This is a genomic window from Streptomyces sp. NBC_01198, from assembly GCF_036010485.1.
Taxonomy (GTDB): domain Bacteria; phylum Actinomycetota; class Actinomycetes; order Streptomycetales; family Streptomycetaceae; genus Actinacidiphila.
In genome coordinates this window covers 3,809,211-3,923,187 of sequence record NZ_CP108568.1, presented here as the reverse complement: position 1 = coordinate 3,923,187, position 113,977 = coordinate 3,809,211, and the positions used below count along the sequence as shown (strand labels likewise).

Here is a 113,977-nt window from a genome sequence, read left to right as displayed (position 1 = left end):
TCCGCTCGGCGTCACCGGACTGCCGGACGGCTCGGTCGCGGTCAGCGACACGTACAACAACGCGCTGCGCCGCTACGACCCGGCCACCGGTGAGGTCAGCACGCTGGCCACCGATCTGCGCGAGCCGTCGGACGCGGCCGTGGTGGAGGGCGACATCGTCGTCGTGGAGTCGGCGGCGCACCGGCTGACCCGGCTGCACCTGCCCGAGGAGGCGGTAAGCGTCGAGGCCGTGGCGCACCGCACGCAGCGGGCCGCCACCGATGTCGCGGCCGGCGCCTTCCGGCTCGACGTGGTCTTCTCCGCGCCGGCCGGCCAGAAGCTGGACGAGCGCTACGGGCCGTCCACCCGGCTGCTGGTCAGCGCCACCCCGCCGGAACTGCTGGCGGAGGGCGCGGGCAAGGGGACGGACCTGCGTCGCGAACTGGTGCTCGACCCGTCCGTACCGGAGGGCGTCCTGCATGTCTCGGCCATGGCCGCGTCCTGCGACGACGACCCGGCCAACGAGTATCCCGCGTGCCACGTGCACCAGCAGGACTGGGGCGTCCCGGTCCGGCTGACCGACACCGGCGAGCGCCGGCTGGCCCTGGTGCTGGCCGGAATGGACGCGGCTCCGGCTCAGTAGCGCCGGTCGGTGTAGTAGCGCTCCTCGACCACGGGCGGCACGTCGCCGGCCGCGGTCGGGGGGATCCGGCGCCGCTTGAAGATGCTCACGTAGGCCGCAAGGCCGATCATGCCGACGGCCATCATGATCAGGCCGAGCAGATCCATGTTGACGCCCTTGGCGTGCCAGTCCGTCGCGAAGGTGATGACCGCGCCGACCGCGATCAGGATGATGCAGCCTCCGATACCCACAATGCCCGCCTCCAGAGGTGGAGTTCAGTGGTTCTCAGGCACCGCCTACCCGGCCACCCCCGCTGAAACGCTACGCCGTCAGGAAGCCCGCGAGCGCGGTCGCCAGATGCCCCGGGTCGTCGGCCCCGCACAGCTCGCGGGCGGAGTGCATCGACAGGATCGGCACCCCGACGTCGATGGTGGTGATGCCGTTGCGGGCCGCGGTGATCGGGCCGATCGTGGTCCCGCAGGGCATCGCGTTGCTGGACACGAAGTGCTGGTAGGGCACCCCGGCCGCGTCGCACACGGCGGCGAAGAGCGCCCGGCCGCCGCCGTCGGTGGCGTAGCGCTGGTTGACGTTGGTCTTGAGGATCGGCCCGCCGTTGGCCCGGGGGTGGTGCGTCGGGTCGTGCTTCTCGGCGTAGTTGGGGTGCACCGCGTGGCCGACGTCGGAGGAGACGCAGACGGTGCCGGCCAGGGCCCGCAGCCGGTCCTCGTAGCCGCCGCCGCGGGCGTGGACCGAGCGCTCCAGGACGTTGCCGAGCAGCGGGCCCTGCGCGCCGGTGTCGGACTCGCTGCCGTTCTCCTCGTGGTCGAACGCCGCGAGCACCGGGATGGCGTCCAGGTCGCCGGACTCCACCGCCGCCAGCAGCGCCGCCGTACAGGCGTGCACGGACAGCAGGTTGTCCAGACGCGGGGAGGCGAGCAGTTCGCGGTCCCGGCCCAGATACGCGGGGGGCTGGACGTCGTGCGTCATCAGGTCCCAGCCGGCGACGTCGTCGGGGTCCAGGCCGGCCTCGGCGGCGAGGAAGTCGACGAGGTCGCCGTCGTGGACCTCGCCGAGGCCCCACAGCGGCTGGAGGTGCCGCTGCCGGTCGAGGTTGAGCCCGTTGTCGTTGACGCCGCGGTCGAGGTGGACGGCGAGCTGCGCGACCCGCAGCAGCGGGCGGTCGACGTTGACCAGGGCGGAGGAGCCGTCGCGCAGCGACAGCCGGCCGGCCAGGCCCAGGTCTCGGTCCAGCCAGCTGTTGAGCAGCGGGCCGCCGTAGATCTCGACGGCCACCTGCCGCCAGCCGGCCGTCCCCATGTCGGGACGGGGCTTGACCCGCAGGTTGGGGGAGTCGGTGTGGGCGCCGACCACCCGGAAGGGCGTCTCGGGGCGGGCGCCCTGCGGGACGTACCAGGCGACGACGGCGCCGCCGCGCAGCACGTACTTGCCGCCGGTCTCGGCGTCCCAGGCGTCGGTCTCCGCGACCTGGCGGAATCCGGCCTTTTCCAGTCGGGCCGCGACGGTGGCGACCACGTGGTACGGGGACGGTCCTGCCTGGACGAAGGCAGCGAGGTCGTCGGTGTGGGTGCGGTCGAAGGTGCGCGGTGACGGGCTCATACCGGCCAGCATAGAAAACGCCGGGTGCCGCCACCCAGTCGGTGGCGGCACCCGGCGGGAAGAGCCGCGGTCAGAAGGCCTCTTCCGGCAGGTCCATCACGTCGAGCGTGACGGCCTCGGCCATCGCGCGCTGCACCCCCACGCCCGGCAGGATGTTCGTCGCGAAGAACTTCGCGGCGGCGACCTTGCCGGTGTAGAAGGCGGTGTCCCTGGCGGAGGCCGACGGAAGCTTGTCCAGCGCCACGCCCGCGCCGCGCAGCAGCAGATACGCGACGACCACGTCACCGGAGGCGAGCAGCAGCCGGGTGGTGTTCAGCCCGACCTTGTAGATCGAGCGGACGTCCTGCTCGGTGGCGGCCAGGTCGGTCAGCATGGTGCCGACGATCGCCTCCAGGTCGGCGGCGGCCTTGGCGAGCTGGTCGCGCGCGTCGGCGAGTTCGGCCCCGCCGGTGGCCTCGGCCAGGAACTTCTTGATCTCCTCGCTCAGCGTGGTCAGCGCCTGCCCCTGGTCGCGGACGATCTTCCGGAAGAAGTAGTCCTGCCCCTGGATCGCGGTGGTGCCCTCGTAGAGGGTGTCGATCTTGGCGTCCCTGATGTACTGCTCGATCGGGTACTCCTGCAGGTAGCCGGAGCCGCCGAAGGTCTGCAGCGACTGGGCCAGCTGCTCGTAGGACTTCTCCGAGCCGTAGCCCTTGACGATCGGCAGCAGCAGGTCGTTGAGCCCGTGCAGCTGGCGCGCGTCGGCGCCGGTGGCCTCGGCGACCTGGATGGCGTCCTGGACGGTGGCGGTGTAGAGGACCAGGGCGCGCATGCCCTCGGCGTACGCCTTCTGCGTCATCAGCGAGCGCCGGACGTCGGGGTGGTGGGTGATGGTGACCTTGGGCGCGGCCTTGTCCGTGAACTGCGCCAGGTCGGGGCCCTGGACGCGCTCCTTGGCGTACTCCAGCGCGTTCAGATACCCCGTCGACAGCGTCGCGATGGCCTTCGTGCCGACCATCATGCGGGCGAACTCGATGATCCGGAACATCTGCCGGATGCCGTCGTGCTTGTCGCCGATCAGCCAGCCCTTGGCGGGGTGCTTGTCGCCGAAGGTCAACTCGCAGGTGTTGGACGCCTTCAGGCCCATCTTGTGCTCGACGTTGGTCGCGAAGACGCCGTTGCGGGCGCCCAACTCGCCGGTCTCCCAGTCGAACTCGTACTTCGGCACCATGAACAGCGACAGGCCCTTGGTGCCGGGTCCGGCGCCCTCGGGGCGGGCCAGCACGTAGTGGATGATGTTCTCGGACATGTCGTGCTCGCCCGAGGTGATGAAGCGCTTGACGCCCGTTATGTGCCAGCTGCCGTCGTCCTGCCGGGCGGCCCTGGTGCGGCCGGCGCCGACGTCGGAGCCCGCGTCGGGCTCGGTGAGGACCATGGTGGAGCCCCAGCGCTTCTCGACCGCGAGCGCGGCGATCTTCTTCTGCTGCTCGGTGCCCTCGTCGTAGAGGATGCCGGCGAAGGCCGGACCCGACGAGTACATCCAGATCGCCGGGTTCGACCCGAGCACCAGTTCGGCGTAGGACCAGATCAGGGAGCGCGGCGCGGTGGTGCCGCCGATCTCCTCGGGCAGGCCGAGCCGCCAGTATTCGGCGTCCATGAAGGCCTCGTAGCTCTTCTTGAACGTCTCGGGAACCGCCGCGGTGCCGGTCCCGGGGTCGAAGACCGGCGGGTTGCGGTCGGCGTCGGCGAAGGACCCGGCCAGTTCGTTCTCCGCCAGCCGGGTCAACTCGGCCAGCACGTCCTTGGCCGTGGCGGCGTCCATGTCGGCGAACGGACCCGTGCCGTAGAGCTGGTCGCGGCCGAGCACCTCGAAGAGGTTGAACTCGATGTCGCGGAGGTTCGACTTGTAGTGGCCCATGACGACGGCTCCGTATCGCTGCTGCTGTCACACTGCTGATGTCACCCGAACGTGTATCGACATGATGCTACCCGTCAGTAATAAGAAGCAACCCCCGGCGGGTGGATGTGACGGGTTCCTCGCTCCGCGGGCGGCCGGGAGTCACCGTTCCCCGCTGGGGCCGCGCCGGTCACCGTTACGCTAGGGCCCGTGTACGGCTACGACCAGAGCGTGAATCCCGGCCAAGGCCCGGCTCCCGGCGGAGCCGCGCCCATGTCCGGCTATCCCGAGCCCTCTCCGCCGTCGCTTGCCGACGCCGTACGCGCCTTCACGACGGGCTCGCTGTCGGCCGAGGACTTCCAGGCGATCTTCGCCACCTCCAAGATCTACTGCCCGCGCGGCGAGAACCCGGGCTTCCTGGCGCTGCACGACACGCAGCAGCCGGTGATCCCGATGTTCAGCTCGCTCAAGGAGCTGCGGCGCTACGCGGGCAAGGAGTCGAAGTACTTCGTGATCACCGGCGCCGAGGTGCTCGACCTGCTGCCGACCGGCTACGGCTTCGTGATCGACATCGACGGCCAGCACCGGATGGTCTTCGACGCCAAGGCGGTCGAGCAGATGGTGGACTTCACGATGCGCCGGATGTACGGCTGAGTTCCGCACGTCCTTCCTGTTCCGTCCCCTCTCGTGCCTGATTGTCCTCATGCTGTCGGGTGAGGGAATGGTCACGCGTTGCTAGATGTTCAGCCTTCAACTACATTGGAAGCGGAACGTCCCCCAAGGAGGCCCCCATGCCCGCCGTGACCGTAGAGAACCCGTTGACCCTGCCGCGCGTCACCGCACCCGCCGACGGCCGACCCCGCAAGGCCCTGGCCGTCAGCACCGCGCCCAGCGGGTTCGAAGGGGAGGGCTTCCCGGTCCGCCGCGCCTTCGCCGGCATCGACTACCGCCACCTCGACCCGTTCATCATGATGGACCAGATGGGCGAAGTGGACTACGCGGCCGGCGAGCCCAAGGGCACTCCCTGGCACCCGCACCGCGGCTTCGAGACCGTGACGTACATCATGGACGGCACCTTCATCCACCAGGACTCGCACGGCGGCGGCGGCACCATCACCAACGGCGACACCCAGTGGATGACCGCCGGGTCCGGGCTGCTGCACATCGAGACCCCGCCGGAGTCCCTGGTGCTCAGCGGCGGCCTCTTCCACGGCCTCCAGCTGTGGGTCAACCTCCCCAAGGCCGACAAGATGATGCCCCCGAAGTACCAGGACATCAGGGCCGGCGGCCTGAAGCTGCTCACCTCCGCGGACGGCGGCGCCCTCATCCGGCTGATCGCCGGCGACCTCGGCGGCCACGTCGGCCCCGGCTCCACCCACACGCCGATCACCATGACCCACGTGTCCCTCAACGCCGGCGCCTCGGTCACCCTCCCCTGGCGCGCCGACTTCAACGCCCTCGCCTACGGCCTGGCCGGCACCGGCTTCGCCGGCCCGCAGTCCCGCCCCTTCGCCATGGGCCAGGCCGTCGTCTTCGGCGACGGCGACACCCTGACGATCCGCGCCGCCGAGACGCAGGACTCCCGCTCGGCGAACTTCGAGTTCGTCCTGCTCGGCGGACTCCCCATCCGCGAGCCGATGATGCAGTACGGCCCGTTCGTGATGAACACCCACGCGGAGCTGGCCCAGGCCTTCGACGACTTCCAGGCGGGCCGCCTGGGCACGATCCCGGCGGACTCGCCCTACGGTCAGTGAGGAGCCGCTAGCCGCGGCGGACGGCGTCGATGGCGCTCAGCGCCGCGGCTTCGCGGGCGTCCGGCTGGGGCGGCGCGTCACACCATGGACCGGTCAGGCGCGGAAGCACGGCCGCGCTGGCCGATTCGGGATGAGCCGGCGACCACCGCCAGGGTCAGAGGAGGTGGTCGGCCTTGCCGGCCTTGATGTCGGTGATGAGGGTGCGGAGTGCTTCGCGGGTGTCGGTGAGGTAGTTGGCCTCGTCGCCGCTTACGGCGATGTAGGCCTTGCCGTCGGTGTCGGTGCCTATGCGGAAGCAGTTGCTTGCGTCCTGGCAGAACGGTGCTTCCCAGGTGATGTCCGGCAAGGTGAACTCTCCTAGAGCTGGGACGCGATGGAGTGCATGAGGTTGAGCGTCTTCTCCGGCGGGAGGGAAATGCGCTGCATCGCGTCGAGTTGCAGTCGGTACTTGCACAAGTGCGCCTCGGCGTGGACGAATTCCCCGACCGTGATGCGATCCGCCAGGGCGGTGTCCAGGCGGGGCACCGGGGCGCGGGCGTACAGGATGGACTGGCCCGAGCCGGGGAAGGCGCCGGCGGAGAACGGGATGGCCTGAACGGTGACGTTGTCGCGTTCTGCGGCGGCCATGAGATGGGCGAGTTGGTCGCGCAGCACCGCGCGTCCGCCAACTTCGGTCCGCAACGCCCCCTCGTGTACGACGAGTTCGTACGGAGGCGCGTCCGGGCGGTCGATCGCCTGATGGCGTTGCACGCGGTGGGCAACCCTGGCCTCCACCTCTGCCTCGGGCAGCGGCGGGATGGCGGCGCGGAATAGGGCGCGCGCATAGGCCTCGGTCTGGAACTGGCCGGGCATGTGCGTCATGGTGCTGACCCGCAGGCCCCGGGCGTGCCACTCCATTTCGGCGATGTCGAGGAACGTCAGGGGCAGGATGCCCCGGAAGTCCTCCCACCAGCCCTGCGCGCGGTCGCCGCACATCGCGACGAGTGCGCCGATCAGTTCCTGGTCGGTGCAGTCGTAGACGAAGGCGATCCGACGTACCCGCTCGGGGCTGATCCCGTGGCGTCCGGCCTCGGTGCTGGAGATGACGGTCCGCTTGGTGTCCAGCAGGCCGGCGGCCTGCTCGGTGGAGAGCCCGGCGTCTTCGCGCAGCCTGCGAAGCTCCGCGCCCAGGCGCTGCTGGCGTGCGCTCGGATTGCTCCTCGGCGGCATGGAAATCCTCTCCTCCCGGCTCAGTCTGCCGTGCGGCGGGAAGTCGGGTCCAATGACAGTCGCAGAAGCGGTAGCACGTGTACTCCCGATGCTCTAGCGTTAGTACCGCGCTACTACGCAGCGCGATGCCGGAAGCGCACCGCGTGAGCGCGCCCGTCCGCCCTGGGGCGGGTGCGTTCGCGCCCAGGGCGGCATGCCACCGGCGGCACCGGAACAGCTCACCCTCGCAACGGAGTTCGCCATGCCTGACATCCCGATCGTGCCCGCCGTCTGGCGGTTTCCCGCGCATCCTGCCTCCGTGGGGCAGGCGCGGCATGCCGTTGCCGAAGCCCTGGCCTATGGGCCGGCGTCCCGGCTGGGGGCCGAGCTGGGGCTGATCACCAGCGAGCTGGTCACCAACGCCGTCCGGTACGGCACGTGCGCCGAGGATCTGGTCGAGCTCGTGCTGTGGCCCGCCGACGGGCACTACTGGCTCGCCGTCTCCGACCCGGGTGCGGTCAGGCCCGCCGTCGACCGCAGGCCGCCGCCGGACGCCGAGTCCGGGCGCGGGCTGCTGCTGGTGGACACGCTCGCCGCCGCGTGGGCGGTGGTCCCCCGGGCGCACCGGGGGAAGTCCGTGGTCGCCGGGCTGGCGCTCGGGCACGGCGGATGACGCCGTCGGCCACATCGAATGCATGTAAAGTTGCATGCATGGTGGCTCTCCAGATTCGGGACGTCCCGGACGACCTGCGCGACAAGCTCGCGGCGATCGCGGGTGAACGTGGGCAGTCTTTGCAGGCATACCTCTTCGACGTGATCAAGGACGAGGTCCGGCGCCGGGACAACCTGGCCGTGCTCCAGCGCTTCAGCGGCACGTCCTATGGCACGTCGCTCACGAACCGCGACGTGCTGGACGTGCTGTCCGGCGAACGGAGCGGGCGCGACCGTCGGCTTGGGACTCCGGACGTACCGGAGGTGCCAGAGTGATCGTGGTCGACGCCTCGGTCTTCGCCTTCGCTCTGCTGGACGAGGGCACGACCGGCGACCGGTGCAGGGCGGCGCTGGCCGCCGACGACCGGTGGATCGCTCCACAGCACTGGAGCGTCGAGGTCCTGTCGGTTGTCCGCGGGAACCTGCTCGGCGGCAAGATCTCCGCCAGCCATGCCGCGGATGCCGTCGCGGCCCTTTGCCAATGGGACCCGGAGGTCCCCCTCACCCGCGTCCTGCTGCCGCGCATGTGGGAACTGCGGGCGAATCTCACCGCATACGACGCTGCCTACGTGGCGGCGGCAGAGGTGTACGAGTGCACCTTGCTGACCGCCGACGCCCGCCTGTCCTGTGCGTCCGGCATCCGCTGCTCCGTCGACGTGCTGGCCTGAGGTCGCGTGGGCGGTGGTCCCCCGGGCGCACCGGGGGAAGTCCGTGGTCGCCGGGCTGGCGCTCGGGCCAGGGGGCACGTGGGTCAGGGACGGGCCGGGTGGTGGCCGTGGAAGCCGGGGAGTGGGGGGCGGACGGCGGCTGTGACACCGACCGGGACGTCGAGCGTCGTGCCGGTGGCCTCGCCCCAGCGGTTGGTGCCCCAGCCGCCGGTGCGCTTCCTGCTGCGGTAGACCACCGGGTTGCCGAGGAAGTCCGCCCAGGCCGCAAGGTCGTCGCGCAGCCTTCTGCCGGGGGTCGGCGGGATGCGTCCGGTCAGGGCGGGTTCCTCGCCGCGGCCGTCGATGTCCCAGGCGACGGGCGGTAATCCGGCGATGAGCAGGCTGGTCAGGGCCGTCACAGAGCGCAGTTGGGCGGTGTGGACGGCGGTGCGGGAGCGGACCGGCCTGGACCGGGGCATCCGGGTCCGCTCGGTCGTACCCGGTTCGACGCCCGCGGAGAAGCGGACGCGGACGTCACGGTAGAGGCAGTCGATCTCCAGCGACTCCCACGGGGACCGCTCGTAGCGCTCCGTCCGCCAGGCCGGTTCCGAACTGTCCTCCGGCGGGGAGCTGGTGCCGGCCGTGGTCCGCAGGGGGGTGCCCAACACGTCGGCCCAGCGGGCGAGGTGGACGTACTTCTGGGTGTCGCTCAGCTCGACGGCGAACAAGCCGCTCAGATACGCCGGCGGCGACCACACCGCCCAGTGCACGGGCGGCAGTCCGGCCCGGATGAGCTCGGCCAGCGCGTCGGTGGCACGCAACTGCCCGTCAGTATCGTCCGATTCCTCCATCCCGCGAGCATTCCCCGCCGGGCACCCCGATACGCGGGTGACGGGCTCGGCGCGGGACGCGTCACAGCAGCGACGTCGCCGTCGACTCGTAGAGCTCGAACCACGTCGACTTCCCGTCCCCCCGCGGATCGACGCCCCACGCGTCGGCCAGCTCCTCCATCAGCAGCAGGCCGCGGCCCGAGGAGGCCAGCTCGCCGGGGGAGCGGCGGTGGGGCATGTCGTCGGAGCCGTCGCCGACGTCGACGTGCAGGCGGCGGGTGCCGGGCATGCCGGTGACCTGGGCCATCACGGAGGCGTCGCCGTCTGTGTGGACCAGCACGTTCGTGACGGCCTCGGAGACCAGCAGGACGGACGTCTCGACCTGCTCGGGGGAGGTCCAGTCGTGCAGCAGGGCGCGCAGGTCCTCGCGGCAGGAGCGGATCTGGCCGGGGTCGGCCTGCGAGACGGTGAGCATGGTGCGGCGGACCGGGACCGCGCAGGTCGGCCCGTCGGGGTCGCGGCGCAGCAGGACCAGGGCGATGTCGTCCTCGCGGCGGTCCGCGAGCGGGCCGGTGGTCTGGTGCGAGCCCGGGCCGACGACGGCCTGGACCAGGGCGTCGGCGAGTGCCTCCAGGTCGTCCGCGGGACCGGCGGCAAGCGCCCGGGTCAGGCGGGTCCAGCCGCTCTCCAGGTCGTGGCCGCCGGTCTCGATCATGCCGTCGGTGCACAGCGCGAGCACCTCGCCGGGCTCCAGCATCATCCTGGTGGTGGGGTAGTCGCAGTCCGGCTCGATGCCGAGTGGCAGCCCCACGGCGGTGCGCCGCACGATGGTGGTGCCGTCGCCCAGGCGTATGGCGGGCTCCGGGTGGCCGGCCCGTACCACGTCGAGGGTGCCGGTGAGCGGGTCGATCTCGACGTAGAGGCAGGTCGCGAAGCGGACGTCGGCGCCCTGCTCGTCGGCGAGCCCGGCCAGGTAGCGCGAGGTGCGGGACAGCACCGCGTCCGGCCCGTGGCCCTCGGCCGCGTACGCCCGCAGCGCGACCCGCAGCTGGCCCATCAGGCCCGCGGCCCTGACGTCGTGCCCCTGGACGTCGCCGATGACGATGGCGGTACGGCCGGAGGGCAGGCTGATCACGTCGTACCAGTCGCCGCCGACCTGGAGGCCGCCGCCGGTGGGGACGTAGCGGGCGGCCACCGCCATCCCGAACACGCCGGGCTTGCGCGCCGGCAGCATCGTGCGCTGCAGGCCCGCGGTCAGCTCGCGCTCCGACTCCTGCAGACCCGCCCTGGACAGCGCCTGGCCGAGCATGCGGGCCACCGTGGTGAGCACCGAGCGCTCGTCGGGGGTGAAGGCGACCGGTTCGCGGAAGCCCGCCATCCAGGCGCCGATGGTCGTCCCGGCGGCGACCAGCGGCAGATACGCCCAGGACACCCGCCCGTACGGCTCCACCAGCGGCCAGGTCGTCGGGAAGCGCTCGGCGTACTCCTCGGGCGAGCCCACGTAGACCGCGCGGCCGGTGCGGGCCACCTGCGCGGCCGGATAGTCGGTGGCCAGCGGCATGTCCCAGAGGCTGACGTCGGCGACCTCCTGGCCGTGGTGGCCGATGACCGTCAGCCGGTCGCCCTCCACCCCGAAGACGGCGAGGCCGTCCGGCGAGAAGCCGGGCATCGACAGGCTCGCCGCGACCCGCAGCACCTCCGCGGTGGAGTCCGCCTCGGCCAGCGCGCGGCCCGCGTCCAGCAGGAAGGCCTCCCTGGCCCGCGGCCAGTCCCCGGTCGCCGGGCCGGACTGCGGGCCCGAGGTGTGCACCTCGTGCAGGGTGCCGCTGAGGACACCACCGCGCGGAGCGACCTGTGCGCGCAGCGTGCGCACGACCTTCCCGTCCTCGCCGACCACCCGAACCAGGGACTCGGCGACCGTGCCCTCGGCCGCGGCCAGCGAGATCGCCGCGCTCAGCGACACGTAGTCGGCCGCGTGCAGGCATGCGCGCACCGCGTTGGACCGGAGCGTGGCGGCGCCCCCCGGCAGACCGAGCAAGCGCGCCGCGCACCCGTCCACCGTCACGTTGCCGGTGCCCTCGTCCCACTGCCAGAGACCGGAACCGACCGCGGCGAGGACGTCCTCGGAGTGCATTGCCCCAGTTTATGTGTTCTCGGTTGGTATGAGCCAATGTGCCCGGCTGGTCACCGCACGGATACGCGGATGAGGAGGCGCCCCCCGCGCCGGTAGGCTGTGCGGGTTCCCCACCATCGCGACGACCTGACGACTTGGACGAACCACGATGCACCGGTACCGGTCACACACCTGCGGAGAGCTGCGCGCCACCGACGTCGACACCGACGTCCGCCTGTCCGGCTGGCTGCACAATCGCCGTGACCTGGGGGGCATCCTCTTCGTCGACCTCCGCGACCACTACGGCTTCACGCAGCTGGTGGTCCGGCCGGGCTCGCCCGTCTACGACCAGCTGAGCAGCCAGTCCAAGGAGTCCGTGGTCCGCGTCGACGGCCGGGTGCTGGCCCGCTCGGCGGAGAACGTCAACCCCGAACTGCCCACCGGCGAGATCGAGGTCGACGTGACCTCGCTCGAAGTGCTCGGCGCCGCCGACCCGCTGCCCTTCCCGGTCTTCCCCGAGGACAGCGCCAACGAGGAGATGCGGCTCACCAACCGCTTCCTGGACCTGCGCCGGCAGCGCATGCACCGCAACATCATGCTGCGCACCCAGGTCATCTCCTTCCTGCGCCGCGAGATGACCGGGCTGGGCTTCAACGAGATGGCCACCCCGATCCTGTCGGCCACCTCCCCCGAGGGCGCCCGCGACTTCCTGGTGCCCTCGCGTGTGCACCCCGGCAAGTTCTACGCGCTGCCGCAGGCGCCGCAGCAGTTCAAGCAGCTGCTGATGATCTCCGGCTTCGACCGCTACTTCCAGATCGCGCCCTGCTTCCGCGACGAGGACTCGCGCGCCGACCGCTCCCCCGGCGAGTTCTACCAGCTCGACGTGGAGATGAGCTTCGTCGAGCAGGAGGACGTCTTCGGCGTCATCGAGAAGGTGATGACCGACCTCTTCACCGAACTCGGCGGCGGCCGTACGGTCACCTCGCCCTTCCCGCGCATCCCGTTCCGCGAGTCGATGCTCAAGTACGGCAACGACAAGCCGGATCTGCGGACCGCGCTCGAACTGGTCGACGTCTCCGGCGTCTTCGCCGGCTCCGGCTTCAAGGCCTTCGCCGACCGGCACGTACGCGCACTGGCCGTGCACGACACCGCGGACCAGCCGCGCAAGTTCTTCGACCAGCTCGGCGACTACGCCGTCTCGCTCGGCGCGAAGGGCCTGGCCTGGGTCCGGGTCGGCGAGGAGAACGCGCTCACCGGGCCGATCGCCAAGTTCCTCACCGAGGACGACGTGACCGCGCTGGTCGACGCGGTCGGCGCGAGGCCGGGCACCGCGATCTTCTTCGGCGCCGGTGAGTTCGACGAGGTCTCGAAGATCATGGGGCCGGTGCGGGTCGAGGCCGCCAAGCGCGCCGGGCAGTACGACGAGGGCGTCTTCCGCTTCTGCTGGATCGTCGACTTCCCGATGTTCGAGCGCAACGAGGACACCGGGGCGATCGAGTTCTCGCACAACCCGTTCTCGATGCCGCAGGGCGGGCTCGAAGCGCTCGAGACGAAGGACCCGCTGGACATCCTGGCGTGGCAGTACGACATTGTCTGCAACGGCATCGAGCTGTCGTCCGGCGCCATCAGGAACCACGAACCCGCGGTGATGTACAAGGCGTTCGAGATCGCCGGGTATTCGCGCGAGACCGTCGAGGCGGAATTCGGCGGGATGCTGCGCGCCTTCCACTTCGGCGCGCCGCCGCACGGCGGCATCGCGCCGGGCGTCGACCGGATGGTCATGCTGCTCGCGGACGAGCCCAACATCCGCGAGACGATCGCTTTTCCGCTCAACCAGCACGCGCAGGATCTCCTGATGGGTGCGCCGTCCGAGGTCGAGCCCAACCGGCTGCGCGAGCTCAATATCCAGCTCCGCCAGAAGTAGCCAACCCGCTGGCCGCGGTGGCTTGTGCGGTTCCCCTTGCGCAGGGGGGGTGCGCTTCCGCGGGCCGCGGGGCTCGTGGGGCCCCCTCGCGCAGGTGGCGCCCCCCTGCCCGGGGCGGAGGGGCTGTTGCTCGCATCCGGACCACCGCCCGGTGGGGGATGGGCGCGCAGTTCCCCGCGCCCCTGGGCGGGTGCCGCTTGCGGCGGGTCCGTGCCTGACGGCCGGTGAGTGGCTGGGCGCGCAGTTCCCCGTGCCCCTGTAGGGCACCCTCTGCGTAGGGGACCGTCAGGGGGAGTGGACCCAGACCAGGAGGAGGTAGCCGCCGAAGTAGGAGGAGATCAGGGTCAGGGTCGTCACCACCGTGACCGTCGTGGCCGGGCGGGCGCGGGCCAGTGCGGCGGCCGGGGGGATGAGGAGGGGGAAGGCCGCGACGAGGAAGCGGGCCTTGGAGTGGTAGTAGCCGGAGCCCCCGATCGACGTGGCCAGCAGCAGCGCGCTGAAGAGCAGCAGCGGCCACGGCTGGCGCTGGGCCACGGTGAGGGCGAAGAGCGCGACGGCCAGCAGCAGCACCAGCGTCACGGCGTAGAGGTCGAGGGGGGACTCGCCGCGCAGGATGTGGCGGGCGTTGACGACGGTGAAGCGGCCGCCGTCCCATGACGATCCCCAGCCGGCCTTCTGGATGTGGAACCAGCCGTCGAGCCGGTGTACCCGGGCGGCCACCCAGAGCATGTAGCCGAGCCAGCCGGCCGGCGCGAGCAGCATCGCCGCCCAGGCTCGCCAGGCGGTGGGCCTGCGGATGACGGCGAACAGCGCGGCCAGGCAGACCGCCGGGATCAGGGCGGTGGCGGTCGGCCGGGACAGGCCGGCCAGCAGGCAGCACACCCCCGCGGTCAGCCAGCGCTTGTCCAGCAGGGCGTACAGCGTCCAGACGGCGAGCGCGGTGAACAGGCTCTCGGTGTACGCCATCGACTCCACGACGGCGTGCGGGATGCACCCCCACAGCAGGGCGAGCAGCACCCCGGTGCGGTGGTCGTGCAGCTTGGCACCGATCGCGTACAGGCCCCACGCGGCGGCGGCGGCGAAGATCCAGGCGAGGACGATGCCGGTGGCGGCGGTACCGACCGGGGAGATCGCGGCGGCCGCGCGGACCGACTCGGGGTAGAGCGGGAAGAAGGCGAGGTTGCTCTCCAGCGGCGAGCCGTGGTCGTAACCGTGCTGGATGATGCCGAGGAACCAGATGGAGTCCCATTTACGGCCGAGCACCCCGGCCAGGCTCTGGTGCGCCGAGTTCGCCCACAGCCAGAGGATCCCGGTCGCGACCAGCCTGACCAGCAGGTATCCGCCCACGGCGGGTGCGGCCGCGCGCGCCGCCGCCCGTACGGTGTCCCTCGTACGGACGCGGGCAGCCGGCGGAGGGCTGTCCTGTGCCGGGTCCACGAGCCCCACGGTGTGGCCTGCGGGCACGTGTCCTCCGCCGAATATCCGATGAGATGAAATTCCAGTGAGTATCAGGTCGCGCCGCGCGAAGGTCAAATTCGGTCGCGGAACGCGGGCAACCGGACAGGGGGCCGACCGCGTTGTAGACATGTGGAAAGGACTTTCGGTGGGCGAGGGCGGGTTCGAGCAGTTCGTCGCGGCACGCGGTCAACGGCTGCTGCGGGTCGCGTGGCTGCTCACCGGCGACGCCCACCTCGCCGAGGACCTGTTGCAGACGGTGCTGGCCAAGGTGTGGCCCAAATGGCACCGGATCGCCGAGGAGAATCCCGAGGCGTACGTCCGCCGGGCGCTGGTGCACACCCATGCCTCCTGGTGGCGCAGGCGATGGCGCGGCGAGGTGCCGCACGGCGACCTGCCGGACCAGGCGCTGCCGCAGGACGACTACGCGGGAGTGGACCTGGAGCAGACGCTCGGCGCGGCGGTACGCGCCCTGCCGGTGCGCCAGCGGGCCGTGGTGGTGCTGCGCTACTTCGAGGACCTGAGCGTGACCGAGACCGCGGAGGCGCTGGGGTGTTCGGAGGGCACGGTGAAGAGCCAGGCGGCGAAGGCGCTGCGGACGCTGCGCGGGCGGCTGCCGTCCGCGGTCACGCCGGACGGCGGTGAGTGCCGTGACTGACCGGGACGGTATCGGCGAGGGCCGCAGCGGCGCCGAGGACGAGCTGCGGGTGCTGCTGGAGCGGGCGGTGCCCCAACTTCCCGCACCGCCGCAGCGTCTGGAGCGGGTGCGCGAACGGATGCGGCGCCGCCGCCGGCGGCGCGCGGCCGCGGTCACCGGGAGCGCGGTGCTCGCCGTCGTGGCGGTGCTGGCCGCGGTGCCGGGGCTGCTGCGCCCGCAGGGCGGCGGTCAGGCCGCGCTGCCGACGGTGGCGGCCAGTGGCCCCGCCGGGAAGCCGACGGCGCCGGCGGACCACCGTCCGACGATGTCCACCCCCGCCCCGACCACGGACGGCGGCTACCAGCCGGACGGCATGGACGGGCTGCGGCTGCGGCCGCCGCAGGGCTGGCGGATCCTGGCGGACCCGGCCACCACCAGCGTCTTCCTGTCCTCGCAGACGCTGGTGCTGCCGGAGAAGGGCTGCGCGCACGCCCTGGACGGCTTCTGCACCCCGCTGGCGCGGGTGCTCGCCGGGGGCGGGGCGCTGGTGATGTTCCGCAGCGAGCCGGTCAAGATGCAGGGGGACATCCTGCACGGCATGGAGCAGCCGCTCGCCGACGCGGAGGTGACCACGGCCTGCCACACGGTCAACGGGACCCGGCAGCTCAGCAGGACGATGGTCCGCTCCGGCGGCACGAGCAGGATGGTGTGGGCGACGGCCTGCCTGTCCCACCCGTCGCCCGCCCAGCTGGCGCAGGTCAGCGACCTGCTGGCGTCGGCGGACTTCGGATGAGCGGCGGCTCCGCGCAGCTCGGCCGGCGCCGCGCGGTGCTCGGGCTGGCCGCCGCGCTGGTCTCGGCCGCCTCGGCGGTCTCCGCGTGCAAGCCCGCGGGTACGGGCGTGCAGCGCTCCCGGCTGCCCGAGGAGGGGCCGTTGCGCCCGGTGCCCGCCGAGGACTCGGCGGTCACCGGGCGCGGGGCGCCGGACCCTACGCGGCGGCGTCCGGGTCGCCACCGAAACGCTCGACGTACGAAGCCAGCTCGTCGTCAGTGATCTTCGCGAACAGCACCGGCGGCACGGTGAAGGGGGTGCCGGCCGGGACCGAGGCCAGGGTGCGGGCCTCGTCCTGGGTGACCCAGCGGGCGTCGTCGGCGGGCAGCGCGAAGGCGGCCCGCATCGCGGCGGCCGAGGCCGGGATGAAGGGCTCGGAGATGACCGCGTAGAGGTGGATCAGGTTCATCGCGGTGCGCAGCGTCAGCGCGGCGCCGTCCTGGTCGGTCTTGATCTCCATCCAGGGGGCCTTCTCCTCCAGGTAGGAGTTGCCCGCGCTCCACAGCGCGCGCAGCGACTGGGCCGCCTTGCGGAACTGCAGCGTCTCCATGTGGCCTTCGTACTCCGCGAGCAGTCCGGCGATCTGCTCGCCGAGCCTGGCCTCCGCCGCGCCGGCCGGCGCCCCGGCGGGCACCTCGTTGCCGAAGCGCTTCCGGGAGAAGGACAGCACCCGGTTCACGAAGTTGCCCAGCGTGTCGGCGAGGTCCTTGTTGATGCCGGCCGCGAAGAGCTCCCAGGTGAACGAGGTGTCGTCGGACTCGGGCGCGTTCGCCATCAGGAAGTAGCGCCAGTAGTCGGCCGGCAGCAGGTCGAGCGCGGCCTCGGTGAAGATGCCGCGGCGCTGCGAGGTGGAGAACTTGCCGCCGTAGTAGTTCAGCCAGTTGAAGGCCTTGACGAAGTCGACCTTCTTCCACGGGTCGCGGGTGCCCAACTGGGTGGCCGGGAACATCACGGTGTGGAAGGGCACGTTGTCCTTGCCCATGAACTGCGTGTAGCGGACGCTCTCGTCGGCCTCGTACCACCACGACTGCCAGTCGCGCACCTCGCCCGCCGGTGCCGCGTCGGACCACTCCTTGGTGGAACCGATGTACTCGATCGGCGCGTCGAACCAGACGTAGAAGACTTTGCCCTCGGCGGCAAGCTCCGGCCAGGTGTCGGCGGGCACCGGCACACCCCAGTCGAGATCGCGGGTGATCGCCCGGTCGCGCAGGCCCTCGGTGAGCCACTTGCGAGCGATCGAGGACGCCAGGGTCGGCCAGTCGTCGCTGTTCGCGTCGAGCCAGGCCTCGACCTCGTCGGCCAGTGCGGACTGGAGGAGGAACAGGTGCTTGGTCTCCCGGATCTCCAGGGCGCTGCTGCCGCTGATCGCAGAACGCGGTTCGATCAGGTCGGTGGGGTCGAGCACCCGGGTGCAGTTCTCGCACTGGTCGCCGCGCGCCTTGTCGTAACCGCAGTGCGGGCAGGTGCCCACGATGTAGCGGTCGGGCAGGAAGCGCTCGTCGGTCAGCGAGTAGACCTGGCGGATCGCGCGCTCCTCGATGAAGCCGTTCTCCTTCAGGCGCCGGGCGAAGCGCTGGGTGATGTCGCGGTTCTGGGCGGAGGAACTGCGGCCGAAGTGGTCGAAGGACAGCGCGAAGCCGTCGTAGACCGCTTTTTGGGCGTCGTGCGCGCGGGCGCAGAAGACGTCAACCGGAAGTCCGGCCTCCTTCGCACCCAGTTCCGCCGGAGTTCCGTGTTCGTCGGTGGCGCAGATGTAGAGGACGTCGTGTCCCCGCTGGCGCAGATAGCGGGCGTAGACGTCCGCCGGGAGCATGGACCCCACCATGTTGCCCAGGTGCTTGATCCCGTTGATATAGGGCAGGGCAGAGGTGATGAGGTGACGAGCCATTGCAGGCTGCTCCCAATTCGTAGCGCGGAGTGAGGAATTCATCTACGGACCGTCAATCGTATCGGACCGTAGCCGGGTGACCGTCCCCGCATTCACATTCCGGTCAGGTTCAGGTCAGAGCGCTCACGAACATGACGCGCTGTGACTGCACGTGCACTTGCACGTGCACATGCACGTGCTCGCCCCACGAGTTATCATCTCCTGTACCACACGGCACTTTTGGGGAGTTGCTGATGCGCCGGACGCACAATGGAATGGCTTCGGTGGACCTGGCGGGAGTGGTCTGGCAGAAGAGCCGGCACAGCAATGCCAATGGCACATGTGTGGAGTTCGCCGCACTCCCGGACGGGGACGTCGCCGTACGCAATTCGCGCTTTCCGGACGGGCCCGCGCTGATTTACACCAGGGCCGAGATCGAATCGATGATCATCGGGGTGAAGGCCGGCGAGTTCGACCATCTGATGCCGGGGCCGTGACGCCAGGAAGCGTCACGGCCCATCCGGCGGGCGCTATCTGCGCTGGCCGCCCGGCGCGACCAGGAACAGCGCCCAGACGACCTTCCCCGTACCGCTCAGCGGGTGCCATCCCCAGTTCTCGCTGAAGGAGTCCACCAGGTGCAGCCCGCGGCCGGTCTCGGCCACGAAGTCGGGGTCCTTGGTGATCGGCGCCACCCCGCTGGGGTCGCGCACGGCACAGACCACCCGGCTCGTCCAGCGCACCAGGCTCAGCCGTACCGGCGCGCCGGGCGTGCCGGCGGGCACCGCGTAGCGCAGCGCGTTGGTGACCAGTTCCGAGGCGACCAGTTCCATGGAGTCGAGCAGCATCGACAGGTCCCAGCGCTGCAAGGTCGTGCGGGTGAAGTGGCGCGCCTCGCGCACCGACTCGAGGGCGGCGGCCAGTTCGCACGTGGCACCGTGACCCGCGGCAAGTCGCTCGGGCGCGAGCACGCCTTGCCATAACGGGTCAAGCACAGGTGCGGCCTCTGCCTTCATGCGTGCCCCCGGGGTTTCTGCACGGTCACCATGCTCAGGGATCGAACCCCGGGGATGCAAGAGCGTCTGCACGTGCATCTGCAAGGAATTGATGCACGTGACGATCGAGAGTGACCAGACGGGTACTGCCCGCAAGGCATTAGTGGCAGACTGCTGATGAACCAAGGGCGGAGCGTGACTTATGAGCGCAGGGCAGCCGGGAGGCGGGTCCATCGTGCGACGAATGCTGCTCGGAGCGCAGCTGCGGAGGCTGCGTGAGTCGCGGGGGATCAGCCGGGAGGACGCCGGGTACTCCATCCGGGCCTCGGAATCGAAGATCAGCCGCATGGAGCTGGGCAGAGTCAGCTTCAAGGAGCGGGATGTCGCCGATCTGCTGACGCTCTACGGCGTCACCGAGGAGGGTGAACGGCTCGCCATGCTCGGACTCGTGAGAGAGGCCAACGCGGCCGGTTGGTGGCACGGATACGGCGAGGTGATGCCGACCTGGTTCCAGACCTACGTGGGTCTCGAGGAGTCGGCGGCCCTCATCCGCACCTTCGAGGTGCAGTTCGTGCACGGCCTGCTGCAGACCGAGGACTACATAAGGCAGGTGATCCGGCTCGGTCATCCCGAAGGAGCCGACTCCTGGGTGGAAAGACGAGTCGGCCTACGACTCGAGCGGCAGAAGCTGCTCGTCTCCGAGCGGGCACCGCACTTCGTCGCCGTGATGGACGAGGGCGCGCTGCGCCGCCCGTTCGGCACCCGGCAGATCATGCGGGACCAGGTCCAGCACGTCCTGGAGGCCGCCGAGGCACCCAACGTGGACGTACGCATCCTCCCCTTCGCCACCGGCGGACACGCGGCCGGCGGCGGCGCCTTCACGCTGCTGAGCTTCCCCGAGTCCGACCTGCCCGACCTGGTGTATCTGGAGCAGCTGACCGGCGCGCTCTACATCGACAAGCACGACGAGGTCGTCGAGTACGACAAGGCCATGAACGCGCTGGGGCAGCTCGCCCTGACCCCGGCGGACTCCCTGAACTGGCTGAACACGTTTCAGCGGGAGTTGTGAGGTTACGCACGCTTTCTGTTGATCTTCACCCTTGCGGGTGAATATCGACCTGGTTTACCCCCCGTCGACTCCCCGTCGACTCCCCGACGGGACCGCGACGCCGCTACGGTTACGCAGGTCACGCCAGGGGGACGGGGGATGCGGGTGCACGAGGGGGTCAACGGCGACCGCGCGGACGCGGGCCGCGAGGACCGGCCGGAGTTCGGCCGCAGGCTCGGCGACGTGATCCCGGCGCGGACGCCGTACGCCAGAACGTACCGCGTCGAGCAGGTCACCGTCGTGGAGCTGGCCGGCGAGATCGATCTCGGCAGCGCGCAGGGCGTCCACCCGCACCTGGACGCGGCCGCGCTGTGGCCGCTGCCGCTGCTCGTGGTCTTCGACCTCGGGCCGCTGGAGTTCATCGACTGCTTCGGCCTGGCGCTGCTGGTACGCGCCCGCCGCCGGGTCCTGGAGCGCGGCGGCCGCACCGCGATGGCGTGCTCCCATCCGCCGACCCGCAAGCTGCTGGCGATGACCGGCCTCGACGCGGTCTTCCGCCCGGTGCTCACCCTGGACGAGGCGCTGCGGGTCTGACGGCCCGCCGCCCGCGGGCGGTTGACGCCCCTCGTGGCGCCCGGTGTTCCCCATTCGGAACCCGTCACTCCATGCACCCTTTACGTCACCCAAATGTTGACGCCGTACAGTGTCTGGCTGGGCAAACGTCCTCCCCGGCGTCAATGTGACCGGCGTCATACGACCTGGCCGGGTCAACTGATAAACGTTGGGGCTTCGTCGTGATGTGTGCGGGTGCCACCGAACCGAAGGTGTAGAGGGAATGGGCGTTCGTGGGCGCAAGCCGGAACGTAAGCACAACCGCAAACGCTGGATCATCGCGGTCGTGGCCTCGTTCGCCGTGCTGCTCGTCGCCGGGGCCGGCGCGCTCTATCTCAAACTGAACGCCAACATCGCGACCTTCGACTCCGCGGGCCTGAGCAAGGACCGTCCCGACGCCGCCAAGGCCGACGCCAACGGCGACAAGGCCGTCAACGTCCTGCTGATCGGCTCCGACACCCGCTCCGGCGAGAACGGCAAGCTCGGCGGCTCCAAGTCGGGGCCGATAGGCCGCTCCGACACCACGATCCTGCTGCACGTCTACCCCGACCACAAACACGCGGTGGGCATATCCATACCCCGCGACTCGCTGGTCGACATACCGCCCTGCCTGCTGCCGGACGGCAAGTGGTCGGCGGACCAGCCCGCCGCGATGTTCAACTCCGCCTTCTCCATGGGCAACACGGCCAAGGGCAACCCGGCCTGCACGCAGAACACCATCGAGAAACTGTCGGGACTGCGGGTCGACCACACGATGGTCGTCGACTTCGCCGGCTTCGCCTCGATGACCTCCGCCGTCCACGGCGTCAACGTCTGCGTGCCGAACGACATCTACCAGGGGGACATGAACCCCAACCTCGGCCACAAGGGCAAGGTCGTCCTCAAGGCCGGGATGCAGAACCTCCAGGGCCAGCAGGCGCTCGACTACGTCCGGGTCAGGCACGGGGTCGGCGACAACTCCGACGTCGGCCGCATGCTGCGGCAGCAGGCCTTCCTGTCGGCGCTGATCAGCAAGGTCAAGGGCCAGGGCATGAACCCGACGACGCTGCTGCCGCTGGCCAACGCCGCGACGAAGTCGCTCACCGTCGACCCCGGGCTCGGCAGCGCCACGAAGCTGATGTCCTTCGGGCTGTCACTCAAGGGCATCGACCTGAAGAACATCCAGTTCATCACCGCGCCCTGGAAGTACGCCGGCTCCCGGATAGACCTGGTCCACCCCGACGTGGACGACCTCTTCGCCGAACTGCGCGCCGACCGCACCCTGGAGGGCGTCAACGCCTCGGGCAAGACCGCCGCCAAGCCGGCGCCCAGCGCCACGGTCGACGGCAGCGGGATCATCGTCTCCGTCTACAACGGCACCACGACGGTGGGACTCGCGAGCAAGGCCGCGGACGCCCTGAAGGCCGACGGCTTCACGGTGATGAACTCCACGAACGCGAAGACGAGGGACCACACGGTCACCCGGATCGAGTACGGCACCGGAGCGGACGCCAAGGCGCACGCGGACACGGTCGCGAAGCTCTTTCCCGGAGCGCAGCTCGTCCAGCTCGACACGACGGGCGTGAACGTGGTGCTGGGCGCGGATTACGCGGCCGTCGCCGCGAAGGGCGGTACGCCGGGGTCCACGACCCCGAAGCCCCTGCCCACCGACCTCAGCAAGCAGGCGCGCAGCGCCGACGCGGACCCCTGCTCGAAGCTCTCCTACGGCTGACGGTGCCGCTGCGGGCGTGCCCGCACCCCTCTCCCCGGGACCTTCCCCCGGCGGGGGCTGCCGTCACGACGGGGCGCTTGCCACCTGCGGTGGCGTCGCTTCTCTCCCGCCGCGGGGGCTGGTCGCGCAGTTCCCCGCGCCCCTTCGGGCGCGGTTCCTCCTCCGTCAGGCGTTGGCCCCTGCCAGGGGCCCTCTGCCGCAGAGGGTGAGCGTTTTTCAGGGGCGGGGGAACTGCGCGACAAGCCACGACGGCGCAGCCGACAAGCACGCCACCGCAAGTGGCAACCACCCGGGGGCGCGTGGGGGTACCCCCAGGCGAAGCGCTGGGGGAGAACGGAGCGCTCATCCCCCGCGCACCGGAAGTGCGACATGCCACCGCAGGGGGATGTCAGCTGGGTGGGTGGGATCAGCTCGCCGCAGGCGATGGGCGCTGGGGGAGCAGCGGCTTGCACGTCGTGTAGGCCTTGGCGATCTTCGGGTCGGCGGTGTTGAGGCCGCCGACGCCGAACCTCCCGCCGCGGGAGCGGTTCGTGCCGGGGGACGCGGACGCGGTCGGCAGCGTCACGCCGTGGTCCTTGAGGCAGCTCGTGAACGCCTGGAAGGCACTGCTGTCGCCCCCAGTGCCCCCGGTGCCGCCGCCCCGGCCGCCGAACTGCGGCCGCAGGCTGGCGCACGCCTTGAGCGCCGCCTGCGTCTTCGGGTCGGCGGACGCCCCGCCGAAGCCGCCGCCGAAGCCGCCACCACCACCACCGCCGAAGCCACCGCTGGGCCGCCCCGAGGGCCGCCCGGAGGGGCGCGCCGTGCGGGGCGCGAAGCTCGGCAAGTCCACCCCGTGCTGCGACAGGCAGTCGCGATACGCCGCCATGGAGCCCGACGCGGACGCGGAAGGGGCGGCCGACGCCGAGCCGGACGGCTTCGCGTCGGCGGCCGGCGATCCCGACGACCCCGAGGAGCACGCTGCGAGCAGCAGCCCTGCCGAGGCGAGGACGGCGACGGACGCGCCGGCCCGCTGTGCGGTGGTGGGGGTCCAGGTCATGGCCGGGGTCTCCTCGGGGAGGGGTGGGGCGGGGGCACGGCGGGCCGCCCTGCGCGTGCGCGCGGGGATGGCAGAGGCCAACGCAGGGCGGCAGCCCATGACTGAACCGCACCGAGGTAGGCGCTGCCCGGGCGCCGCCTGTGAGTTCCCGGGGAACAAACCGCCCGCCGCCGCCCGGCCCCGGCACCCGCACGCCGGAATCGCGGCCTGTGCCCGGATAGGAGAGATGTGCGCTCCCAGTGAACTCCCAGATTGCTCCCAGGGGTTCAAAGGAGTGAGCCGCCAGGATGCGGGCCATGAAGGTGCTCCCACGGCGGCGCAGGGCCGCCCTGATCAACTCGGTGCTCGGCGTGGTCGTCCTCGCGGGCGTCGGCGGCGCCTACGCCGCCGTGCACGACGACGGCAGCAAGTCCACCGGCAGCGGCACCGCGCGGGTGGCGACCGTCACCAAGGGCACGGTGCAGGCCACGGTGTCCGGCTCCGGCTCGCTCGCCTCGCCGAGCGACGCGGGGCTGAACTTCACCACCGGCGGCACGCTCACCTCGGTGGACGTCAAGCCGGGCGACAAGGTCAAGAAGGGCCAGGTGCTGGCCAGGGTCGACGCCACCGACGCGAAGGCGACGCTCCAGCAGGACGATGCCTCGCTGACCGCGGCGGAGGCGAATCTGACCAAGGCCGAGGCGGGTGAACTGCCCGCGTCCACCGGCTCATCCGGCTCCTCCGGCCGCGGCGGCACCGAGGTCTCGACGCCCACCCCATCGCCGACGCCGACCGTCGACCCGGCCCAACTCGCCCAGGCGCAGGCCGAGGTGACCCAGGCGCAGAACGCGGTGGACGCCGCCCAGCGCGCGGTCGACGGCACCACGCTGAAGGCCCCGGTGTCCGGCACGGTCGCCTCGGTGGCCGCGGACAGGGGCGACACGGTCTCCGGCACGGGCGGCAACGCCGCCGGCTCCGGCTCTGGTTCCGGCGGCGGCTCCTCCACGTCCGGCTCGTCGTCGTCCTCCTCCGGCGGTTCGCTCAGCGGCTTCATCGTGCTGACGAACCCGTCCGGCATGCAGGTGACCGCGGACTTCTCCGAGGCCGACTCGCTGAAGGTCAAGGCCGGTCAGGCCGCCTCCGTCACGCTGAACGCCGAGTCCGGCACGGTGCTCGACGCCAAGGTGCTTTCGGTGAGTTCGCTCCCGGTGAGCAGCAGCGGTTCCGGCTCCGGGTCCGGCTCGTCGGGCAGCGCGGTGCAGTACGCGGCGACGCTGCTGATCACCAGCGACACCTCGAACCTGCGGACCGGCCTGAGCGCCAGCATCCAGGTCACCACCGGTTCGGCGAGCGACGCGCTGAGCGTGCCGACCGCCGCCGTCACCGGCACCGGCGCCAACCGCTCCGTCCTGGTCGTCAACGCCGACGGGTCCACCACCCGGACCGCGGTGACCGTCGGCATCGAGGGCGACAGCACCGACCAGATCACCGGCGGCCTGACCGAGGGCCAGCGGGTGCAGATCCCGACGGTCGCCTCGGCCGGCAACAACGGCTTCCCCAGCGGCGCCTTCCCCGGCGGCTTCGGCGGCGGCACCGGCCGCTTCGGCGGCGCGGCCGGCGGTGCGGCCGGCGGCTTCCGCGGCGCCGGCGGTGGCCGCGGATGAGGCTCGGCCTGGGCAGGACCGGAGCCCACCGCAGGAGTACGGAGGCCGAACCGCCGCAGGACGAAGGGCCGTGGGGACCGCCGCCCGTCATCGAGGTGCGGTCGCTGCTCAAGACGTACGGCCACGGCGACGCGACCGTACGCGCACTGGGCGGACCGCCCGACCCGGCGACCGGTCTCTCACCCGGGGTCGACCTGCTGGTCGAACAGGGCGACATGGTCGCGGTGATGGGCAGTTCGGGGTCCGGCAAGTCCACCCTGATGAACATCCTCGGCTGCCTCGACATCCCGACCTCGGGGCGTTACCTGCTGGACGGCATCGACGTCGGCGGCCTGGACGAGCACCAGCTCTCGCTGGTGCGCAACCGCAAGATCGGCTTCGTCTTCCAGTCGTTCAACCTGGTGCCGCGCACCCCCGCGCTGGCCCAGGTCGAACTGCCGCTGGCCTACGCGGGCGTGCGGACCACGGAGCGCAGGCGCCGCGCGCTGGCCGCGCTGGCCCTGGTCGGCCTCGCCGACCGGGTCGACCACCGGCCCAACGAGCTGTCCGGTGGGCAGCAGCAGCGGGTGGCGGTGGCCAGGGCGCTGGTCACCGCGCCCGCGATGCTGCTCGCCGACGAGCCGACCGGCAACCTGGACAGCCACAGCACGGAGGAAGTGCTCTCGATCGTGGACCGGCTCAACGCGTCGGGGCGCACCGTCGTCCTGATCACCCACGAGGACGAGGTGGCCCGGCACGCCAAGCGCGTCGTGCGGCTGGTCGACGGGCAGGTGGTCAGCGACGTGCGGCAGGCGCCCGTCGACGGGCCGCCGCCGGCGCTGCACGACCCCGCGGTCTTCGCCGCGCGCTCCCCGCACGCGCTGACCGGTTCCGGCGGTGGTTCGCGGTGAACCCCTTCGAGACGCTGCGCTTCGCGGTCGGCGGCCTGGCCGCCAACAAGGTGCGCTCGGCGCTGACCATGCTGGGCGTGCTGATCGGCGTCGCCGCGGTGATCATCCTGCTGGCGGTCGGCAACGGCTCGTCGCAGTCGGTCAAGGACTCCATCGAGAAGCTGGGCACCAACTCCCTGACGGTCTCCTCGGGTTCGGGCGGCGCCTTCGGCGGTGCGGGCGGTGGCGGCCGCGGCACCTCGGCGAGCGGCACCAAGCCGCTGACGGTGGACGACGCGCGGGCGCTCGCCGACCCGTCCTCCACGCCCGACGTCAAGTCGGTCGCCCCCGAGGTCACCACCTCGCAGACGGCGATCTACCAGGGCACCTCGCACACCGTCGGCCAGGTCGTCGGCACCTACCCGGCGTACTTCGAGGCGTCCAACAGCAAGGTGGACAAGGGCGACTACTTCTCCGCCGACGACGTGCTGAACTCCCGGAAGGTCGCGGTGATCGGCTCGACCACCGCCTCCGACCTGTTCGGGACCGCGAGCCCGGTCGGCAAGAAGGTCGTCATCGGCGGCACGCCCTTCACCGTCGTCGGGGTGCTCGCCACCAAGGGCGGCACCGGCTTCCAGGACCCGGACGACACGGTCGTCGCCCCGCTGCCGACCGTGCAGAACGCCTTCACCGGCTTCGGCCCGGTCAGCCAGATCCTGGTCGAGGCCAAGTCCGCCGACGCCACCACGCCCGCGCAGAACGAGATCACCACCGTGCTGATGGGCACGCACGGCATCAAGGACGCCAACTCGCTGGACTTCCGCGTCAGCAGCCAGGAGTCCCTGCTGAGCACCCAGTCCGACACCAACAAGACCTTCACGGTGCTGCTCGGCGCGGTCGCCGCGATCTCGCTGCTGGTCGGCGGGATCGGCATCACCAACATCATGCTGGTGACGGTGACCGAGCGGACCCGGGAGATCGGCATCCGCAAGGCGATCGGCGCCCCCAGGGGCGTCATCCTCGGGCAGTTCCTCGCCGAGTCGACGCTGCTGTCGCTGATCGGCGGCGGGCTCGGCGTGGTGGCCGGCCTCATCGGGTCGCACTTCACAATCGTCGGCATCAAACCGGTGGTCATACCGGCCTCGGTGTGGGGGGCCTTCGCCATCGCGGTGGCCATCGGGCTGTTCTTCGGCAGCTACCCGGCCAACCGGGCGGCGGGCCTGCGGCCCATCGAGGCCCTGCGGCACGAGTGACCCCCACTCCGGGACCCCGGGCCCCGGGCCGCACACCCGGGGCCCACCGAGCCGCACTAAGCCGCACTAAGCCGCACAGAGCCGCACAGAGCTTCACGGACAGACAAGAGGGAGAAGCCGAGATGGCGCGACGCCGTTCCGAGCTGGTCAAGGCGGACGACTCCGGCACGGATCTGCTGCCGCTCGTCCCTGAGCAGGGCACCGGCGGGATCGAGATCCTGCGCGGTTCCGAAGTGATCGAGGGGCGCGGCGGCGGGCCTGACCCGCGGCCCGAGGACATCCTCGCCGAGCCGCCGGACGCCCGGGACATCTCGGCCGAGCTGGCCGCGCCGCCGCGCAGGAAACTGCCGTGGCTGACGCTGCTGCTGTCGGCCGGGGTCGTCGCGGCGGCGGCCTTCGCGGGCGGCGCGCTGGTCGAGAAGCACCACCTGCACGGCACCGCGTCCGGCAGCCCCTTCGCGGGCGTCACCGGGGCCCGCGGCGGCGCGGGCGCGGGCGCGGGAACGGGTGCGGGCCGCTTCGGCGGCGCGGGCGCGACGGCGGGCGCGGGGACGGGCGCGGGCGGCGCCGCTGCCGGGCTGACCTTCGGCACGGTCAAGCTGGTCGACGGCAGCACGATCTACGTCACCGACGCCCAGGGCGACATCGTCAAGGTCACCACCGCAGGCTCCACCAAGGTCACCGAGTCCAAGGACGGCAAGGTCTCCGACCTCAAGCCCGGCCAGACGGTGACCGTACGCGGCAGCAAGGGCGCGTCCGGCGACATCGCCGCCACCACCGTCACCGAGGGCGCCACCCTCCCGTCCGGGGCCGGCGGCTTCGCCGGCTTCGGCGCGGGCGGCGCCGGCCTTACGGGCGGCGGCTTCGGTGCGGGTGGCGCCGCGGGGAACTGACCGCTCCGCTCACAGCTCCAAGGCGTACGGTGCTGGCGCCGACAGCGCGTCGCGGCACCGTACGACCGCAACTCAGGGCCGGGAGGTCGCCGGATGGACACGCCCGAGGCCAGTCTGCTGGTGGTGGACGACGAGCCGAACATCAGGGAACTGCTGTCCGCGTCGCTGCGTTTCGTCGGTTTCAAGGTCGTCTCGGCCGGGACCGGGGCCGACGCGCTGGCCGCGGTCGCCCGCGAGCGGCCCGACCTGGTCGTGCTCGACGTGATGCTGCCCGACATGAACGGCTTCGCGGTCGTCAGGCGGCTGCGCGAGGAGGCGGGCCCGCACCCCAGGGCCGGCGGTGACGACCGGCTGCCGGTGCTGTTCCTGACCGCCAAGGACGGGGTCGAGGACAAGATCAGCGGGCTGACGGCGGGCGGCGACGACTACGTCACCAAGCCGTTCAGCCTGGAGGAGCTGATCGCGCGCATCCGGGCGATCCTGCGCCGCACCGGCGGCGGCTCCGACGACGGGCGGCTGGTCGCCGGGGACCTGGAGCTGGACACCGTCGGCCACCAGGTGCTGCGGGCCGGGCGGCCGGTGTCGCTGTCCCCCACCGAGTTCAAGCTGCTCGCCTACCTGATGGCCAACGCCGACCGGGTCGTCTCCAAGCTGCAGATCCTCGACCACGTGTGGGCGTACGACTTCGGCGGCGACCTGAGCATCGTCGAGTCCTACATCTCCTACGTGCGGCGCAAGGTCGACTCGGGCGCCGACGGTGCCGTCAAGCTCATCCACACCGTCCGCGGGGTGGGCTACGTGCTGCGCCGCCCGGTGCAGGCGCAGCTCTGAGATGGTCAGGCCCGCCCGCCCCGCCCCGCGTTCGCTGCGGGACTTCCTGCCGTCCGCCCTGTCGCTGCGGGCCCGGCTGGTGCTGCTGTCGCTGGTGCTCGTGCTGCTCGGCCTCGCGGTCAGCGACACCGTGGTGCTCGGCTCGGTACGCGGCCAGCTGGTGCAGCGGGTCGACCAGCAGCTCCAGCGCTACGGCGGCCCGCTCGCGCAGCGGCTCGGCACCGAGGGCGTACCCGCGCCCCGCAACATCCGCCCGGGCAACCGGCCGTGGCTGCCCAGCCAGTTCGTGGTGGCCTTCGCCGCGGCCGACGGGCAGGTCTCCGACCAGTTCCGGCTGCCGGTGGCGGCCGGCGACCCGCGCCCGCTGTGGCCCACCATGGACGCGGCCGCGCTGACCGCCCACCTGGGCACCCCCTTCGACGTCGCCAGCGACCACGGCGGCGGGCGCTGGCGGGTGCTGATCGTGCCGGTGACGACGACCGGCACTGCGGTCGGGCACGCGCTGCCCGCCGGGGTCGCCGTCGCCGCCTCGCTGGACGAGGTGTCCTCCACCACCGACCGGCTCTCCACCGCCTTCCTGCTGATCGGCGGGGTGGTCGTGGCGCTGCTCGGTGTCGCCGGCTGGTTCGCGGTACGCGCCGGGCTGCGGCCGCTGCGGCAGATCGAGGCCACGGCCGCGGAGATCGCCGCGGGCCGCCCGCTGTCGCACCGGATGCCGGCCGCCTCGCCGCGTACGGAGGCGGGCCGGCTGTCCTTCGCCCTGAACGGCATGCTCGCGCAGATCGAGTCGGCCTTCGCCGCCCGCGCCGAGTCCGAGGACCAGATGCGGCGCTTCGTCGCCGACGCCAGCCACGAGCTGCGCACCCCGCTGGCCGGCATCCGCGGCTTCGCCGAGCTCTACCGGATGGGCGCGCTGCCCGACGAGGCCGACGTCAAGCGGACCATGGCGCGTATCGAGAGCGAGGCCGTACGCCTCGGCGGGCTGGTCGAGGACCTGCTGACCCTGGTCCGCACCGAGGAGCTGCGCCCGGTCCAGCTGGCGCCGATGGACCTGCGCACCCTCGCGGTGGACGCGCTGCACGACACCACCGCGCTCGGCCCGGCCCGCACGGTCACCCTCACAGGACCCGGCTCGGGACCGCCCGCCCCGGCGCCGGTGCTGGGCGACGAGGCCCGGCTGCGCCAGGTCGTCGCCAACCTGGTCGGCAACGCCGTCGCCCACACCCCGCCGGGCAGCCCGGTCCGTATCGGCGTCGGCACGCACGACGGCCACGGTGTCCTGGAGGTCGCCGACACCGGCCCGGGGCTGACCCCCGCCCAGGCCGCCCGGGTCTTCGAGCGCTTCTACCGCACCGACGCCTCCCGCACCCGCGCCACCGGCGGCGGCGCGGGCCTCGGCCTGTCGATCGCGGCGGCCCTGATCACCGCGCACGGCGGCCACGTGGAACTGGACACCGCACCGGGGCGCGGCGCCACCTTCCGCATCCGCCTCCCGTCGGCGTGACGCGCCGCCCCCGGCTGTCGGGTGGGCGCCGCGGGTCAGTCCTGGCGTACGCCGAGCGTCAGCAGCAGGTTGGCGTAGGTGCGCCGGTCGCCGGTGGCGATGACCAGGGCGGTGTCGGGGCCGCGGGCGGCGTCGTAGAAGGCGAAGCGGTCCAGCGCCGCCAGCGCGGGCAGCTGCGGGAGGGCGGCGCGGAAGTCGCCGAAGACGGGCGGTTCCGGCTGGTCGGACGGCGGGGCCATGACGGTCGCGGACTCCACGGGCACCGCGTCGGCCAGCGCGGACAGCACCTCGGTGACCAGGAGCCGGTCGGGGGCGAGGTTGAGGTAGACCCGCTCGGCGGCCGGGTTGGCGCCGGTGGTGTGCGGGTAGTGGCCGTCGCTGATCAGGATCCGGGAGCCGTGCCCCGCGGATGCCAGGGCCGCCAGAATGGTCGGGTGGGTCAGCTGGTAGCGCAGCATGGGCGGCGGCTCCTCACTCGTACGGGCGCGCAGACATCCGACCTCTGCGTCGTAGCCGGAGCCTAGCAGCGGCCCGGACGCCGGATGGCGCCTGCGTCCGGGCCGCCGGGCCTCCGCTACGGGAGGGTGAGGATCTGGTAGGAGTCGCCGTAGGTCTTCCAGCGCAGCGGCGGGTCCAGGTTGAGGTTGCCCGCCTGGAGGAACGGACGCTGCTCTGTGTCCACGCGGCTGGTGTCGTCGTGCGCGTCCTCGGTCTTCATCGCGGCCTTGCGCGCGTCGAGGAAGGCGTTGAGGTAGGTGGTCTCGTTGCCGCCCTGCGCCGGGGTCTTGGCCTTCTTCATCGCCGTCTTGCGGATGCCGCCGAAGCTGACCGAGTCGTCGCCGGGGCCGTGCATGACGATGGCGTCGTAGTAGATGAACTGCCCGAGGGTGCCGAGGCCGTCCGACTTGGCCTGGTTCACCGACGGGTTGAAGTACACGTCGTCGCGCTCGTCGTTCTGCGCCTGCTGGAAGACGGTGTCCTTCGCGGCGGTCTTCCACGCGCTGACGAAGGCGGTGCCCAGGCCCGAATGCGAGTCGGAGCCGTTGACCTGCTCAAGGGCGGGCAGGTACTTGGCCAGCACGTTGCCGGGTTCCAGGTCGGTGTAGTGCTGGACCAGCTCCAGCATGTCGCCGGTGCCCGAGCAGAAGCCGATGATGCCGGCGGTGTAGCCGCGGCCGTCGCCGATGTCCTCGATGTACTTGTACTGTGCCTTCCAGTCCAGGGAGGAGTTCTCCGCGGAGGAGACCAGCTCCATCGCGATCTCCTTCTTGTGCGGGTCGGCCAGACCCGTGGCCGCCGCGGGGGCGGCCGCGGTCGTACGGTGGTGCGGGGTGACCGCGGCGTTGCCGGTGCCGGCCAGCGCGAGCGAGGCGCCGCCGCCGGCCAGCACGCCGGCTGCGGCGATCAGCGCGATCCGGCGGCTGGGGCGCCGGTGGGCGGGTGTGCTGTGGGGGGACTTGTGCACGTGCGTCTCCGTTCCGGCCGCCCGTCGCGGGCGGCCAACTGCGGTGCGTGGCTGTGCGGTTAGGAAAGCTTCCTAACCAATGGAAGGCATTGAAGCACCGGGTCGGCTGTGAGCCAAGAGGCTGGGGCGTTCAGGTTGTCGGACCCGCGCGGCACACTGGAGACATGTGCCGAAGTATCAAGACCCTCCGCCCCCCGATGACCCCCGAGGTCCACGACGAGGACATCCGGGCGGCCGCGCTGCAGTACGTCAGGAAGATCTCCGGCTTCCGCGCCCCCGCGGCCCACAACCGCGAGGCCTTCGAGGCGGCTGTGGACGCGGTGGCGGCCGCCACGGAGTCCCTGCTGGCCGACCTCACCGTCCGCGGCGCCCCCGCCCCGCACTGACCCGTCCCCCCGCTCAGCTCTCGACGCCCGCCGGGGCGCCGAGCGGCCCCGCCCCATGCAGGAGGTACCCCGATGCCGGCTGACGGCACAGCCCACATCCGCATCGCCCGGCCCTCGCGTGACCTCCGGGCAGCGGAGCGTTTCTGGGTCTCGGGGCTCGGCCTCGACGTGCTGTACCGGCACGCAGCGGACGGCACCCCGGGCCAGAGCTCACTCCTCATGGTCGGCTGGCCCGACGCCCCCTGGCATCTGGAGCTCGTCCACGATCCCGCCGCCCCCCTGGAACCGCGGCAGACCCCCGATGACCTCCTGGTCGTCTACCTCGGCGAACCGGTGCCCGACTCCCTGGTGGCACAGCTCGAACGCCACGGCGGGAAGCGGGTGCCGGCCCACAACCCCTACTGGGACACCTGGGGGGTCACCCTCCAGGACCCGGACGGCTATCTGCTGGTGCTCTCCACCCGCGACTGGTCCAACGCGTAGTCGGGCGGCGGGGCCGTTCAGTGCTCAGACGGTCGGGAAGCCGCCGTCGCGGACGTCGGAGACGAAGGCCGTCCAGGCGTCGGGGGTGAAGGCCAGCGCGGTACCGGCGGGGTCCTTGGAGTCGCGGACGGGGATCACGCCCGGGACATTCACCGCGACCTCGACGCAGGTGCCGCCATTGTCGCTGTAGGAGGACGTGAACCAGCGGGGGGAGTCGGTCGTCGTCACGATATGCCCTTTCGTACCTCATTGATCAAGGCCACGGATTCCGCCTGGGACAGCACGTCGGCCTGTAGCTGATGGTAGGTCATCAACACCGGCAGCACGGTGGTCGGTTCGCGGTCCAGATGCCCTTGGGCGAGCGATTCGGTGTAGGAGACGACCGATCGATCGGGCAGTGTCACCAAGTTCAACGGCAGCCGAAAGGCGCGACGCTCGCCCATAGTGAACGGCGCCACCTGGAGCACGGTCATGGGGTTGGCGGCGAACTCGACCAGCCGCTCCAGTTGGGCCTCCATGACCTCCGGGTCGCCGACGTGCTGCCGGACGCAGCTCTCGTCCATCACGACGAACACCATCGGGGGGCGGGGGCGTATCAGCGCCGCTTGCCGCTCCGCCAGGGCTATTACGCGTTCCTCCGCGTGCTCAGAGCTGATGGAGCCGCGCCGCGCAGCGCTCTGAGCCAGCGCTCGTGCGTACTCCGGCGTCTGCAGCAGACCCGGGACGATCCCGATCTCGAAGCCCCATAGTTCCGTCGCACACGCCTCGTACGACACGTACTCCGGGAACCCCTCCAGGAGCACACCGTGCTTGAGCTCCCGCCACAGGCGTTCAAACAGATCACCGGTGCCGAGGGCCAGATCCGCACTTCGCGAAAAGCGCAAGGTCGGCGGCTTCCGAGCAGTTTCTACGGCCGACACGTGGGAACTGGCGTATTCCAGCCGCTCCGCCAACTGCTCCTGATTCCAGCCGCGTTCTTCTCGTGAGCTGCGCAAGCGGGCGCCATACGCAGCCTTGGGCGACTTTCCCGGGTCCAACTCCTTGCGATTCAAGGCGGTGGCACCTTCTTTCCGTGCACAAACGACCAGTTGAACGATTCACCGGGGAGCGTGCGCACACTTCCTCGCCCACCCGGGACCGCACTCCTGGAAGACCGACGAGCCGAGCTGAACGACAGCCCGCGCCCGACGACCGCCCGAAACGAGGGGACGAACCGTGACCACAACCACCGATCAGGGACCGAGTACGACACCCAGGGTGACAAGCCCGCTCCGAGGCCGGCCAGCAGTGCGCCGCTTGCTGGAGGCCCAGACGCTCACCCCGGCCGATCTGTGCATGGTGCTGCTCGTCACCGAGGAGCCCGCCGACCGTCCCATGCCCACGCTGACCCTCGCCGAGATTCCCGCGGTGATCCATGAGGCGGTTGGACTCGGTATCCCGTCCGTGAAGCTGTTCGCCGAGTTCCTGCAGCGGGACGCCACGGGAGAAGTATCGGTCTCTCCCAATTCGCTTATGGCGCGGGCTGTGAGCGAATGCAAGAGCGCCGCGCCGGACCTCGCGGTCATGACGGAAACGTGCCTGTGCTCCTACACCGCCGATGGCGTCTGCTACCTGACCAACCGCGACGGGAAGCCCGACGTACGCCGAACCATCGAGGTCACCGCTCGCCAGGCTGTTGCTCACGCGGAAGCGGGCGCGGACGTAGTCGGTCCCGCTTCCATGGTGCTGGGCACGGTCGCGGGTGCGCGGAAGGCACTCGACCAGTCAGGGCACGACGAAGTGTCCGTCATGCCGCACGTCATCTTCTGGTCGAGCCTGTACGACGACTTCCGGCGCACGATGGGCGCGACCCCGCAAGCAGGGACCAACCGCGAGTTTCAGATCAACCCCGGGAAGGCCGAGCAGTTCATCGACACGGCCTTACGGATGGAGGAGGCGGGCGCTGACATGATCCTTCTGGAGCCCGCACAGTTCACGGCGGACGTGCTCGCCACCCTTCGTGGAGTCACCCGCGCGCCCCTCTTCCCGTTCTCGGTGTCCGGCGAGTACAGGTCGCTGACCTGGATCGACCCTGAGTCGGGACAGCGAGACGTGCGTCTGCTGATCGAGCTGTTCACGATGCTCAAGAGGGCAGGCGCGAATGGCAATGTCACCTACGCGGCGCTTGATCGCGCCCGACAGCTCACTTAAGTCGGCAGCACCGCTCGCACCGCGTCAAGGATCGAATGCGCGCCCTGCGCGATGAGCGTGGCGGCCAGGGCGGCACCGAGCTTTTCCGGCTCAGCCGACGGCCCGGTCAGGGTCCCCGAGATCTGCGCTGTGCCGTCCAGCGAACTCACCTGTCCGGACAGTCTGAGATCCCCGTCGGGCAGGACTTCGCCATACGCGCCTACGGGCACGCTGCACCCGCCGTGCAGCTCGGCCAGCAGAGCCCGCTCGGCCCGGATAGCCGCGTCGACGTCGGCGTCGGCGACCGTGGACAGGATCTCGCGCAGCGCGGCCGAGGACTCGTCCGTTCTGACCTGGATTCCCAAAGCGCCCTGGCCGGGGCTCGGCGGGAACCGGTCGAGTGGCAGCAGTTCGCCGATTGCCTCGTGCAGGCCGAGTCGATACAGCCCCGCCGCCGCGAGGACGACCGCGTCAAGCCCCTCGGACTCGATCTTCTTCAAGCGGGGCGGGACGTTCCCCCGGATCGGGACGAGGTCGAGGTCCGGACGCACCGCGAGAAGCTGCGCGGCCCGGCGGGGCGCTCCCGTGCCGACCCGCGCGCCTTTGCGCAGCCCGGCCAGAGTCGAGCCGCACAGCGCATCGCGTACGTCTTCCCGTCCCGGTGGGGGCAGCAACGTGAGACCGCTCGGGTTGGACGTGGGAAGGTCTTTCAGCGAGTGGACGACTACATCGACGTCTCCACGCGCCAAAGCCGCTTCCTGCTCGCTGCTGAAAGCCGACCCACCGCTGACAGCCGAGACCTTCGACACGACCGACCTACGATCTCTGTCGCCTCCTTCGAGGATCACGCGATGCGTGAACCGCGTGTTCGGGAAACGCTCGCGCAACGGGCTGAGGTACTCACGCACTTGGGCTTTCGCAAGGTTGCTCGCACGCGAGCCGACGAGGTAGTGAGCCACGGTGACCAATTCTCCGAGCCTGGTGGGGTGTCACCAGGCTACGACGGCGGATGGTGCGCTCTTGCAGACAGACGGTCGGCTCACCGTTACCGGGAGCGACGCCCCCCGCCGGGCTCGTCACCAGGCGAAGGCCTCCGGGGACGGGCCGGGGCCCGGGAAGATGGTGTCCAGGGCGGTCAGCAGGTCGGGGGTGAGGTCGAGGTCCAGGGCGCGCAGGGCCGAGGCCAGGTGGGCCGGGGTGCGGGGGCCGACGATCGGGGCCGTCACGCCGGGGCGGGTGAGCAGCCAGGCCAGGGCGACCTCGCCGGGCTCCAGGGCGTGCTCGGCGCACAGGTCCTCGTAGGCCTGGACCCGCGCGCGGACCGCCGGGTCCGCGAGGCCGGCCGCCGAGCGGCCCACCGACGTGCGCGACCCGCCGCCCTCCCGCTCCTTGCGCAGCGCCCCGCCCAACAGGCCCTGGTTCAGCGGTGACCACGGTATGACCCCGAGGCCGTACGCCTGCGCGGCCGGGATCACGTCCATCTCGGCGGTGCGCTGGGCCAGGTTGTAGAAGCACTGCTCGCTCACCAGCCCGAGCGAACTGCGGCGCCGGGCAGCCTCGTTGGCCTGCGCGATGTGCCAGCCGGCGAAGTTGCTCGACCCGGCGTAGAGGATCTTGCCCTGGGCGACCAGGACGTCGATCGCCTGCCAGATCTCGTCCCAGGGCGTCGCCCGGTCGATGTGGTGGAACTGGTAGACGTCGATGTGGTCGGTGCGCAGCCGCCTGAGGCTGGCCTCGACCTCGCGGCGGATGTTCAGCGCCGACAGGTGGTCGTGATTGGGCCAGGACTGCTCGCTCCAGGGCGTGCCGTCGTTGGTCATGTTGCCGTAGAGCTTGGTGGCCAGTACGACCTTGTCCCGCCGCCCGCCGCCCTGGGCGAACCAGCCGCCCAGCACCTCCTCGGTGAGGCCCTTGTGGCCGTCGTCGCCGTAGATGTTGGCGGTGTCGAAGAAGTTCACCCCGGCGTCCAGCGCGGTGTCCATCACGCCGTACGCGGTGGCCTCATCGGTCTCCGACCCGAAGTTCATCGTCCCGAGCACCAGCCGCCCGACCTTGAGGCCGGTCCGGCCCAACTGCGTGTATCTCATGGGGGTTCAGCCAACACCTTGGAGTGCGCTCGATGGCAAGCCGTATTCCACGCCGAACGTAAGGCGCCCCCCTGGGCGCCGGGACCCGTCGTCCCGGGAGCCTGCGCCGGCGGAGGCGCGGGCCGGGCCGGTGCGAGCCGTCAAGGCGGCGTCAATGGCGTGGGCCCCGGCGCCAGGGAAGCGTTAACAACGGCGGGCGCGCGGGTGGGCGGGGTGACCGTATGGGCGGGGCCAATCCGGTCCCCTTGCCCTCCCTGATGTCACCACTGGGGTGTCGCCGACATGTCCGATCTCGTATTCATCGCTGTGACGATCGCGGTCTTCGCCGTGCTCGCACTCGTCGCCAAGGGGGTCGGGCGGCTGTGAGCGTGGAAAATGCCGTGGGCCTCGTCGTGGCCTGCTGCCTGCTCGGTTACCTCGTGCTGGCCCTGATCTTCCCCGAGAGGTTCTAGTGAACGACACTCTCGCGGGCTGGCTCCAGATCACCGTCCTGATCGCGGCGCTGGCGCTGACGTACCGCCCGCTGGGCGACTACATGGCCCGCATCCTGACCACGGGCAAACACCTGGCGGTGGAGAAGGTCTTCTACCGGCTCGGTGGCGTCGACGCCGATGCCGACCAGCACTGGGGCGCGTATCTGCGCAGCGTGCTGGCCTTCTCCGCGGTCTCGGTGCTCTTCCTCTACGGCTTCCAGCGGCTGCAGAACCACTTCCTGCTGTCGCTGGGCTTCGCGCCGGTCAAGCCGGACCAGGCCTTCAACACCGCTGCGTCGTTCGTGACGAACACGAACTGGCAGTCGTACAGCGGTGAGGTCACGATGGGCCATCTGGTGCAGATGGCCGGTCTGGCGGTGCAGAACTTCGTCTCGGCCGCGGTGGGTATCGCGGTGGTGGCGACGCTGATCCGCGGCTTCACCCGCAAGCGGACGGACCGGGTGGGGAACTTCTGGGTCGATCTGACGCGGATCACCTTCCGGCTGCTGGTGCCGATGGCGTTCGTCTTCGCGATCGTGCTGGTCGCGCTGGGTGCGGTGCAGAACTTCCACGGTATCCAGCAGATCAGCACGCTGGTCGGTGACAAGCAGTCGCTGACCGGCGGGCCGGTCGCCTCGCAGGAGGCGATCAAGGAGCTGGGGACCAACGGCGGCGGCTTCTACAACGCCAACTCCGCCCACCCCTTCGAGAACCCCAACGGGACCAGCAACATCCTGGAGATCTATCTGCTGCTGGTGATCTCCTTCTCGCTGCCGCGTACGTTCGGGAAGATGGTCGGCGACCACCGGCAGGGTTACGCGATCCTGGCCGTGATGGGCCTGATCTGGGCCGCGTCGGTGACGCTGATCACGGTCAACGAGCTGCACAGCGTGAGCAGCACGGCCGGTCACAGTGCGGGCGGGATGCTGGAGGGCAAGGAGCAGCGGTTCGGCATCTGGGCCTCGGCGTTGTTCGCGGCGTCCACGACGCTGACCTCGACTGGTGCGGTGAACTCCTTCCATGATTCGTTCTCGCCAGGTGGCGGCGGGATGACGATCTTCAACATGATGCTCGGCGAGATCGCGCCGGGCGGCACGGGCTCCGGGCTGTACGGGATCTTGATCCTGGCGGTCATCGCGGTGTTCGTGGCCGGTCTGATGGTCGGGCGGACCCCGGAGTATCTGGGCAAGAAGCTCGGTGCGCGCGAGATGAAGTTCGCCTCGCTGTACATCCTGGCCACCCCGGCGGTCGTACTGATCGGCACGGGGACGGCGATGTCGCTGAAGGGTGAGCGGGCCTCGATGCTCAACACCGGCCCGCACGGCTTCTCCGAGGTCCTCTACGCCTTCACCTCCGCCGCCAACAACAACGGCTCCGCCTTCGCCGGTATCGGCGTCAACACCCACTGGTACAACACCGCGTTGGGTCTGGCGATGCTGTTCGGCCGCTTCCTGCCGATGATCTTCGTGCTGGCGCTGGCCGGTTCGCTGGCGAGACAGCAGCCGGTCCCGGTCACGGCGGGGACGCTGCCCACTCACCGGCCGCAGTTCGTCGGCCTGCTCACCGGCGTGATCGTGATCGTCGTCGGCCTCACCTATTTCCCCGCGCTCGCGCTGGGTCCGCTCGCGGAAGGTCTGCACTGATGTCCCTGACCACCGACCGGCCGCAGCCGGTCCCGTCCGGCGGCGAGGCCGCCCATCCCCAGGAACCGCACCGCGTCTCGGGCGGGCTGCTCGACCCCAAGCAGCTGCTGGTGTCCATCCCCGACGCGGTGAAGAAGCTCGACCCGCGGGTGATGGTCCGCAACCCGGTGATGTTCGTGGTCGAGGTCGGCGCGGTGCTGACCACGGCCTCGGCCATCAAGGACCCGGGGGTCTTCCCCTGGGTGATCACCGTGTGGCTGTGGTTGACCGTGGTCTTCGCCAACCTCGCCGAGGCCGTCGCCGAGGGCCGCGGCAAGGCGCAGGCCGAGACGCTGCGGAAGACCAGGACCGAGACGGTCGCGCGCCGCCTCACCGACTGGCGGCACGGCGACCGCACGCTCGCCGAGGAGCCGGTGCCCGCTGCCGGGCTCAAGCTGGGCGACCACGTGGTGGTCGAGGCCGGACAGGTCATACCCGGCGACGGCGACGTGGTCGAGGGCATAGCGTCGGTGGACGAGTCGGCGATCACCGGCGAGTCCGCCCCCGTCATCCGCGAGTCCGGCGGCGACCGCTCGGCCGTCACCGGCGGCACGAAGGTGCTGTCCGACCGCATCGTCGTCAAGATCACCTCCAAGCCCGGCGAGACCTTCATCGACCGGATGATCGCCCTGGTCGAGGGCGCGTCCCGGCAGAAGACGCCCAACGAGATCGCGCTGAACATCCTGCTGGCCTCGCTGACCGTGGTCTTCCTGCTGGCCGTCGTCACGCTCCAGCCGATGGCGATCTACGCCGGCGCCGAGCAGTCGCTGGTCGTCCTGGTGGCCCTCGTGGTGGCGCTGATCCCGACCACGATCGGCGCGCTGCTGTCCGCGATCGGCATCGCCGGCATGGACCGGCTGGTGCAGCGCAACGTCCTGGCCATGTCGGGCCGCGCGGTCGAGGCCGCAGGCGACGTCAACACCCTGCTGCTGGACAAGACCGGCACCATCACCCTCGGCAACCGCCAGGCGGCCGAGTTCCTGCCGGTCAGCAGCATCGGTATCGACGCGCTCGCGGACGCCGCGCAGCTGTCGTCGCTGTCGGACGAGACGCCCGAGGGCCGCTCGATCGTGGTGCTCGCCAAGGAGCGCTACGGGCTGCGCGGCCGCGAGCTGGGCGGGCAGGCCGAGTTCGTGCCCTTCACCGCCCAGAGCCGGATGAGCGGCGTCGACCTCACCGAGGACGGCGACCGGCGGGAGCTGCGTAAGGGCGCGGCCTCCGCGGTCATGCACTGGATCAGGGAGAACGGCGGCCACCCCACGGAGGAGGTCGGCCCGATGACCGACGCCATCGCGGCCAGTGGCGGTACGCCCCTGGTCGTCGGCGAGGTCGTGCACCGCGGCGGGACCACCACCGCGTCCGTGCTGGGGGTCATCCACCTCAAGGACGTCGTCAAGGCCGGGATGCGCGAACGCTTCGACGAGCTGCGCCGGATGGGCATCCGCACGGTGATGATCACCGGCGACAACCCGCTCACGGCCAAGGCCATCGCGGAGGAGGCGGGCGTGGACGACTTCCTCGCCGAGGCCACCCCTGAGGACAAGATGGCGCTGATCAAGCGGGAGCAGGCCGGCGGCAAGCTGGTCGCGATGACCGGCGACGGCACCAACGACGCCCCCGCGCTGGCCCAGGCCGACGTCGGCGTGGCCATGAACACCGGTACCTCGGCCGCGAAAGAGGCCGGGAACATGGTGGACCTGGACTCCAACCCCACCAAGCTGATCGAGATCGTGGAGATCGGCAAGCAGTTGCTGATCACCCGGGGCGCGCTGACGACCTTCTCGATCGCCAACGACGTCGCGAAATACTTCGCGATCATCCCCGCGATGTTCGCGGTCGCCTACCCGGGCCTGGACAAGCTCAACATCATGGGCCTGCACAGCCCGACCTCGGCGATCGCCTCGGCCATCATCTTCAACGCGCTGATCATCATCGCGCTGATCCCGCTGGCCCTGCGCGGGGTGCGCTACCGGCCCTCGTCGGCCGGGGCGCTGCTGGGCCGCAACATCCGTATCTACGGCATCGGCGGCCTGATCCTGCCCTTCATCGGCATCAAACTCATCGACCTGATCATCCAGTTCATTCCCGGACTGCGCTGACATTGCGGACCGGCCTGAAAAGGCTGCGAAAGAAGGTGTTCGACATGGCCAACTACTTCCCACCGGCCGTCCGCCGTCATCTGTCGGCGCTGCGGATGCTGCTGGTGCTCACCGTGATCACCGGTGTGCTCTACCCGCTCGCCGTCACCGGTGTCGCCCAGGCGGCGTTCCACCACCAGGCCAACGGCTCGGTGGCCACCGACAACGGCAAGACGGTCGGGTCCGGCCTGCTGGGCCAGAACTTCGACCTGCCGAAGAAGAACCCGGCCGACGCCGACGAGGCGGCGCGGCCCGACCCGAAGTTCTTCCAGCCGCGCCCCTCGGCGGGTTCCTACGACCCGCTCGCCTCGGGCGCCTCCAACCTCGGCCCGAACGACCCCGGCCTGATCAAGGCGATCAAGGACCGCAGGGCGGCGGTCGCCGCCTTCGACGGGGTCAACCCCAGGGACGTCCCCGCCGACGCCCTGACCGCCTCCGGCTCCGGCCTGGACCCGGACATCTCCACCGCCTACGCCTACGAGCAGGTCAACCGGGTCGCCCAGGCCCGCGGGCTGTCCCAGGCGCAGGTGCACCAGCTGGTCGCGGATCACGTGCACGGCCGCGACCTGGGCTTCCTGGGCGAGCCCCGGGTCAACGTCCTCGACCTGAACAGGGCGCTGAACGGGCTGTCCGGCTGAAGCCCCGCTCCCGGTCCCGCCCCTCGGGGCAGGACCGGGAGCGACGTAGCATCGGGCTCATGGAACAACGTGTACTGGGCAGGACCGGCCGTGCGGTGTCCGTCGTCGGCCTCGGCACCTGGCAGCTCGGCTCCGACTGGGGCGACGTCAAGGAGGCCGACGCGATAGCGGTGCTCGACGCCGCGGTCGAGGCGGGCGTCACCTTCTTCGACACCGCCGACGTCTACGGCGACGGCCGCAGCGAGCAGCTGATCGGCCGCTACCTCAAGGACCGGCCGGACGCCGGGATCTTCGTCGCCACCAAGATGGGCCGCCGCGCCGAGCAGCGCCCGGAGAACTACAGCCTCGACAACTTCCGCGCCTGGAACGACCGTTCCCGCGCCAACCTGGGCGTCGACACCCTCGACCTGGTGCAGCTGCACTGCCCGCCCACCGCCGTCTACGACTCCGGCGCGCTCTACGACGCCCTCGACACGATGGTCGAGGAGCACCGCGTCGCCGCCTACGCGGTCAGCGTCGAGACCTGCGACGAGGCGCTGGCGGCCATCGCGCGCCCCGGGGTGGCCAGCGTGCAGATCATCCTCAACCCCTTCCGGCTCAAGCCGCTGGAGAAGGTGCTGCCGGCCGCCGCGGAGGCGGGCGTCGGCGTCATCGCCCGGGTGCCGCTGGCGTCCGGCCTGCTCAGCGGCAAGTACACCCGGGACACCGTCTTCGCCGCCGACGACCACCGCTCGTACAACCGGCACGGCGAGGCCTTCGACCAGGGCGAGACCTTCTCCGGCGTCGACTACCCGACCGGCCTGGAGGCCGCGGTGGAATTCGCCGCGCTGGCGCCCGAGGGCGCGACCCCCGCGCAGACCGCGCTGCGCTGGATCGTCCAGCAGCCCGGCGTGACCTCGGTGATCCCCGGGGCCCGCTCGGTGGAGCAGGCCAGGGCCAACGCGGCGGCCGCCGCGCTGCCCGCACTGTCGCCCGGCGTGCTCGACGGCGTCCGGGACCTGTACGACCGGCGGATCCGGGCACAGGTGCACGAGCGCTGGTGAGCGCCCGATAGCGTCGGGGCGTGACGACTTCCACCGACAGCCACCCCGAATTCCCCGGCGCCGCAGGTCCCTACGCGACCACCCAGGCCGACCCGAACGAGGTGGGCCGGGTGCGTACCGGCTACGCCCCGGCCCACGACGGCGACCCCGACCCCGGCGAGATCGTCTGGACCTGGGTGCCCTTCGAGGAGAACGACGGCCGCGGCAAGGACCGCCCGGTGCTGGTCGTGGCCCGCGAGGCGGGCGGCACGCTGCTGGCCGTCCAGCTCTCCAGCAAGCGCCACGACCACGACCGCGAGTGGGTCCCGATAGGCGACGGCCCCTGGGACCGGGCGGGCCGCGACTCCTGGGTCGACGTCGACCGCGTCCTGCGGCTGCACGAGCAGGGCATGCGCCGCGAGGCCTGCGCCCTGGACCGGGGCCGCTTCAACCTGGTGGTCAACCGGCTCAAGGAGCTCTACGGCTGGAACTGAACGCGCCGACCCGGCGGTGCGGTGTCCGCGCCGCCGGTCAGCGCAGGTCCGAGGCCCGGAACTGTCCTGACGGCGCCGCCCGCGGTCCAAACGGATCTCTTACGGGCGGGTGCCGCACGCGGTCAGCCGACGTGCACCTTGGGACGGCGGCTGCGGTCGGGCTCCGCCTCGCGCAGCACCTCGCGGGTCACCGGGGCGACCTCGCCGTGGCCGAAGAGGAAGAAGCGCAGGAAGTTCGCGTAGGGGCTGCCCTCGGTCCACTCGAAGTAGATGTGCGGCTTGCACCCGGTGATGTCCCGGACGTGCAGCAGCAGCGCGGCCAGTGCGTTGGGCACCGAAGGGCTCTCCAGTGACAGCACCCGGTAGCGCCCGTGCAGCACGTTGCCCTGAACGGTCAGCGCCGACTCGAACTCGGAGGCGTCCCGCACGGTGACCTCCACCAGGACCAGGTCGTCCTCCTGCGGGATGTCGTTGTCCAGCCGGATCTGCTGGAGCTTCTCGCGGTATTCGGCGGCGTCCCGCAGCCCCGGCTCGTTGGCGACGAAGCGGACCCTGCGGGTGGCGATGTCCCGGACGAACCGCTCGGCCATCGGGTCCAGCTGCACGCTGGTCACCCGTAGTTCGAAGGCGCGGGCCAGCCGGGACAGGAACGACACCAGCATGATGCCCGCGATGAAGCAGGCGCCGATCTTCACACCGTCGGGTCGCTCCAGCACGTTGACCACGGTCGTGTAGAGGAAGACCACCGAGATCACGCCGAAGCCGATCGTCCACCCCCGCTGCCGGGCCTTGCGGGCCGCGATGGTCACCGCGATCGCCGCCGAGCTCATCAGCACCAGCACACCGGTGGCGTACGCGCCGCCCTGCTTGTTCACGTCGGCGTCGAAGAGCCAGGTCACCAGGAAGGCGACCAGGATGAACACCAGCACCATCGGCCGCACCGCACCGGCCCAGTGCGGTGCCATCCCGTAACGCGGCAGATAGCGCGGCATCAGGTTGAGCAGGCCCGCCATCGCCGAGGCGCCGGCGAACCAGAGGATCGCGATGGTGGAGAAGTCGTAGACGGTGCCGAAGCCCGAGCCCAGGTACTGGTGCGCGAGGAAGGCCAGTGCGCGGCCGTTGGCGGGGCCGCCGGCCTGGAAGTCCTGCTCGGGTATCAGCACGGTGGTCAGGAAACTGGTCGCGATGAGGAACACGCTCATGATCAGCGCGGCCGTCGTCAGCAGCTTCTTGGTGTCGCGGATCCGCCCGGCGGGCCGGTCCTGGTCGTCGTCCGGTTCGCCCTCCACGTGCGGCATCACCGCGACGCCGGTCTCGAACCCGGACATGCCCAGCGCGAGCTTGGGGAAGATCAGCAGCGAGACGCCGATCATCACGAAGACGTTGCCGCGCTCCAGCGTCAGCCCCTGCGTCCAGTCGGTCACCAGGTGCGCGGCGGTCAGCACGTGCCACAGGCCGTCCACGACGACGACCACGTTCAGCACCAGGTAGAGCGCGACCAGGACGACGGCCACCCCGACCGCCTCCAGGAAGCCCTTGAGGAAGACCGCGCCCAGCAGCGCTATCAGGCCCAGCGTGATGACCATCTGATGGCCGTGCAGGGTGGAGGTGAAGTGCGGGTTCTCCACCAGGTGGGTGGAGGCGTCGGCGGCCGACAGCGTGATGGTGATCAGGAAGTCGGTGGCCGCGAAGCCCAGCAGGGCCAGCACGAACAGCTTGCCCTGCCAGAACGACAGCAGCCGCTCAAGCATCGCGATCGAGCCGGCGCCCTGCGGGCTCTCCTCCGCGACCCTGCGGTAGACCGGCAGCGCGCCGGCCAGCGTCACGATCACCAGCACGACGGTGGCGATCGGCGACAGCAGCCCGGCGGCGAGCGCGGCGATGCCCGGCTGGTAGCCCAGGGTGGAGAAGTAGTCCACACCCGTCAGGCACATCACCCGCCACCAGCGCTGGCCCTGGTGGACGGCCGCGGCCTTCCCCTCGGTGCCCGGCTGCTGGTGCTGGTGCCTGGCCATGTCGGACAGGCCTTCGAGCAGCCAGGAGCGGAACCTGCCCCGCTCCACCCCGGCGGTGGTGGCCATATGACCGTTGCTCCTGTCGTGCGGCGCCGTCGCCGGGCGACAGGGCGTGGTGATGCCGGCCACCGGGAGGGTGGCCTGGTCAGCGTTACGCAATCCGGTCGCCGTCGACCGTGCGCGCCCGCCGCACCCCGCGACCCCGGAAGGGGGCCGCGGGTGGTCAGGTGCGGGAGCCTCGGTCAGAGTGCGGCGCCGGGGCTGTCCGTGGGGCGCCGCACGAGGTATCCATACGCGTTCTTAACGCCGGCGTGCCGTTCTTGACGCCGCCGGGTCTTCCGTTGTGGCCGCGGTCATGCCTCCGCGGCGGTTTTGTCGTCCTTGGGCTTGGCGTCCTGCTTGGCCTCGGCGTCGGCCTCGTCCTTGACCTCGGCGTCGTGCTCGGCCTCGGCGTCGTCCGCGGTCTCGGGTGTGACATCGGTCTCGGCTGTGACGTCCGCCTCACCGCTTCCGGCGCTCTCCCCGGTCCCGGCTCCGGCGGTCTCGCCTTCGGCCGCCTCCTCGGCCGGCTGCTCCCCGGGCTCCTCGAAGTGCTCGTCGAGTACGGCGTCGAGCTCGGCGGTCCAGGTCTTCAGCAGGCCGCGGGACTTGGCCTCGACATGCGTCTCGAACCAGCGGCGCGGGCCGGTGTAGACGGTCACCTCGAACCGCTTGCTGAAACGCGGTGTGTCGATCTCGACCGCGCCGATCTCGTCCCAGGTGAATTCCGCCTCCTCGCCGTCCAGCCGGAAGACGATGCCCACCCGGTCGGCCAGGATCGTCGCGCGGCGGTCGGAGACCTCGAAGAGCGGTTCGCCCCGGTCCTCTTCCTCCTCGTCGTCCTTCTTCACCGTGCCGACCGCGTCCGCGGCGGGCTCGGCCAGGGCGGGCTCGGGGACCGCGGTGACGTCCTCCACCGCGTCCTCGGCCGCGGCCTCTTCGGGCGGGGCGGCCTCGGCCGGGTCCGAGGCTTTCACCTCGTCCGCGGCAGGACGCGGGGGCAGGAGACCTGGCACGAATGCCGGATCGGTCCCTGCGGGGTGTATCGCCGGTGTGATCGAACCTGTGCGCTGCTCCACGGCGGGCAGTATGGCCGATAAACCTGTGCTGTCAACAGTCGCCCCGGTCCGGGCGCCGCCGCGGGGAAATAAGAGGAGCGCGCGGCGGCGTTGGCGAGTGGTTGTCATACCGCCTTTCCGTTCCCCGAGGGAGAACCACATGTCCGAGCTCACCGCACCACCCGCCGCGGACGCGGCATCGGCTCCGGCCTCCGCCGCGGCCTCCGGCAGCTTCCTGCTCGGCGGGGACCTGCCGGTGACCCGGCTCGGCTACGGGACGATGCAGCTGACCGGGCCGGGCGTCTGGGGCGACCCCGCCGACCCGGACGAGGCCATACGCGTGCTGCGGCGCACCGCCGAGCTCGGCATCACCTTCATCGACACCGCCGACGCCTACGGTCCCTTCACCGCGGACCTGCTGCTGCGCAAGGCCCTGCACCCCTACGCCGACGACCTGGTCATCGCCACCAAGGCCGGCTTCTCCCGCCCGGCTCCCGGGGAGTGGGTGCCGATCGGGCGCCCCGAGTATCTGCGGCAGCAGGTCGAGCTGAGCCTGCGCCACCTCGGCGTCGACCGGATCGACCTGCTCCAGCTGCACCGCATCGACCCGAAGGTGCCGGTCGCCGAGCAGGTCGGCGAGCTGGCCGCGCTGCAGAGCGAGGGCAAGATCCGGCACATCGGGCTCAGCGAGGTGACGGTCGAGCAGATCGAGGAGGCGAGTGCGACGGCGACGATCGCCGCCGTGCAGAACCGGTTCAACCTGGCCGACCGGGGCTCCGAGGACGTCCTCGACTACGCCGAGGCCCGCGGTATCGCCTTCATCCCCTGGTTCCCGCTGGCCACGGGGGCACTTGCCGGGCCGGACAGCCGGCTGACCCGGATCGCCGCGGAGCGCGAGGCCGCGCCGTCCCAGCTGGCCCTGGCGTGGCTGCTGCGCCGCTCCCCCGTCATCCTGCCGATCCCGGGCACGTCCTCCGTCTCCCATCTGGAGGAGAACACGGCGGCGGCGGCCATCACCCTCACCGACGCGGAGTTCCAGGCCCTGGAGCACGCCACCGCCTGAGCTTGCCCACGCGGTGGGCCGCGCCCGTGCGGTGGGCCGCGCCCGTGAGGTGACTGCCACTTGCGGTGGTCGGCTTGCCTGCGGCCCGGTGGGGGCTTGTCGCGCAGTTCCCCGCGCCCCTGAAAAACGGTCACCCTCTCCCCAGAGGCCAACCCCCCCAGGGGCGCGAGGAACTGCGCGCGCAACCACGACGCACCGCATCTGCGAAGTGCCACCGCAAGTGGCAACCCCCCCAGGGGCGCGAGTAACTGCGCGCGCAACCACGACGCACCGCATCTGCGAAGTGCCACCGCAAGTGGCAACCCCCCCAGGGGCGCGAGTAACTGGGCGACAAGCCCCCACGGCGGGGAGGAAGCGACGCCGCCGCAAGTGGCAGTCAGCTCATGGGGCAGCGGCACCCGGGGTGACGAGGCCGGATTCGTATGCGGCCACCACCGCCTGCGCGCGATCGCGCAACCCCAGCTTCGACAGGATCCGCGTCACATGCGTCTTGACGGTCGCCTCGCTCACCCCCAGCCCCCGGGCAAGCTCCGCGTTGCTCAGGCCGCCCGCCAGCATCCGCAGGACTTCCAGTTCGCGCGGGGTGAGCGCCGCGAGGTCGCGGTGGACGGTGGATCCGCGGCCGCCCACCGCCGCGAAGCGTTCGACGAGGCGCCGGGTGATCGCCGGGGCGAGCAGCGCGTCGCCGGCCCGGACCAGGCGGACCGCGGCGACCAGGTACTCCGGCGTGACGTCCTTGAGCAGGAAGCCGCTCGCTCCCGCCGCGAGCGCCGCGTAGACGTACTGGTCGAGGTCGAAGGTGGTGAGGATGACCACCCGGGGGTCGGCGGCGGCGCCGGTGAGGATGCGCCGGGTCGCTTCGAGGCCGTCGAGGCCCGGCATGCGGATGTCCATCAGCACCAGGTCCGGCCGGGTACGGCGTACCGCGTCGACGGCCTCGGCGCCGTCCGCGGCTTCGCCGACGACCTCGATGCCGGCGGCGGTGAGGATCATGCGGAAGCCGGTGCGTACGAGCCCCTGGTCGTCGGCGATGACGACCCGCAGCGGCGGTTGCGCGCTCATGCGTCTCCTACCGGGATGACGGCCCGGACCCGGTAGCCGCCGGTGATGCGGCGCCCCGCGTCGAGGGTGCCGCCGTAGACGGCGAGGCGTTCGCGCAGGCCCAGCAGGCCGCGGCCGTTTCCGGTGCCGGCGGCCGGTGAGGGGGTGCCGCCGGTGTCGGCGACCTCGATGCGGACCTCGCCCGGCAGGTAGTCGACGGTGATGGTGACGCTGGCACCCGACGCATGCTTGACGGTGTTGGTGAGGGCTTCCTGCGCGACCCGGTACGCGGCCAGGTCGACGCCCGCGGGCAGCGGGACGGGGGCGCCGGTGACCGCGAGGTCGACCGGGACGCCGGTGCCGCGGACGCGTTCCGCCAGCACGCCGACCTGGCCGAGGCCCGGTTGCGGGGCGAGCGCGGCCGCCTCGGCGTCGGCGGGGTCCGAGGTCATGGCGAGCAGGCCCATCACGTGCCGCAGTTCGGCCATCGCGGCCCGGCCCGCTGACTCCACCGCGAGCAGCGCCTCCCTGGCCAGTTCCGGCTGGGCGGTCAGCACGGTGCGGGCGGCCCCGGCCTGAACGGTCATCATGCTGACGTTGTGCGTGACGACGTCGTGCAGCTCGCGGGCGATCCTGGCACGTTCCAGGTCCACCGCGAGCCGGGTCGCGGCCTCCCGGTCGGCCTCCATGGTGTGCACCCGCTGCCGCCAGGTGTGCACCGTGTTCGCGGCGAGCCCGATCGGCACCAGCAGCACGAACGGCACGAAGCCCGGCGAGATGTCGGGGATGTTCACCTCGTGGAAGGCCGCCATCAGCGCGGCGCCGACGAGCAGCGCGACGGTCGTGAGCCGCCGGTAGGGGCTGTAGAGGGCGGCGCTGTAGGCGCCGATGAGGCAGCCGACAAAGGTGAGGACGGCCAGGTCGTCGGCGCCGTACCGCACCCAGGTCTCCTGCTCGGCCCAGTGGAAGACCAGGGTGCTGGTGAGCACCGCGGTGTACGCGGTCACCGGGTAGCGGCGGCGCAGCGCCAGCGGCAGGGCGGTCAGCGCGGCGAGCCCGAGCAGCCACAGGGGCGCCGTGCCCAGCTCGGTGGGGTGCGGGCCGCCGAGGTAGGGGTATGTGTCGCCGTCCAGCCGGGGTATCGGCGGGAGCGGCGGCAGGTCGGGCACCGGCGGCCGGGGTGGTGCGCCGAGCCCGGCCGGGACGCCGGTGTGGCGCGGCACGGGACCGTCGGTGACGTCGTGCGCGGCTGCGTAGACGGTGGTGGCGGCCAGGAAGACCGCGAGCATCACGTCGGCCGCCCACGCCCAGCGCGACAGCCGCTGCCGTCCCTCGGACGCGGGCGGCGCCGGGCGCCACAGCGGTGCCAGGGCGTCCTTGATCCGGGCGGCGAGCGGCGGGGTGGTCACCGGCCCAGTGTGCACAACCGGCGTGACCTGGTACATCCCCCGGCTGACCGGTACGGGCCCGGAGGCGTACGACTTCCGCGTACGCCTCCGGGATGACGCCGGCGGCCGTCCGCCCACCGCCGTACCCGGGATCCACAGGCCGGCCGACGCGGCGCCGCACACACCGAACCTAGCGTCGGCGTACCGCACAACCGGCCCGTACGGGGAGGACCCACGTGAGCAGTGGCAGCACGCCCATCATCGACATCCGCGAGGTGCGGAAGAGCTACGACGACGGCCCGCCCGCGCTCGACGGCCTGTCGCTGACCGTGCGGGCGGGGGAGGCGCTGGCCGTGCTCGGCCCGTCGGGCAGCGGCAAGTCGACGCTGCTGAACCTGATCGCGGGCCTGGACCGGCCGACCGGCGGCAGCGTCACCGTCGACGGCGTCCGGGTGGACGAGCTGGGCGAGACCGGCTCGGCCCGTTTCCGGCGGGAGCGGATCGGGATGGTCTTCCAGTTCTTCAACCTGCTGGACGACCTGACGGTGACCGACAACGTGCTGCTGCCCTCGCAACTGGTCGGCGCGGGGCGCGCGCAGGCCGGGGCGCGGGCGGCGGAACTGCTCGACCACCTCGGCATCGCCCGGCACGCCCGCGCCTACCCGGGCCGGCTGTCCGGCGGCGAGCGGCAGCGGGTCGCGGTCGCGCGGGCGCTGATGAACCGGCCCGCGCTGCTGCTCGCCGACGAGCCGACCGGCGCGCTGGACACCGCCTCAGGCGCGGAGGTGCGCTCGCTGCTCACCGAGTTGAACGACGACGGCCAGACGATCCTGCTGGTCACCCACGACCTGGCGCTGGCCGAGGCGTGCGCGAGCCGCACCATCGAGCTGGTCGACGGCCACATCGTGCGCGACGTGGGCGGCGGCCGCCCGGCGCCCGCCGGCGGCACGGCCGGCGGTTCGGCGGCGGTGGCCCGATGAGCGCGCTCGGCAAGGTCGTGCGGGCCGGTGTCGGGCGCCGCCGGGTGCAGACCGTGGTGATGGTGCTGACCACGATGATGGCGGTCACCGCCTCGATCATGGCGGGCGGCCTGGTGGTCGCCTCCCAGGCGCCCTTCGACCACGCCTTCGCGCGCCAGCACGGGGCCCACCTGGCCGGCCGGTTCGACGGGGGCCGGGCGAGCGCCGCCCAGGTCGCGGCGACCGCGCACTCCGCGGGCGTGACCGCGGCCGCCGGACCCTTCGCGGTGGTCTCCGCGACGCCCCGCACCGGCCAGGGCGACCTGTTCGGGGAGGGCATGCCGCCGCTGACCGTCGTGGGACGGGCGCGGGCCGGCGGCCCGGTCGACGCGGTCTCCCTCGACAAGGGCCACTGGGTCACCGGGGCCGGCCAGATCGTGCTCGCCGTGCAGGACGACGGACCCCGCGTCGCCCGGGTCGGCGACACGGTGGACTTCCCCGGGCTGCCGGGGAAGCCGTCGCTGACGGTCGTCGGCCTCGCGCGATCGGTCAGCAGGACCGCCGACGCCTGGGTGGTGCCCGCGCAGCTCGCCGCGCTGACCAGGCCGGGCGCGGCACCCTCGTACGAGATGCTCTACCGCTTCGCGCACGCCGGCAGCGGCGGGCAACTGGCCCGCGACAAGGCCGCGCTGGCCGCCGCCGTGCCGCACGGGGCGCTCACCGGGTCGGTGTCCTACCTGACGACCAAGCACACCGCCGACCGGCAGACGGCGACCTTCGTGCCCTTCATCGTGGCCTTCGGGGTGCTCGGCCTGGTGATGTCGGTGCTGATCATCGGCATCGTGGTCAGCGGCGCGGTCAGCGCGGGCACCCGGCGGATCGGGGTGCTCAAGTCGCTGGGCCTGACCCCGGGCCAGGTCGGCAGGGCCTACGTCGGCCAGGCGCTGATCCCGGCGACGACCGGCACCGCGCTGGGCGTCGCCCTCGGCAACCTCGCCGCCCTGCCACTGCTGGCGCAGGCCTCCGACGCGTACGGCACCGCGCCGCTGACCGTCGCCTGGTGGCTGGACCTCGCGGTGCCGGCCGGCGTGCTCGCACTGGTGGTGGCCAGCGCGCTCGCCCCGGCGCTGCGGGCGGCCCGGCTGCGTACGGTCGAGGCGCTGGCCGTCGGCCGCACCCCGCAGGTGGGCAGGGGCCGGTTCGCCGCGCGGCTGGCCGCCCGGCTGCCGCTGTCCCGCGCGCTCACCCTGGGCCTGGCGGGACCCTTCGCCCGGCCGGCCCGCTCGGCCACCATCTGGGCGGCGGTCGCCTTCGGCGCGGTCGGCGTGACCTTCGCCTTCGGGCTCGGCTCGTCGCTGTCCGGGATCCAGGACGGCGTCAACCGGGACGACCCGGGGCAGGTCTCGGTCGACACGTTCGCGATGCCGGCCCCCGGCAGCCCCGGCGACCGCCCGCCAGGACCGCCCGCCCCCGCCGACGCGGCGGCCGTCGCCCGCACGATCGCGGCGCGGCCCGGCACCGCCGGATACTTCGGCACCGCCACCCGGCAGGCCGGCTTCGCCGGGGTCCCCGGCGCGGTGACCGTCACCGCCTACCAGGGCGACTCGTCCTGGGGCGGCCTCCAGATGGTCTCCGGGCACTGGCTCGACGGGCCGCGCCAGATCGTTGTCGGCCGGCGCTTCCTGGAGGCCACCGGCAAGCACGTCGGCGACAGCGTCACCTTCGAAGGGGACGGGCGCGAGGCCGCGGTGCGCATCGTCGGCGAGGCGCTGACCGTCAGCGACGACGGCATGCGCGTCGCGGCCGACGCCGGGACCTTCGGGGCCGTGGGTGTCACCGTCCGGCCGGAGACCTTCCAGGTCGAGCTGGCTCCCGGCACCGACCGGGCCGCCTATCTGGAGGGCCTCGACACCGCCCTGCGCCCGCTGCGGGTCGAGGCCCGGGCGCAGGGCGGCCAGGTCAGCTCCACGGTCGTCGCGATGGACACGATGATCGTGATGCTCACCGTGATGCTGGTGGTCGTCGCCGGGCTGGGGGTGCTCAACACCGTGGTCCTGGACACCCGGGAGCGGGTCCACGACCTCGGCGTGATGAAGGCGCTCGGCATGGCGCCGCGCCAGACGGTGGCGATGGTCGTCACCTCGGTCGCCGGTATCGGGGTGGTCGCCGGCGCGGTCGGGGTACCGCTGGGCATCGCCCTGCACGGCTACGTCATCCCGGCCATGGGCGATGCGGCAGGCACCCATATCCCACCGGTCGACCTGGACGTCTACCACGTCCTGCCGGTCGCGCTGCTCGCCCTGTCGGGCCTGGCCATCGCGGTGGCCGGGGCACTGCTGCCGGCGATGTGGGCGGCGCGGACGTCCACCGCGTCGAGCCTGCGGACGGAGTAGCCGGCGCCGGCCGCCGGGTCCCCGCCCCCGCATATCGCGGGGGCGCACCCGTGCGGCACACTCTCCTCAGCAGGACACCGAGACGAGGGGGGAATTTCGCATGATCATATTCGGGACCCGGGGCTATCTCTACACACTGGCGATGATCACGCTGGTCTGCGGGCGTTGCGGCAATCCGGCCGCGCACTCGCTCAAGAAGCGGGTCACCAAGTTCACGCTCTTCTTCGTGCCGCTCTTCCCGATCAGCACGAAGTACGTCACCCAGTGCACTTTCTGCGGTGCCGCCCAGCAGCTGTCGAAGGAGCAGGCCGAGCAGCTGCAGGCCGGCGTGCAGGGGCAGCCGCAGCAGCAGTACGGCCAGCCGGCCGCGCAGCCCTCGGGCCACGACCACCAGCACCCGACCGCCTGAAAGCGGCCGAATACCGCGGGGCGCCCGGGATAGGGCACCCCGGTGAAAAGGCGCGGGCGTCCGTGGCGCGGGCGCCCGCGTTTATTACGGAGCCGTTGCGATCCGGGGCTCACAGCAATGCGCGGGGGCGGCACGATGCGTGGGGGCGGTACGCCGGGCAGACTCGGTAACCGGGGGAGGGTCGTCCGGCGGGCTGGAGGTGGTTGGCGTGAACAGCACTCCGCTGCTGGCCGTGCACGGCGTCTCCAAACGCTTCGGAGCGGTGCAGGCGCTGCGTGACGTCAGCCTCACGGTCAACGAGGGCGAGGCCGTCGGACTGGTCGGCAGCAACGGGGCGGGCAAGTCCACGCTGGTCAAGGTCATCGCGGGGGTGACACAGCCGGACGCGGGCGTGGTCGAGTGGCGGGGCCGGGCGGTCGATCTGCGCCGGCCGCAGGACGCCATGAAGCTGGGCATCGCCACCATCCACCAGGACCAGGCGCTGTGCGACAACCTCGACACGGTCGAGAACCTCTTCCTCGGCCGCGAGTTGCGCACCCTGGGCATGCTCAACGAGATCAAGATGGAAAAGCGGGCCCGCAGCCTGCTGGACGCGCTGTCGGTGTCCATCGGCAGCCTGCGCGTCCCGGTCGCGTCGCTGTCCGGCGCCCAGCGGCAGGGCGTCGCCATCGCCCGGGCGCTGATCGGCGAACCCGAACTGATCATCCTCGACGAGCCGACCGCCGCGCTCGGCCCGCGCCAGGCCGCCCGGGTGCTCGAACTGGTGCAGCGGCTGCGCGACCAGCACCTCGGAGTGCTGCTGGTCAGCCCGGAGATGGAGGAGGTCCGGGCGGTCACCGACCGGATGGCGGTGCTGCGGGTCGGCCGCAACACCGGCTTCTTCGACACCAGATACTCCACCCAGGAGCAGATCGACGCGGCCGTCACCGGCAGCACGGCGATGGCGGTGAACCTGCAGCAGAGCCTGCTCCCGCACGGCCTGCCCGAGCAGAACGCGTTGGACGTCGCCTTCCGCTACCTGCCCGCGCAGGCGGGGGTCGGCGGCGACTGGTTCGACGTCATCCCGCTGGCCGGCGCCCGGGTCGCGGTGGTGGTCGGCGACATCGTCGGGCACGGCATGCACGCGGCGGCCACCATGGGGCGGCTGCGCACCGCCGTCTTCAACTTCTCCATGCTCGACCTGCCGCCCGACGACCTGCTGGCGCACCTGGACGACCTGGTCAACCGGATCGACAAGGACGAGGCGGCCCCGGGCGGCGGCCTGCCCGGCGCCGGCGCGCCGATCGCCGGGGCGACCTGCCTCTACGCGGTCTACGACCCGGTCACCCGCCGCTGCCAGCTGGCCAGGGCCGGGCACCTGCCGCCCGCGGTGGTCCGCCCGGACGGCACGGTGGAGCTGCTGGAGGTGCCGGCCGGCCCGCCGCTGGGCCTGGGCGGCCTGCCCTTCGAGTCGGCCGAGCACGAACTGGCCGAGGGCAGCCGGCTGGTCCTCTACACCGACGGCCTGGTCGAGGACCGCGTCCGGGACATCGACGTCGGCATGGACCTGCTGCTGACCGCGCTGAGCGGCCCGCCCGGGCGTACGGCGGAGGAGACCTGCGAGGCGGTCGTCAGCGCGATGCTGCCCACCGCGCAGGAGGACGACATCGCCCTGCTGGTGGCCGGGACCCGCGCGCTCCCCGAGGACCGCATCGCCCGCTGGGACGTGCCCGACGACCCGGCGGCGGTGGCCGCCATCCGCAACGCGGCCATCGGCCAGCTGACCGCGTGGGGCCTGGACGACCTGGCGTTCACCACCGAGCTGGTCCTCAGCGAGCTGATCACCAACGCGATCCGCTACGCCACCGGACCGATCCACGTCCGCCTGCTGCTGGACCGCACGCTGATCTGCGAGGTCGCCGACTCCTCAAGCACCTCCCCGCACCTGCGCTACGCCGCCACCACCGACGAGGGCGGCCGCGGGCTCTTCCTGGTGGCCCAGCTCGCCGAGCACTGGGGAACCCGCTACACCAAGTCCGGCAAGATCATCTGGGTGGAGCAGCGCCTCCCCCTGGGGCCCTGACCCGGCCGGCCCCTGACCGGCCCCGTCTGCCGCGAGGCAGGCCCGGCACGCCACCGGCCCGGCGGAGATCCTCCGCCGGGCCGGTGGGGTGCTGCGGGAGGGACCTACCGGCGGGCGCCGGTCAGGTAGGAGAGAGTCGGGGTGCCGAGGCCGGTGGCGTCGTCGTAGCCGCGGACCGCGTTGAGGCTGGTGTCCTGGCCGAAGGCGACCAGGCGCACGGTCAGGGCGCCGTTGACCTCGCCGAAGTCCACGATGCTGCTCAGCGGGGTCTTCGCGTGGTGGGCGGCGTTCTGGTCGACCACGTCACGGAACTGGCCGGGGTGGGCGTAGAGCAGCGGGTTGGCGAAGCCGACGGCGTGGTGCCTGGCCTGGAGCGCGTCCGCCTGGACCGCGGCGAACTCCGGGGAGGACACGCTGGTGCCGCCGTAGCCGGCCTCGCTGTAGTCGGCGCCGTCGGAGATGCCGACCAGCACCGAGGTGTAGAGGTCGCCGACCATCGACACGTCGGGCGTCACGCGCATGGCGTCACGGCTGTGCGCGCCCGTCATCAGGGTGTGCGACAGGGAGTTGGGGACCGAGCGCCGCTGGTAGGCCGGCTGCGCGAAGTCCTCGCTGGTGCCGCCGCCCCCGCCGAAGTAGAACGGCGCCGGGACCGCGGGGACCCAACTGGTGCCGTCCGCCGACAGGTTGGAGCGCAGGGTGCCCATGTCGGTCTCGAAGCCGTAGCTGCCCGACTTGTTGTCGATGCCCAGCGCGGTGCCGCCGACCGAGGTCACCCACGGGTCGGAGTCGGGCCAGTTGGCCTGCGCGCGGGTGGTGTCGGCCTGGCAGTTGGCGCCGGTCGCGGCGGCCAGCGGGCTGCTGTCGCCGCAGTCGCCCGCGGAGAAGCCGATGCCGATGCCCTCGGCGGCGGCCTGCTTGAACACCTGCTCGTACGCGGCGATCTCGGACGCCGAGACGTCGAGGTTGTCCGAGGTGTGCATGATCTCGCCCCACGAGTTGGAGACGACATCCGCCAGGTGCTGGTCCACGATCGTGGTGATCGCGCTCAACAGGTCATCGTCGTTGCAGGAGTTGGCCCCCACGTAGACGACCTTGGCGTCGGGCGCGAGCCCGTGCGCCATCTCGACGTCGAGCGCCTCTTCCGGCGCCCAGCCCTCCGGGCCGCCGCACAGGTCCTGGTCCTGCCACTGCGAGGGGTCCACGCGCTCGGTGTACTGGCCGCTCTTGAACGCCTTGTCACCGTGGTTGACCGCGTACTGGTTCGCGTCGGCGAGCATCGTCGAGCTGCCGTACGCGTCCACGATGGCGATCGTCGCGCCCTTGCCGGTCAGGCCGGAGGCGGTGATGCCGTAGGCCTTGCGCAGCTGCGAGGGGTAGAACGAGCACTGGTCGAAGGGCGTCGCGCCCTTGGAGTAGCCCGCAGGGCCGGCCGTGGTCGACTTCTGGCCCCAGTAGTCGGAGCAGGTCGCGGTGGTCGGCAGCGTTCCCTTGCCCTTCTGCGCCGGGCTCGCCGTGCGGTTCGCACCGGTGGCGCCTGCCGGGTCGTCCACCCGGATCGAGTCGGGGCTGGCCTTGGTGCCGGCCGAGCTGAGGCCGTTGACGCCGAGGACCGCGGAGGACACCGTCGCGGGGACGGTGACGTCGCGGGCCGGCGCGTGCCGCAGCTGCCCGCCCACCCGGTACTGGTGGATACCGGTGCCGAAGGCCTTGGTGATGGCCGAGTCGGTGCCCCGTACGGTGATCGCGTGCTGGGTGCTGCCCACCACCTTCAGGCCCGCGCCGGTCGCCCACTTGGTGACCGCGCCGATCTGCGCGGCGGTGGCGCCGAACCGCGCCTGGTACTGCGCGGGGCTCAGGAACTGCCCGTAGCTCGCGTTCGCCGGGTCCGAGACCGCGGTGGCGTAGGCCGTCAGGCCCGCCGGGTCCTGGCCCGCCAGGTAGACGGTGCCGGTGATCTCGGTGCCGGACGGTACGGATCCGGCGTCGCCCGCCGGGGTCGCCCACGCGGGGTGGGTGCCCGCGATGGTCTTCGCGGTGGGCGCGGCGGCCGAGCCGGCCGCCTGCGACGGAGCGGCGATCAGCAGCGAGCCGGACGCCAGGGCGAGCGAGGCCGCCGCGATCACGGCGGCCCGCACTGCACGGGGTTTGTGTATGTCGGTGATGACTACTCCAACGTGTGGCTGGTGGCGGGACTTGACCGTTCGGTGACCGGAAACTGACCGGCCGCCGGGCTGTAGTGTGCACGCCACACGAAGGGGGAGGGAACCGCGAAAGGTGGTCCTTAGCTGGACCTTTAACCGCCGGGCGGTGACATCTGCCGCAATGTCCGGCTACTTGTAGACCTTGCCCGGCTGCGGCGTGCCCGGGGCCAGCAGCTGCTTGACGGTGACGAAGGTGTAACCGCGGGCCTGCAGCGCGGAGATGATGCCGGGGACGGCGGCGACGGTGCCGTTGTAGCCCTTGCCGGTCGGGTCGACCAGGTCGTGCAGCAGGATGATGCCGTCCCGCTTGGTGTGCTGCAGTATCCGCCGGGCGATCAGACGGGAGTCGGTGGTCCGGTAGTCCGCCCCGTCCGCGCTCCATACGACCTCCGCCATGCCGAGGTCCTTGGCGATCGCGGTGACAGTGCTGCTGGTGCGGCCCTGCGGGGGGCGCAGCAGCGTCGGGCGTACGCCGGTCACCTTCTCGACCGCGTCGCGGCCCTCGGTGATCTCCTTGCGCACCTCGTCCTTGCTGATCTTGGTGAGGATCTGGTGCGACCAGGTCAGCGTCTCGACCTCGTCGCCCTGCGCGGCCATCGCCCTGACCATCTCGGGGTGCTTGCGCACGTGGTTCTTGCCGAGCGTGAAGAAGGTCGCATGTATGTGGTACTTGTTCAGGATCGCCAGGATCTGCGGGGTGCGGACGCTGGGCCCCGCGTCGAAGGTCAGGGCGACGCACTTGGCCTTGCGGCAGTCCACCGTGCCGCCGTCCGCGCGCGGCGCGAAGGCGGCCGCGCCGTTCGCCGCCACCTGGCTGCGGGCCTTGGCCGGGGCCGTCGCGTCGTAGCCGTCGCAGCCGGACACGCCGGCGGCGACGGCCCCCGTGGCCAGCAGCGCGGTCAGCGTACGGACGCGGCGCGCGGTGATGGTGCTCCGCATGCGGGAGTCCCCCTCCTCGTGGTGGATCGCCCGCTCGGGCGGACCGCGAGGAACTATACACATCGCGTATAGTCGGACCGTCGCAGGGGTGCCCGCAGGCGTTCCGGCGGCGGCTCCCGGGGGCTCAGACCGCGTTCAGCTCGGCGACCGCGTCCGCGGGGAGCACCAGATCGGCGGCGGCGACGTTCTCCCGCAGGTGCGCCACCGACGACGTGCCGGGGATCAGCACCGTCGCGGGGGAGCGCTGCAACAGCCAGGCCAGCGCGGTCTGCTGCGGCGACGCGCCGATCCTGGCGGCGACGGACTCCAGCGTCGCCGACTGCAGCGGGCTGAAGCCGCCCAGCGGGAAGAACGCGGCGAAGGCGATGCCCTCGGCCGCGCACCGGTCGAGCAGGGCGTCGTCCGCCCGGTTGGCGATGTTGTAGAGGTTCTGCACGGTCACCACCGGGGCGACCGCCTGCGCCTCGTCCAGCTGCCCCTCGGTGACGTTGCTCAGTCCCAGATGCCGGATCAGTCCCTGCTCGCGCAGCTCGGCGAGCACCCCGAACTCCTCGGCCAGCGGCGTGCTGCCCGGCCCGTCGACCCCGCCGACCCGCAGGTTGACCACGTCGAGCGCGTCCAGACCGAGCCGCTGCAGGTTGTCCTTGACCTGCTGCCTGAGCGACTCGGGCTCCAGCGACGGCAGCCACGCGCCCTGGCTGTCGCGCCGCGCGCCCACCTTGGTCACGATGTGCAGGTCCTCGGGGTACGGGTACAACGCCTCCTTGATCAGCTCGTTGACGACGGCGGGGCCGTAGAAGTCGCTGGTGTCGATGTGCGTGACACCGAGCTCCACGGCGGTACGCAGGACCGCGACCGCCTCGTCGCGGTCCTTCGGCGGCCCGAAGACATGCGGTCCCGCCAGCTGCATGGCGCCGTACCCCATGCGGCTGAGGGTCAGGCCGGGAGCGGGGGTGAAGACCCCGCCGGAGATCGTGCCGGTCATCCAGTGCTACCTTCCGTTGCGCCCCGAGCTCCTCCCGGGACATCCCCACCCTCCTCCACCCGCCGCGAGCGCGGCAGTACCCCGTTGATCCTGGGACCGGCAGTCCCCGGCTGCGGGCCCGGAGTGGGCGGGAAACCGGGAGCGGCGGGCGCCGCCCGCCGGGACTTGCCGCTGCGTGGCGGGAGATGCGAACGTGGGGCGCGGGGGACGGGAGACATGGGAGGTCTCATGCCGGCGGACGGCGGTCGACGGCCGCGGCGGGGGCGGGCGCTGGTGATCGGGGGGAGTCTCACCGGCATGCTCGCCGCGGCCGCGCTGGCCGAGACGATGGCGGAGGTGATCGTCGTCGAGCGCTACGAGCTGCCGCACGGGCCGCTGCCCCGGCAGGGCGTACCGCAGGCGCGGCACGCGCATCTGCTGTGGTCGGGCGGGGCGCGGGCGATCGAGGAGCTGCTGCCCGGGGCGACCGAGCGGCTGCTGGCGGCCGGCGCCCGGCACATCGGCGTCCCTGAGGACCTGGTCGTGCTGACCTCGGGCGGCTGGCTCACCCGCTTCCCCGAGCAGCAGCACTTCCTGTCCTGCACCCGCGACCTGGTCGACTGGGTGGTGCGCGACCTGGCCGGCGCCAAGCCCCGGGTCCGTACGCTGCCAGGGCGGACCGCGCTGGGCCTGCGCGGCACCACGACACGGGTCACCGGCGTGCTGGTGCGCGGCGGCAGGCGCGAGGAGACCCTGGAGGCCGACCTCGTGGTCGACGCGAGCGGGCGCGCCTCGGCGATGCCGCGCTGGCTGGACCGGCTCGGGCTGCCCGCGGTGCGCACCGACGTGGTGGACTCCGGGCTCGGCTACGCCAGCCGGCTCTTCCACGCGCCGCCCGGCACCGGCGGCTTCCCCGCCGTCAACGTGCAGGCCGACCCGCGGCAGCACGTACCGGGCCTGAACGGCACGATCCTGCCGGTCGAGGACGGCCGCTGGCTGGTGACGCTGTCCGGCACCCGCGGCGGGCAGCCCACCGGGGAACCGGCCGCCTTCGAGGCCTTCGCGCGGAGCCTGCGCCACCCGGTGATAGGCGACCTGGTCACCCGGGCCACCCCGCTGACCGAGGTGACCGTCTCGCACAGCACCGCCAACCGGCGTCGCCGCTACGAGCGGATGCACGTCTGGCCGGACGGGCTCGTGGTGCTTGGCGACGCGCTGGCGACGTACAACCCGCTCTACGGGCACGGCATGTCGGTCGCCGCCCAGCACGCGCTGGTGCTGCGCGACCAGGTCGCACGCAACCCCGGGTCCGGGCTGGCCCGGCGGGTGCAGCGCGCCGCCGCCCGCGCCACCGACGCGGCCTGGACGCTGGCCGGGACCCAGGACCTGCGCTACCCGGGGGCCGAGGGCCGCAGCCCCGGTCCGCTCGGCACGCTGCTGACCGGTTACACCGACCTGCTCATGCGCGCCGCCACCCACCGCCGATCCGCCGCCCGCGCGCTGCTCGACGTCCTGAGCCTGTCGGCCGGGCAGGCCACCGTGCTGCGCCCCGACGCGCTGGCCGCCGTCCTGAACCCGGTGCACCCCGAGCCGGCCCAGGACCCGCCCTTCACCGAGGAGGAGCGGTCGCTGATGATCTCGCTCTTCACCGGCCACTGACAGGCGCCGGGTTCAGCTCACCGGCGGCGGCTTCTGGAAGGTCGTCGCCGGCGACGATTTCGGGTCGCCCGGCGGCGGCTTCGTCGGCCCCGGCCGCCAGAACTCCCGGACGCCGGCGCACGGGTCGGCGGAAGTCTGCGGGACCGCGGTGCCCTCGGCCGTCACCGTCACCGTCAGGGTGGGGCTCCGCGGGGCGATGCTGACCCGGTTGGCCAGCAGCGTGCAGACGACCTGGTCGACGGCCGTCCCGCTGAGCTCCTCCGCCGGGGCCCGCAGGTCGACGGTCACCGTGCCGTCCTGCGTGCGGACCGACGGTGCGGGGACAGGCGGCGGCAGCGCGCTGGTCAGACCCATCGCCTTCTGCTCCGTGGCGCCCACCCCGTTGGCCAGCATGGTGACGACGGTGGCGGCGTCGACGGTCCCCTGCGCCCTGCGCGGCACGGTGACCAGGGAGCCGTCCGCGGCGCGGACGAAGTAGAGCGTCACGTCCTGGTGCACCCCCACGCCCGGCTCGCCGGCCTCGACCACCCCGGTGGTCGGGATGCCGCAGCCGGCGAGCAGCAGTCCGGCCGCCGTCAGCAGGGCGACGCGGGCCCTCACACGTCCCTCCGCAGCGGGAGGGCGACGGTGAAGACCGCGCCGCCTTCCGGACGGTTGCCCGCGGTGATGGTGCCGCCGTGCAGATGGACGTTCTCCGCGGTGATCGACAGGCCGAGGCCGCTGCCCTCGGTCCTGGTGCGCGAGGTGTCCGACTTGTAGAAGCGGTCGAAGACGTGCGGCAGCACGTCGTGGGGGATGCCCGGGCCGCTGTCGGCGACCTCGATGACGGCCAGCGGGTCCGCGCCCCATGACTCGCGCACCGACATGGTCAGCCGCACCGGCCGGCCGCCGTGCCGCAGCGCGTTGCCCGCCAGGTTGGCCACGATCACGTCGAGCCGCCGCGGGTCGACCCGGCCGCGGGCGGTGTCCGGCGGCGGCAGCACGGTGGTGACGGCGTCCTGCCAGCCGCGGAAGGCCAGCGAGCGGCGGACGGACTCGGCGAGGTCGACCTCGTCCAGGTGCAGGGCGGCGGCGCCCGCGTCGAAGCGGGAGATCTCCATCAGGTCGTCCACGAGACGGGCGAGTTTCACGGTCTCCCCGCTGATCAGCCGCACGGCGGTGGCCGTGTCGGGGTCGAGGTGCGCCGCGTCCTCGTCCAGCACGTCGGTGACCGCCGACATCGCGGCCAGCGGGGTGCGCAGCTCGTGCGAGACGTCGGCGGCGAAGCGCCGGGCGCGGGCCTCCATCCGGCGCAGCTCGGCGACCGACTCCTCCAGTGCGGCGGCGGTGTCGTTGAAGGTGTGCGAGAGGTCGGCGAGCTCGTCGGAGCCGTTCACGGCCAGCCGGGTCTCCAGATGGCCCTCGGCGATCCGCCGGGTGGCCCCGCGCAGGGCGCGGACCGGCCGCAGCACCCCGCGGGCGGCGAGCAGCGCCAGCAGCACCGCGACCACCAGCGCCGGTACGGTCGCCCGCTCGACGGCGGCGACCAGCGCGTCCACGTAACCCTGCTCGCTGTCCTGCGACACGGTCAGGAAGACCGCGAGCCCTGAGGTCTGCGTCCCCCCGCCGAAGGTGACGTCGCCGAAGCGGACCGGGATGCCGACGACCAGGGCGGGGCCGTGGCCGGTCGACACCCGCTGGAAGACGGTGGCCGCCCGGGTGTTCACCGACTTGCGCATCGCGGGGGTGAGCTCGGCGAAGGTGTCGCCGGGCGCGGAGGTCGCGCTCAGGCCGCCGTAGGTGGCCATCACCCGCCAGTTGGCGGTGCGCTGCGTCTTGGACACCTCGGAGGCGAAGTTCTGCAGGTCGGCGCGGGCCGGCGGGAAGGTGACGCCGGGCGCCGCGCTGTCGACGCCGTCCCGGAACTGGGTGATCACCGTGTCCTGGCCCTGCTGGAGCAGGTCGGTACGGGCGGCCCGGAAGGTCAGCGCGCCGGTGGTGACGGTGGCGACGACGGCGACCAGGGCGAAGGCCACCACCAGCCGCATCCGCAGGCCTCCGCGCGGCAGCCTCGGACGTCTCATCGGGGTCCCGGCCGGGCCGGGTCGGCGAATTTGGCGAACTGGTAGCCGAAGCCGCGCACCGTCCTGATGAAGCGCGGCCGCCCCGGCGGCTCGCCCAGCTTCGTCCGCAGCCGCTTGACGCAGGCGTCCACCAGCCGCGAGTCGCCGTGGTAGCTGTGCTCCCACACCGCTTCGAGCAGCTGCTGCCGGCTGAAGACCTGGCCGGGCGAGGCCGAAAGGAGCAGCAGCAGCCGCAGCTCGGAGGGCGCCAGCGGCACCGGCATGCCCTGCCGGGAGACGGTGAGCCCGGCCCGGTCGATGCTGAGGTCGTCGTGCGTCTCGGGCTGCGGCGGGCCGTCCCCGCCGTCCAGGCCGCCGCCGACCCGGCGCAGCACGGCCCGTATTCGCGCGTCGAGCACCCGGGCCTGCACCGGCTTGACGACGTAGTCGTCGGCGCCCGCCTCAAGGCCCACGACGATGTCGACGTCGTCGCCCCTGGCGGTCGCCATGATGATCGGCACCTGGTTGTCGACCCGGATGCGCCGGCACACCTCAAGACCCGTCATCCCCGGCAGCATCAGGTCGAGGACCACCACGTCGGGCCGGAAGGACCGCAGCAGGTGCATCCCGTCCTCGCCGGTGGCCACCGCGGCGACGTCGTGGCCCTGCCTGCGCAGTGCCAGCTCGACGCCCTCGCGGACCGCGCGGTCGTCCTCGATGAGCAGCAGTCGTGGCATGACCTCAGTATCCGTATACGGGGGCGCGACCTGGAGAATCGTTACGGGACGATCACATAACCCCGCCGTGTCCTCTTTCACACCCGTGTCCTACTTCACAAACCTTGACCAGTCCGGCGATTCGCCCGGATCCAGCGTCCGCAGCTTCGCCAGCACCGCGGGGTCCTGCACGTCCAGCCAGTCGCTCAGCTCCTTGAAGGACACGCAGCGCACGCCTGTGCGGCGGCACACGTCCTTGACGACGTCCGCGACGGCCTGCATGTAGATGCCGCCGTTCCAGGTCTCGAAGTGGTTGCCGATGAAGAGCGGGGCGCGGCTGCCGTTGTACGCGCGCTCGAAGCCGTTGAGGTAGCCCTGCCTGGCCTGCTTCTCCCAGGCCGGGTAGTTCGCCGGGTCACCCTGCGTGACATCGCCGCCGGACTGGTTGTAGAGGAAGTTGAAGTCCATCGACAGCACCTGGAAGTCCTTGTCCGGGTACGGCATCAGCTGGAGCGGGAAGTTCCACACCCCGTCCTGCTTGGACGGCCAGATCTGGAAGTCGCCCGGCGAGCTGGCGTCGTAGCGCCAGCCGTTCGCCTTCTCGGCGGGCAGCAGGTTCTTCTGGCCCTCCAGACAGGGGGCGCGGCCGCCGGCGAGCTCCTTGGAGTAGTCGAAGGGCAGCGGCGGGATGTCGGTGAAGCCGGTGTTGGTCTTCCAGTTCTCCACGAAGGACTTCGCCTGGGAGATCTCGCTCTCCCAGTCCGCGGTGCTCCAGTTCCCGCCGCCGCCGGGGTCGGGGGCGCAGAAGTGGCCGTTGAAGTGGGTGCCGATCTCGTCGCCGTCCTCCCAGGCCTGCCGCAGTTCGGCGAGCGTCCACTTGATGTGCTCGCCGGTCGGGAAGTCGATGGCAGAGGCGCCTGGGGCGTGCTGGGGCGGCTTGTACAGGCTGCGCTTCCCGTCCGGCAGCAGGTAGATGCCGCTGAGGAAGAACGTCATATGGGCGTCGTTCTGCTCGGCGAGCTTGCGGAAGCGGGAGAAGAGGTGGTCGTCGTTCTCCAGGGCGCCGTCCCAGGAGAAGACCACGAACTGCGGCGGCTTCTCGCCGGGCTTGAGCTTCTGCGGCGTCGGCTGGTGCGGCTGCGGCCCGGTGTCGGAGGTCGAGCCGTCGCCGATCACCCGGACCTTGCCGTCCCAGGCGGGGGTGCCGGACTTCCCGGTCTGCTGCGGCTTCACCGGGCGCGCCAGCGCGGCGCTGCCCTGCCGGGGCACCGCACGGGCGGCGCCGCCGCCCCCGCCGTGCCCGCCGTGCCCGCCGTGCCCGCCCGCGACCGCCACGGCCGTACCGAGCAGGCCGGTGCACAGCAGACCGCAGAGCACGGCGGTTCTGCGGCGGCGGCCCTTGCTGCCGGGAGCGGGCAGAAGGCGTCGGATCCGGGCGGCGGTCATGGGTCCGACCCTGCGATCCGTAGGTGATGGCGACTGGACCGAACTGTCACAGGACCGCAACTGCCCCTGGCCGCATCGCTGTTACACACCTGTCGCAGTCCCATCCCGGTCCCGCCCCATTCCGGCTCCTACGGTGGCGGCGGCCGGGGCCAGGAGCCCACGTCGAGACCGCGCAGAGGTGAGGATGGTGCCGCACCACCGCCAGGCGGGAGAGCGGGCAGGGACGGCGGCGGGCGCGGCCGCGCGCAAGGCGGCGGGCGCGGTGCGCGAGGCGGCGGGGAGGTCGGCTGCGGCAGCGCGCGGGGCGGCGGGGAGGTCGGCTGCGGCGGCGCGCCGGGCGGTCCGCGCGGCCCCCGGCGCGGTGTCGGCGGCCCCCGGCGCGGTACGCCGGAAGTCGGTCGCGGCGGTCCGGGCGCTGGGCGACCGGCGGGCCTGGCGGGCGGGCCTGCGCCGGCTGCGGCCGCGCTATCCGCGGCCCGGGCGCCGGGGGCCGCGCCGCTGGCTGCCCTCGCCGCGGCAGACGCTGCTGGTCCTGTGCTGGGTGCTGCTGCTGCTCGCCGGGCTGGTCGGCTACGGCTACCAGCGCACCCGGATCCCCACCGACCTCAACGCCTTCGCCACCCAGCAGGACAACGTCTACTACTGGGCCGACGGCACCGAGATGGCCAGGGTCGGCCCGGTCGACCGCCAGTCGATGCCGCTGGACCGCATCCCGACGTCCGTGCAGTGGGCGGTGCTCGCCGCCGAGAACGCCTCCTTCTACTCCGACTCGGGCATCTCGGTGCCGGGCATCGCCCGGGCCGTCAAGGACATGGCGACCGGCGGCGCCACCCAGGGCGGCTCCACCATCACCCAGCAGTACGTGAAGAACGTCTACCTCAGCCAGGACCAGACGCTGTCGCGGAAGGTCACCGAGATGTTCATCGCGGTCAAGCTGGACCGGAGGATGAGCAAGCAGCAGATACTCGACGGCTACCTCAACACCAGCTGGTTCGGCCGCGGCGCCTACGGGGTGCAGCGGGCGGCCAAGGCCTACTACGGCAAGGACGTCTCGCAGCTCAACGCCAGCGAGGGGGCCTTCCTCGCCACCCTGCTCAAGGGCGCCGGACTCTACGACCCCGCCGTCAGCGCGGCCAACCACCGCCGGGCGGTGAAGCGTTGGGCGTGGGTGCTGGACCGGATGGTGAAGATCGGCAGGCTGTCGGCCGCACAACGGGCCACCTACACCGTCTTCCCCGAGCCGAAGGCGCCGCCGCGCCCGGCCGGACTCAGCGGCCAGACCGGCTACCTGGTGGACACCGCGCGGGCGTACGTCTCCGCGCACAGCGGCATCTCCGACGCGGAGTTCGACCGCGGCGGCTACCAGATCTACACCACCTTCGAGCGGCCCCGGGTCGACGCCCTCGCCACCTCGGTCCAGCAGCAACTCGGCGGCCTGCGCCCGGCCGACCGCCCCGCCGACCGCGATGTGCGGGTCGGCGCCGCCTCGGTGGGCACCGACGGCCGCATCCTCGCCCTCTACGGCGGCCCCGACTACGTCAAGCAGGGCTTCGACGACGCCAACATCGCCATCGTCCCGGCGGGTACGGCCTACGCGCCGTTCGTCTACGCGGCCGGCCTGCGCGACGGCGTCCTGCTGACCCGCGGCGCCCCCCGTACGCCGGTCACGCCGGGCACCGTCTACGACGGCGACGACAAGGCCGAGATCCGCACGCCCGAGGGCCCGTACTGGAGCCGGGACGGCAAGATCGTGCGGGTGTCCAACGACGGCCACCGCTCCTACGGCCCCGTCACCCTGCGGCAGGCGGTCGCCGAGTCCGTCAACGGGCCGATCGAGCAACTGGGCATGGACGTCGGCCTGGACCGCGTGCGGCAGGCCTCGATCGACGCCGGCCTGCTGCCCGACAGCGGATTCGGCGCGCAGACACCGGAGTTCTCGCTCGGCACCGCCACCCCGAGCCCGATCAGGATGGCCGGCGCCTACGCCACCTTCGCCGCGGACGGCACCCACACCGCCCCCTGCTCCGTCCTGCGCATCACCCGCGACGGCGAACGCCTCCGGCTGCAATCCCCCACCGTCACGCACCCGTTCACCCCCGCGGTCGCCGCCGACGTGGAAGCGGCCCTCACCACGGGACCCGACCGGGCCGGCACCGCGGGGACGGCGCAGGACAACACCGCTGCCTGGTACGTCGGCCACACCGGCACGGTGTCGACATCCGTCGCCCTCTTCCGCGTCGACCCGGCGTCCCAGCAACTGGAGCCGCTCACCGGCACCACGGGCAGCCGGGCCGCCGAGAAGACCGGCAGCACCTACCCGGCGGCGATCTGGTCCCGCTACGCCAGGGCCGTACCCTGACCGCGGGCCGGCTGCTCAGCCCGCCCAGGTCGCCTTCTGCCGCATGGCGGCCGCGGTCTCGCGGATCCACGGCAGCGCGTCGTAGAGGGCCTGGCCCGGGCAGGTGGTCTCGTAGACGTCGCGGTGGCCGGAGATGACGTTGAGGGTGGCGGCCGTGCCCTTGGGGTAGCGGCTGCCGTCGTTGGTGGAGACCAGGCGGACCTTGCCGAGCGGGTCCACCGAGGGGTCGAGCTTCCAGGCGGCTATCGAGGCGATGGCCCTGAGCATCGCCCGCGGGACCTTCCGGCCCGCGCCGAAGTTGCCGAGCGCCGCTATCCCGATGGTGTCGGTGTTGAAGCCCTCCGTGTGGGCGCCGCGCACGTCGCGGACCGCACTGCCGGAGCGGCCCTCGTAGATGTCGCCGCAGCGGTCCACCACGAAGTTGTAGCCGAGGTCGTCCCAGCCCAGCGCGATGTGCTGCTGTTCGAGGGCGAGCAGCATCGCGGGGACGTCCTTCTTGCAGTCGTAGTCGTTGGGGTTGTCCGTGTGGTGCACGAACACCGCCTTCACCGAGTGGTCGTAGACGAGCCCCTTGCGCACCGACTGCTCGTCGGCGTGCCAGGCGGTACGCCCGACGACCACCGGCCGCAGCACCGCGGGGTGCAGGACGGCGCGGGTGTGCCGAGGCCTCTGCACCGGATGACCAGGGGCCGAGCAGGCCCCCAGAAAGGCCAGCGACAGAAGCGACGACACCAGCTTGACCCTGTGCGGTCGCATGCCTTCCAGCTTCCGGCCGGCCCGGCCGCACGGACAGCCACCGAGGGCCATCCGGGTGAACGATAAGCCTGTGACCTGCGGATCTCCGCCGCGAGCGGCAGAACTCAGGAGCGCCGGGACGGGCCGGTGAAGTGCCAGCCGCGGGCGGCGAGGCGGGGCAGCAGGCAGGCGACCGCCTCGACGGTCTGGGAGCGGTCGCCGCCCCCGTCGTGCAGCAGGACGACCGCGCCCGGCGTCAGCCGGCTCTCCACCCGGCGGACCAGCTCCCCGGTGCCCGGGGGCTCCCAGTCCTCGGCGGCGACGCGCCAGCCCAGCGGGACCATGCCGAGCCGCCGGGCGACCTCGGGAGTGCCGCCCCAGCTGCCGAAAGGAGCCCGGAAGTAGGGGACCGGCACACCGGGCACGGCGGCCCGGATGGCCGCCGTGGTGCTCTCCAGGTCGGCCCGGACCCGCTCGGCGGACCAGCCCGACATGTCGTCGTGGTGCATGCCGTGGTTGCCCAGCTGATGGCCGTCGGCGACGATCTCGCGGACGATCTCCGGGTGCGCGAGCGCGTGCGCGCCCCAGAGGCAGAAGACCGCCGTGACCCCGTGCTCGCGGAGCACGGACAGCAGGTGGGGGGTGTGGACCGGGTGCGGCCCGTCGTCGAAGGTCAGCGCCAGGTACGAACCGACCTGGCGGGTGGTCTCCACGACGGGCCCGGTCCGGCCGAGCCGGCCGGCCGGTCCCTCTGCTGTGGTGGTCACGGCGGAACTCCTGTCGTGCGGTGGTGCATCCGTGGGGCGCCGGTCAGGTGGCCGCGCCGGGGGGTGGTGCTGTCAGTGCGGGGTCAGCCTGCTTGGCAGGTGGGGGTGAGGGTGGGGGATGTGCCGCCGTTGACGACGTAGCCGAAGGTCGTGGTGGCGCCAGCGCCCACCTGACCGTTGTACGCGGCGTTCTTCGCCGTGGTCAGACCACCCGAGGTGCCCTGCACCGCGTTCCACAGACTCGCGATCGTGTCCCCCGAGGGCTGCGACCACGACACCGTCCAGCCCGAGATCGCCGAGGAGCCGGTGTTCTTCACCGTCACCTCGATCTGATACCCGCCCGACCACGCACTCACCGTACGGAACGTCGCGGAACACCCCGCACTCGGCGGCGGCGTACCACCCGACGAACCCGTACTCGTGCCGGTCGAGCTGCCGCTCGACGTACCGGTACTCGTCCCCGTCGACGTGCCCGACGAGGTACCCGTGCTCGTACCGGTCGACGTACCGCTGCTGGTGCCCGACGACGTCCCGGACGATGTGCCGGCGGAGGTGCCGCCGGTTGTGTTGTCGAGGCCGAAGAAGGTGATGGCCTTGGCGGCCATGCCGTTGGTGGGGAGGGAGTGGCCTACGCCGGAGATGCTGAATGCTTCGACGGGGGCTTGGGCGGTGTTGGTGCCGTAGCGGGTGTGGGTCCAGCCGGATTGTGGGCTGTCGGTGAGGACCGGTGTCTGGCTGACGCCGAGTACGTTGGTCCACTGTTTGATCTCTTCGGCGAAGTTGTTGTAGTTCAGGGTGGTGTCGGCGGTGCCGTGCCACAGCTGGACGCGGGGGCGGGGGCCGGTGTAGCCGGGGTAGGCGGCGCGGACCAGGTCGCCCCATTGCGCCGGGGTCTTGGTGATCTGGCCGTTGGCGCAGGCGTTGTTCCAGCCCGACGGGTCGGAGGTGGCGAAGCAGGCGAAGGGCACGCCCATGAAGGCGGCGCCGGCCTTGAAGATGTCGGGGTAGTCGCCGAGGAGGACGTCGGTCATCATCGCGCCGGAGGAGGCGCCGGTGACGTAGACGCGGCCGGCGTCGGCGCTGTTGTGCTGCTCGACGTAGGAGACCATCGAGGCGATGCTCGCCGGGTCGCTGTTGCCGTTGTGGGTGAGTGCTCCGGAGGAGGAGACGTCGAAGCACTGGCCGCTGACGTTGGCGTCCGGGTAGACGACGATGAAGCCGTACTGGTCGGCCAGAGTGTGGAACTCGGTGCCCGAGTAGAACGCGGGAGCGGTGCCGGTGCAGTAGTGGACGGCGACCAGGATGGCCGGGTTGGGCTTGACCGAGTTCGGCACGTACTCGTACATCCGCAGGTTGCCGGGGTTGCTGCCGAAGTTGGTGACCTCGGTGAGCGAGGCCGCGGCGGCGCTCTGGGTGGACAGGGTGATCGCGGCCAGGATCGAGGCGACCGCGGCGAGCAGCGCGGTCAGCAGCGTCCCCAGACGCCTCCTGCCGCTGCCGGCACGGATGCCGGCGCTGACGCCGGCGCCGCTCGGCGCTCGTGTGGGGGGCATGGCGGTGTTCCTTCCGGGGTGTTGCCGCCCTGGTGGAGGCTCCCTCTCCGGCCACGGTGGCGTACGGGCGGCGGACGCCCGCTGTGAGGTGCGAAAGTTTTCGACCCTTGCGCGAATGTTTCGGGCACCATAGGGCGGCAAAGTGACGGAGTCAATACATCTGGCGACGTCCGGTGGGGTGGCGCCCCTTCGGTACGTTCGGGACCTCTCCCCTTGCTGCGGCACCGGAAAACCGCCCGTACGCAGGTGTCGGAGCACGGGCCGACGCTCCGTCAGAACCCTGTCCACGCTCTCCGGTTGTTTCGGAAAAGAGTCGTTGACGTTTCGAAGCTCAGGGTCCACACTGGCCACCGATCCACCCTCCTCCCGGCCATGCCGCGCCAGCGGCACAACTCCCGTGGCCGACAACACCCTCGCGAATGGACCCCCCACCTGTTCGGGCCGGTGCGAACTGCGCCGATCCCGGACTGCCAGCAGAAGAGGAAGAAGAGGTTGGAAGTGTTCAGTGACATCCCCCGAGAACCCAGCGAGACCGGCCTGCACCGGCGCTCCGGACTGCGGATCGCGATCGCCGCGGGCACGGCGGGCGCGGTGGCGGCCATCGGTCTGATGACCACCGCTGGCACCGCGCACGCGGTCGGCGCCCTGGGTACCGCTGCCGCCGCGCAGGGCCGCTACTTCGGCACCGCGGTCGCGGCGAACCATCTCAGCGAGACCGACTACACCGCGGCGCTGGACGCCCAGTTCGGTGCGGTCACGCCGGAGAACGAGATGAAATGGGACACCATCGAGGCGAACCAGAACTCGTTCAACTTCGGCCCCGGTGACCAGATCGTCGCGCACGCCCAGGCGCAGAACATGAAGATCCGCGGCCACACGCTGGTCTGGCACTCCCAGCTGCCCGGCTGGGTCTCAGGCTTGAGCGCCAGCGCCCTGGAAGCGGCGATGAACAACCACATCACCCAGGTGATGACGCACTACAAGGGCAAGATCTACGCCTGGGACGTCGTCAACGAGGCCTTCCAGGACGGCTCGTCCGGAGCTCGCCGCAGCTCGCCCTTCCAGGACAAGCTCGGCAGCGGCTTCATCGAGGAGGCCTTCCGCACCGCGCGGGCCGCCGACCCCAACGCCAAGCTCTGCTACAACGACTACAACACCGACGGCGTCAACGCCAAGAGCACCGCCGTCTACAACATGGTCAAGGACTTCAAGGCCCGCGGCGTCCCCATCGACTGCGTCGGCTTCCAGGGCCACTTCAACTCCCAGTCCCCGGTCCCCTCCGACTTCCAGGCCAACCTCCAGCGCTTCGCCGACCTCGGCGTCGACGTCCAGATGACCGAGGTGGACGTCGCCGGCTCCGGCACCGCACAGGCCAACAACTACACCACCATCGTCAAGGGCTGCCTGGCCGTGAGCCGCTGCACCGGCATCACGGTGTGGGGCGTCACCGACAAGTACAGCTGGCGCAGCAGCGACACCCCGCTGCTACTGGACGGCAGCTACCAGAAGAAGGCCTCCTACACCGCCGTTCTCAACGCCCTCAACAGCGGCAGCGGCACAACCGGCGGTACGTCGTCCGGGACGTCGAGCGGCACGTCGTCGGGCACGAGCACGGGGACGTCGACCGGTACGTCGTCCGGCACGTCGGCGGGCACCTCGACGGGGACAAGTACCGGTACGTCGTCGGGCACTTCGTCGGGTACCTCGACCGGCACGAGTACGGGTTCGTCGGGTGGTACGCCGCCGCCGAGTGCGGGGTGTTCCGCGACGTTCCGTACGGTGAGTGCGTGGTCGGGCGGGTATCAGATCGAGGTGACGGTGAAGAACACCGGCTCCTCGGCGATCTCGGGCTGGACGGTGTCGTGGTCGCAGCCCTCGGGGGACACGATCGCGAGTCTGTGGAACGCGGTGCAGGGCACCTCGGGTGGTCTGACCACGGCGAAGAACGCCGCGTACAACGGTCAGGTGGGCGCTGGCGCCACCACGACCTTCGGCTACGTCGTCAACGGCGGCACACCCCCCACCCTCACCCCCACCTGCCAAGCAGGCTGACCCCGCACTGACAGCACCATCGCACGACCGGCGGCGCGGCAGCCCTCCCTGACTGCCGCGCCGCCTCATGGATCCGGACCGGCCCGGGGCCGGGGGGCCGGCGGAATCGGCTGGTCGGCAGGGGTGCGGGGAGCATATGATCCGGCATCGCGGAAGCCGGTCGCCGACCGGAAGGTCCGCGATTCCTGTGGGGGGAAATCCGTGACCGCGTCCTTGCGCGCCCTGCGCGCCCTTTTTCTGCTGGCCGGCTTCTATCTGATGGGGATCGGCCTGCTGGCCGCGGTCCTGGGCATCGACTGGCTGGTGATTGCCGGGGCCGGGGCGAGCGGCTACTACCCGCTCGGCCTGATCGTCTTCTCCGCCGTGCTCATCTCCCCGATCCTGCGCGGGATGTTCCTCTTCCTGACCGCGGGACTGCACACAGGGGACGGTCCGGGTCTGGCCGTCACGGCTGACGCGCAGCCGGAGTTGTGGGCCGAGGTCGAGGAGGCGGCGCGGGCCGCCGGGACGGCGGCGCCCGACCAGCTGGTCCTGGCCGGCGAGGTGAACGCGGCGGTGTCGGAACGCACCCGGCTGCTGGGCATGCTGCGCGGGCGGCGCACCATGTATCTGGGCCTGCCGCTGCTCGCCGGGCTCACCGTGCCGCAGCTGCGGGCGGTGCTGGCCCACGAGTTCGGGCACTTCAGCAACCGGGACACCCGGCTGGCCGGGATGACGATGCGCGGCCGGGCGGCGGTGGCGCACACCATCGAGGGCTTCCGGGACGGCCGCACCGGGGCGCACGCGGCCATCGGCAACCTCTACGTCCGTTACGCCAACTTCTTCCTGCGCACCTCGGAGTCGGTGGGCCGCCGCCAGGAACTGGCGGCGGACGCCGCCGCGGCGCGTACCGCGGGCCGCGACACGACGGCCGCCGCGCTGGGGCGGGTCGAGCTGCTGGACATCGCCTACGGCTACTACGTCGAGCAGTACGCGCTGCTCGGCGCCGGGGCCGGGGCGCTGCCGCCGGCCGGGCAGGTCTACGGCGGCTTCCCGCTGCTGCTCGCCGCCCGCGGGCCCGAGGGAGTGGCCGCGCTGAGCGAGGGGCGGCGGCCGACGCGGAAGCCGACGGTGTACGACTCGCACCCGCCGACCGCCGAGCGGGTCGCCCTGGTCGAGGCCCTGCCCGACGACGGCAGGACCGACGACCCGGCGGCGCCGGCGGCTCTGACCCTGGTGCGGGACACCGGCGAGGTGCACGCGGCGGTCGAGGCGGCGACGCTGGCGGCGGAGGTCAACGCCCGGCCGCGGCTCGACTGGCCCGACCTGCTGATGGCCACCGCGAGGGCCGAGGCGGACACTGCTGCCGAGCAGTTCCAGAAGGCGGTGAGCCGGGCGGCACGCAGTGCGGCCGGGGGCGCTGCGGCGGGCGAGCAGGAGCTGCCCGGTCTGGAGGCGGTGCTCGACGCCATCGACGCGGGCCTGCTCTGGATGGCCGTCGCCGACCGCATGCCCAAGCCGGCCGCGGCCTCCCGGCTGACCGGCGAGTCCGCCCGCAACTTCATCCGCCCGGCCATCAGCGACGGCCTGACCTCGCTGGTCGAGCTGCGGCTGATCGCCGACGGCTACACCCGGCCCGCCATGTCCTGGGCGGTGCAGCCGCGGCTGGGGCTGCCGGCGGAGTACGAGTCGCGGCTCGCGCCGGCCGTCGCGGCGGCGGTCGCGGAGGTCCCGGACACCGCTCCGCTGCGGGCCCTGCTCGCCCTCGACGCGGACCCGGCGCCGGTGGCCGTCTAGGCCGGGCGCGAGGCCGGTGCGGTCCTGGCAGGCCGACCCCGGGGAGGCATGTCCGCGAAACGCCACCGTCATCGTCCGGCGCTACGCTCCGCTCACCCATGATCGGCGCAGGCACCGGCCGCGTGCTGTGCCAGGCAGCAAGGAGCTTCGCCATAGCGCTTCGGATATGGCTCAGCAGCGCGGGAGTCGCCTCGACGCAGGTGATGCGGATGCTGCGCGACAACCCGGATGCCGTCGGCGTCCACATCTACGGGACGAACGTCGACCGGGACGCGCCCGCGCTGGCCGCGTGCGACGTGGCCGAGGTCGAGCCGCGGCATGTCGGGGACGACGAATACGCCGCCTTCGCCCTGGACTTCTGCCGGCGGCACCGCGTGGACGTGCTGGTGCCGCCCCGGCGGCTGGCCGCCCTTGCCGGGCTCGGCGACGAGTTCGCCGCGGCGGGGACGCGGTTGATGTGCTCGCCGCCGGCCGCGATAGAGGTGCTGACGAGCAAGACCCGTACATACGAGGCCGCACAGGCCGCCGGGGTGCCGGTGCCGCCGTGGCGGTCGGTCCGCGACGCCGCCGGATTCCGGGCCGCGGCCGCGGAGTTGGCCGCGGGCGGCGAGCGGGTGTGCCTCAAGCCCGCGGGCGAATACTCGGCGTTCGGCTTCCGCGTCCTGGACGACCGGCCGCTGCGGATACGGGACCTGCTGGCGCCGCCGGTGCCGCTGGCGTCGGTGGGCGCGGTCGCCGACGCGCTGGCACGGGCGGAGGACGACGGCGAGACGGTGCCGGAGTTCCTGGTGATGCCGTATCTGGAGGGGCCCGAGATCAGCGTCGACTGCCTGTCGGCGCCCGGCGGGCGGACGCTGGCGGCCGTGGCGCGGTCCAAGGAGGGCCGCTACCGGCTGCTGCTGGACGACCCGGAGGCCACCGGGATCGCCCGGCGGCTGGTGGCGCACTTCGGGCTGGCGTATCTGTCCAACGTCCAACTGCGGCACCGAGCAGGCCGACCGGTGCTGCTGGAAGCCAACCCGCGGGCCTCCGCCGGCATCTTCCAGACCGCTTTCACCGGGGTGAACCTGCCCTGGGCGGCGGTACGGCTGCTGCTGCGCGGCGAGGCGGGGCCGCTGGCGGAACCGCGGCTGGGCGCGCGGGTCGCGATCACCGAGTCCGCCACCCAGGTCGACGCGCCCGCCCCGGCCCTGACCGGGCTCGACGGCGGTCTGGCCGCGGTCGCGGCCGCCACCGCGGCACCCTTCCTCGCCGAGACGCCGGCGGCTGCCACCGGGTGACGCCGCTCAGCGCACGCGGTCGGCGCTGACAAGGGCGTCGAGCAGGCCGGGGAAGACCGCGTCGACCTCGGACCGCCGCAGTGTGTTCAGCCGGGACGTGCCGGCGTAGTGCTGCCTGATCAGGCCGGCCTCGCGCAGGACGTGGAAGTGGTGCGTGGCGGTGGACTTGCTCACCGGCAGGTCGAAGTCGCCGCACCTGATGTCGGCGGTGGCGTCGGCCAGTTGGGTGACGATGCTGCGCCGTACCGGGTCGACGAGCGCGTCGAGCACCTGCTGCAGCGTGATCGCCGTGACCTCGGGGTGCGGCGGGATGCGGTCGGACATGCGTCCATAGTACGACGAGGGTCAAAGCTTGACCAACGTCGTACTTTGGGCTTGGGTGGATCACCCGGCTCGACGAAGGGACCCACGCATGTCAAGGACCGTGCTCTTCCACGAACTCGGCGGCCCCGAGGTGCTGCGCCTCGAAGACGTCGCGCCCGCCGAACCCGGCCCCGGCGAGGTGCGGATCGCGGTCGAGGCGATCGGCGTCAACCGGGCCGAGGCGCTCTTCCGCAGCGGGAACTACATCGAGGCCGTCCGCAGCTTCCCCGGCCGGCTCGGCCAGGAGGCCGCCGGGGTGATCGAGGCGGTCGGGCCAGGCGTCGAAGGCCTCACCGCCGGCCAGCCGGTCAGCGTGGTGCCCGCGTTCTCGCAGAACGACTACGCGGTCTACGCCGAGCAGGCGGTCGTCCCGGCGGCGGCGGTCCTGCACCGCCCGGAGGGCACCGGGCCGGTCGAGGGCGCGGCGGTGTGGATGCCGCACCTGACGGCGTACGGCGCCCTGGTCGAGACCGGCGGCATGCGCCCCGGCGACACCGTCGTCATCAACGCGGCCTCCAGCAGCGTGGGTCTGGCCGCCATCCACCTCGCCGACCGCATGGGCGCCACCCCGATCGCGCTGACCCGTACCGCGGCCAAGAAGGACGCGCTGCTCAAGGAGGGCGCAGCCGCGGTGGTCGTCACCGAGAGCGAAGGCGTCGCCGAGGGCATTCTGGCGGCGACCGGCGGTCGCGGCGCCGACCTCGTCTTCGACGCGGTCGCGGGCCCGGGCGTGCGGGAGTTGGCCAGTGTCATCGTCCCCGACGGCTGGCTGCTGATCTACGGCGCGCTCAGCGGGCAGCCGACGCCCTACCCGGCCCTCGAACTGGGCATGCCCGCGGTCAACATCCGCACCTACCTGATCTTCGAGACGACCACCCACCCCGACCGGCTGCGCCGCGCCGCCGCCTTCGTCAGCTCGGGCCTGCGCTCCGGCGCCTTCCGCCCGGTCGTCTCGCGCACCTTCGAGCTGGACGCGGTCGCCGACGCGCACCGCTATCTGGAGTCGAACGAGCAGATCGGCAAGATCGTCCTGACCGTGCCCCGCTGAAAGACGTGCGGGGCGCGGTCACTTCGGCGCCGGCGTGGGCTTCCAGGTGTGGCCGTTGAAGGAGTAGGCGGGGTCGCCGTCGAGGCCGACCGTGCGGAACGGCCTGCCGTGGTCGTCGACGCGGAGGACGCCCTGCTGGTGGCCGCGGCTCCAGGCGAGCTCCAGATACCAGCTGACGTCCCGGTCGGCGGTGAAGGCGGCCACGTCGAGGATCTGCGAGTCGGTGGCGGAGATCTGGAAGGGGAAGCCGGACACGACCCGTGTCCGGTCGTATCCGGGGACGGACACGGGTGTCGCGCGGGCGGGCGCGCTGTCGAGGTCGACGTGGAAGGACAGGGGGACGAGCCGGCCGGCGCAGCCGGCCCCGGTGGTGTAGCCGATGCCCTTGGGGGCGGGCCGGTCGCTCAGCACCGTCACGTACAGCGCGTGCAGGATGACGGGCTCTCCGGGCGAACCCGCCGTGCTCAGCGCCAGTTGCAGGCCGTGGGCCGGGATCCCGCCGAGCGCGGTGGCCCAGCCCGTCCGCTCCTGCGGCGAGACCGGGGGCGGCGGGACGCGGTCCGGCTGCTGCGAGAGCAGGAACCACTGGTCGCACGGGCTGCTCCAGTTGTCCGGTGTGACTGACACGTGGAGGGGTGGCACGGAGCCCGACGGTGCGAGCTCGACGCTCGACGCCACCGGGGCCGGGAGGACGGCGTCGCTCGTGTCGCCGGTGAACCCGGATCGCAGCGAGAAGGCGGCGATGGCGGCGAGCACGGTCACGGCCGCCAGAACACCCGCCGTCCGCCGCCGCGTCCACCATCCGCGAGGCGCGCTCGCCGGGAGGGGCACGGGCGCCGGAGCCGGCACAGGTTCCGCCGCCTCCGGCGCGGGCGGCGGGCCCGCCGGGGGCGTCGGGTCCGGGCCGGGGGCGAGCTCGGGTTCCGGCGCCGCGGCCCGCGCGGCGGCAGCGCGGTCCGGCTCGCTCCTGGCCGCGTCCGCCAGCAGCCAGCTCCGGTGCAGCGTCAGCAACTCCTCGGGCGACGCGCCGCACAGCCGGGCGAACCGCTCGACGGGGGCGTAGTCGCGGGGCACGGCGGCACCGTTGCAGTAGCGGTGCAGCGTGGAGGTGCTGATGTGCAGCCGGGAGGCGAGCACGCCGTAGCTGCGGCCCGAGCGCTCCTTCAACCGGTGCAGCTGTGCTGCGAACTCCCCCGCCTCGGTGCCCATTCCACCCTCCCCTGTCCCGGCCCGGCGTTCCAGGCAGTGACCATCATCGCCGGTCAGAGCTGCGGAATCGTTCCGGCGTCCCCCTTTGTCGCGGAACTGTGGCGTCCGGGAGCCGGCGCGGATGACGCTGGCAGCACGTACTCCAGCAAAGGCAGCCACCGTGTCCGTGAACCCCGCTGTGCCGCCCGCTGTCGCGCTCCTCCTCGGCGCCCTCGCGCTGACCGCGTGCGGGCCGGCCTCCTCCACCGCGTCCGCCACCTCCGAGGCGGCCCGCGTCAGCGGCACTGACGGCTACGCCTACCGGCACCCGTGCTCCGAAGGGCAGTTGTCGGTGCGGGTGACCCGCAGGGCGGGGGAGCCGGCGCAGCGGGTGATCGCGGTGCGCAACACCGGCACGAACGCCTGCGGTCTGAGCCTCCACCCGCGGGTCACCCTGGACGAGACGGCCTCCGAGGACATGTCGCGGATCGTCAGGCCGCTGGTCCCCTGCGGCCTGGACGCCGCCTCGCCCGGCACGTCCCCCGACTGGCCGCCGCTCCCGTGCCGCAAGGGCGCCCCGCCGGCCTACCCCCTCGGCGCCGGACGGATCGCGTACGCGGTGATCGACCTCGACCCCAGCCACGGGTCGAGCCTCGTCACCCGCGGAGTCGACGAGCTGAACCTGCTGCCCGACGGCGACCACATGTCCGACGCCAGGATGCTCAACATCCCGCTCGGCAAAGGCTCACCGGTACTCAGGCCGAAGCTGGGCCAGTACCGCGGCACCGTCGCCGACGCGGCGGCGTCCATGCGGACGGCGCACCTGCGGTCGTAGGCACGGGCGGCCGCTATCCGACCACGGGCGAACGGGACGTCTCGGCGGTGGGCTTCGGCCGGTGCTCGGCCGTCGGCGTCGGCGGCGGACTGGTCGCGGCGGGCGGGTAGTTGTGCGCGGTCCCGGCCGAAGGCGCCCTGCCCGGCGGCATGGGTGAGGCCGTGAGCAGGACGTGCCCGTACGCGCCCATCGCCGCCGCGGTGACGACCAGGATCACCAGCCAGCGCACGTGCATCCGGGCCGGCAGGCTGAGCGCCCAGGACAGCAGGCCGCCCGAGGGCGGACGCCTGACCGCCCGGCGGCTGCGCGGTCCCACACCCCGGCTCACCGGCGCCTCCTCCTGCCCGCGGTGCGTGTACGCGGTTGCGAACGGCCGATCTGGTCGCGGTAGTCGAGCAGTTCCAGCGGCATGTCGAAGGCGACGGCCGCCACGATCTGCGGGCCGTAGGGGGTCTGCCGCGAGTAGCGCGCGACGAAGCGCTCGGAGCGCAGCGTCCCCTCGACGATCTCGACGTCGGTGCCCAGCGCCGGGATGCCCGCCGCCTGGATGCGGGTGCCGTGCTGCTCGGACCAGAAGCGCGGCACCGGTGCGAAGCGGGCGGCGCGGGCGGGTCCGCGCAGCAGCGAGTCCGCCGCGTGCTGCCCCATCTCCACCGCGTGGATGAGGTGTTCGACTCGCCGGGGCTGCGCGTCGAAGCGCGGGTTGGGCCAGCGGGCGACATCCCCCGCGGCCACGATGTGCGGTGCGGTGCGGCCCCACTCGTCCACCACGTGGCAGGTCGGGGTGCACAACACCCCGTCGGAGACGTCGAGTCCGCTGCCGCGCAGCCACTCGGTGCGCGGCGAACCGCCCAGGCCGAGGACGACGAAGTCGCAGTCCAGCAGGCCGCCGTCGTCCAGCCGCAGCCGCAGCAGGTCGCCGTGGTCCTGCCAGTCGGTGATCTGGGTGCCGAGCCGGACGTCGACCCCGGCCCTGCGCTGGATGCCGCCGACCACCGACCCGATCTTCTGGCCGAGGACCCGGCGCAGCAGCGGGGCGCTGTGCACCACGAGGGAGACGTCCATGCCGTGCTCCCGCGCGGTGCAGGCCAGTTCACAGCCGATGAAGCCGCCGCCGAGTATCACCACGTGGTGGGCGCGGGCCGCGTGCATGGCCCGCTGCAACGCGGCGGCGTCCCGCAGGGTGCGCACGGTCCGCACCCGGTCGCTGAACAGCGGTGCCTCGGGCAGCCGTTTGGCGTCCACACCGGTCGCCACGACCAGGCCGTCGAAGGGCAGCCGCTCACCGCCGCGCAGTTCGAGCGCCGAACCGTGCAGGTCCAGGCCGGTGATGCGGGTGTCGAGCAGCCAGTGGGCGTCGAGCCCGGTGTCGGCCTTGAAGGTCAGCTGCTCCTCGCTGAGCGCGCCCGACAGGAACTGCTTGGACAGCGGCGGCCGGCTGTAGGGGCGCTGCGTCTCCTCACCGACCAGCACCAGCTCCCCGTCGAAGCCGCGCTCCCGCAGCCGGGTCGCCGCGCTCAGCCCGGCAAGTCCCGCGCCGGCCACCACGATCCGGCGGCGGCTCGCCCGTGCCGCGGTCCCGCTGCGCAGCGGCCGCGCGGGCCGCCGGTCACCGGTACCCGCCACCGCCGCGCCTGCCTGCGCGCCGCCGCGGATGGTGACGGCCTGCATGGGGCAGCAGCGCACCGCCTGCCGGGCCTTGGCGGCGAATTCGGCCGGCACCGTGCGGGTGTAGTGCAGGGAGCCGCCCTCCGAGATCCGGAAGACCTCCGGCGCCTCCTGCTGGCAGATGCCGTAGATGTGGCAGCGGTTGTTGTCGACGCTGATCCGCACCGGCTCGTCCTCGGGCACCAGCGCGGGCCGCGGCAGGTCGAAGGACTCCGCGGGGACGACCGGCGCGGGCAGGTGGGGGTGCGGGTGCGCCGGGAGCTGCTGGTGGGCGGGTGGGTGGATCTGCGGCTGCACCGGTCCGTACGGCTGCGGGGGCTGCTGTACGGGTGCGTACGGCTGCGGTTGCGGCGGCATCGGCACCGGTATGTAGGTCCGCGGCTGCGGGTGCGGGGCGGGCGGCGCGTTCCGTGGCGGGTACGTCATTCGACCACCCCCGTCCCGCCGGGAAAGGCGCGTCTGCGGAGCCGGGAGCGGGAGGGGAGGGCGCGGATCAGGAAGGCCAGCAGGATCGTGCCGGCGCCGGTGGCCACGCCCACCGACACCAGGTTGAGGTGCCGCGGCTCGGGGTGGACCAGGAAGATGTGCAGCCAGATCAGCGCGAAGGACACGTAGGCCAACTGGTGCACCCGCAGCCAGCGGTGGTAGCCGAGCCGGCGCTGCAGCCACACCGAACACGCGACGGCGACGGCCAGTTCGGTGCCGAGGATGCCGAGGCCGACCGGGATCCGCTGCACCCCGCCGGTGAAGGGCAGCGCGAGCCGGGTCCAGCCGATCCGCCAGACCGGCTGGTAGAGGAAGGTCAGCCCGTGGATGCCGCCGAAGATCATCGCGGAGAGCGCCAGCGTCATGTGGGCCCCGTAGAACGTCGCCCGGTTGACCGCCCGTTGCAGGAACCGCAGCCGCAGGATCACCCCGAGGACGACGGTGGCGACCATCAGCACGTACGCGATGAGCGCGGCCAGCCGGGCGATCTTGTGCGCCCCGACGTCGTACGGCACCCGCTTGTCGTATGCGTCGAGCGGTGAGCCGGGTATCGGCGGCGCCGTGGCGAAGGCGTCAGGGGCCAGCAGGAACGAGCACAGGACGGCGGTCAGCAGCAGCACGCCGAGCGTTGCCCACCCCAGGACGGCCCGTTGCCGGCCCGTCCGCACCGCCACGTCTGCCATCCTGCCTGCTCCCTGCTGAGACGCGTCCGTGGAAGGGCGCGGCGGAACAGCCGTATTCGACCTCATTCGGCCTCCGCCAGGCCCGAATGGCCATTCCCGCGAGAATGGCACAAACGCCCCCGACAGCGGATTGCCGCACCCGGTGATTGCTGTGGGCGCTCCGCTTGGGGGCAGACGCTACACCACGCCATCGGCGTCCGCGGGCTTTTCTTCAGCGCGGGAGTCCTTGAAATACCGCTACATCACGGTTGTGCAACCTCCGCCGCAGGACGGCCGTGCCACCTGTGAATTTCCGCTGAGCGGGGGCCGGTCGGCACCGGTCACGGGCCGTTCCCGGCCGTCACCTGACGTAAAGGGGGGCGGTGACCGGAAATCGCGGGCAATGATCAACCGGGCTCGTGGGGCACCGGACTTTCCATGTCCTGACAAAGAAACAGACATCCGCTGTTTGGCCGTGGATTCCACCGGCACGCGGCAGGTGCGAATTCACGGCTCGGCGAGCGTAACCGCGGGTAGGGCGGGCCGGTTTGTGAGAGCGCTTTCCGTGGGCGTCCCGCCGCGGGCGGCCGTCCCGGCCGGGAAATCCCGGCCGGGACGGTGCGCGCTTGCCCAGTTCCTGCCTTGTCGCTGTTCAGTGCCTGTTCGGTGCCTGGCCGGCTGGCGGACCCGCCCTAACCGAGCGCGACCTCGGCCGACGCGGTCAGACCGCCCGCCGCCACCGTGACGGTGACCCGGCCGCGGCGCACCGCGGTCAGCGTGCCGGCGGTCAGGTCGAGCACCGCCAGCGTGCCCGAGTGCCCGCGGGCCGTCCGTGCGGCGGACGCCGTCGCCGCCACGACCAGCCCGCGGCCGCCCGACCAGGTGACGCTCGCGGGGAACCGCAGCGGGAAGCGCAGGCCGAACTCGCTGGTCACACCGGTCGCCGCCACCGCTGCCGAGGCGCCCACCGCGAGCCGGGCCGGCGCCGACAGGTCGATCCCGTCGATCAGCGGCCGGCTCTCGGCCTGCAGCCACTCCCGGGTCTCCGGACTCGGCTGCCCTGCCTTGATCCTGGCCGGGCGCGGGTCGACGCCGATGTGCATCCAGCCGAAGAAGCCGCCCTGGTCGGGGGAGCTGTACGGCGTCTTGCCCACCGCGGGCGTGGTGACGTCGAGCACTCCGTCGGAGCGGCTGACCGACGCGGTGTGCGCGTGGCCGGTGAAGAGCGCGACCGGTTTGCCCGACTGCTCGCGGAAGTCGGCCAGCCACCGCTTCAGCAGCCCCGCCTCCAACTGGTCGGACAACTGGGAGGCCGCCGCGCCCGACGGGTCCTGGAGCGGGTGGTGGAAGGAGACCACGACCCCGGTCACCGACCTGTCCTTGGCCGCCTTCGCCAACTCGGCCTGGAGCAGCGGCACCTGGTCCCAGTCGGAGGTGCGCATGTCGCCGGTGTGCGAGTCGAGCAGGATGAAGCGGGTGCCCTTGTGGTCGAGCACCTGCTTGTTGGGCCGGCCCGTCACCGCCAGGAAGGTGTCCAGTCCGCCGGTCGCCGACAGGCCCGCCTCGTGGTTGCCGGGCGTCCAGTAGACCGGCAGGCCGGCCGGTACGTGGTCGCGCAGCAGGCCGTCGGCGAGGTCGAAGTCCGCGGGGTTGTTGTTGTCGACGAAGTCGCCGTTGATCAGGATGAAGTCGGGCCTGCTCGCCACCACCTGGCCCAGCGCGGCCACCGCCTGCCGCCCGGAGAAGGAGTCCAGCCCGGCGGCCGCGCTGATGTGCAGGTCGGACAGCACGGCGAAGGTCCAGCGCCGGTCGGGCAGTCCGCCCTGCTCCACCACGTACGGGTCGGGCTGCGGCGGCTCCGCGAGGTCCGGCTGCTGCCCGACCTGGGCGGCGAGCCCGTCGAAGTCGAGTTGCCCCGCGTTCTTGTTGGTCTGCGCGGTCTCCGCGATGTAGAGCCGCAACAGGGTGACCGGGTCGGAGAAGCCGGCCGGGATGTCGCCGACGACCCGGCGCCAGCCGGTCCAGTCGACGGTGGTGGCGAAGGTGAACGGCACGTTGGTGGTGCCCTGCGAGGAGAGCATCGCGCGCAGCCAGTGGTTCTGCCCGTCGCCGTTGACCCACAGCGCGAGCTTCTTGGTGCCCACCGGCAGCGTGATCGGCCCCGGGGCGGCCACCGCGTAGGCGGCCGAGGTGCTGGTCTGCCCGGTGAAGTCGTAGGTCAGCCGCAGCGCGTGGTTGTCCGCGGCCGCGCCGGGGCGGTCGGCGGCGGCGACCACCGCGATCGAGGCCGTACCGCGGGCGGCCAGCGCCGTCCACGTCTCGCCGGGCTCGAACTCGGCCAGCGACACGTCGATCAGGCCCACCGTCACCGGGAGCTTCGCCGTGACGCCCTGCACGGTCGCGGTGAGCGTCGCCGACGTGCCGCCCGCGTCCGCGCCGCCGGTGACCGTGAAACCGTCCTTGCCCGCCGTCACGGTGAGGACGGCCTTGTCGTAGTCGAGCCGCACGTCGCGCGGCGCCACGGGGGCGTCGAAGCCGTCCGCGTCGTAGCCGGTGAGGCCGACGTCCACCGTGGCGCCCGGGTCGATGGTGACGGTGCGCTCGGTGAAGGCCAGCCGGTGCAGGTCGCCGAGCACGCGCAACCCGTGCTCGCCGCCGGCCGCGCCGGCCTGCGCCCGCAGCACCCCGGCGCCGGACCGCTTGGCGCGGAAGACGCCGTCGGTGACCTTGCCGAGCGAGCCGGGCTCCGCCGTCCAGCCGACGTGGTGCCCGCAGGTCGCCGCCGGAGCCCACGCCTCGTCGTAACCGGCGACCGCCACGTCCACGGTGAGCCCGGGGACCACCCGGTCGGCCTGCGGGCGCACGTCGAGGCCGCGCAACTGCCCGGAGCCGCGGCGGCCGAAGAGGCCGATGCCGTTCGGCACCGGGCGTTCTGCCCCGTCCGAGGGCGTGTTGACCACACCGACCGCCGCGTCGCCGGGCCTGCGGGCGACGATCTCGGTGGAGCCGCCGCCGTCCAGCATGAAGGCCTCGTATGCGCCGAGCCGCACCATCAGCGCGGCCATGTCGTCGAAACCGAGCCCCGCCGAGAAGTTGGCCGACCCGTCGACCGCCACCAGCAGCAGCCGGTGCCCGCCGGCCGGCCAGCCCACCGCGGTACGCGGCTTGGGCGCGTCGTTGCCGGTGCTCGGCGGGAAGTCCACCGCCGTACCGGCCTTGACCAGCACCGAGCCGCTGCCCAGCGCCATCCGCAGCGCGCCGGGTGTGTCGCTCTTCGGCGCGAAGTCCACGCTGACGGCGTCGCCGACGCGCGTCCCGGCCAGCAGGCCCGCGGACTTGCCGCGGCCCAGCACGATCAGCCCGCCGGCCGGCACGGCGGTCGCGGTGAGTTGGGCGTTGACGGCGGTCACCCGGCCCCCGGCGACGACCAGTTCGGTGTACGGCCCCGGGTCCTGGAGCAGCGTGCGGTCGCCGTTCCCCCACAGCGGGGTGAAGACCGCGACCCCGTCGGCGGGCGTGGCGGGCGAGTTGAGGGCGGCCAGCGGCTGCCCGGCCCCGGCCACCGTGACGGTCCCGGTGATCATCAGGTCGGCGAGCCGCGCCACCCGGTCGGCCCCGAACGCCATCACCGTCGACGCCTGGCTGGTCCCCTTGCGCAGCCGGCCGCCCTGGATCTCCGGTCCTTCGGCGGCGAAGGTCTCGGTGATGTCGAAGTAGTCGCCGTTCACCGCGGCGACCGCGTGCTGGGCGTCGGTGGCGGCCCTGAGCGGCCGCGCGTCGCTCACCTCGCCGGCGACCAGGTCCACGCCGACCGAGCTGTCCCCGAGGTCGGCGTTGAGCACGTGCGCCCGCAGCCATCCCGTGCGCCCGAAGACGTCGAAGGAGGTCAGCGCGATCCCCGGCGCCACCGGGTGGTCCACCCGGCTGCTCACCACCGACTCCCCGGCGACGGTCAACTCGTAGGCGGGCGGCTTGAATCCGCCCTGCCCCTTGCCCGGGCCCCCGGCGTCGCCGCCGCCGTGCCCGCCCCGCTCGTCGCCGGCGGCGACCGCGGTCCCGCCGGTCGCGGCGACCCCCGCGGCGGCGACAGCCCCCACGATGAGGCCGCGACGTGTGATCTCGGCAGTGCCGTTGTGCTCCATGTCCATGCCGGACGACGCTAGGGCTTCCGGCCGAATCAGGAGTGAACCTCCGGGTGAACAGATGTAGGCAACAGGCTTTTTCGGCCGATACGGGAGGGATGTGCGGGGCTGCTGGGGCGGCAGAGCGTCAACGGTTGCGGCGCAGGCGAGGGGAGAGGGGGAAGCGGCGCGGGGGGCGGGCCGTGATGTCGCCGCCGCGGGACTCGCCGGACAGGTGGATGCGCAGGACGTTGGGGACGTCGGGATCCAGCGTGGGGCGGATGGTGATCTCGCCGCTGCTGCGCTCCAGGTCGTCGGTGTCGACGACGATACCGGGACGGGTCACCAGCGTCAGGTTGCCGCCGATGCGCAGGTCGACCTCGATGTCCAGGGTGCCGTGGGTGATCGCCGCCTCGGTGAAGTCGAGTTTCGCGTCGCAGAAGGTGAGGCGGATCTCCATGCGGCGCGGGACCAGCCAGCGGCCGGTGCGGGTGACGTCGCCGAAGCGCTGGTCGATCCGGATCAGGTCCTTGGCCTGCGGGGGCAGGCCCTCCGACGGCAGGTCGGCGGTGAGCACCGCCAACTCGCGCTGCGTGCGGGAGGTCAGCGCCGCGTCCAGCCGCTCGTCCAGCTCGGCCGCCGTGATGCGGCCGTCGCCCGCGGCGATCTGCAGGATCTCGACGACCTGGTCGCGGTCCCGGTCCGATGCCCGCAGGTCGGGCGCCGGAGGGCTCGCGGAGGGCTCGTGGGCCGGTGTCGGTTCACCCGTCATGACCTCAGTCTTGTCGACGGGCGGTGACGTCCGCAATGCCGGTGATCGCGGGAAAACGTGCCCGGCGCCATTGCACCGGCGACGAAAAATCCCGGGCCGTGTGCCCGGGCGTTCTCTGTTCCGCGCTCAGCGCAGCATGTCCGGCACGCCCGTCTCGATCTCGACGGCGACACGCAGCGGCAGGGACCTGCGGTTCCAGGCGTCACCGGCGGGGGCGCGGAAGGTGAAGACCATGGCCGGGCGCGCGCCCGCGGCCGTCATGACGTCCTGCGAGGTCGGGCCGGTGATCGTCCACCCGGCGTGGTCTGATCCGTCATTCGTGAAGTGGGCGACGGCGATTCGGCGAGCCTCATTTTTTTCCATATTCCCCATCATCGCACCTGGGGCGCCGGAACGCGCTGAGAGCAATTCGATCACCGGCCGTCGTATATCGCTGTATAACCGCGGATTACGCCTGCTGCGCCGCGCGCACGGCTCTCAGGTTCGGCTCTTCGGGTGCCTTCGGATCCGGCTCCGGGCGCGGGAAGCCGCTCCTTCCGGCGGGCGTGGCTAGGCTGGCGGCGCCCGAATTGTCGGTATTGCGGCGCCCCGGAGGCATCCGCCGTTGCGGGGCGGGCCGTCCAGGCTGAAGAGGAACCGCCCATGCACGTCGTATCCGGCCCCACCCGCATCCGTGGCCGCGCCCGCCGCCGGCCGCTGAGAGCCGCGGCAGGTGTCGCGGCGCTGCTCGCCGCCTCGGCGCTGGCCGGTGCGGGGTCCGTGGCGGCGGCGCCGCGCTCCCCGGCGGGCGGGCGGCCGGCGTCCGTGCCGGGTTCCGTCATCACGGTGACCACGGTCAAGGTCGGCGACCCGGGCAACCCCGCGGTGGGCGTCGTCCCCTTCACGGACGCCCTCTACCGCTCGTGCGCCGACGCGCCCGCCTCCTCCGGCTGCCTTATGGTCGGCGGCGTGAGCCGCCCGTACGAGATCGGCCAGCTCGAAGTCACCGTCGGGCAGTGGGTGGCGTTCCTGAACACCGCCGACCCGGCGGGCACCGGCTCCCACGGCCTGTACGACGAGACCGAGAGCGGGACGGCGTGGCCGAAGTACGGCCAGATCGACCGGGACATGCATGCCGGCCGCGGCCGGCACTACACGGTGGCGTACCCGCAGTGGGCGGACAAGCCGTACGGTTTCGCGAACTTCCTGCGGGCGGCGCGCTTCGCCAACTCCCTCTACAACGGCCGGCTGATCTCCAAGCAGGCGACCAGCTCGGGCGGTTTCGACCAGGTCGGCTACACCGTCGAGCTGTCGGCGACGACCGAGCGCGGGATGTACGACCTCGCCCGCCCGGAGACGACCCGCACGCACGGCACCGGCTTCGTCGTGCCCAGCCAGGACGAGTGGATCAAGGCCGCCTACTACGACCCGAACGGCGGCGGCACGTACTCGTACTGGAAGTACCCGACCAACCCCGGCACCTTCGGCGACGGCGACGCCACCGCGCCCGCCCCGACCGTGCTGGATCCCGCCACCGGCGACGTCACCAACGCCGCGACGCAGCCACTGGCCTCCTACCACGCCTCGAACCTGCCCGCCCCGACCTGGTGCCCGGGCCAGGTGCCCGCCGCCGACTGCTCCACCGTCAACCCGCTGGGCCTGGACCCGGCCACCTACGCCGCGATCTACCAGGGCAGCCTCTCCACGGTCGGCCAGGCCCGCAGCACCTCCCCGTGGGGGACCCTCGACCAGGGCGGCAACGCGGTCGAGTGGACCGACACGATCGCCCCGCCGCCGGTCGGCCAGTCCTCCGCCCGCGTCTGGCGCCGCCTGCACGGCGGCATCTCCAACGCGCCCGCCTTCCAGATGTGGCCCTCCGCGGTCGGCCTCCAGCCGCAGGACAACGTCTTCTTCGACCACGTCTACCCCTGGCTGGGCATCAGGATCGGCGTCGTCGGCGACCTGGAGCCCGGCGGTTCGCACGGCGGCTGGTGAGCACCGCTTCGGAACGCCGGGGGCCGGCCCGCCCTGAGGCCGGCCTTCCGGGAGGCTACGAGACGTCGATCCCGTAGTCGCGTATGAGGGCTTCGAGCCCGCCCTCGTAGCCCTTACCGCCCGGCACGAAGTCCCAGTCGCCGCCCGCGCGGCGGCGGAACGAGCCGAGCACCAGGGCGGTCTCGCCGGCCCGCCCGTCGGAGACGTCGAGCCGGCCCAGCTCCGCCGCTGACGCGTCGAGCAGCCGGATCCCGGCGCGGGTGAAGCCGGACAGGTCGGCGTCCGGGTTGACGGTGGGGTCGATCGCGGTGGCCAGGACGAGCCGGTCGGCCCGGTCGGGGAGCGCGTCGAAGGCCACCCGCAGGGCCGCCTTGTCGGGGGCGGCCGCGGGGATCGCGGTGACGGTGCCGTCGGGGGTGGCGGGGTTGTTGTAGAAGACGAAGTGGTCGTCGCTCAGCACGGTGTTGCCGCGGCAGACCAGCGCGCAGACGTCGAGGGCGACCCCGCCGGACCAGGTCACGCCCAGCACGTTGTGGCCGGGCAGCGGCGTGGCGGCCGGGGCCGGCGGCCGGTCGGTGGGGCCGAGGCGGCCGCGCAGCCCGTGCTGGTGCAGCAGCTCGACCAGCTGCTCGCCGGAGACCAGCTCCAGCGGCTTGCCGTGGGCGAAGGCGTGCGAGCCGGGGCCGAAGCGGGAGGTGGTCACCAGCACGCCCTTGTTGGCGCCCGCGTGCTGGACGGTGCCGTAGAGGTCGCGCACCGCGGTGGGCTGGACGGTGTGGCGGTAGCGCTTGACCTGGACGACGATCGTGCCGCCGCGGATCGGCGCCGGGTCCAGGGCGTCCACGTCGACGCCCCCGTCGCCCGAGCGCTGGGTCGTCACCGCCTCCATGCCCATGGCACGGAAGAGCTCGGCGACCAGCGACTCGAAGGCCAGCGGGTCCATGGCGAAGAGGTCGGGCTCCTCCGCGTCCCCGGCGGCGGCGGGCGCGGGGCGGGCGCCGGCGGGGGCGGGCGCCCGGCCCACGTCGTCGGGGAGCCGCCCGGGGCGTACGGGGGCGGGCTGCTCGGGGCGTACGGAGAGCCGGCCGTGGAAACCGTCGACCAGGCAGTCCACCGCGCTCAGCCGCTCCAGGTCCAGCGCGTCGAAGGCGCCGCGGGACGCCGTCACGGCCGCCAGGAAGATCTGCGCCTCGCGGCCGGTCGCCGGGTCGTGGTCGTCGACGAAGCCGTTCAGCTCGACCGAGTCAAGGACGCCGGGTTCGTCCGCCGCGAAGACGTCGCGCAGCGCAAGCAGCACGCACTGGGCGAGCAGGTCGCGGTAGAGCGCCCTGCGCTGGGTCACCGGGCGCGGGGTCTCCTTGTGGCGGTCGGCGGTCGGCATGTACCGCACCGACTTCGTCTCGGGGACCACGTCGTAACCGGGCAGCTCCCAGTTCAGCACCAGTTGGCGCGCGCCCCGGTCGTAGGCGGCCTCGACATGGCGCGGCAGGCCCTCGGGCCAGCCGGTGGAGGTGTAGAGGGCGGCGGAGAAATACTGCACGACCGCGTCCGGCTCCCCGGCCCGCACGGCGGCGGCCAGCTGCTCGACCCCGGCGTTGTGCCGCCGGATCTCGGCACGCCGGCCGGCCGCCCACTCGTCGTACTGCTGCCGGTAGGCGGCCAGTTGCCGCTGCCGATGCGCCTCTGCGGCCTGCGCGGCGGCCAGGTCGTGGGAGTACCGCGCCTGCGCCTCCTCCTGCGCCCGCCGGTTCGCCCGGCCCCAACCGCCAGGCGCCTGGGCCTGGTAGCGCTGCGGGTCCGGCAGCGGGACGGGGCGGGCGAGCGGGCCGGGGTCGAACGGCTGCAGGCGCTCGGGCATCGCGAGGGCGGCGGTACGGAAGGCCGGGGTCCGCGAGCCGGCGGCCAGCAGCCGGCTGAGTGCCTCGACGCGGGCGTCGAGCTCCTCGGTACGCCGCAGCGCGTCGGCCTCCTGGTGCTGCCGGTAGGCGGCCTGTCGTTCGCGGTTCTGCCGTGCCATGTCCCGCTCGTACGCGCGCTGCTGCCGCTCCTGCTCGCGCTGCTGCTGCGCCCGCGCCCGGAGGTGCGCCTCCTGCTGCCGCTGCTGCTGACGCTGCATCTCGGCCCAGACGCCGACCGGACCGCTCTTGGAGCGACGAGTCATGCGGAGTTGCCCTCCCCCGGGGGACGTGCCGTCCCGGAACCGCGTGCCGGGCCCCCGGCCGGCAGTACACATGTCCGACTCTACGGCGAAGTCGCAGCTGGGCCCATCCACTTGCCGCACCCGTCGCCCGCCGCCCGGCTGGTCCGGGCGGCGGGCGACGGGCTGCGGGGAGGGCCCCCGGCGGGCGGAAGTCCGCCTCAGTGCGGGGTGACCACCATGCGGTAGCGGGCCTCGCCGGTCATCATCCGCCGGTACGCCTCCTTGATCTCCGCCAGCGGCCGCTGCTCGACGATCGGCCGGACGCAGTTCAGGACGCTGAAGTCCATCGTGTCCTCGACGTCCTGCGAGGTGCCCGACGGGTGGCCGCGGACGACCTTGCCCGGGATGAGCAGCTGCAGCGGGCTGGCGCCCAGCGGGTCCAAGGTGCCGCCGATGGCCACCAGTTCGCCGCGCCGGGCGAGCCCGTCGATGGTCGAGGTGATGGCGTCGGAGTTGCCTTCGCCCCGGGCGAGTTGAAGGCCGTCGCCAGGCGGGGCGGCCGGACGGTGGCCACCGACGTGCTGCGGACCGCGGGCGCGCCGCACACCGTACGGCTGCTGCCCGACCGCGACACGCTGCCCGCCGACGGGCGTTCGCTGGTCTACGTCACCGCCGAGGTGATCGACGCGCGCGGCACCGTGGTGCCCGGGGCGGACCACCTGCTCACCTTCGCGGTCGACGGCGGCTCGCTGGCCGGCGTCGACAACGGCCGGCAGGGGGGCACCGAGCGCTACCAGGCCAGCACCCGCACCGCCTTCCACGGCAAGGCGCTGGCCATCGTCCGCTCCGGCACCGCCGCGGGCCGGCTCACCGTCACCGCGACCGGCCCCGGACTGCGGCCGGCCACGACGCGGATCCGTACGACCCGCGCGTCCGACGCCGCCACCACCCGACCCGCGCGGCTCACCCCGGGACCGGTGCCGGAAGCCCCCGACTCCCCCTTCGGCGAAGCCAGTTACTCCGGGGCGCCGACCACGCTGCCGGCCGCGATGCTCGACGGCGACCCGGCGACCGGCTGGTCCAACGCCTTCCGCAAGAGCGCCACCGCCCTGCTGCCCGCCTTCAGCGGCGCCCGTCCTGCCGACTGGGTCTCGGTCGGCTGGGCCGCGCCCCGCAGCATCGAGTCCGTGGCCGTCTCCTTCACTGTTGACGCCACCCACACGCTGCCCGCCACGGTCAGCGTCTCCTACTGGGGCGACGACCGCTTCGTCACCGCCCGCGACCAGCAGGTCAGTTGGGCGACCGCGTCCGACGCGCCCACCGTGGTCGCCTTCGCCCGGCTGCACACCGACCGTCTCCGCCCCGACCTCACCAGCGCCCACCCCGGCACCGACCAGGGCGCCCAGCGGATCACCACCCTGACGGTGGCTCCCGCGTAAGCATCGGCCCGGTCCCGACAAGTGTGACGCCCCTGTGACGGGGGATGTGAGCCCCATCACAGGGGAAAGGGCGCCGGTTCTGGTGGGGTGGGCCGATGCGCACCTCCCCCGCCTTCACCGCCTCCGCCCTGCTGGCCGGCGCCCTGCTCCTGACGGCGTGCGGAACGGAGACCGCCGACTCGCGGGGCTCCGCAGGCGCGAACATCGCCCCGAGCCCGACTGGCCTGCGCGCGTGCGGGCTTCCCACCGACCCGGCGCAAGCAGCGCAGGACGGCGTGCGGATCACCGCGGTGAGCGGCGGCGCGATCGGCTGCGGCACGCCGACGGGGTCCGGCATGGTGAAAGCCCGCTTCCGGGTCGCCAACCGTGCGGCCCAACCGCTCACGTACACGGTCAAGTTCGAGGTGGTGGCGGCCTCGGGCGAGGCGCTGACGTATGCGGACCACACCATCGAGCACGTCGCCCCCGGCACGACCGCCCAGGCCGGCGTGACCCTCGGCCCGGTCAGCCGCAACGCCTTCGGGGCGCATGTGCGGATCTTCCAGGTGCGGAGCGTCCCGGCAGCCGAGGCGCCTTCCTCGTCGGGCCCCTGCCCGCCGTCCGGGGTCCGGGTCAGCGCGGACAGGGGCGACGCCGCCATGGGGCTGCGGGTGGTGGGACTCCACCTGCAGAACTGCTCGACCCGCCCCTATCGCCTCGACGGATTCCCGCAGATCCAGCTCCTCGACCTGAAGCGGCAGCCCGTCACCGGCGTCAGCGTCCTGCACGGCAGCGGCGGCGTCTCCACCGTCGCCGGCTTCGACGACCCGGCGCGGGCGATGACCCTGCAGCCGGGTCAGAGCGCGTCCTCCGGTCTGATGTGGCGCAACACCGTCACCGACGGCACCTCGGTGAACGTCCCCTACGTCAGGGTGACGGCGCGGCCCGGGACGCAGCCGGTCACGGTGACGCCGGAACTCGACCTCGGCACCACCGGGAAGCTGGCCGTCGCCCCGTGGAAGAAGGACGACGCCGCGTCGCGCTAGGCGTGGCGATGGCGCGGCCGTCCGCGCACCCCTCGGGGGTATTCCTCAGGTGACGGAAAGGCGGCCGAAAGTTTCGGGATTTTCACCGGTGGTGTTGATCGCGAAATCCGGCCCGCTGGCGATCAATCACCGTCGGCGGCCCGGTAGATGGCCGTTGACCTGCCGACTTCTCGCGCCAGTAGCGGGAGATGAGAGCGAAGCTTTCGCTATTCCTGCCGAAAGCGTTGACACCCGTCAGGGCCGGATCAACACTGTCGCCGTCGCCCTTGGTCCCCGGTAGCAGTTCCGGCGCCCAGAGCCGCGACGCGCCGCCTCGCCCCCCACCTTCACGAGGAGGACCCACCCCCCATGCGTACTCCACGGATACTGTCGCCACGCACCCTGATCACGGGACTCGCCGTCGCCGCGACGGCTGTCGCGGCGACCCTCACCTTCACCACCGGCGCCACTGTGTCGCACGCCGCCACCTGCAACGGCTACGTCGGACTGACCTTCGACGACGGGCCGTCGAACGACCACACGCCCGCCCTGCTCAACGCGCTCAAGCAGAACGGGCTGCGGGCCACGGTCTTCAACGAGGGCCAGTACGCGGCCTCTTACCCGTCGCAGGTGCAGGCCGAGGTCAACGCCGGTATGTGGGTGGGCAACCACAGCTACACCCACCCGCACCTGATCCAGGAGAGCCAGGCCCAGATCGACTCGGAGGTCTCCAGGACCCAGCAGGCCATCTCCAGCGCGGGCGGCGGCACCCCGAAGCTCTTCCGGCCGCCGTACGGCGAGACCAACGGGACCCTGCAGGGCGTCGAGGCCAAGTACGGCCTGACGCAGGTCATCTGGGACATCGACTCGCAGGACTGGAACGGCGCCAGCGTCGACGCCATCGTCGCGGCCAACGCGCGGCTCACCAACGGCCAGATCATCCTCATGCACGAGTGGCCCGCCAACACCCTGGCCGCCATCCCGCGTATCGCCCAGGGACTGGCCAGCCGGGGCCTGTGCTACGGCATGATCTCCCCGCAGACCGGCAGGGCGGTGGCCCCCGACGGCGGTGGCGGCACCAGCGGCGGCGGCACGACCGGCGGCACGACCGGCGGGACGACCGGCGGGACGACCGGCGGCGGGACCGGCGGTGGCGGTGGCGGCAGCTGCACCGCGACGCTGTCCGCAGGCCAGCAGTGGAGCGACCGCTACAACCTCAACGTCGCGGTCACCGGCTCCAGCAACTGGACGGTGACGGTCAACGTCCCCTCGCCCGAGAAGGTCATGGCGACCTGGAACGTCACCGCCAGCTACCCCAGCGCCCAGCAACTGGTCGCCAGGCCCAACGGTGCGGGGAACAACTGGGGATTGACGATCCAGAAGAACGGCTCGACCACCTGGCCTTCGGTCTCCTGCAGCGCCGGCTGACCATTCCGCACCTCCGCGCGATCACTCCCCGCGTGTCACCTCGGCGCGGCGGCCTCCCGGCCGCCGCGCCGCTCGGCTGTCCGGGGCCGGGAGGGTTGGAGAGAGGAACGTCACACCCGGCCCGGTCACGACGGCCGGGTCCCGCCCGTCAGAGGGGTGTATCGCCGGCGACGGCCGAGCAGAACAGAACAGCAGAGCACAACAGCCAAGCAGAACAGAGGAGTTCGCGATGAACGCGCGCCTGAATTTCTTCGGCAGCGAGACCGGCCAGAAGCTCATCAAGCACTTCAACACGGCAGGGCAGGCGATCACCGACTCGACGCTGCCCCGGGCGACGCAGAACCTGGTGATGGTGCGTGCCAGCCAGATCAACGGCTGCGGATTCTGCACCGACATGCACACCAAGGACGCCGAGGCGGACGGGGAGACCTCGCAGCGCCTGTACCTGGTCGCCGCCTGGCGCGAGGCCAAGGTCTACACCGACGCCGAGCGCGCCGCACTGGAGCTGACCGAGGAGGGCACCCGTATCGCGGACGGCGCGGGCGGCGTCTCCGACGAGGTGTGGGCGAACGCGGCCAAGCACTACGACGAGGAGCAACTCATCGCCCTGGTCGGCCTGATCGCCGTCATCAACGCCTACAACCGGGTCAACGTCATAGTCAGGCAGCCCGCGGGCGACTACCAGCCCGGCCACCACCACGCCTGACACCGCACGCGGGCTGTGGACGGCGGCTGACGGTGCCCGGGAGTTGTCCACCGCCGGGAAGCGCCTCCCGGCGGTGGGCCGCCCCGCCCGGCGGTCAGGAGCCGGCGAGGAGGTGCAGGGTGTCGACCACGCGGTTGGAGAAGCCCCACTCGTTGTCGTACCAGGCCACCACCTTGATGTGCCGGCCGTCGACCCGCGTGAGGGCCGAGTCGAAGATCGCCGAGGCGGGGTTGCCGGTGATGTCGGACGACACGAGCGCGTCCTCGGAGTATTCGAGGATGCCGGCCAGCGGCCCCTCGGCGGCGGCGCGGTAGGCGGCGAGGACCTCGTCGCGGGTCACGTCGCGGGCGACGGTGGTGTTCAGCTCGACGATCGAGCCCACCGGGACCGGGACGCGGATCGAGTCGCCGGACAGCTTGCCGTCGAGGTTCGGCAGCACGTGGCCGATGGCCTTGGCGGCGCCGGTCGTGGTCGGCACGATGTTGACGGCGGCGGCGCGGGCCCGGCGGGCGTCGCGGTGCGGGCCGTCCTGGAGGTTCTGCTCCTGGGTGTAGGCGTGCACGGTCGTCATGAAACCGTGCTCGATGCCGGCCAGCTGGTCGAGCACCGCGGCCAGCGGCGCGAGCGCGTTGGTCGTGCAGGAGGCGTTCGAGACGACGGTGTGGGTGGCCGGGTCGTACACCTCGGTGTTCACGCCGTAGGCGACCGTGGCGTCGGCGCCGTCCGAGGGCGCGCTGACCAGGACCTTCCTGGCGCCCGCGGTCAGGTGGGCGCGGGCGGCGGCAGCCGAGGTGAAGCGGCCGGTGGCCTCGAGCACGATGTCGACGCCGAGGTCGGCCCACGGCAGCTGCGCGGGTTCGCGCTCGGCGAGCACCTTGATGCGGCGGCCGTCGACGACGAGGGTGTCCCCGTCGACGCTGACCGGGCGGCCGAGCCGGCCGGCCGTGGTGTCGAAGGCGAGCAGCCGGGCGAGGCCGGCCGGCTCGGTGAGGTCGTTGACCGCGACGACGTCGAGGTCGCTGTCGCGCTCGATCAGCGCGCGCAGCACGTTGCGGCCGATGCGGCCGAATCCGTTGATGGCGATACGAGTCATGAGAAGTGTCCCTTCCTTCGCCACCCAGGCTCGCGCGTGGCACCGCGGCACGACGGCGGCGTGAGCGCCACGGTTCGAAAGGATCCCGCCACCGGCGCCGCCCCCGGTCCCCGGCACCACGGTCGGGAACGGCCCTGGCCCGGCTACTCGCCCTGCGTGAAGGTGCGCCGGTACTCGCTCGGGGTGGTGCCGAGGATGTGCTGGAAGTGCTGCCGCAGGTTCGCGCCCGTACCGAGCCCGACGTCAGCAGCGATCTGCTCGATGCTCCGCTCGGAGCGTTCCAGCAGCTCACGGGACATGTCGATACGGGCCCGCAGCACCCACTGCATCGGGGTGTAGCCGGTGTCGTCGGCGAAGCGCCGGGAGAACGTCCGCGGCGACACCGCCGCGTGCCGGGCCAGCACCCCGAGGGTGAGCGGCTCGCCGAGCCGGTGCAGCGCCCACTCCCGGGTGGCGGCGAACCGCTCGCCGAGCGGTTCCGGCACGCTGCGCGGCACGTACTGCGCCTGCCCGCCGCTGCGGTACGGCGCCGCGACCAGCCGCCTGGCCGCGTGGTTGGACGCGGCCACCCCGAGGTCGCCGCGCAGGATGTGCAGGCACAGGTCGATGCCGGAGGCGGCGCCGGCCGAGGTCAGCACGTCGCCCTCGTCCACGAAGAGCACGTTCTCGTCGACCCGGACCAGCGGGTGCCTGGCGGCGAGCCGCCGGGTGTAGTGCCAGTGGGTGGTGGCGCGCTTGCCGTCCAGCAGCCCGGTGGCGGCGAGCGCGAAGGCCCCGGTCGAGATCGCCGCCAGCCGCGCGCCCCGCTCGTGCGCGGCGACCAGCGCGTCGAGCACCGGACCCGGCGGGGCGTCGCGGTCAGGAAAGCGGTAGCCGGGCAGGAAGACGACGTCGGCCCAGGCGAGCGCGTCCAGGCCGGTGGCGACGTGGTACGACAGCCCGTCGCCACCGGTCACGAGCCCGGGCGCCGCCCCGCACACCCGCACCTCGTACGGCATGCTCGCGCGGGTGGTGAACACCTGCGCGGGAATGCCGACGTCGAGCGGCTTGGCCCCCTCAAGGACGAGGACGGCGACGCGATGCAGGCGGCGGGAGGCTGACACGCTGGCCAGGCTAGACGGCCGCCCTCCGGATGGGCGTGCTCGCGCGCCCCGAGGGTCGCCAACTCGGCGCCAAGCCGATTCATAGTCCACGCCAAGGCCCGCGGCCAATGCTCAGGTGACAGAGCAGCAGGATGCCGACACGTACGGTGACGACCACTGGACAGTCGGTGATCTTGCCTCATCCGAACTTGGAGGGCGAATGGCCGGGACGACGGAGCTGGAAGACCTTTACTCGGTCATCGGGGAATCGGCCCGGCTGGTGGGTGTCGACGCCTCGCGTGACAAGGTCTGGCCGGTCCTGACGGCGTACCGGGACGTGATCCCGCAGTCAGCGATCGCCTTCCGGGTGGAGACCAGCGCGCGTCGCGGCGACGACTTCAGCTGCCGCTTCACGATGATCCCCAAGGACGTCGACCCCTACGCGCTCGCCCTGGCGAACGGCCTCACCCCGCGGACCGGCCACCCCGTCGCCTCGCTGAGCGCGGACATCGCCGCCGCGTGCCCGATCGACAACTACGGCGTGGACTTCGGGGTCGTCGGCGGCTTCACCAAGACCTTCCAGTTCTTCCCGCCGGACGACCTGCAGCCGGTCTCGACGCTGGCCGACATCGCGGCGGTGCCGCCGGCGCTGGCCGAGAACTCCCCGTTCTTCGCCCGGCACGGGGTGGCCGACCAGGTGGCGCTGACCGGCATGGACTACGAGCACAGGACCTTCAACGTCTACTTCAAGACGCCGGACGGCTACCTGCGGGAGCCCAAGAACGTCGCGGCGATCCTCAGCGACATCGACATGCCGGAGCCGAGCGACCAGCTGCTGACCCACGCCCGGTCGGCCGGCGGCTTCTACGTCACCTTGAACTGGGACTCCCCCGGCGTCCAGCGGATCTGCTTCAGCGCGATGACGGCGGACCCCTCGGCGGTGACCGGCGGCCGGATCGAACCCAGGATCGAGCAGCTCGCGCGGAACGCCCCCTCGGCCGACCCCGGCGCCGAGCGCAGGTTCATCGCCTACGTCGCCTCGTCGCCGGCCGGCGAGTACTTCAAGCTGCTGTCCTTCTACCGGGCCCAGCCCGACGTCGTACGGCTCTGGCGCGAGTACGAGGACAACTGAGCACGCCGGCCCGGCCGGTTCCGCGGCGGCGGAACCGGCCCGGCCGTGGGCGCCCCACCGGGGCACCGGCGCGGTCGGCGACCTCAGTGCAGGGTGAACTTCTGCGCCGCGGTCCCGTTGCAGTCCCAGATCTGCAGCCGGGTGCCGTTGGCGGCGGCGCCGCTGGGGGAGTCCAGGCAGCGGCCGGACTGCGGGTTGAACAGTGACCCGTCCGAGCGCTGGTTGAAGACCTGCCCGCCGACGCCGTTGCAGTCCCACAGCTCGACCTTGGCGCCGTTCGCGGTGCCGTTGCCGACGATGTCCAGGCAGCGGCCGATCGTGCTGAGCGAGCCGTTGGTGTGGTGCGCCCAGAACTGGTCCTCGGCCCAGTTCTGGCAGTCCCACAGCTGCACGGCCGCTCCGTTGACGCCGGTGTCGTCGGCCGCGACGTCCACGCACTTGCCGCCGGGACCGGTGATGGTGCCCTGCGGGCCGTTGGGCACGTTCGTCTCGCCGGAGTAGCCGACCGAGACGATGTTGGACTGGACCGAGTTCTCCGCCGCGTCGGTCGGGTAGCCCGCGACCATGACGCCCTCGAAGAACGTGCCCCTGTTGCGGTTGCTGTTGTCGCCGCCGGTGCCCAGGATGATGCCGCCCTCCTGCTGCATCGGCCGGTAGCCGCCCCGGGTCGGCAGCCCGCCGTTCCACCAGGTGCTCAGGGCGCCGGACTGCGAGTTGCCGCCCTTCAGGGCGTACGTCGTCTGCCCGTTGTTCTTCAGCACGGCGGTGACGAACGCGCTTCTGTTGCCGGCGTTGGCGGTGTTGGAGCCGTTGTCGCCCTGGAACATGCCGTTCTCCATGTCGGCCTCGACCCAGGGACCCGTGCCGTTGCAGGGTGCGAAGTAGCAGGTGGTGGCGATGCTGACGGCGTCCATGTGGCCGTTGCCGGTGTCGGCCGGCGTGCTCTCGGCGTTGCCGTAGTCGAAGCAGCAGTCGGAGCCGACGTGGGTGCCGCTGGCCACCATGTACGCGCCCTCGGCCTGCCCGTTCACCGCGGTGCCGGACGCGGCTCCGTGCGAGCGGTAGCCGACGCCGGGCGAGATCCAGATGCCGTACACCTTGTGGCCGCCGGCCGTCACCGAAAGCTCGGCGGCGTCCGCGCCCCGGTCGGCCCCGCCGGCGGTGCCCGCCGGGCCGGGGTAGAGGTCGTTGTGCCGGGAGGTCTGGTCGTAGATCTTGCTGATCCGGCAGGTGGTGTCCGCGCAGAACGCGTCCTGCTGGGCGGCGTTCGCGTAACCGCCCTGGGACAGCAGGCCGATGTCTGCGGTGCCGCCGTTCGAGGCGCGGGTGACCTGGTAGAGCGGGCCGTTGTAGGAGGAGAAGAGCGCCCGGGTCGTGCTGTGCGCGGCCACGCACTGCGTGCCTGCGGCGCCGTAGAGGTCGCAGGGCAGGGTGCCCGCGGCCTGCGCCGCCGAGCCGGGCAGGCTCAGGAACGCGGCGAGCAGCATCCCGAACGTCGCGAGGGCGGAGAGGAGCGCCCGCCGGATGCCCGGGTGAGGGGGACGGGGTGCCGCCGGGGCGCTCAGCGGGTCGCGCGCGGCGGCGGATCCCGTTCTGCGCATGGTGTGCTCCTTGGTGGGGGGAGGGAGCTCGAACTCGCCGGCGGGGCGGCGCGGTTGGCACCACGGCCGACGGCTGCGACGGAACGTACGCGCGCTGGTCGAATGCGTCAATATTTGTTGCTTTTATTCTTGCTGAACCCGCTGCGCTGTCCGGATCTGTTGTTTACAACGTTGAATCAGGCCAGGCCGCCGGCTTTCCGGGACCCTGGGGCGTGACCCGTCAGGCGCGGCGGGCATAGCGCAGGCAGGAGATGACGACCACGACCGGCCACAGCGCCTGCAGGATCGTCACCGTGCGCTCGGCGACACCGGCGACGCCGCGCATCTGGTCCTCGACCAGGAACCAGGCGGCGCACAGCGCCATCAGTGAGGTCGCCGCGATCGACGGCTTGAGCCGGAGTCCCCACGGCACCAGCGGCCGCCGGTCGGCGGCCAGCACCGGCCACAGTGCCAGCAGCGTGAAGCCGACCGTGACCACGGAGCCGTGCGAGAAGGAGCCCCCGCTCTTCGGCGCCGGGACGAAGGCCAGGATGATCGCGCACAACCCGCCGGCGCCGAGCGCGAGCCGCCCGGCGAGCCTGGCCGCCCGCAGCCCGGTGGCGGTCGCCAGGTGGCAGACGCCCAGCGCGACCACCATCGCGGTGAACACCCAGTAGACGGTGGGCCCGCCGGCCGCCAGGACGCTGATCGTCTGGCGGACGGGGTTGTAGCTGGGACCTTCGAGCACCGCGGCGGTCGTCGAGCCGCCGACCAGCAGGACGGGGGCGGCTCCGGACGACACGACAGCCCACCAGGTGACATATCCCATAAAAGTACCGTAAAACGAACGGCCCGTTCCGCCCTGTGTACACGCGGGACCGAGGCGATCGGACTGGGAGCTGTCGACCTGGGGGTGCCTGGCGGGGGGCCGGTCCAGGAAATAAGAAAACGAATGTTCGTCTTGACTTTGAAATATGCGGAATCTACGCTGCGATCTGTACCAATATGATCATTCCGCCACCGGAGGCACGACCGTGAAGAACCCGCTGGGCGTCCCGTCATGGCGTCAGGCCGTGATCATGATCGTGGGGCTGCCCCTCGTGATCGCGCTCGCCGTGATGGCCTACGCGTGGCCGGCGGCACGTATCGCGCCGCGCGATCTGCCGGTGGGGGTCGTCAGCACGGGCACCGCGAGCCAGAGCGTGGTCGAGGGCCTGGAGCACGGCCGGCCTGGCGCGTTCGACATCCGCCTCTACCCGGACCAGGCGGCGGCGCGGTCCGCCATCGAGCACCGCGACGTCTACGGCGCCTTCGTCGTCGCCCCCGGCCACGTCACCGTGCTTGAGGCCACCGCCGCGAGCCCGACCGTGGCCCAGCTGGTCGACGCGGCGGGACACCAGCTCGCCGCCCACACGGCAGCTTCGGCGGGCGGCACGTCCACGGCCGCGTCCGGTATCGGGTCCGGGTCGGCGCCCGCGTCCGCGTCCGCCTCCGGGGCGGGGGGCGCCGGGGCCGTGGTGCGTACGGTGGACGTCGTCCCGACCTCCGTGCACGACCCCCGGGGCCTGGCGTTCAGCGCCTCGCTGCTCCCGCTCACCATCTGCAGCATCATCATCGCCCTGTTCACCACGATCGGCGCCCGGCTGCGACCCGGCCCGAGCAGGGTCGTGCCCCTGATGGCCACCTGCGCCGCGGCCGCCTTCGCCGTCTACCTGGTCGCCCAGACCTTCCTCGGCGCGCTGCCGCACGACCACGCGGCCACCTGGGCGGCCGTCGCCCTCACCATGCTCGCCATCTCCGCACCCACCGCCGGCCTGGTCACACTGCTCGGCCACCGGGGTCTCGGCCTCAGCGCCGCCCTCATGGTCTTCGTCGGCAACCCGTTCTCCGGCAGCACGTCCGCGCCCGAGCTGCTGCCCAAGGCGGCGGCCGACATCGGCCGGTGGCTGCCGCCGGGGGCGGGCGCCGGCCTGGTGCGCGGCACCGCCTACTTCGGCGGCAGCGGCTCGGCCGGCCCGCTCGTCGTCCTCGGCGTGTGGAGCGTGCTCGGGCTTGCGGTCGTCGCCTTCGGGCGCCGGCGCCCCGTCGTCCCGGAGGCCGTACTGGTCGCGGAAGGCGGCACCGATGGCCTCAGCCTCGTGCCCCCGCGGCACGCGGCCCCGCCAGGAGGGCGCGTACCCCGGCCCTGATCTGCTGGTGGGCGGCCAGGCCCATGGTGTTCCACTGGATGATCCAGCCCTGGATCAGCGCGAGCATCACGCGGGCCGTGTCGCCGGGATCGAGGTCGGCGTCGACCGTCCCCGCGTCCTGATACCGCCTGCACAGGCGGGTCAGCCGGTCCTGGATGTCCCCCAGCATGTCCGCGACCGCCGCCGCGAGCCGGTGGTCGCGCATCATCTCCGACCACACCTGCGGCGCCATGGGAGCGGGCAGCGACCCTTCCCCCAGGACCGTCAGGTCCTCCACGATCGCCGGCAGCAGCTCATCCGGCGCCGGGAGCTCGGCCGCCCCGAGGTGCGCGTCCAGGATGTCGATCAGCTGGCGCGTCGAGACCTCGGCGATCGCGGTGATCAGCGCCTCCTTGCCGGGGAAGTAGCGGTAGACCGCACCCGCCGACAGCCCGGCCTCGGCGAAGACGTCGGGCATGGACGTCTTGTGGAAGCCGTTGCGGGCGAAGCACACCCAGGCGGCGTCGAGGATCTGCCGGCGGCGGGCTTCGCGGTGCTCTTCACTGACCTTGGGCATGGCCCATCGTAAAACGAATGTTCATCCGCGGCGGTCGCCGTTCCCGCCTCGCGGCGGCCCGAGTCATCGGAACGCCGAACGGCCCGGCGCCGAGGGGCGGTCCGGGACGCTCGTCGAGCGGGGGATTCGGGGTCCACGGCGGGGCAGGCCGCCGGCAGCGTCGGGTCAGAGCTTGCGCCAGCGGGCGTTGGCCCAGGAGAAGAGGCCGAAGGCGATCAGGCCGGCCGCGATCAGGACCAGCAGCCAGGGGCCGGCGGGGGTGCCGACGAAGGAGCGCAGGGTGTCGTCGGTGCCCTTGGACTTGCCGGGGGTGTGCTGGACGGCGGCCGCGACGGCGAAGCCGCCGGCGGTGGCGAGCACGACGCCGCGGGCCGTGCCGCCGAAGACCCCGAGGAAGTCCACCGCGCGCTGCTCCGTCCGGGACATCTCCGCCATTTTCAGGTGCTTGTGGAACTTCCGCATGATGGCGCGGACGGCGATCCCCACGCCCACGCAGCCGACCACGACGCCGGCGATCGCGACGATCCACTGGCCGCCGGGCCACTCCAGGGCCTTGGCCGTCACGTCGTTGGTCCTCCGGTCGGTGGACCCGCTGCCACTGCCCTTGTCGCCGGCCGCGTAGGCCAGCACGGAGTAGCAGACGAAACCGTAGAAGACGCAGCGCACTGCGGCCATCGCGCGCTTGGCCGGCTTGTCGCCGTCCGGGCCGCCCAGGCCGAAGACGGCCTGGGACAGGCGCCACAGCGCCATACCGGCCACGCCTATGCCGAGCAGCCACAACAGGACGTCGCCGAACGGCTTGTGCGCGATCTCGGCGAGCGCGCCGCCCCGGTCGGCCTGCTGGCCACCGCTGTCCGCGGTGGCGATGCGTATCGCCAGCACGCCGACCAGGACGTAGATGATCCCGCGGGCGACGAAGCCCGCACGGCCGCCGGCCGCAACCGCCTTGCTGCCGGCCATGCTTCGGGAGTCACGCCGGCCGGGCTCTCTCGCTGCTTGGGTCTTCACGTGAAGTCGCGTGCCCGCTCGGGCCCCGATGACACCCGGCAGTACGCCGGCGCCGGACGCGGCCTAGTGCCGGTAGTACGCCTCGATGGGGACGCGGGCCTCGTCCAGCAGGGCCGGGCCGTCCTGCGGGACCGTGGGCCAGGCGCCGGAGTCCGGGTTGAGGGCGACGAGTTGGTCGGTGGCGAGCGCGTAGACGACGCGGCCGAGGCCGGATCGGGCGATGGCCCCGGTGCACATGCCGCACGGCTGGCAGCTGGTGTACATCGTGGTGCGCGCGGCCGCCTCGGGGGCGAGTTCGCGGGCCGCCCAGCGGGCGAGCTTCAGTTCCGGGTGGGCGCTGATGTCGTTGTCGCTGCGCACGGTGTTGTGCGCTTCGGCCAGCACCGTGCCGTCCGGCCCGGCGAGCAGCGAACCGTAGGGCGCGTCGCCCAGGGTGATGGCGCGGGCGGCCAAGGCGACGGCGCGGCGCAGGAGTTCCTCGTCGGCGGAGGTGATCACGATGCTGCCTTCCAGTGTTCGGCCACGGCGGTGAGCGCCTGCCAGACCTCTTGGGGCCTGCGGGTCTCCTCCGGGTCGCCGCGGTAGGGGTCGAGCAGGACGGAGCCGGCGCCCAGCCGGCGCAACTGGTCGAGGTCGTCGATGACTTGCTCGATGGTTCCGGTACCGGCGAGGCGTTCCGGGTCGTCGACCGGCGCGCCGGTCAGCCGCAGCGAGATGCGCGGGGCGAGGGACGGCGGCGTGTGCCGTGCCAGGGCCGAGCGCAGCCAGGGCAGCGTGAGGCGCATCGGGTGCCAGGCGTCCCCGTACGCGATGGCGCGGCGGATCGCCGCGTCGCTGTTGCCGCCGACCCAGAGCGGGATCGGCCGGCCGCCGTCCTGCGCGCGCCAGGCCTCCCGCAGCGCGGCCAGGTGCTCGTCAGTCAGCCTGCCGCGTGCGCTGAACGGCACGCCCAGTGCCTCGAACTCCTGCCGCGCCCAGCCGACGCCCACGCCGAGCACCAGCCGGCCGCCGCTGAGCGCGTCGAGGTTGCGCGCCATCCGATCCACCAGCAGCGGGTGCCGGTAGGGCATGACGAGCACGGTGGTGCCGAGCCGGACCGTGGTGGTGATCCCGGCCAGCCAGGACAGCGTGGTGAAGGGCTCGTAGAAGGGCTCGGGGTACTTCTCCGCCACGTCGGGGGTGACGGCCACGTGGTCGGAGACCATGAGCAGCCCGAAGCCGAGCCCTTCCACGGTCCGCGCCCATTCGCGCAGCACCCCCGGGTCTGTTCCCGGCCCGAAATTCGGCACGTTGACGCCTAGTTCCATGATCGGATGCTATAGCGGTGCTTCCCCGGCGAGGAAGCCGAATCTCCCGGGACTCCCCGCCTGCCACCGCTGATCTCCCGGTAGTCTTGCCGGATGACCGCGAATCTTGACGACGTCGACTGGGCGATCATCGAGCAGTTCCAGCGCGAGGCGCGCGTCTCGGTCAGCGAGCTGGCGCGCCGGGTGAGCCTCAGCGCGTCGGCCGCCGCCGAGCGCGTGCGGCGGCTGGAGACGCTGGGCGTGATCACCGGCTACCACGCGGCGGTCGACCTCGCGCAGGTCGGCTACCCGCTGCTGGCGATCGTCCGGCTGAAGTACCCGGGCAACCACCACCAGCCGCTGCGCCGGCTGCTCGAGGACCGCCGCGAGATCCTGGAGTGCCTGCGCACCACCGGCGACGACTGCTACACCCTCAAGGTGGCCGCCACGTCCATGGAGCACCTGGAGAGCGTGGTCGACGAGCTGGCCGGCTTCGGCAGCACGACCACCGGCGTCGTCTACCGCCAGACCCTCCCCTACCGCGGCCCCGCCCGGCCCTGACCGGGCGCCCCGCCCGGCCCCGCTCGGCTCGGCTCGGGAGGCCAGGTCGAGGGCAGGGCCAGGTCGCGGGAGGGCTAGGCCGAGAGCAGGCCTACGTCCAGGGCATCGCGGCGCGCCGGCGCCAGTACGTCTGCGGGTCGACGGCGAGCGGCGCGTAGCGGTCCGGGTCGGGTGCGGGGGCGGTGCGGGCGGTGAGGTTGGCCCGCAGCTGCTCGACGGTGACGGCGCCCGACAGGACCACGTCGACCCACGGCTGGGCCAGCACGGCGGCCAGGGCGGCAACGCCGGGGCGCGGCCCGAGCCGCTGGGTCGCCGGACTGGGCACGGCGAGACGGCCGTTGGCCAGGGCCTCCTTGACGATGACGGTCCACCCCGCTGCCTTGGCCTCCGCCAGTGCGGGGCCGGCCGAGGGCTCCATGACGTTCCAGGTGGCCTGCACCGCGGAGAAGACCGGCTGCCCCTCGACGCGGATCTCCAGCGCCTTGCGCAGCGTGTCGGCCTGCCCGGGGCCGCTCAGGCTGAGGCCGACGGGGACGGGGAGCGCGGCCAGGTCGCGCAGCACCTGCGCGTCGTCGAGGATCCCGGACTCCTGGGTCGCGGAGTGGACCGCGTAGAGGCGCAGCCACGGCCCGAGCAGGGCCTCGGTCTGCGGCCACTGCCGGGCCAGGGCGGCGGCTGAGTGGTCCTTCACCTCCTGGACCTCCGCGTGCGGCTGCCAGTCGGCGGTGTAGGTGTAGCCCCACTTCGAGGACACGGTGACGTCCCCGGCCCCGATGCCGCGGGCGGCCAGCCACCCGCCCAGGAACTGCTCGGCCAGACCGTACGAGCGCGCCGCGTCGAACCACCGCACCCCGCCTTCCCACGCGGCGTCGCAGACGCTCTCGCACCGCCTGCGCAGGCCTTCGACGGAACGGTCGTCGCCGAGGGCGGCCCCGTGCCCGACGTTCAGATACTCAGGACGGCCGAGGCTTGCCAGACCCAGTCCGAATACGGCCATCAGATGCCCCTTTCCCGATCCCGTCCGGGCACCGCCGGTGACGGCGGCGGGCGCGGGATCTCCGTGGCACGGACGTTCCCGGTCGGATTCTTCCCTCAGGACAAGCGTCGCATATGACCCCGTCCGGACGGGCTCTTTACCATGAGTGACCAGTACGCGGGCGGGCCGCCCGCCAGGGACGGAGGCGGCATGACCGACGCGGGAGACGCGAGAGACCCGGGAGGCGCAGGGGTCGCGGGGGCCGCGGGAAAGGCGGGAGCCGTGCACGACCCACATGACGTGGGGGACGGGCGGACCGCGGTGACGGTCGAGTCCGGCGTGCTGTTCGCGACGGTCGACGGCGTCGAGCTGCGGCTCGACATCCACCGCCCCGCTCTGCCCGGCACCCCCGTCGTCGTCTACGCGCACGGCGGCGGCTGGACCCGCGGCGACCGGCAGGCCGACGGCGCCACCCGGCTGACCCCGCTCGCCGCGTACGGCGTGACCGTCGTCGCGGTCGACTACCGGCTCGCGCCAGGCGCGGTCTTCCCGCAGCAACTGCACGACCTCAAGGGCGCCGTGCGCTGGCTGCGCGCCAACGGGGGGCGCCTGGGGCTGGCCACCGAACGGCTCGGCATGTGGGGCGCCTCCGCGGGGGCGTATCTGGGCTCGCTGCTCGCGCTGTCCGCGGGCGACAGCGCCCTGGAGGGCACGGTCGGCGGAAACGCGGACCGGTCCAGCGCCGTGCAGGCCGTGGTGCACTGGTTCGGCCAGACGGACCTCGCCGCCTCGGCGGCCCGCAGCACGGTGGAGGCCGGCCTGCTGCCGTTCCACTTCGAGGCGGACCTGCTCGGCACGCCCGAGCCTGCCGCTGGCCCGCTCCGGGCGCTCAGCCTGCTGCCGCGGGTGTCGGCGCAGGCGCCGCCGTTCCTGATCGCCCACGGCGACCGCGACCGGATCGTTCCCCCCGCCGAGGGCCTGGCGCTGCACGACGCGCTCAGCCGGGCCGGCGCGCGCACCCGCTTCGAGCTGCTGGGCGGCGCCGGGCACGAGGACGCGGCCTTCGGCGCCCCCGCCTCCCTCGCCGGTACGGCTGCGTGGCTGCGGACCGTGCTGGGCTGAGGCACGGGGGGCCGGTCCTGCCCCCTCACGGGCCGCGGCCGGGGTGGCCGCGGCCCGCAACGGGGCCGGGGTCAGCCGATCTTGACGACCTGGCCGGAGGTCGAGTAGGCGGGGTCGCCGAAGGGCCACATGGAGGAGTAGTTGCTCACGTAGAGCGAGCCGTCGCGGCCGGCCAGGAAGCCCGCGGGCGCGAAGAGCTTGCCCGCGCCGAGGGTGGTGCGCCGCCCGTCCCTGCCGATCTGGACGACCGCGCCGGTGGGCGGGACGTCGGACGAGGGGAAGCCGGTGGTGTCGAACTCGGTGACGTAGAAGTCACCGTTGGCGCCGAAGCCGCAGCCGTTGATGGCGCTGAAGCCGCTCTGCCACACCGTCAGGGCGCCGGTGCGCGGCACGTAGCGGAAGACGTCGGCGTCGGTGGCCGAGCCGCCGAACCCGGTGAGCTCGCCGATGTAGACCGCACCGTCCGGGCCGATGTCCAGGCAGGTGGGAACGGAGTTCGCGCCGCCCGGGGTGTTGGGGACCAGGGCCAGCACCTGCACATTGCCGTGCCGGTCGATCGAGTCCAGCGTGTTGGAGCCCCCGTCGACCAGGTAGAAGCCGCCACGCGGGTTGGCCGCCAGCGCGTAGGGGTTGCCGTCGTGGTCCGGCGCCCACTGGTAGTCGACGTCACCGGGGTTCGCGACCGCCCGGGGGGAGCGGCCGGTGACGTCCAGCAGCGCGCCGTACTGCTTCTTCAGCGTCGCGCTCAGCTCCGGCGTGAGGCCGGGCAGACCGGCAGGGACGAACTCCGGGGACGCCGGCTCCAGGGCGTAGAGGTGGCCGTCGACGTACTCCAGGTCGTCCGGGCCGACCATCTCGCCCCCGTTGAGCAGCGAGGCCAGGCCCGTGCGGATGCGTACCGGCGAGCCGGAGGAGACGTCCGCGATCGAACCGGTCAGGCCGAAGCAGTTCACCCCCGCCGGGTTGCTGGTGTCGCACAGCGAGGGAATGGTCCCCGCCTCGCCGACCAACAGGTGGCCGTGCGGTCCCCAGACCAGGCCGCGCGGCCCGTTCAGCCCGCTCGCCACGACCCTGACCGGCGCACTCGCCGTCAGCTCGGCCGGGTGTCCCGCCGGGCGGGCGGCCGCCTCGGCCACCGGTCCCGACGGTCCCGCGCTCAGTCCGGCGAGCGCCGCGGCCGCCGCCGCGGCCAGGACCATCCGACGCGTGTTGAGAGGTCGCATCCGCGCCTCAACTCCTCCCCATGGGGTGAGCACGGACGCGCGCGACCGGTCGCCGTCAGCGATGGACGCCCCCGCGCCCGGCTCACGGCAGGGCCGGTCATGACACGCTGCAGGACGCTCCGAGCCCCCCGCGCCGGGTCACACCAGCCGGGTGACACGCAGGAGCATCGCCCACCTGACTTGGCGCCGAACTGGCGTGGACTTGGCGCCGGCCCGCCGACGGCCCGGCCGCGACGACCGGAGTGGGTGGCGGTGTCCGTGGGACGGCAGGGGCGGCCGGCGGTCCGCTGACGGCGGCTTTCCCGCCCGGGGCGGGTGACCAGGCGGGAAGCCATGGCCAGGGATTCGCCAAGCCGACGCCAAGCCGTTCCTTAGTCGCCCGCCACCCCCCGCCCCCGGCTGCCCGGCAGTGTGCCCCCGGCACCTCCGGCCCCCGGCACCCCTCGCCCCCCGGGTGGCCCCGCACAGGGTGCCGGCGGTGTCACGGGCGACCAGGTCGGCGCGGCCGTCACCGGTGGGATCGCCCGCCCCGACGAGCTGGTCGTACACGTTCCAGCCCCCGCCCACAGCACTCGATCAGCGGTTCCGGTCGATTCATCTCACGATCAGCCGGGCTCGTTAGGGCCGGAGGAGTTCACAACCGGGTGCGACCGCGGCGGCCCGCCGGGGGCCGCTCCGCGCATCCCCGCAGCGCCTGCCGCGTCCCGCGGGTCAGGCGAACCAGACCTCGGCCACCGACTCCGCGGCGGCGACGGCCTGGGCGTGGCCGGCCCGGGCGGCGGCCGGGCGGCGGGAGTCGTCCACCATGTTGCGGCCCATCGCGCGGCGGGCCGCCGGGTCCGGGGTCAGCAGCGCGACGGCGGTGCCGTCCGCCCCCAGTGCGGCGGCCTCCTGCGCGGCGTCCGGGTGCGGGCCGACCGCCTTGGGGATCGGCGCGACCGCCACCACGCGGTGGTGGCCGCCGGCCAGCGGGATGTTGGTGGTCGAGCGGCTGCCGCCGTCCATCCAGCGGCGGCCCGCGACGGTGACGGGCGGCCAGATCAGCGGCACCGCGCAGCTGGCGGCGACCGCTTCGAGCAGGGTCGGGCCGGAGTCGGCGGTGAAGACCTCGAGTTGCCCGGTCCGCGCGTCCGTCGCCGTGATCCGCAGGTCGCGGCGGGGCCAGGTCCGTAGGTCGCCCGACCGCGGCGGCGCACCCGGGCGAAGCGCCCGGCGAGGGTGCGCAGGGCCACCGGATCGGGGAAGTCGCCGTGCCCGGCTGGGGGTCGTGGCAAGGTGGGCTGCCCGGGGCGGGGCCAGGGAGAACAGTCGGAAGGGAAGTGGGGGATGGGGGCGCGGCGGTTGGTCGGGTATCGGGACGCCGTCGCGCTGCTGGGGGTGGATCCGCCGGGTCTGGTCGCGCTCGACGAGGCCTTGGGGGGCGCCCTGTCGGTGGCCACCGGCGGGGTGAGCGAGACCGTGCTGAACCTCGCCGGGGCGCAGGGGCGGATCCTGCGGCTGGGGCGGGACGTCTTCGGGCGGCTGCGGGAATCGCTGGGCGCGGCCGACCGGGTGGGGCGCACGCGGCAACTGGAGGCCGCGCACGCGGTGCTGGTGGTGACGGCGTACTTCGAGGTGCTGGGCGAGGTGGCGCTGCCGTTCGACTGGGCCGAGGCGCGGCTCACCCGCCGCGAGCAACTCGCTCTCGCGGGCAGCGCCGAGGCCGACGCCCACAACTTCGTCCACGCCGTCGCGTCGACCGCCGCACCGATGCCCGCCCCGCACCTGCCGTACGAGGACGTGCTGGACGAGCTCGGCCGGTGGTACTCGCTGCTGGAAGGCCGGTTGCTGCGCTTCCTGCGCGGGCTGGCGCTCTGGGAGCGGCTCAGCGAGACCGAACGGGCGGTGTCCACCCGGCGGTTGAGCATGGTGGCGGCCGGTGCGCTGGTCCGCTACCAGGAGCTCTTCGCCCGACTCAGCGCCGAGATACCGGAGTTCGGCCTGTGGTCGGGCCGCACCGAGCACCAGGCGACGCGGGCGACCGTGCGTACGGCGCTGAGCACGGTGGAGATGCTGCTCAACGGCCTGGCCGCGGCGACGTCGCCGCCGGTGGACGTCGCCGCCGCGCTGTCCACCGCCTACCGGGCGACGCTGGGCCGCCGCATCCTCGCCGACGGCGACATGACGACCTACGCCGGCCTGCCCACCGTGGCCGACAGCTACCTGGATCCGCGGTTCCGGGTGCGGGCCACGGACGGCACCGCGGGCACGCCGGCCGACGAGGACTGGTGGTCAGGGGCCGAACTGCGCGACGACCTCTGCGAATACCTGGCGGGCGCCTTCACCGGGCCCGGCACGACGGCGGCGCCGATGGTCGTCCTCGGCCAGCCGGGAGCGGGCAAGTCCATGCTGACGAAGGTCCTCGCGGCCCGGCTGCACGCCGCCGGCTTCCTGCCGGTACGGGTGGTGCTGCGGGAGATCCCCGCGGAGGCGGAGATCCAGGACCAGATCGAGTACGCGGTCCGGTCCGCGACCGGTGAACGCGTCACCTGGCCCGAGCTGATCCGCGCGGCCCCGGGCACCGTCCCGCTGGTGCTCTTCGACGGCTTCGACGAACTCCTCCAGGCCACCGGCGTCAGCCAGTCCGACTTCCTGATGCGTATCGCCGCCTTCCAGCAGCGCGAGTCCGACCAGGGCCGGCCGGTCATCGCGCTGGTCACCACCAGGACGGCGGTGGCGGACCGGGCCCGTTACCCGGACGGCACGGTGGCGCTGCGCCTCGAACCGTTCAGCGACGGCCAGGTGCGCGCCTGGGTGGGGATCTGGAACCGTACGAACGAGCGGCTGTTCGCCGCCGCCGGCACCCTCCCCCTGCCGGAGACCGTCGCCGAGCACCACCGCGAACTGGCCAGCCAGCCGCTGCTGTTGCTGATGCTCGCGCTCTACGACGCCACCGGCAACGCCCTCCAGCGCGGCGACACACCGCTGAACGAGGCCGACCTCTACGAGGACCTGCTCACCGCCTTCGCCGCCCGCGAGGTCGGCAAGTCCGCCGCGGCCGCGCCACCCGCCGAGGTCGGCGTCCTGGTACGGCAGGAGCTGGAACGCCTGTCGCTGGTCGCCTTCGCCATGCTCAACCGGCGCCGCCAGTGGGTCACCGCGAGCGAACTCGGCGCCGACCTCGACGCCCTGCTCGGGCGGCCCGCCGCCGCCGAGTCCCGGTTCCGCGCGCCGCTGGAGCACGGCGACGTGGCGCTCGGCCGCTTCTTCTTCATCCAGCGGGCGCAGGCCGTCCAGGACGGACACCGGCTGGCCACCTACGAGTTCCTGCACGCGACCTTCGGCGAATACCTCGCCGTACGGCTCGCGGTGGACCTCTTCCACCGGCTCATCGACCAGCGGCCGAGCCTCATCGTCGGCCCCGCGCCGGTGGACGACGGGCTGCTCTACGTGCTGCTCTCCTACGTGCCGCTGTCGGCCCGCCAGATGCTGCGGTTCGTGCGGGCCCGCGTCGCGCGCGTACCGGAAGCCGACCGGCGGCGGCTGTCCGACCTGATCGTCCAGGTGATCGCCGTCAACGCCACGCGTACGCAGCACCCGCACGAGGGCTACCGCCCCGACCCCGGCCGGCCCACGTCCTCCCGGCACGGGCTCTACGAGGCGAATCTGCTGCTGGTCCTGCTCGCGCTGACCGGCGGGTTCCGCGCCGGCCGGATCTTCCCGGACTCCCCCGACACGCCCGCCACCTGGCACCGCCGCGCACTGCTGTGGCGGTCGTCCATGATCGAGGAGGAGTGGACGGAGTTCGCGCTGGCCCTGCGGCTGCGGCACATCCGCCCGGCGGGGCGCCGGGACCTGGAGATCCTGCCCGCGGCGGACCCGGTCGGCGCGCCGGAGCCGGTCGATCCCGTCTGGCTGTACGGCCACGCCGTCGGCGTCCGCAGCGCGGCCTGGCGC

General features: G+C 72.4%; 101 protein-coding genes and 1 pseudogene (2 of these 102 only partly in view). 50 read left to right on the top strand and 52 right to left on the bottom strand.

Features of this window, described 5'->3' with window-relative positions:
• A protein-coding gene (locus tag OG702_RS17595) for an NHL domain-containing thioredoxin family protein (protein WP_327289841.1) crosses the window boundary here: on the top strand, nt 1-622 show its 3' end. It extends 1,214 nt beyond the left edge of the window; 622 of the gene's 1,836 nt are visible here — the last part of the coding sequence; its start codon lies beyond the left edge, outside the window; it ends in the stop codon at nt 620-622.
• Here the strand turns inward: OG702_RS17595 and OG702_RS17590 are convergent.
• The 3 genes from OG702_RS17590 to OG702_RS17580 form a co-directional block, all read right to left on the bottom strand.
• Entirely contained in the window at nt 616-852 is a 237-nt protein-coding gene (locus OG702_RS17590; protein WP_327289840.1) for a hypothetical protein, read from the bottom strand. The two genes, OG702_RS17595 and OG702_RS17590, sit on opposite strands and share 7 nt — an antisense overlap.
• A gap of 70 nt (nt 853-922) precedes the next feature.
• Nucleotides 923-2,218, bottom strand: a complete 1,296-nt coding sequence (locus tag OG702_RS17585; RefSeq protein WP_327289839.1) for a M18 family aminopeptidase — start codon at nt 2,216-2,218, stop codon at nt 923-925.
• A 70-nt stretch (nt 2,219-2,288) separates the two neighbouring features.
• Nucleotides 2,289-4,115 (bottom strand): acyl-CoA dehydrogenase, encoded by a 1,827-nt coding sequence (locus OG702_RS17580; protein ID WP_327289838.1) that lies wholly within the window; start codon nt 4,113-4,115, stop codon nt 2,289-2,291.
• A gap of 189 nt (nt 4,116-4,304) precedes the next feature.
• Here OG702_RS17580 and OG702_RS17575 point away from each other — a divergent pair, with 189 nt between their 5' ends.
• Nucleotides 4,305-4,748, top strand: a complete 444-nt coding sequence (locus tag OG702_RS17575) for an SseB family protein (RefSeq protein ID WP_442814453.1) — start codon at nt 4,305-4,307, stop codon at nt 4,746-4,748.
• A gap of 137 nt (nt 4,749-4,885) precedes the next feature.
• Nucleotides 4,886-5,848: a pirin family protein gene (locus OG702_RS17570; RefSeq protein WP_327289836.1), complete on the top strand. Its 963-nt coding sequence runs from the start codon at nt 4,886-4,888 to the stop codon at nt 5,846-5,848.
• Nucleotides 5,849-6,002: 154 nt separating this feature from the next.
• On the opposite strand, the gene OG702_RS17565 is transcribed toward OG702_RS17570, so the two are convergent.
• Together OG702_RS17565 and OG702_RS17560 are read right to left on the bottom strand one after the other, a co-directional pair.
• Nucleotides 6,003-6,194, bottom strand: coding sequence for a hypothetical protein (locus OG702_RS17565; protein WP_327289835.1), 192 nt, complete (start codon nt 6,192-6,194; stop codon nt 6,003-6,005).
• Nucleotides 6,195-6,205: 11 nt separating this feature from the next.
• On the bottom strand, nt 6,206-7,057 hold the full coding sequence (locus OG702_RS17560) for a helix-turn-helix domain-containing protein (protein WP_327289834.1): 852 nt from the start codon (nt 7,055-7,057) through the stop codon (nt 6,206-6,208).
• A gap of 241 nt (nt 7,058-7,298) precedes the next feature.
• On the opposite strand from OG702_RS17560, the gene OG702_RS17555 reads away from it, so the two are divergent.
• The 3 genes from OG702_RS17555 to OG702_RS17545 are packed head-to-tail and all read left to right on the top strand — an operon-like array spanning nt 7,299 to nt 8,415.
• Nucleotides 7,299-7,709, top strand: a complete 411-nt coding sequence (locus OG702_RS17555) for an ATP-binding protein (protein WP_327289833.1) — start codon at nt 7,299-7,301, stop codon at nt 7,707-7,709.
• Nucleotides 7,710-7,747: 38 nt separating this feature from the next.
• The gene (locus OG702_RS17550; protein ID WP_327289832.1) at nt 7,748-8,023 is read left to right on the top strand and encodes a hypothetical protein; all 276 of its coding nucleotides are present in this window, start codon (nt 7,748-7,750) and stop codon (nt 8,021-8,023) included.
• Nucleotides 8,020-8,415, top strand: coding sequence for a type II toxin-antitoxin system VapC family toxin (locus tag OG702_RS17545; RefSeq protein ID WP_327289831.1), 396 nt, complete (start codon nt 8,020-8,022; stop codon nt 8,413-8,415). Before OG702_RS17550 ends, OG702_RS17545 begins: the two co-directional genes overlap by 4 nt.
• A gap of 83 nt (nt 8,416-8,498) precedes the next feature.
• Here OG702_RS17545 and OG702_RS17540 read toward each other — a convergent pair whose 3' ends face one another.
• Together OG702_RS17540 and OG702_RS17535 are read right to left on the bottom strand one after the other, a co-directional pair.
• Nucleotides 8,499-9,245 (bottom strand): hypothetical protein, encoded by a 747-nt coding sequence (locus OG702_RS17540; protein WP_327289830.1) that lies wholly within the window; start codon nt 9,243-9,245, stop codon nt 8,499-8,501.
• A 61-nt stretch (nt 9,246-9,306) separates the two neighbouring features.
• Nucleotides 9,307-11,358 (bottom strand): ATP-binding SpoIIE family protein phosphatase, encoded by a 2,052-nt coding sequence (locus OG702_RS17535; protein WP_327289829.1) that lies wholly within the window; start codon nt 11,356-11,358, stop codon nt 9,307-9,309.
• Between the two features lie 148 nt (nt 11,359-11,506).
• Between OG702_RS17535 and aspS the strand changes: the two genes are divergently transcribed.
• Nucleotides 11,507-13,261: an aspartate--tRNA ligase gene (gene aspS, locus OG702_RS17530; RefSeq protein ID WP_327289828.1), complete on the top strand. Its 1,755-nt coding sequence runs from the start codon at nt 11,507-11,509 to the stop codon at nt 13,259-13,261.
• A 285-nt stretch (nt 13,262-13,546) separates the two neighbouring features.
• Here aspS and OG702_RS17525 read toward each other — a convergent pair whose 3' ends face one another.
• The gene (locus OG702_RS17525; protein ID WP_327289827.1) at nt 13,547-14,698 is read right to left on the bottom strand and encodes a hypothetical protein; all 1,152 of its coding nucleotides are present in this window, start codon (nt 14,696-14,698) and stop codon (nt 13,547-13,549) included.
• A 148-nt stretch (nt 14,699-14,846) separates the two neighbouring features.
• Here OG702_RS17525 and OG702_RS17520 point away from each other — a divergent pair, with 148 nt between their 5' ends.
• Nucleotides 14,847-15,374: a SigE family RNA polymerase sigma factor gene (locus OG702_RS17520; RefSeq protein WP_442814452.1), complete on the top strand. Its 528-nt coding sequence runs from the start codon at nt 14,847-14,849 to the stop codon at nt 15,372-15,374.
• Nucleotides 15,367-16,146 (top strand): hypothetical protein, encoded by a 780-nt coding sequence (locus OG702_RS17515; RefSeq protein WP_327289825.1) that lies wholly within the window; start codon nt 15,367-15,369, stop codon nt 16,144-16,146. Before OG702_RS17520 ends, OG702_RS17515 begins: the two co-directional genes overlap by 8 nt.
• A 195-nt stretch (nt 16,147-16,341) precedes the next feature.
• Here the strand turns inward: OG702_RS17515 and metG are convergent, their stop codons facing one another.
• On the bottom strand, nt 16,342-18,072 hold the full coding sequence (gene metG / locus OG702_RS17510) for a methionine--tRNA ligase (RefSeq protein WP_327289824.1): 1,731 nt from the start codon (nt 18,070-18,072) through the stop codon (nt 16,342-16,344).
• A 233-nt stretch (nt 18,073-18,305) separates the two neighbouring features.
• On the opposite strand from metG, the gene OG702_RS17505 reads away from it, so the two are divergent.
• Nucleotides 18,306-18,548 (top strand): DUF397 domain-containing protein, encoded by a 243-nt coding sequence (locus OG702_RS17505; protein ID WP_327289823.1) that lies wholly within the window; start codon nt 18,306-18,308, stop codon nt 18,546-18,548.
• Nucleotides 18,549-18,581: 33 nt separating this feature from the next.
• Here OG702_RS17505 and OG702_RS17500 read toward each other — a convergent pair whose 3' ends face one another.
• The gene (locus OG702_RS17500) at nt 18,582-19,064 is read right to left on the bottom strand and encodes an ATP-binding protein (protein WP_327289822.1); all 483 of its coding nucleotides are present in this window, start codon (nt 19,062-19,064) and stop codon (nt 18,582-18,584) included.
• A 181-nt stretch (nt 19,065-19,245) separates the two neighbouring features.
• Here OG702_RS17500 and OG702_RS17495 point away from each other — a divergent pair, with 181 nt between their 5' ends.
• The 3 genes from OG702_RS17495 (at nt 19,246) to OG702_RS17485 (ending at nt 22,414) form a co-directional block, all read left to right on the top strand.
• A complete protein-coding gene (locus tag OG702_RS17495) occupies nt 19,246-20,112 on the top strand; it encodes a helix-turn-helix domain-containing protein (RefSeq protein WP_327289821.1) in 867 nt (288 codons plus the stop codon).
• Nucleotides 20,113-20,250: 138 nt separating this feature from the next.
• Entirely contained in the window at nt 20,251-20,685 is a 435-nt protein-coding gene (locus tag OG702_RS17490) for an anti-sigma factor antagonist (RefSeq protein ID WP_327289820.1), read from the top strand.
• A gap of 241 nt (nt 20,686-20,926) precedes the next feature.
• On the top strand, nt 20,927-22,414 hold the full coding sequence (locus tag OG702_RS17485) for an LCP family protein (RefSeq protein ID WP_327289819.1): 1,488 nt from the start codon (nt 20,927-20,929) through the stop codon (nt 22,412-22,414).
• 406 nt (nt 22,415-22,820) lie between these two features.
• Here OG702_RS17485 and OG702_RS17480 read toward each other — a convergent pair whose 3' ends face one another.
• Nucleotides 22,821-23,450, bottom strand: coding sequence for a hypothetical protein (locus OG702_RS17480; RefSeq protein ID WP_327289818.1), 630 nt, complete (start codon nt 23,448-23,450; stop codon nt 22,821-22,823).
• 296 nt (nt 23,451-23,746) lie between these two features.
• On the opposite strand from OG702_RS17480, the gene OG702_RS17475 reads away from it, so the two are divergent.
• From OG702_RS17475 to OG702_RS17450, 6 genes are all read left to right on the top strand, one after another.
• Nucleotides 23,747-25,093 (top strand): efflux RND transporter periplasmic adaptor subunit, encoded by a 1,347-nt coding sequence (locus tag OG702_RS17475; protein ID WP_327289817.1) that lies wholly within the window; start codon nt 23,747-23,749, stop codon nt 25,091-25,093.
• Entirely contained in the window at nt 25,090-25,983 is an 894-nt protein-coding gene (locus OG702_RS17470; RefSeq protein WP_327289816.1) for an ABC transporter ATP-binding protein, read from the top strand. Before OG702_RS17475 ends, OG702_RS17470 begins: the two co-directional genes overlap by 4 nt.
• The gene (locus tag OG702_RS17465; protein ID WP_327289815.1) at nt 25,980-27,215 is read left to right on the top strand and encodes an ABC transporter permease; all 1,236 of its coding nucleotides are present in this window, start codon (nt 25,980-25,982) and stop codon (nt 27,213-27,215) included. The genes OG702_RS17470 and OG702_RS17465 overlap by 4 nt, the downstream gene beginning before the upstream one ends.
• Before the next feature lie 122 nt (nt 27,216-27,337).
• The gene (locus OG702_RS17460; protein WP_327289814.1) at nt 27,338-28,108 is read left to right on the top strand and encodes a hypothetical protein; all 771 of its coding nucleotides are present in this window, start codon (nt 27,338-27,340) and stop codon (nt 28,106-28,108) included.
• 93 nt (nt 28,109-28,201) lie between these two features.
• Nucleotides 28,202-28,939, top strand: coding sequence for a response regulator transcription factor (locus tag OG702_RS17455; protein ID WP_327289813.1), 738 nt, complete (start codon nt 28,202-28,204; stop codon nt 28,937-28,939).
• Nucleotide 28,940: 1 nt separating this feature from the next.
• Nucleotides 28,941-30,443, top strand: coding sequence for a sensor histidine kinase (locus OG702_RS17450; RefSeq protein ID WP_327289812.1), 1,503 nt, complete (start codon nt 28,941-28,943; stop codon nt 30,441-30,443).
• Between the two features lie 35 nt (nt 30,444-30,478).
• Here the strand turns inward: OG702_RS17450 and OG702_RS17445 are convergent, their stop codons facing one another.
• Together OG702_RS17445 and OG702_RS17440 are read right to left on the bottom strand one after the other, a co-directional pair.
• Nucleotides 30,479-30,901: an RbsD/FucU family protein gene (locus OG702_RS17445; RefSeq protein WP_327289811.1), complete on the bottom strand. Its 423-nt coding sequence runs from the start codon at nt 30,899-30,901 to the stop codon at nt 30,479-30,481.
• 116 nt (nt 30,902-31,017) lie between these two features.
• A complete protein-coding gene (locus OG702_RS17440; protein WP_442814450.1) occupies nt 31,018-31,908 on the bottom strand; it encodes a chitosanase in 891 nt (296 codons plus the stop codon).
• Between the two features lie 164 nt (nt 31,909-32,072).
• Between OG702_RS17440 and OG702_RS17435 the strand changes: the two genes are divergently transcribed.
• Nucleotides 32,073-32,294 carry a DUF2277 domain-containing protein gene (locus tag OG702_RS17435; RefSeq protein ID WP_327289810.1) on the top strand — a complete coding sequence of 74 codons (222 nt, stop codon included), beginning with the start codon at nt 32,073-32,075 and terminating at the stop codon, nt 32,292-32,294.
• Nucleotides 32,295-32,366: 72 nt separating this feature from the next.
• Nucleotides 32,367-32,777, top strand: a complete 411-nt coding sequence (locus tag OG702_RS17430; RefSeq protein WP_327289809.1) for a VOC family protein — start codon at nt 32,367-32,369, stop codon at nt 32,775-32,777.
• Between the two features lie 24 nt (nt 32,778-32,801).
• On the opposite strand, the gene OG702_RS17425 is transcribed toward OG702_RS17430, so the two are convergent.
• Nucleotides 32,802-33,005, bottom strand: a complete 204-nt coding sequence (locus tag OG702_RS17425) for a DUF397 domain-containing protein (RefSeq protein WP_442814449.1) — start codon at nt 33,003-33,005, stop codon at nt 32,802-32,804.
• Nucleotides 33,002-33,829, bottom strand: a complete 828-nt coding sequence (locus OG702_RS17420) for a helix-turn-helix domain-containing protein (protein WP_327289808.1) — start codon at nt 33,827-33,829, stop codon at nt 33,002-33,004. The genes OG702_RS17425 and OG702_RS17420 overlap by 4 nt, the downstream gene beginning before the upstream one ends.
• Nucleotides 33,830-34,073: 244 nt before the next feature.
• Between OG702_RS17420 and OG702_RS17415 the strand changes: the two genes are divergently transcribed.
• Nucleotides 34,074-34,967, top strand: a complete 894-nt coding sequence (locus OG702_RS17415; protein WP_327289807.1) for a hypothetical protein — start codon at nt 34,074-34,076, stop codon at nt 34,965-34,967.
• On the opposite strand, the gene hemC is transcribed toward OG702_RS17415, so the two are convergent.
• Nucleotides 34,964-35,905: a hydroxymethylbilane synthase gene (gene hemC, locus OG702_RS17410; RefSeq protein WP_327289806.1), complete on the bottom strand. Its 942-nt coding sequence runs from the start codon at nt 35,903-35,905 to the stop codon at nt 34,964-34,966. The two genes, OG702_RS17415 and hemC, sit on opposite strands and share 4 nt — an antisense overlap.
• Before the next feature lie 117 nt (nt 35,906-36,022).
• Nucleotides 36,023-37,033: an aldo/keto reductase gene (locus tag OG702_RS17405; RefSeq protein WP_327289805.1), complete on the bottom strand. Its 1,011-nt coding sequence runs from the start codon at nt 37,031-37,033 to the stop codon at nt 36,023-36,025.
• Nucleotides 37,034-37,395: 362 nt separating this feature from the next.
• Between OG702_RS17405 and kdpF the strand changes: the two genes are divergently transcribed.
• Genes kdpF through OG702_RS17375 form a run of 6 tightly spaced genes read left to right on the top strand, consistent with a single transcriptional unit; the run spans nt 37,396 to nt 43,480 of the window.
• Nucleotides 37,396-37,485, top strand: a complete 90-nt coding sequence (gene kdpF, locus OG702_RS17400; protein WP_327289804.1) for a K(+)-transporting ATPase subunit F — start codon at nt 37,396-37,398, stop codon at nt 37,483-37,485.
• Nucleotides 37,485-39,149, top strand: a complete 1,665-nt coding sequence (gene kdpA, locus OG702_RS17395; protein ID WP_327289803.1) for a potassium-transporting ATPase subunit KdpA — start codon at nt 37,485-37,487, stop codon at nt 39,147-39,149. The genes kdpF and kdpA overlap by 1 nt, the downstream gene beginning before the upstream one ends.
• Nucleotides 39,149-41,287, top strand: coding sequence for a potassium-transporting ATPase subunit KdpB (kdpB, locus tag OG702_RS17390; protein ID WP_327289802.1), 2,139 nt, complete (start codon nt 39,149-39,151; stop codon nt 41,285-41,287). Before kdpA ends, kdpB begins: the two co-directional genes overlap by 1 nt.
• Nucleotides 41,288-41,331: 44 nt before the next feature.
• Nucleotides 41,332-41,964, top strand: coding sequence for a potassium-transporting ATPase subunit KdpC (gene kdpC, locus OG702_RS17385; RefSeq protein ID WP_327289801.1), 633 nt, complete (start codon nt 41,332-41,334; stop codon nt 41,962-41,964).
• Between the two features lie 59 nt (nt 41,965-42,023).
• The gene (locus OG702_RS17380; protein WP_327289800.1) at nt 42,024-43,007 is read left to right on the top strand and encodes an aldo/keto reductase; all 984 of its coding nucleotides are present in this window, start codon (nt 42,024-42,026) and stop codon (nt 43,005-43,007) included.
• Nucleotides 43,008-43,027: 20 nt separating this feature from the next.
• Nucleotides 43,028-43,480 (top strand): type II toxin-antitoxin system PemK/MazF family toxin, encoded by a 453-nt coding sequence (locus OG702_RS17375; RefSeq protein WP_327289799.1) that lies wholly within the window; start codon nt 43,028-43,030, stop codon nt 43,478-43,480.
• Nucleotides 43,481-43,602: 122 nt separating this feature from the next.
• On the opposite strand, the gene OG702_RS17370 is transcribed toward OG702_RS17375, so the two are convergent.
• Together OG702_RS17370 and OG702_RS17365 are read right to left on the bottom strand one after the other, a co-directional pair.
• Complete coding sequence (locus OG702_RS17370; RefSeq protein ID WP_327289798.1) at nt 43,603-45,561, bottom strand: amino acid transporter; 1,959 nt, start codon at nt 45,559-45,561, stop codon at nt 43,603-43,605.
• A gap of 287 nt (nt 45,562-45,848) precedes the next feature.
• Nucleotides 45,849-46,550 (bottom strand): hypothetical protein, encoded by a 702-nt coding sequence (locus OG702_RS17365; protein ID WP_327289797.1) that lies wholly within the window; start codon nt 46,548-46,550, stop codon nt 45,849-45,851.
• 202 nt (nt 46,551-46,752) lie between these two features.
• Here OG702_RS17365 and OG702_RS17360 point away from each other — a divergent pair, with 202 nt between their 5' ends.
• The gene (locus OG702_RS17360) at nt 46,753-47,655 is read left to right on the top strand and encodes an aldo/keto reductase (RefSeq protein WP_327289796.1); all 903 of its coding nucleotides are present in this window, start codon (nt 46,753-46,755) and stop codon (nt 47,653-47,655) included.
• 381 nt (nt 47,656-48,036) lie between these two features.
• Here the strand turns inward: OG702_RS17360 and OG702_RS17355 are convergent, their stop codons facing one another.
• Together OG702_RS17355 and OG702_RS17350 are read right to left on the bottom strand one after the other, a co-directional pair.
• A complete protein-coding gene (locus tag OG702_RS17355) occupies nt 48,037-48,717 on the bottom strand; it encodes a response regulator transcription factor (RefSeq protein ID WP_327289795.1) in 681 nt (226 codons plus the stop codon).
• A complete protein-coding gene (locus OG702_RS17350; protein ID WP_327289794.1) occupies nt 48,714-50,105 on the bottom strand; it encodes a sensor histidine kinase in 1,392 nt (463 codons plus the stop codon). The genes OG702_RS17355 and OG702_RS17350 overlap by 4 nt, the downstream gene beginning before the upstream one ends.
• A 215-nt stretch (nt 50,106-50,320) precedes the next feature.
• Here OG702_RS17350 and OG702_RS17345 point away from each other — a divergent pair, with 215 nt between their 5' ends.
• From OG702_RS17345 to OG702_RS35505, 4 genes are all read left to right on the top strand, one after another.
• Nucleotides 50,321-51,064, top strand: a complete 744-nt coding sequence (locus tag OG702_RS17345; RefSeq protein ID WP_327289793.1) for an ABC transporter ATP-binding protein — start codon at nt 50,321-50,323, stop codon at nt 51,062-51,064.
• The gene (locus tag OG702_RS17340; protein ID WP_327289792.1) at nt 51,061-53,436 is read left to right on the top strand and encodes an ABC transporter permease; all 2,376 of its coding nucleotides are present in this window, start codon (nt 51,061-51,063) and stop codon (nt 53,434-53,436) included. The genes OG702_RS17345 and OG702_RS17340 overlap by 4 nt, the downstream gene beginning before the upstream one ends.
• A 100-nt stretch (nt 53,437-53,536) precedes the next feature.
• Nucleotides 53,537-53,845, top strand: coding sequence for a zinc-ribbon domain-containing protein (locus tag OG702_RS17335; RefSeq protein ID WP_327289791.1), 309 nt, complete (start codon nt 53,537-53,539; stop codon nt 53,843-53,845).
• A 139-nt stretch (nt 53,846-53,984) separates the two neighbouring features.
• Nucleotides 53,985-55,907, top strand: coding sequence for a SpoIIE family protein phosphatase (locus tag OG702_RS35505; protein WP_442814448.1), 1,923 nt, complete (start codon nt 53,985-53,987; stop codon nt 55,905-55,907).
• Between the two features lie 104 nt (nt 55,908-56,011).
• On the opposite strand, the gene OG702_RS17320 is transcribed toward OG702_RS35505, so the two are convergent.
• The 3 genes from OG702_RS17320 to OG702_RS17310 form a co-directional block, all read right to left on the bottom strand.
• Entirely contained in the window at nt 56,012-58,045 is a 2,034-nt protein-coding gene (locus OG702_RS17320; RefSeq protein WP_327289790.1) for a S53 family peptidase, read from the bottom strand.
• Between the two features lie 195 nt (nt 58,046-58,240).
• Nucleotides 58,241-59,050 (bottom strand): polysaccharide deacetylase family protein, encoded by an 810-nt coding sequence (locus tag OG702_RS17315; protein WP_327289789.1) that lies wholly within the window; start codon nt 59,048-59,050, stop codon nt 58,241-58,243.
• Between the two features lie 124 nt (nt 59,051-59,174).
• Nucleotides 59,175-60,035 carry an oxidoreductase gene (locus OG702_RS17310; RefSeq protein WP_327289788.1) on the bottom strand — a complete coding sequence of 287 codons (861 nt, stop codon included), beginning with the start codon at nt 60,033-60,035 and terminating at the stop codon, nt 59,175-59,177.
• Nucleotides 60,036-60,251: 216 nt separating this feature from the next.
• Here OG702_RS17310 and OG702_RS17305 point away from each other — a divergent pair, with 216 nt between their 5' ends.
• Nucleotides 60,252-61,673, top strand: coding sequence for an NAD(P)/FAD-dependent oxidoreductase (locus OG702_RS17305; RefSeq protein WP_327289787.1), 1,422 nt, complete (start codon nt 60,252-60,254; stop codon nt 61,671-61,673).
• Nucleotides 61,674-61,685: 12 nt separating this feature from the next.
• On the opposite strand, the gene OG702_RS17300 is transcribed toward OG702_RS17305, so the two are convergent.
• The 4 genes from OG702_RS17300 to OG702_RS17285 all read right to left on the bottom strand — a co-directional run bounded on the left by OG702_RS17300 (nt 61,686) and on the right by OG702_RS17285 (nt 65,877).
• A complete protein-coding gene (locus tag OG702_RS17300) occupies nt 61,686-62,273 on the bottom strand; it encodes a GerMN domain-containing protein (protein WP_327289785.1) in 588 nt (195 codons plus the stop codon).
• Nucleotides 62,270-63,736, bottom strand: a complete 1,467-nt coding sequence (locus tag OG702_RS17295) for a sensor histidine kinase (protein WP_327289784.1) — start codon at nt 63,734-63,736, stop codon at nt 62,270-62,272. Before OG702_RS17295 ends, OG702_RS17300 begins: the two co-directional genes overlap by 4 nt.
• A complete protein-coding gene (locus OG702_RS17290; protein WP_327289783.1) occupies nt 63,733-64,452 on the bottom strand; it encodes a response regulator transcription factor in 720 nt (239 codons plus the stop codon). The genes OG702_RS17295 and OG702_RS17290 overlap by 4 nt, the downstream gene beginning before the upstream one ends.
• 90 nt (nt 64,453-64,542) lie before the next feature.
• Nucleotides 64,543-65,877 (bottom strand): hypothetical protein, encoded by a 1,335-nt coding sequence (locus OG702_RS17285; protein ID WP_327289782.1) that lies wholly within the window; start codon nt 65,875-65,877, stop codon nt 64,543-64,545.
• A 184-nt stretch (nt 65,878-66,061) separates the two neighbouring features.
• Between OG702_RS17285 and OG702_RS17280 the strand changes: the two genes are divergently transcribed.
• The gene (locus tag OG702_RS17280) at nt 66,062-68,236 is read left to right on the top strand and encodes a transglycosylase domain-containing protein (RefSeq protein ID WP_327289781.1); all 2,175 of its coding nucleotides are present in this window, start codon (nt 66,062-66,064) and stop codon (nt 68,234-68,236) included.
• A 15-nt stretch (nt 68,237-68,251) separates the two neighbouring features.
• On the opposite strand, the gene OG702_RS17275 is transcribed toward OG702_RS17280, so the two are convergent.
• The 3 genes from OG702_RS17275 to OG702_RS17265 form a co-directional block, all read right to left on the bottom strand.
• On the bottom strand, nt 68,252-68,992 hold the full coding sequence (locus tag OG702_RS17275) for an N-acetylmuramoyl-L-alanine amidase (protein WP_327289780.1): 741 nt from the start codon (nt 68,990-68,992) through the stop codon (nt 68,252-68,254).
• A gap of 104 nt (nt 68,993-69,096) precedes the next feature.
• Nucleotides 69,097-69,738, bottom strand: a complete 642-nt coding sequence (locus OG702_RS17270; protein ID WP_327289779.1) for a polysaccharide deacetylase family protein — start codon at nt 69,736-69,738, stop codon at nt 69,097-69,099.
• 83 nt (nt 69,739-69,821) lie between these two features.
• Nucleotides 69,822-71,291: an extracellular catalytic domain type 1 short-chain-length polyhydroxyalkanoate depolymerase gene (locus tag OG702_RS17265; RefSeq protein ID WP_327289778.1), complete on the bottom strand. Its 1,470-nt coding sequence runs from the start codon at nt 71,289-71,291 to the stop codon at nt 69,822-69,824.
• 537 nt (nt 71,292-71,828) lie between these two features.
• Between OG702_RS17265 and OG702_RS17260 the strand changes: the two genes are divergently transcribed.
• The 3 genes from OG702_RS17260 (at nt 71,829) to OG702_RS17250 (ending at nt 76,399) form a co-directional block, all read left to right on the top strand.
• Entirely contained in the window at nt 71,829-73,343 is a 1,515-nt protein-coding gene (locus tag OG702_RS17260) for an endo-1,4-beta-xylanase (RefSeq protein ID WP_442814717.1), read from the top strand.
• Nucleotides 73,344-73,544: 201 nt separating this feature from the next.
• On the top strand, nt 73,545-75,119 hold the full coding sequence (locus tag OG702_RS17255) for a M48 family metallopeptidase (protein WP_327289777.1): 1,575 nt from the start codon (nt 73,545-73,547) through the stop codon (nt 75,117-75,119).
• A 98-nt stretch (nt 75,120-75,217) separates the two neighbouring features.
• Nucleotides 75,218-76,399, top strand: a complete 1,182-nt coding sequence (locus OG702_RS17250) for an ATP-grasp domain-containing protein (RefSeq protein ID WP_327289776.1) — start codon at nt 75,218-75,220, stop codon at nt 76,397-76,399.
• A gap of 6 nt (nt 76,400-76,405) precedes the next feature.
• On the opposite strand, the gene OG702_RS17245 is transcribed toward OG702_RS17250, so the two are convergent.
• Nucleotides 76,406-76,723 carry an ArsR/SmtB family transcription factor gene (locus tag OG702_RS17245; protein WP_327289775.1) on the bottom strand — a complete coding sequence of 106 codons (318 nt, stop codon included), beginning with the start codon at nt 76,721-76,723 and terminating at the stop codon, nt 76,406-76,408.
• Between the two features lie 88 nt (nt 76,724-76,811).
• Here OG702_RS17245 and OG702_RS17240 point away from each other — a divergent pair, with 88 nt between their 5' ends.
• Nucleotides 76,812-77,810 (top strand): zinc-dependent alcohol dehydrogenase family protein, encoded by a 999-nt coding sequence (locus tag OG702_RS17240; protein WP_327289774.1) that lies wholly within the window; start codon nt 76,812-76,814, stop codon nt 77,808-77,810.
• Between the two features lie 18 nt (nt 77,811-77,828).
• Here the strand turns inward: OG702_RS17240 and OG702_RS17235 are convergent, their stop codons facing one another.
• Entirely contained in the window at nt 77,829-79,019 is a 1,191-nt protein-coding gene (locus OG702_RS17235; protein ID WP_327289773.1) for a helix-turn-helix domain-containing protein, read from the bottom strand.
• Between the two features lie 160 nt (nt 79,020-79,179).
• On the opposite strand from OG702_RS17235, the gene OG702_RS17230 reads away from it, so the two are divergent.
• A complete protein-coding gene (locus OG702_RS17230; RefSeq protein WP_327289772.1) occupies nt 79,180-79,833 on the top strand; it encodes a hypothetical protein in 654 nt (217 codons plus the stop codon).
• A 13-nt stretch (nt 79,834-79,846) separates the two neighbouring features.
• Here OG702_RS17230 and OG702_RS17225 read toward each other — a convergent pair whose 3' ends face one another.
• The 6 genes from OG702_RS17225 to OG702_RS17200 form a co-directional block, all read right to left on the bottom strand.
• Complete coding sequence (locus OG702_RS17225) at nt 79,847-80,161, bottom strand: hypothetical protein (RefSeq protein WP_327289771.1); 315 nt, start codon at nt 80,159-80,161, stop codon at nt 79,847-79,849.
• Entirely contained in the window at nt 80,158-81,927 is a 1,770-nt protein-coding gene (locus OG702_RS17220) for an FAD-dependent oxidoreductase (protein ID WP_327289770.1), read from the bottom strand. Before OG702_RS17220 ends, OG702_RS17225 begins: the two co-directional genes overlap by 4 nt.
• Nucleotides 81,924-82,670 (bottom strand): ferric reductase-like transmembrane domain-containing protein, encoded by a 747-nt coding sequence (locus tag OG702_RS17215; protein ID WP_327289769.1) that lies wholly within the window; start codon nt 82,668-82,670, stop codon nt 81,924-81,926. The genes OG702_RS17220 and OG702_RS17215 overlap by 4 nt, the downstream gene beginning before the upstream one ends.
• A gap of 671 nt (nt 82,671-83,341) precedes the next feature.
• Nucleotides 83,342-86,797, bottom strand: a complete 3,456-nt coding sequence (locus tag OG702_RS17210; RefSeq protein WP_327289768.1) for a phosphodiester glycosidase family protein — start codon at nt 86,795-86,797, stop codon at nt 83,342-83,344.
• Nucleotides 86,798-86,918: 121 nt separating this feature from the next.
• Nucleotides 86,919-87,542 carry a DUF1707 SHOCT-like domain-containing protein gene (locus OG702_RS17205; RefSeq protein WP_327289767.1) on the bottom strand — a complete coding sequence of 208 codons (624 nt, stop codon included), beginning with the start codon at nt 87,540-87,542 and terminating at the stop codon, nt 86,919-86,921.
• A 126-nt stretch (nt 87,543-87,668) separates the two neighbouring features.
• Entirely contained in the window at nt 87,669-87,905 is a 237-nt protein-coding gene (locus OG702_RS17200; RefSeq protein WP_327289766.1) for a hypothetical protein, read from the bottom strand.
• 279 nt (nt 87,906-88,184) lie between these two features.
• Here OG702_RS17200 and OG702_RS17195 point away from each other — a divergent pair, with 279 nt between their 5' ends.
• Nucleotides 88,185-89,516 carry a hypothetical protein gene (locus OG702_RS17195; protein ID WP_327289765.1) on the top strand — a complete coding sequence of 444 codons (1,332 nt, stop codon included), beginning with the start codon at nt 88,185-88,187 and terminating at the stop codon, nt 89,514-89,516.
• Between the two features lie 55 nt (nt 89,517-89,571).
• On the opposite strand, the gene OG702_RS17190 is transcribed toward OG702_RS17195, so the two are convergent.
• Nucleotides 89,572-91,677, bottom strand: coding sequence for a restriction endonuclease (locus OG702_RS17190; RefSeq protein ID WP_327289764.1), 2,106 nt, complete (start codon nt 91,675-91,677; stop codon nt 89,572-89,574).
• Between the two features lie 197 nt (nt 91,678-91,874).
• Nucleotides 91,875-92,261, bottom strand: a complete 387-nt coding sequence (locus OG702_RS17185; protein WP_327289763.1) for a hypothetical protein — start codon at nt 92,259-92,261, stop codon at nt 91,875-91,877.
• Between OG702_RS17185 and OG702_RS17180 the strand changes: the two are divergent.
• From OG702_RS17180 to OG702_RS17165, 4 genes and pseudogenes are all read left to right on the top strand, one after another.
• Nucleotides 92,169-93,095: pseudogene (locus OG702_RS17180) on the top strand (glycoside hydrolase family 2 TIM barrel-domain containing protein); the annotation flags it as partial. The gene OG702_RS17185 and the pseudogene OG702_RS17180 overlap by 93 nt on opposite strands.
• A 95-nt stretch (nt 93,096-93,190) precedes the next feature.
• The gene (locus tag OG702_RS17175) at nt 93,191-94,120 is read left to right on the top strand and encodes a DUF4232 domain-containing protein (protein ID WP_327289761.1); all 930 of its coding nucleotides are present in this window, start codon (nt 93,191-93,193) and stop codon (nt 94,118-94,120) included.
• Nucleotides 94,121-94,468: 348 nt separating this feature from the next.
• On the top strand, nt 94,469-95,527 hold the full coding sequence (locus tag OG702_RS17170; RefSeq protein WP_327289760.1) for a polysaccharide deacetylase family protein: 1,059 nt from the start codon (nt 94,469-94,471) through the stop codon (nt 95,525-95,527).
• Nucleotides 95,528-95,756: 229 nt separating this feature from the next.
• Nucleotides 95,757-96,233 (top strand): carboxymuconolactone decarboxylase family protein, encoded by a 477-nt coding sequence (locus OG702_RS17165; protein WP_327289759.1) that lies wholly within the window; start codon nt 95,757-95,759, stop codon nt 96,231-96,233.
• Nucleotides 96,234-96,327: 94 nt separating this feature from the next.
• Here the strand turns inward: OG702_RS17165 and gap are convergent, their stop codons facing one another.
• Together gap and OG702_RS17155 are read right to left on the bottom strand one after the other, a co-directional pair.
• On the bottom strand, nt 96,328-97,326 hold the full coding sequence (gene gap / locus OG702_RS17160) for a type I glyceraldehyde-3-phosphate dehydrogenase (protein ID WP_327289758.1): 999 nt from the start codon (nt 97,324-97,326) through the stop codon (nt 96,328-96,330).
• A 143-nt stretch (nt 97,327-97,469) separates the two neighbouring features.
• Nucleotides 97,470-98,429, bottom strand: a complete 960-nt coding sequence (locus OG702_RS17155; protein WP_442814447.1) for a GlxA family transcriptional regulator — start codon at nt 98,427-98,429, stop codon at nt 97,470-97,472.
• A 199-nt stretch (nt 98,430-98,628) separates the two neighbouring features.
• Between OG702_RS17155 and OG702_RS17150 the strand changes: the two genes are divergently transcribed.
• A complete protein-coding gene (locus OG702_RS17150; RefSeq protein ID WP_327289757.1) occupies nt 98,629-99,540 on the top strand; it encodes an aromatic prenyltransferase in 912 nt (303 codons plus the stop codon).
• 83 nt (nt 99,541-99,623) lie between these two features.
• On the opposite strand, the gene OG702_RS17145 is transcribed toward OG702_RS17150, so the two are convergent.
• A complete protein-coding gene (locus tag OG702_RS17145; protein WP_442814446.1) occupies nt 99,624-101,141 on the bottom strand; it encodes an arabinofuranosidase catalytic domain-containing protein in 1,518 nt (505 codons plus the stop codon).
• Nucleotides 101,142-101,361: 220 nt separating this feature from the next.
• On the bottom strand, nt 101,362-101,949 hold the full coding sequence (locus OG702_RS17140; protein ID WP_327289756.1) for a DUF998 domain-containing protein: 588 nt from the start codon (nt 101,947-101,949) through the stop codon (nt 101,362-101,364).
• Nucleotides 101,950-102,154: 205 nt separating this feature from the next.
• Between OG702_RS17140 and OG702_RS17135 the strand changes: the two genes are divergently transcribed.
• On the top strand, nt 102,155-103,309 hold the full coding sequence (locus OG702_RS17135) for an ABC transporter permease (RefSeq protein ID WP_327289755.1): 1,155 nt from the start codon (nt 102,155-102,157) through the stop codon (nt 103,307-103,309).
• Here OG702_RS17135 and OG702_RS17130 read toward each other — a convergent pair.
• The 4 genes from OG702_RS17130 to OG702_RS17115 all read right to left on the bottom strand — a co-directional run bounded on the left by OG702_RS17130 (nt 103,251) and on the right by OG702_RS17115 (nt 106,180).
• On the bottom strand, nt 103,251-103,865 hold the full coding sequence (locus tag OG702_RS17130) for a TetR/AcrR family transcriptional regulator (protein WP_327289754.1): 615 nt from the start codon (nt 103,863-103,865) through the stop codon (nt 103,251-103,253). The genes OG702_RS17135 and OG702_RS17130 overlap by 59 nt on opposite strands.
• Before the next feature lie 165 nt (nt 103,866-104,030).
• Nucleotides 104,031-104,825, bottom strand: a complete 795-nt coding sequence (locus OG702_RS17125) for a DUF1206 domain-containing protein (RefSeq protein WP_327289753.1) — start codon at nt 104,823-104,825, stop codon at nt 104,031-104,033.
• A gap of 111 nt (nt 104,826-104,936) precedes the next feature.
• Nucleotides 104,937-105,371 (bottom strand): nucleoside deaminase, encoded by a 435-nt coding sequence (locus tag OG702_RS17120; protein ID WP_327289752.1) that lies wholly within the window; start codon nt 105,369-105,371, stop codon nt 104,937-104,939.
• Entirely contained in the window at nt 105,368-106,180 is an 813-nt protein-coding gene (locus tag OG702_RS17115) for an LLM class flavin-dependent oxidoreductase (protein WP_327289751.1), read from the bottom strand. The genes OG702_RS17120 and OG702_RS17115 overlap by 4 nt, the downstream gene beginning before the upstream one ends.
• Before the next feature lie 93 nt (nt 106,181-106,273).
• Between OG702_RS17115 and OG702_RS17110 the strand changes: the two genes are divergently transcribed.
• On the top strand, nt 106,274-106,720 hold the full coding sequence (locus OG702_RS17110) for an Lrp/AsnC family transcriptional regulator (RefSeq protein ID WP_327289750.1): 447 nt from the start codon (nt 106,274-106,276) through the stop codon (nt 106,718-106,720).
• Between the two features lie 91 nt (nt 106,721-106,811).
• Here the strand turns inward: OG702_RS17110 and OG702_RS17105 are convergent, their stop codons facing one another.
• The gene (locus OG702_RS17105) at nt 106,812-107,717 is read right to left on the bottom strand and encodes an aldo/keto reductase (protein ID WP_327289749.1); all 906 of its coding nucleotides are present in this window, start codon (nt 107,715-107,717) and stop codon (nt 106,812-106,814) included.
• A 261-nt stretch (nt 107,718-107,978) separates the two neighbouring features.
• Here OG702_RS17105 and OG702_RS17100 point away from each other — a divergent pair, with 261 nt between their 5' ends.
• Nucleotides 107,979-108,818, top strand: a complete 840-nt coding sequence (locus OG702_RS17100; protein ID WP_327289748.1) for an alpha/beta hydrolase — start codon at nt 107,979-107,981, stop codon at nt 108,816-108,818.
• A gap of 71 nt (nt 108,819-108,889) precedes the next feature.
• On the opposite strand, the gene OG702_RS17095 is transcribed toward OG702_RS17100, so the two are convergent.
• Nucleotides 108,890-110,041, bottom strand: coding sequence for a ScyD/ScyE family protein (locus OG702_RS17095; RefSeq protein WP_327289747.1), 1,152 nt, complete (start codon nt 110,039-110,041; stop codon nt 108,890-108,892).
• Between the two features lie 711 nt (nt 110,042-110,752).
• The gene (locus OG702_RS17090) at nt 110,753-111,340 is read right to left on the bottom strand and encodes a patatin-like phospholipase family protein (protein WP_327293259.1); all 588 of its coding nucleotides are present in this window, start codon (nt 111,338-111,340) and stop codon (nt 110,753-110,755) included.
• A 27-nt stretch (nt 111,341-111,367) separates the two neighbouring features.
• On the opposite strand from OG702_RS17090, the gene OG702_RS17085 reads away from it, so the two are divergent.
• Nucleotides 111,368-113,977 carry the 5' portion of an NACHT domain-containing protein gene (locus OG702_RS17085; RefSeq protein ID WP_327293492.1) on the top strand. The gene runs 672 nt beyond the window's last position, so 2,610 of the gene's 3,282 nt are visible here — the first part of the coding sequence; its start codon is at nt 111,368-111,370; its stop codon lies off the right edge, out of view.

Coding starts and splice junctions, on each gene's coding strand:
- OG702_RS17585 (WP_327289839.1), bottom strand. CDS start 2,218: ATGAGCCCGTCACCGCGCACCTTCGACCGCACCCACACCGACGACCTC.
- OG702_RS17580 (WP_327289838.1), bottom strand. CDS start 4,115: ATGGGCCACTACAAGTCGAACCTCCGCGACATCGAGTTCAACCTCTTC.
- OG702_RS17570 (WP_327289836.1), top strand. CDS start 4,886: ATGCCCGCCGTGACCGTAGAGAACCCGTTGACCCTGCCGCGCGTCACC.
- OG702_RS17560 (WP_327289834.1), bottom strand. CDS start 7,057: ATGCCGCCGAGGAGCAATCCGAGCGCACGCCAGCAGCGCCTGGGCGCG.
- OG702_RS17555 (WP_327289833.1), top strand. CDS start 7,299: ATGCCTGACATCCCGATCGTGCCCGCCGTCTGGCGGTTTCCCGCGCAT.
- OG702_RS17550 (WP_327289832.1), top strand. CDS start 7,748: ATGGTGGCTCTCCAGATTCGGGACGTCCCGGACGACCTGCGCGACAAG.
- OG702_RS17540 (WP_327289830.1), bottom strand. CDS start 9,245: ATGGAGGAATCGGACGATACTGACGGGCAGTTGCGTGCCACCGACGCG.
- OG702_RS17535 (WP_327289829.1), bottom strand. CDS start 11,358: ATGCACTCCGAGGACGTCCTCGCCGCGGTCGGTTCCGGTCTCTGGCAG.
- aspS (WP_327289828.1), top strand. CDS start 11,507: ATGCACCGGTACCGGTCACACACCTGCGGAGAGCTGCGCGCCACCGAC.
- OG702_RS17520 (WP_442814452.1), top strand. CDS start 14,847: ATGTGGAAAGGACTTTCGGTGGGCGAGGGCGGGTTCGAGCAGTTCGTC.
- metG (WP_327289824.1), bottom strand. CDS start 18,072: ATGGCTCGTCACCTCATCACCTCTGCCCTGCCCTATATCAACGGGATC.
- OG702_RS17505 (WP_327289823.1), top strand. CDS start 18,306: ATGCGCCGGACGCACAATGGAATGGCTTCGGTGGACCTGGCGGGAGTG.
- OG702_RS17500 (WP_327289822.1), bottom strand. CDS start 19,064: ATGAAGGCAGAGGCCGCACCTGTGCTTGACCCGTTATGGCAAGGCGTG.
- OG702_RS17495 (WP_327289821.1), top strand. CDS start 19,246: ATGAGCGCAGGGCAGCCGGGAGGCGGGTCCATCGTGCGACGAATGCTG.
- OG702_RS17490 (WP_327289820.1), top strand. CDS start 20,251: ATGCGGGTGCACGAGGGGGTCAACGGCGACCGCGCGGACGCGGGCCGC.
- OG702_RS17485 (WP_327289819.1), top strand. CDS start 20,927: ATGGGCGTTCGTGGGCGCAAGCCGGAACGTAAGCACAACCGCAAACGC.
- OG702_RS17480 (WP_327289818.1), bottom strand. CDS start 23,450: ATGACCTGGACCCCCACCACCGCACAGCGGGCCGGCGCGTCCGTCGCC.
- OG702_RS17475 (WP_327289817.1), top strand. CDS start 23,747: ATGAAGGTGCTCCCACGGCGGCGCAGGGCCGCCCTGATCAACTCGGTG.
- OG702_RS17470 (WP_327289816.1), top strand. CDS start 25,090: ATGAGGCTCGGCCTGGGCAGGACCGGAGCCCACCGCAGGAGTACGGAG.
- OG702_RS17460 (WP_327289814.1), top strand. CDS start 27,338: ATGGCGCGACGCCGTTCCGAGCTGGTCAAGGCGGACGACTCCGGCACG.
- OG702_RS17455 (WP_327289813.1), top strand. CDS start 28,202: ATGGACACGCCCGAGGCCAGTCTGCTGGTGGTGGACGACGAGCCGAAC.
- OG702_RS17450 (WP_327289812.1), top strand. CDS start 28,941: ATGGTCAGGCCCGCCCGCCCCGCCCCGCGTTCGCTGCGGGACTTCCTG.
- OG702_RS17445 (WP_327289811.1), bottom strand. CDS start 30,901: ATGCTGCGCTACCAGCTGACCCACCCGACCATTCTGGCGGCCCTGGCA.
- OG702_RS17435 (WP_327289810.1), top strand. CDS start 32,073: ATGTGCCGAAGTATCAAGACCCTCCGCCCCCCGATGACCCCCGAGGTC.
- OG702_RS17430 (WP_327289809.1), top strand. CDS start 32,367: ATGCCGGCTGACGGCACAGCCCACATCCGCATCGCCCGGCCCTCGCGT.
- OG702_RS17405 (WP_327289805.1), bottom strand. CDS start 37,033: ATGAGATACACGCAGTTGGGCCGGACCGGCCTCAAGGTCGGGCGGCTG.
- kdpB (WP_327289802.1), top strand. CDS start 39,149: ATGTCCCTGACCACCGACCGGCCGCAGCCGGTCCCGTCCGGCGGCGAG.
- kdpC (WP_327289801.1), top strand. CDS start 41,332: ATGGCCAACTACTTCCCACCGGCCGTCCGCCGTCATCTGTCGGCGCTG.
- OG702_RS17380 (WP_327289800.1), top strand. CDS start 42,024: ATGGAACAACGTGTACTGGGCAGGACCGGCCGTGCGGTGTCCGTCGTC.
- OG702_RS17370 (WP_327289798.1), bottom strand. CDS start 45,561: ATGGCCACCACCGCCGGGGTGGAGCGGGGCAGGTTCCGCTCCTGGCTG.
- OG702_RS17360 (WP_327289796.1), top strand. CDS start 46,753: ATGTCCGAGCTCACCGCACCACCCGCCGCGGACGCGGCATCGGCTCCG.
- OG702_RS17355 (WP_327289795.1), bottom strand. CDS start 48,717: ATGAGCGCGCAACCGCCGCTGCGGGTCGTCATCGCCGACGACCAGGGG.
- OG702_RS17340 (WP_327289792.1), top strand. CDS start 51,061: ATGAGCGCGCTCGGCAAGGTCGTGCGGGCCGGTGTCGGGCGCCGCCGG.
- OG702_RS17335 (WP_327289791.1), top strand. CDS start 53,537: ATGATCATATTCGGGACCCGGGGCTATCTCTACACACTGGCGATGATC.
- OG702_RS17315 (WP_327289789.1), bottom strand. CDS start 59,050: ATGCGGAGCACCATCACCGCGCGCCGCGTCCGTACGCTGACCGCGCTG.
- OG702_RS17310 (WP_327289788.1), bottom strand. CDS start 60,035: ATGACCGGCACGATCTCCGGCGGGGTCTTCACCCCCGCTCCCGGCCTG.
- OG702_RS17305 (WP_327289787.1), top strand. CDS start 60,252: ATGGGAGGTCTCATGCCGGCGGACGGCGGTCGACGGCCGCGGCGGGGG.
- OG702_RS17295 (WP_327289784.1), bottom strand. CDS start 63,736: ATGAGACGTCCGAGGCTGCCGCGCGGAGGCCTGCGGATGCGGCTGGTG.
- OG702_RS17290 (WP_327289783.1), bottom strand. CDS start 64,452: ATGCCACGACTGCTGCTCATCGAGGACGACCGCGCGGTCCGCGAGGGC.
- OG702_RS17285 (WP_327289782.1), bottom strand. CDS start 65,877: ATGACCGCCGCCCGGATCCGACGCCTTCTGCCCGCTCCCGGCAGCAAG.
- OG702_RS17280 (WP_327289781.1), top strand. CDS start 66,062: ATGGTGCCGCACCACCGCCAGGCGGGAGAGCGGGCAGGGACGGCGGCG.
- OG702_RS17275 (WP_327289780.1), bottom strand. CDS start 68,992: ATGCGACCGCACAGGGTCAAGCTGGTGTCGTCGCTTCTGTCGCTGGCC.
- OG702_RS17265 (WP_327289778.1), bottom strand. CDS start 71,291: ATGCCCCCCACACGAGCGCCGAGCGGCGCCGGCGTCAGCGCCGGCATC.
- OG702_RS17250 (WP_327289776.1), top strand. CDS start 75,218: ATGATCGGCGCAGGCACCGGCCGCGTGCTGTGCCAGGCAGCAAGGAGC.
- OG702_RS17245 (WP_327289775.1), bottom strand. CDS start 76,723: ATGTCCGACCGCATCCCGCCGCACCCCGAGGTCACGGCGATCACGCTG.
- OG702_RS17240 (WP_327289774.1), top strand. CDS start 76,812: ATGTCAAGGACCGTGCTCTTCCACGAACTCGGCGGCCCCGAGGTGCTG.
- OG702_RS17235 (WP_327289773.1), bottom strand. CDS start 79,019: ATGGGCACCGAGGCGGGGGAGTTCGCAGCACAGCTGCACCGGTTGAAG.
- OG702_RS17220 (WP_327289770.1), bottom strand. CDS start 81,927: ATGACGTACCCGCCACGGAACGCGCCGCCCGCCCCGCACCCGCAGCCG.
- OG702_RS17215 (WP_327289769.1), bottom strand. CDS start 82,670: ATGGCAGACGTGGCGGTGCGGACGGGCCGGCAACGGGCCGTCCTGGGG.
- OG702_RS17210 (WP_327289768.1), bottom strand. CDS start 86,797: ATGGACATGGAGCACAACGGCACTGCCGAGATCACACGTCGCGGCCTC.
- OG702_RS17205 (WP_327289767.1), bottom strand. CDS start 87,542: ATGACGGGTGAACCGACACCGGCCCACGAGCCCTCCGCGAGCCCTCCG.
- OG702_RS17200 (WP_327289766.1), bottom strand. CDS start 87,905: ATGGAAAAAAATGAGGCTCGCCGAATCGCCGTCGCCCACTTCACGAAT.
- OG702_RS17195 (WP_327289765.1), top strand. CDS start 88,185: ATGCACGTCGTATCCGGCCCCACCCGCATCCGTGGCCGCGCCCGCCGC.
- OG702_RS17190 (WP_327289764.1), bottom strand. CDS start 91,677: ATGACTCGTCGCTCCAAGAGCGGTCCGGTCGGCGTCTGGGCCGAGATG.
- OG702_RS17175 (WP_327289761.1), top strand. CDS start 93,191: ATGCGCACCTCCCCCGCCTTCACCGCCTCCGCCCTGCTGGCCGGCGCC.
- OG702_RS17170 (WP_327289760.1), top strand. CDS start 94,469: ATGCGTACTCCACGGATACTGTCGCCACGCACCCTGATCACGGGACTC.
- OG702_RS17165 (WP_327289759.1), top strand. CDS start 95,757: ATGAACGCGCGCCTGAATTTCTTCGGCAGCGAGACCGGCCAGAAGCTC.
- gap (WP_327289758.1), bottom strand. CDS start 97,326: ATGACTCGTATCGCCATCAACGGATTCGGCCGCATCGGCCGCAACGTG.
- OG702_RS17150 (WP_327289757.1), top strand. CDS start 98,629: ATGGCCGGGACGACGGAGCTGGAAGACCTTTACTCGGTCATCGGGGAA.
- OG702_RS17145 (WP_442814446.1), bottom strand. CDS start 101,141: ATGCGCAGAACGGGATCCGCCGCCGCGCGCGACCCGCTGAGCGCCCCG.
- OG702_RS17140 (WP_327289756.1), bottom strand. CDS start 101,949: ATGGGATATGTCACCTGGTGGGCTGTCGTGTCGTCCGGAGCCGCCCCC.
- OG702_RS17130 (WP_327289754.1), bottom strand. CDS start 103,865: ATGCCCAAGGTCAGTGAAGAGCACCGCGAAGCCCGCCGCCGGCAGATC.
- OG702_RS17125 (WP_327289753.1), bottom strand. CDS start 104,825: ATGGCCGGCAGCAAGGCGGTTGCGGCCGGCGGCCGTGCGGGCTTCGTC.
- OG702_RS17115 (WP_327289751.1), bottom strand. CDS start 106,180: ATGGAACTAGGCGTCAACGTGCCGAATTTCGGGCCGGGAACAGACCCG.
- OG702_RS17110 (WP_327289750.1), top strand. CDS start 106,274: ATGACCGCGAATCTTGACGACGTCGACTGGGCGATCATCGAGCAGTTC.
- OG702_RS17105 (WP_327289749.1), bottom strand. CDS start 107,717: ATGGCCGTATTCGGACTGGGTCTGGCAAGCCTCGGCCGTCCTGAGTAT.
- OG702_RS17095 (WP_327289747.1), bottom strand. CDS start 110,041: ATGCGACCTCTCAACACGCGTCGGATGGTCCTGGCCGCGGCGGCGGCC.